This is a genomic window from Paraurantiacibacter namhicola (genome assembly GCF_001687545.1).
In the GTDB taxonomy this organism is placed as follows: domain Bacteria; phylum Pseudomonadota; class Alphaproteobacteria; order Sphingomonadales; family Sphingomonadaceae; genus Paraurantiacibacter; species Paraurantiacibacter namhicola.
The window spans coordinates 671,324-784,096 of sequence record NZ_CP016545.1 but is presented as its reverse complement, the minus strand read 5'-3'; the positions used below and the strand labels follow the sequence as shown (position 1 = coordinate 784,096).

The following is a 112,773-nucleotide window of genomic DNA, read 5'->3' as shown; positions in this document are numbered from 1 at the left end:
CGGGGTGGATCACGACCTCGCGGCCCAGCGCTTCGGCCACCGCGTCCACCGTAATGTCGTCATGCGTGGGACCGATACCGCCGGTGGTGAAGAGGTAATCATACTGCTCTCGCAGCGCATTCACGGCCTCGACGATGCGCGCCTGCACGTCGGCCACCACGCGCACTTCGGTCAGGCGGATGCCCTGCACCTGCAGCCAGCTGGCGACCTGCGCGATGTTCTTGTCATGCGTACGGCCGGAGAGGATTTCGTCCCCGATCACCAGCATGCCCGCGGTGTAAACTTTATCCTGGCTCACGCCACTTGCTCCTGCTTTTCCGGCAGCTTTTCGAACCGCAGCGTGCCATCCGCGACGGGGCGCTGGCGCAGGTCACGCCGATCACCCAGGTAATCGTGGTTCAGCTTCCACGGCAGCTCCGGACCGCTCTTGGGCATGATGTGCTGCGCCCGGACCAGATAACCACTTTCGTAATCGAAGGGCTTGAGTGCTTCCGGCTCATCCTCTGCATGCAGCAGCGGATAGACGACCTGCGAACCGGTCTGCGCCATGTGGTTCAGCACATCCGTGATGTAACCGGCATTGTTGTCCGCGCGCAGCGTCCAGCTGGCGTTGAGGTATCCGAACACCACGGACAAGTTCGCCACGTTGGAGAACATGCAGTTGCGATAGAAGAAGTGGTCCGTCCAATCGAGCGGCACGCCATCGCGCGAAACCTTGATCTTCCCGCCGATCTGCAGCTGCAGCCCGGTGGCGGTGACCACGATATCAGCGTCCAGCCGCTCGCCCGATTGCAGCACGATGCCCCCGGCATCGAACGTATCGATATGACCGGTCTCGATCCGCGCCTTGCCCGCTTTCATTGCATCGAACAGGTCCCCATCTGGTACCAGGCACATGCGCTGCTTCCACGGGTCGTAAGGCGGCTCGAAATGCCGTTCCTCATACGCATGTTCCAGGTCGCGCCGCAGCCAGCCGCGAAGCTTGTCCGCCAGCTTGTCCGGGCTCTTGCGCGCCACCCGGAAGACGTAGCTGCGGAACAGGATATTCTTCCACCGGGTCAGCCGGTAGGCGAGCGATTCCGGCAGGGTGCGCTCCAGGAACTTGCCGATACGGTCGCGCCGCGGACCGCTTGCCATCCATGTCGGCGTGCGCTGCAGCATCGTCACGGAGGCGGCTGTTTCCGCCATGGCGGGCACGATGGTCACGGCCGTGGCGCCGGACCCGATCACGACGACTTTCTTTCCGGAATAATCCAGGTCCTGCGGCCAGAATTGAGGGTGGATGACCGTGCCGCCGAAGCTGTCGATACCCGGCAGCTTCGCATCATGCGGATTGTCGTAATCGTAATAGCCCGAGGCAAGGTAGAGCCATCGCGCGCGGTACTGGCGCGGGCCATCAGGGCCTTCGGCCTCCACAGTCCAGACAGCCTCGGCAGCGCGCCAGTCGGCAGAGATCACGCGGGTCCCGGTATGGATGTTCTGCGTGATGCCGCGCTTGTTCACCGTGTCATGCAGATATTCCAGAATCGATGGCCCATCGGCAATCGCGTCTTCGTGGAGCCAGGGTTCGAACTTGAAGCCCAGCGTATGCATGTCGGAATCCGACCGCACACCAGGATAGCGGAACAGGTCCCAAGTGCCGCCCAGATTGTCGCGCCGTTCCAGCACGACATAGCTGCGATCCGGGCATTTCATTTCCATGTGCGCGGCCATGGAGATGCCGGACAGGCCTGCCCCGACCACCAGCACGTCGATTTCGGATGTCTTGCTCACGCCGGTATCAATGGCAGCTTGCAACCCATTTCGCCAGCCCCCCGATCACGGCCACCGCTGGGGAAGGAACGGGAGGCGGCAAGGCACGCCGGGGAAACCCTTGCCGCGGCGTTAACCGCATTTCTACCATAGATCGCAACCCGCCCTCCGTAATTTCCCTGATCTAGCTTTTGGGAAGGGGTAGGCCATGCGTAACCCTGTCGAACATTCGGGATTCCTGTCGCGTCTGGCGAGCGACACGGGCGGCAACACGCTCGCGCTCGCGGCGGCGGCGATCATTCCGCTGACCATGATGGTCGGGTCCGGCCTGGACCTGTCCGTGGCCTATATGTCCCGCACAAAGCTGCAGAACGCCTGCGATGCGGGCGTGCTGGCTGCACGGCAGCACATGACCGGCACCACCTTCAACCAGTCCGTGCAGGACGAGGCGAAGCGCTTTTTCGACTTCAACTTCCCCCACACGTCCGGGGACATGCAGAACACGCAGTTCTCTGTGACGCAGAATGCACAGGACAAGGGCGAATTGCTCGGCACCGCCAGCGCGGAAGTGCCGACATCGCTGATGCGGGCCTTCGGCTTCCAGAAGCTGGACATCTCCGTCACCTGCGATGCCACCAAGGACATGGGCCATAACGACGTCGTGTTGGTGCTGGACGTGACCGGATCCATGAACTGCCCCCCGGGAACGGCGGGCGGCTGCGGCGGCGTGGAGCAGACCGGTTCGAAGATCGGCCGCCTGCGGACTGGTGCGCGCGGCCTTTACCGCGCGCTGGATGCCGATGACGGATCGAAGACGCGCTATGGCATTGTGCCCTATTCGCACACGGTCAACATCGCCAGGTCCCTGAAAAACAGGGATTTCCTGGTCGACCAGTCCTATGTCGACGGGGAATGGTCGTACCGCGAATGCGATACGGACGGCAGCACCTATTGGAATTGCGAATGGAAGACGGCCGCCCAGCGCCCCCTGACCGGCGTGGACGGCACTAAGTACCGCGACAATCGCAGCTTCACCGACAATGGCGACAAGACTGTTCACATCAGCAATTCTTACTGGAACAACGCCCACGGCTATCTTGCCGGCAACCGCCAGGGTTTCCGCACCAGCGGCATGGGCTGCATTGAGGAGCGCCCGAGCCTGGCGTCCGCCGATGCCTTCACCATCCTGACCACAATCACGCAGGCTGACGTCGATACGGCGGCCGCCAACGGCAATGACACGGCCCGGCAGTTCGGCCGGTACGATCCCTTCGTCCAGCGCGGCTTCTCGCAGGATGGCTGCCCGTCGGAATCGACCCGGCTGACGGCTTACGTCGACGAAGCTTCATTCGGCGCCGCGGTGACGACTGCCACGGCCAATGTCACGGGCGGGACCTATCACGATATCGGCATGCTGTGGGGCGCCCGCTTCGCATCGCGCACGGGCTTCTTTTCCGGCAACAATTACAATCAGGGGGACAACGTCACCGACATCGATGGCGTGCCTGTCAACACGCATATCGTTTTCATGACAGACGGTAAGCTGGACACTGGCTCCACCCTCTATTCGGCTTACGGCGTGGAGACTTACCAGGGACGCCTCGGCACATCTGGCACGCAGGATTCGCGCCATATCGACCGCTTCCACTCCGTCTGCGACGTCGCCAAGGGCATGGGCATCACCATCTGGGTGATCGCGCTGGATGTCAGCGACACCGACGATATCGAGCAGTGCGCCACCAGCGACGAGCACTTCTATACCAGCGACGGGACCGATCTAGAGCAGATCTTCACGGCCATCGGCCAGGGTATCGGCAACCTCAGGCTGACGCGGTGATGATGTTGAAGGCAAAGCTTCCTTTTCGGCGCAATATTGCCCGCCTGGCTGGCGATTGCGCCGGGGCGACGATCGTCGAGTTCGCGCTGATCGCGATGCCGCTGATGCTGATCCTGATCGGCGGGTTCGACCTTGCGCACCAGAGCTATGTCAGGTCCGTCATGCAGGGCGCGCTGACCGATGCGGCGCGGCAGGCGGCGGTGGAAAATCCCGCACTGTCGGGCACAAGCGGTACGGTGGAGGAGAGGGTCGCGAACCTTGTGAAGGGGCAGATCCTGCCCATCGCGCCCGGCGCCACGATTACCGTCACGCAGAGCAATTATTACGATTTCGCCGGCATCGGGAACCCGGAAAAGCTGGTGAAGGATGAAGACGGCGACGGCGTCTATGACGAGACGGACGGTGACTGCTTTTCCGACCTCGACGAGGACGGGGTCCATGACCAGGATACCGGGCGCACCGGCATCGGCGGCGCAAATGACGTGGTGCAGTACCAGGCGACGCTGACGATGGACCGGTTGGTGCCGCTGCATCACTTCGTCGGCGGGTCGGAGAAGTACCATCTCAAGGCCGATACTGCGATCCGCAACCAGCCCTGGGACACGCAAAAGACGCCGCCGACGGTTTGCGGGACGAAGACCCCATGAGCTTTCGCAAGCGCCTGATCGAAGACCAGCGCGGGCTGGCGATGGTGGAGTTCGCCTTTGCGGCGCCGGTGCTGCTCCTCCTGATCCTGGGCGGCCTGGAGCTGATGAATTACGTGCTGTCGCATATGCGCGTCAGCCAGATCGCCATGACCGTGGCGGACAATTCCGGCCGCGTGGTGACCGGTGTGGACGAGGCAAACATCCACGAAGTCTTCGCCGGGGCCGACGTCATCGGCAAGGACATCGATTTCAAGACGCACGGGCGCATCGTGCTCTCCTCGCTGCAACCCAATGGCAAGACGGGCAGCAATGCCGGGCAGGTGGTCAACTGGCAGCGTTGCTGGGGCGATTACGCGCATAACCCGGAATATGCCCTGCAGAACGAAGGCCGCGACGATGCGACGCTAGCTGCGGGCATGGGCCCCAACGGCAAGAAGATCCTGGCGGCGCCAGGCACGGCCGTGATGGTGGTGGAAGTGACGTATCTCTACCAGCCGCTTATCGGCAATGTCCTGAACCTGTCGCCGCAGATCCGGCACGAGGCCGCCTTCAACGTCCGCGGACGGCAGAATAACGACATCAGCAATACGCAGAGCCTGGCCGTAAACACTTGCCCGACGACGAAGGGCAACGGATCCGGGTCCGGCAGCGGCTCGGGCGGCGGTAATGGCGGCGGCTCTGGCGGCGGCACTGGCGGCGGAAACGGCGGCGGTAACGGCGGCGGAAACGGTGGCGGAAACGGCGGCGGAAACGGTGGCGGAAACGGCGGCGGTAACGGTGGCGGCAACGGCAACGGTGGCGGTAACGGTAGCGGCAACGGCAACGGCAACGGTGGCGGCAACGGTGGCGGCACCGGGAACGGGAACGGGAACGGGAACGGGAACGGGAAATAACCGCCGCGCGGGCCCGGACCGGGCACCTCTACGCCCCTATTTCTGACGCTTCTCGCCGCCTGATGTTGACCATAAGTGCCCGCAAGTGCACCTCCGGCTTCCACTCAGGAGGATGCCGACCATGAAAACCCGCGCCGCCGTCGCTTTCGAAGCGAAACAGCCTCTCGAAATCGTCGAGCTTGACCTCGAAGGCCCGAAAGCGGGCGAGGTGCTGGTGGAAATCATGGCGACCGGCATCTGCCACACCGATGCCTACACGCTGGACGGGCTGGACAGCGAAGGCCTGTTCCCCAGCGTGCTGGGCCATGAGGGCGCAGGCGTGGTGCGCGAAGTGGGCGCGGGCGTCACCAGCGTGAAGCCCGGCGACCACGTCATCCCGCTTTACACGCCCGAATGCCGGCAGTGCAAAATGTGCCTGAGCGGCAAGACGAACCTGTGCAGCGCCATTCGCGAGACGCAGGGCAAGGGCCTGATGCCCGACGGCACATCGCGCTTCAGCTACAAGGGCGAGACGATCTACCACTACATGGGCTGTTCGACCTTTTCGAACTTCACCGTGCTGCCGGAAATCGCCGTCGCAAAAATCCGCACCGATGCGCCTTTCGACACCTCCTGCTACATCGGCTGCGGCGTGACCACGGGCGTGGGCGCTGTAACAAATACCGCCAAGGTCCAGCCGGGCGACAATGTGGTGGTCTTCGGCCTTGGCGGCATCGGCCTGAATGTCATCCAGGGCGCGAAGATGGCGGGCGCGGACCGCATCGTGGGCGTCGACATCAACAATTCCAAGAAGGAATGGGGCGAGAAGTTCGGCATGACCGACTTCGTCAATCCGAAGGAAACCAGCGATGTCGTCGCACACCTCGTCGAACTGCTGGACGGCGGGGCGGATTACAGCTTCGACTGCACCGGCAATACGGATGTGATGCGGCAAGCGCTGGAATGCTGCCACAAGGGCTGGGGCACAAGCATCATCATCGGCGTGGCCGAAGCGGGCAAGGAAATCGCCACCCGCCCGTTCCAGCTGGTGACGGGCCGCAACTGGCGCGGTACGGCATTCGGCGGGGCAAAAGGCCGCACGGACGTGCCCAAGATCGTGGACTGGTACATGAACGGCAAGATCGCCATCGACCCGATGATCACCCACCGCCTGACGCTCGACGAAATCAACAAGGGCTTCGACCTGATGCACGCGGGCGAAAGCATTCGCAGCGTCGTAGTCTACTGAGGAGATGAAGCCATGTTCAGTCACGTAATGATCGGCACGGACAAGTTCGAAAAGTCCGTCGCATTCTACGAAAAGGTTCTGGGCGTGCTCGGAGCCGGGCAGCCGATGATGCATGAAAACGCCACCGGCCAGACACGGGCGCTTTTCCCGCACGACGGGTCCATCCTGATCCTGACCAACCCTATCGACGGCAATCCGGCCGGCTGCGCCAATGGATCCACCATCGGCCTGCGCTGCAACTCTCCCGAGCAGGTGAAGGAGTTGCACGATGTCGCCGTGGCGGCTGGCGGGACCAGCATCGAAGACCCTCCCGGTCCGCGTGATGGCGGCGCGCTGGGCACGCTGCACCTGTGCTATTTCCGCGACCTGGACGGTCACAAGATCTGCGGCATGCATCGCGGCTGATGACAGAACGCTGACCGGGCGGATAGAATGGAAGTCCTGAACAGCGCGCTGCTGCTGGCCTGGTTTGCGCCAGTGCTGCTGGTCGCATTGGGCCTGGCGGTCACGCAGAAGAGCACGATACGCTGGGGCTATATCCTGGCCGGGATTGCGGCTTACACGGTCTACTCCCTCGTCGGATACGCCACGCTCCCGGACAATATCGGCGAACTGCTGGTGCATGCGCGCTGGACCAGCCGGTTGGCACAGCTGGGCGCGGGGCTCGCCATGGTCGCCCTCGCCATCCGGCTTGGCCGGAGCGAGCTGCTGGAGCGCGAGGCCATGGGCCTGACGCTGAAGCAGGCGCCCGGCTCCGTGCCGATGGCGCTGGCAGGCGTTGCGGTGCTCGCCTTGCTGGGCGCGGTGCTCGGCGGATTGCAGTTCGAAACCATGCCCGTGCCCGCCGCCTGGGCGTACCATCTGACGCTGCCGGGGCTGGAGGAGGAGATCCTCTATCGCGGCCTGCTGACCGGGCTGTTCGCCGCCGGGATCGGCGGAAAGCGCGCGTTGGTCTGGGGCAGCGTGCTGGCCACGCTCGTCTTTGCGCTGGGCCATGCTGTCACGCCGGGCGGAACGGGGGCGATCGATTTCAGCCCCATCACGCTGGCCGTGACACTGTTTGCCGGAGCCATACTGGCGGACATGCGTTTGCGAACCGGCAGCATTGTCCTGCCAATCATCGGCCACAACCTGCTCGGCCTTGCCGTCATTTACGCCTGAGGATCATCCCATGGAACACGTCTCGACATCGCGCTGCTACGGGGGCGAACAGGAGGTCTGGAAGCACGACAGCAAGGCCACGGGCACGCCCATGACCTTTGCGATATATATTCCCGACCACGCGCCGGGCGAGAAGCTGCCGGTCATCTGGTGGCTGTCCGGCCTTACCTGCACGCACGAAAACGCGATGATCAAATGCGAGTACAAGCAGGCCTGCGCGCAGCACGGTGTGATCTTCGTCTGCCCAGACACCTCGCCCCGCGGTGAGGGCGTCCCCAATCACGAGGATTACGACTTCGGGCAGGGCGCAGGCTTCTACGTCAATGCCACGCAGGAGCCGTGGGCCGAGCATTTCCGGATGCGCGATTATGTCGAGGAGGAGCTGCCCGCGCTGGTGGCGGAGCATTTCCCCGTCGACATGGACCGGCAGGGTATCTCCGGCCACTCCATGGGCGGCCACGGCGCGCTGACCGTTTCCCTGCGCAACCCCGGCCGCTTCCGCTCCACCAGCGCGTTTGCGCCCATCGTCAGCCCCCTGAATTGCCCGTGGGGCGACAAGGCGCTGACCGGCTATCTGGGCGAGGATCGCACTGCCTGGCGCGAATACGACAGCGTGGCCCTGATCGAGGACGGCGCGCGGCTCGGCGAAGTGCTGGTGGACCAGGGCACGGCGGACGAATGGCTTGAAGGCCAGCTGAAGACACACCTGTTTGCCGACGCCTGCCGCGATGCCGGGATCGACGCGACGATCCGCATGCAGGAGGGCTACGACCACTCCTATTTCTTCGTCAGCACCTTCATCGCCGACCACGTGGCCTGGCACGCGGAACGGCTGAAGGCGTGAGGCCTATTTCGCGCTGAGCCGGAATACCGCGTGTTCGGCGCGGAAATTGGCCTGTGCGCCGCCGATCTCGCGCTCTCGGGTGAAGTACCAGGCATCGTCGATTCTGATGCCGAGCATGGCTACCAGCTCGCGGAAGTCATCCACCGTGACGTGGTGGATATTCTGCGTTTCGTACCAGCTGACGGGCAGGTGGCGCGTCACCGGCATGCGGCCCTTGAACAGCAGTGCGGCGCGCATCCGCCAGTAAGCGAAATTCGGGAAGCTGACGAAAGCCTGCCGCCCGACGCGCAGCAATTGCTGCAGCAGCAGGTCCGGCCGCTCTGCCGTCTGCAAAGTCTGGCTGAGGATGGCGACGTCGAAGGCGCCGTCCGGATAGTCCGCCAGGTCGCGCGCCGCATCGCCCTGCACCACGGACAACCCCTTGCCCACGGCAGCGGCCACCTGCGCCGGATCGATTTCCAGCCCGCGCGCATCGCAGCCCTTGCTGTCGCGCAGGACCTCCATCAAATCGCCCGGCCCGCAGCCCACATCCAGCACCCGCGCGCCGTCCGGCACGTGGCGCGCGATTTTGGCCAGATCGGGGCGCAGCGTGCTCACAGGAAGCCCTCCACCACGCGGTCAAGCTCCGGGACGTCCAGCAGGAAGCTGTCATGACCATAGGGCGCACTCAGCTCCACGAAGCTGACCGGCGCGGCCACGGCGTTCAGCGCATGGACCACCGCGCGCATGTCGGATGTTGTGTAAAGCCAGTCCGTATCGAAACTGACGAGGCAGAAACGCGTCCCTTCGGCCCCGGCAAAGGCCTGTGCCAGCGATCCACCCGCTTCATCGGCCAAATCGAAGTAATCCATCGCGCGCGTGATGTAGAGATAGCTGTTGGCATCGAAACGGTCGGTGAAGCTGATGCCCTGGTGGCGCAGATAGCTTTCCACCTGGAAATCGGCGTCGAAGCCAAAGCTCTTCGCGTCCCGGTCCTGCAATTCGCGCCCGAACTTGTCCGTCAGGCCGGCTTCGGAAAGGTAAGTGATGTGTGCCGCCATCCGCGCCACCGCCAGCCCCTTTTCCGGCTTGCTGTCCGAGCCGTAATAATTGCCGCCCTGCCAGGCGGGGTCGGCCATGATGGCCTGACGTCCGACTTCATGGAACGCGATGTTCTGCGCCGAGTGCCGCGCCGTGGTGGCGATGGCGAGGACGCGCCCCGTCCGCCCCGGCCAGTTGGCGGCGAGGCTGAGCGCCTGCATCCCGCCCATCGATCCGCCCACGCTGGCATGCAGCCGGTCGATCCCCAGCACGTCCAGCAGGGCGACCTGCGCGCGAACCATGTCGCGGATGGTAATGACGGGGAAGCGCATGCCGTAAGGCGCGCCATCATCAGCCGGCGAGGCCGGGCCGGTCGAGCCCATGCAGCTGCCGATGACATTGGGGCAGATCACGAAGAAGCGGTCCGTGTCGATCGGCTTGCCGGGGCCGACCATGCGTTCCCACCAGCCGGGCTTGCCGGTGACGGGATGGGCGCTGGCCAGGTGCTGGTCGCCCGTCAGCGCATGGTGCACCAGCACGGCATTATCGCGAGCCGCATTCAGCGCGCCATAGGTCTCATACGCGACCTCCACGCCTGCCAGCTCGCGCCCGCTGTCGAGCGGCAGCGGACCTGGCAGGTTGACGGAATTGGTGGCCGCAGTGTTCATCCCCACCCACAAAGACAAAAAACGGTGCTTCGACAAGCTCAGGGCGCGCGGTACATAGAAAAATCTCTTGTCTTCGCTCGGCTCAAGCTTGTCGCAGCACCGCACTTCTTTATGGCCTGTTCCCGCAATGACCGACACCCGTCCTGTCCTGAAGCCCTGGATCGAACAGATCCATGCTTACGTCCCCGGCCGTTCGAAAGGCGCGGGCGGGCGCGAGCTGGTGAAACTTTCGGCCAACGAAAATCCGCTGGGCTGCAGCCCGCTGGCCGCCGCCGCCCGCGCCGAATTGCCATCGCCGGACCGCTATCCCGATCCCGACAGCGCCGCGCTGCGCGAGAAGATCGCCGCAGTGCACGGCCTCGATCCCGCGCGCGTGGTGTGCGGCACCGGCTCGGGCGAGCTGCTGCATTGCGCCGTGCAGGCCTATGCCGGGCCGGGGGACGAGGTGCTGTTCTCGCGCTACGCTTTCTCGCTTTATCCGCTGCTGGCGCAGAAGGTCGGCGCCGTGCCCGTGATGGCCGAGGCTGCGGATTACGCGGCGAGTGTCGACAATCTGCTGGCTGCCGTCACCCAGCGAACGCGCGTGGTCCTGCTCGATAACCCGAACAATCCAACCGGCACCTTCCTGCCCGCCGCCGAAGTCGCGCGGCTGCATGCCGCCCTTGCGCCGGACGTGCTGCTGGTGGTGGACCAGGCCTATGCCGAATATCTGGAGCCGGGCGATGACGATGGCGGGCTGGCCCTGGCGCAGGCGCATGAAAATGTGATCGTGAGCCGGACCTTCTCCAAGGCTTACGGCCTTGCCGGGGACCGCGTGGGCTGGGCGACCGGTGCGCCCGGCATCGTCGATGCATTGAACCGCCTGCGCGGGGCCTTCAACGTTCCCATGACCGCGCAATTGGCCGCGATGGCAGCGCTGGACGATCCGGCCTTCGTGCGCGCCAGCCGCGAGCACAATTCCGCTGAGCGCGCGCGTTTCGTGGCCGTGATGGAAGGCCTGTCCAACCATGGCCTGCGCGTGCTGCCGAGCGAAGGCAATTTCGTGTTGGTCCTGTTCGAAGGTGCGCTGGATGCCGCCGCCGCGCTGGATGGCCTGGCCGATGCCGGATATGCCGTACGCCACCTGCCGGGCCAGGGCCTGCCGCATGGCTTGCGCATCACCATCGGCACGGCGCAGGACATGGACGCCATCGCCGAAACGCTGCGCCGGCTGGCGGAGCAGGCCGCATGAGCATCGACAGCGTCGCCATCATCGGGCTGGGCCTGCTGGGCGGCTCCATCGGCCTTGCCGTGGCGGAGCACCTTCCCGGCGTGCAGACCCGCGGCTTCGATGCCGATCCGGAGGTGCGCAGCCGTGCAAGCGACCGCGCGCTGGTCGGCGAGGTGTGCGACGATATCGTGGATGCCGTGCGGGGCGCGGACCTCGTTATCCTGTGCGTGCCCGTAGGCGCCATGGGAATGGCCGCCAGCGCGATGAAGCCGGGGTTGGCGGATCATGCCATCGTCAGCGATGTCGGATCCTCCAAGCAGGGCGTGGCACAGGAACTGGAGCGCGTGCTGCCCGGCCACACCGTCATTCCCGCCCACCCGGTTGCGGGCACGGAACAGAGCGGCCCGGACGCCGGCTTTGCCAGCCTGTTCCACCAGCGCTGGTGCATCCTGACGCCGCCCGACGGCTGCGACCATGCCAGGCTGGCCGAGCTTCGCGGCTTCTGGGAAGCGCTGGGAAGCACGGTCGACATCATGGATGCGGCCCATCATGACCTGGTGCTGGCCGTTACCAGCCACATCCCTCACCTGATCGCCTATACCATCGTGGGCACGGCATCGGACCTGGAGGAAGTGACCCGCAGCGAGGTGATCAAGTATTCCGCGGGCGGTTTCCGCGACTTCACCCGCATTGCGGCCAGCGACCCGACCATGTGGCGCGATGTCTTCCTGTCCAACCGCGATGCGGTGCTGGAGATGCTGGGCCGCTTCAGCGAAGACCTGACCGCGCTGCAGCGCGCGATCCGGCGGGGGGACGGCGATGCCCTGCACGATCTTTTCACCCGCACGCGCGCCATCCGGCGTTCCATCATCGAACAGGGGCAGGACGATGCGCGGCCCGATTTCGGGCGCGGCGATCACGAATAGTCAGTCGTTCAGGCTGTTGATGGCCGAATGGACCCGCGCCTCGATCTCCTCACGCGGCAATCCGGCCGGGATCACTTCCCCGAAGCGGATCATGATGGTTCCGGAGCGCTTGATCGGGCGGTGGTATAGCGGCCCGCTGTTCACCGCCACCGGCACGACCGGCAGTTTCAGCATCTTGTAGATACCGGCAAACCCGGAACGGAGCGGCGGGCATTCCCCGTGGGGGATGCGGGTGCCTTCGGGAAAGATCACCAGCGGGCGGCCCTCTTCGGAACGCTCCTTCGCTTCGCGGATCATGAAGCGCAGCGCCCGTGCACCGGCATCGCGCTCCACCGGGATCAGGCCAAAACGCCGCGCGACCTTGCCCCAGCCGAAGATGCGGAACAGCTCTTCCTTTGCGAAGCCAGCCGGGTGGCTGAAAAGGTGCGGCATGTCGATCGCCTCGAAGAACGCCTCGTGCTTGATGGCGTAGAGGACAGGTCCGTCATGCCGCGTGCCCTCTTCCACCACGCGGATGCCCAGCAAATATCGCACGCACCAGCGGTGGAAGCCGGACCAGGCTGTGGGGACGTGGCGAAACCGGCGGGGCGAGAGCGGCAGGGTCACCAGCGCGGCGACCGTGAACAGGATCGAACCGATATAGAAAGCGAAATAGAAGGTGAGCGAGCGCAGGAAAGCCATCAGCCCTGGTCCAGCGCGCTGGCGAGGAACTTGTGATATTCCAGGAACAGGATGCGCAGCGAAGGCTCCGTCTCCACGGCGTCTTCGACCACGGTCACGCCTGCCGGCAGGACCCGGCGCAGCTCTGCCGCGGTGCGGCGCATGTGCCAGTCGCTGGTGACCAGGCGGAGGGACTCGTACTCGCCCTCCTCCACCCATTCGGCGGTCTCGCGCGCGTTGCCGCGCGTGTCCAATGCCCGGAAGCCAAGGATGACGCAGCATTCCATCAGCTCCGGCTCAACATCGAATTCGGTCTGGAATTCGATGCGGCGCACATCGCGGTCCACACCGCTGACCAGCAGCTGCTCGGCATTGCCCTCGCGCACGACGTCCAGCCCGCGATCGATCCGGCCGCCACCGCCGGTGGGCACCACGACGATGTCGGTCTTCGTCGCCCCGGCCGCAGTGGGCAAGGCGATGGCAAACCAGGCGAAACCGCCCAGCCACACGACCAGGAGCAGGGCAAACAGGCGGCGGATCACAGCATCTTCCTCAGCGCGGACAGCACGGTGTAGCGCGCGGTCAGGATGGCGATGCCGACACCGGCAAGCGGGATGATGGCGAGCACGGCCCAGTCCAGCGGTTGCAGGCCGCCGCCAGCCACCATGCCGTTGTCCAGCAGCGAGAACTGCGCGCCCAGCAGCAGCGCCGCGCCGCCGCCCAGCAGCAGGCCGATGATGCCGCCCACCAGCGCATCCACCGCGATGGAACGCTGGAATATCCGCGCGATCTGGCTGTCCGTCCCGCCCAGCAGGTGGACGATCTCGATCGTATCGCGATTGGCGCCAAGCGCGCTGCGGGCTGCCAGCCACACCGCCGCCGCGCTGGTCAGCGCCAAAAGGACAACCAGCCCCACGGCCAGCAATTGCAGCGAGCGGATGGCATCGAAAACTGGCGCAAGCCACCCGGCCTGCGCGTCCACCCGGGCGGCGGGGACCTGCTCTGCCAGCGCGCTACGGACCTGCTCCAGCCGCTGCTCCGTCACCGGGCCAGCGAGCCGTACGTCGATCAGCGCGGGAGTGGGAATGGCATCGGCCCCGGTCAGCGAACCCTCGCCCAGCCAGGGCTCCATCAGCGCGTCGAGTTCGGCCTCCGGCACGCGGCGCACCTCGGCCACATCCTCTCGGTTGCGCAGGATGGCGAGCGCGGTTTCGGCCTGCCGGTCGCGCGCAGCCGGTGCGCCTTCCACGATCTGCACGGTCAGGCCGCCGCTGATTTCGCTGCGGGCATTGTCGGCCAGATTGGCGAGCGCGAGGCCGGCTGCGGCTGCAATCACCGTCAGCGCAACCATGATGGCCAGCACCCACGGCATCGGCCCGCCCAGCCGCGCGCGGTTGCCGCCCATGCCGTCCCCGCCGAAGCGAAGCCCGCCGCGGCGGCGGATGCCGAAACCGGCGCCCAGTCCCTTGCCGGTAGCCATCAGCGCGGCTCCCGCCGAGGCGGATAGCGCAGCGCGCCGGTGGGATCGGACAGGCGCCCCTTGTCCAGCCGCATGATCAGCGAATTGGGCACTTTCTTCAGCAGGTGGACATCGTGGGTCGCGACCACCACGGTCGTGCCCAGCCGGTTCAGCGCTTCGAACAGGCGCAGCAGTTTCAGCGCCATGTCCGGATCGACGTTGCCGGTCGGCTCGTCCGCCACCAGCACTTCGGGCCGGGCGATCACGGCACGCGCGATGGCGACGCGCTGCTGCTCGCCGCCAGAGAGCGTTGCGGGGCGCGCATCGTGCCGCTCGCTCAGGCCAACCCAGTCCAGCATGTCCCTCACCGGCTTGCTGATGTCCTTCTCCGCCACCCCCGACACCCTGAGTGGTAGCGCCACATTGTCGAAGGCTGAGAGGTGCGGAACGAGGCGGAAATCCTGGAACACCGTCCCGATGCGGCGGCGAAAACCCGGCAGGCGGCCGCGCGGCAGGGTGATGACGTCCGTCCCGAACATGGAAATGACGCCCCGGCTCGGCCGCTGCGCCAGGTACAGCAGCTTCAGCAACGAGGTCTTTCCTGCGCCGCTGGCCCCGGTGAGGAAGTAGAAACTGCCCGGATAAAGCGTGAAACTGACATCGCTCAGCACTTCACGATCGGCGCCATAGCGCAGCCCGACATTGTCGAACTGCACGATGCTGCTCTCGCGGGGCTCGCCCGCCCGTTCATCGTGCGCCGCTGAAATCATCCGTCCCCTATCGCCCCGTTGGGGCGCCATTGCGACCCCGTGCGCGGCTTATAGCGGCTGTTCGATGTGGAAAAAAGCCACGGACTGGCGTGCAGTTGGTCCGTGCAGGCTTGTTGCAGGCCGGGATGGGTGCTTAGGCTCTCGCCTGCAATGATTATCTCCTGTCCTGCCTGCGGCACGCGCTATGTCGTGCCAGACAGCGCCGTCGGCGTTGAAGGCCGGACGGTCCGCTGCGCGAAGTGCCGGCACAGCTGGCACCAGGACCCGCCCGAGCTTCCGGAGCGCGAGGAACCGGCACAGCAGCCCCGGAGCGAAGTGGCTCCACAGCCTGCTTCCCAGCCAGCGCCCCCGCCCAGCGAGGCGGGCGATGTTGCGCCGGCAAACCATGCCACCGCGCGCGAGGCGATCCCGGACGACGATCCCCCGCCCGTGCCGGAGGACGCGCCGCGCCAGCCTCGGCCCGCGCCGCCGCCGCCCGAGACATCGCCTTCGCAATTCGACGCTGCGCCGCCTTTCCGCCGTCGCCGCAACCCGCTGAAGCTCTGGACGCTTGCGGCCGCCGTCTTCGCCTTCCTCGCGGTCGGCACGGTCGTTGCGGTGAGCTATTTCGGCCTGCCCGAATGGGTGCCGGTCAGCCGCCCGATGTTCGCCGCGGAAAAGGATTCGCTGCGACTGGACTTCCCGCCCGACCAGCAGGACCGGCGTCCGCAGGCAGATGGCGGGACCTATTTCGGCGTCAGCGGAACGGTGACCAATATCGGCGGCGAGGCGCAGGACGTGCCGCCCATCCGCCTGGTGCTGCGCGACCAGCGCGAACGCATCGTCTATGAAAAGGTGCTTTACGCCCCGCAGCGCAGCCTAGCGCCCGGTGAAAGCGTCAGCATCAACCAGGCGATTGCCGATGTGCCGCGTGCAGCCGCCTTCGCCGAAATCGGCTGGATGCCGGACTGACACTCACTCAAGCGAGTGGCGCTTACTCGAACTCGAACAGGATCCGGCCGCCGCTCTCGGTGCGCCGGGCCTGCTGCGCCGTCTCGCCTTCGGCCTTGCCGCCGCGGATAGCCGCTGGCCTGACGATGGCGACCCCGATCCGGGCGCTTGCCACGGCCGGCTCGCTGCGCACGGGAACATCGGCCTGGGGGGCCGGTGCTGCCTGCATGGCAAGTAGGAGGGCGGCGAGCGTGGACATGCAGCATGGTTGCCGCAGTATTTACCCTTCCTGCAAACACCCCGGTAAGGGTGTCCACAAGCGGGACTGTCGGCACCGCAGATCTTATGCATCGCGCGCTTGCAGGAGCATCACCGCGTTGCTAAGGGCGCGCACCTACCCCGCAGGACAATGCGTTTTCGCCGTCCTGACTGTGTGCGGTCGTGGCGGAACTGGTAGACGCGCAACGTTGAGGTCGTTGTGGCCGAAAGGCCGTGGAAGTTCGAGTCTTCTCGACCGCACCAAACAGTGATAACTTATTGTTTTGGCTTGTTTTTCTTGCTCCGCATGGCCAGAAACGGCGCTGTTCCGCGCCGCTTTGCGAGACTGAAAATTCAATTGCAGTCCCAATAGTCTTTCCTTTCGGAAAATCTGGCCGAAAGATAGACCACGGGTTCGGGCTGACCAAAAACTGACTGCTAATTTAAAATTGGATCGAACGAAGACGCGTTCGGAAATCGCGCTCAATGGGCACGCGCATCGTCGATCTTGGAACGCGTAGTGTTGTGGGCCTGTTCCGCGATGAGCATCGTTCCTGACAGCGCGGACCCGTCGCCCAGTGAGGGCCGAACGATCTGTCTGTCGCTTTCGCGAGGCAGGTAGCCGGCGCCAAGCGCCTTTGTTCGGACACGCACACGGTCGAGAAGCCTCGGCGTGTTCATGACGCCTCCGCCTAAGACAATCGTCTGCGTCGCCATCGCAGCGAAAACGCTGTGACACATCTGCGCCAGATACCCCGCGACTAACTCGTGCGCTTCGTGATCCTGCGGCAGCTGCGACAGGGTCGATCCCCAACGGGCCATTACGGCCGGACCGCTGGCCAAGCCTTCGAGGCAATCGCCATGGAACGGGCACTTGCCTGCGAATTCCCGGTCAGCCGCGTCGCGGCGTGGATACATGTGGCCAAGCTCCGGGTGACCTGCGCCATGGATGAGCCGGCCATCGATGACGGTGCCGCCGCCTATGCCGGTGCCCACCGTGACATAGGTCAGGGCACTGCTGTCCTTGCCCGCTCCAAAATGATATTCTCCCAAAGCGGCCCCGTTCACATCCGTTTCGAAACCGACCGGGATTGCAAGGTTGTTGCTGAAAAATCCCGCCAGATCGCAATTCGACCAGCCTTCTTTCGGGGTGTCGAGGATATGCCCCCATTGCGAGGAATTTCGATCGAGTTCTACAGGGCCAAAACTGGCAATCCCGATTGATTTCAGCGAACCCTGCTGCTCGAACCACGTCAATGACTCGGCCAGCGTTTCGCTCGGTCCGCGTGTCGGAATGGTTTGCGACGCGAGGATCTCAGTCGGACTCGTGCCGACAGCAAGAACGAATTTTGTTCCCCCTGCCTCGATACCGCCAAACAATTTTTCATTCATGGGTTTGGCTCCAATCCCACCAGCGCTGCCTTGCCCCCTTTCACGTCGAGCGACAATCGGGCCAGCGGTGAGGGCGCGCCGGCGAACTCGCTGCAGTCATGGTCTATGCATTCTACGAAGCTGGAAACCAGCAATTCGCGAGTGACGGACCAACTGTAAAGTTGCGATGGTCGTTCGGTAGGATTTGCCAGGACCAGCCCGGAACCATTCAATGGCCTGTAGGGGCCATGAAGATTTTCCGCCATCATACCGTACAAGCCGGTCGGGGCGTTAGAGAGCTCCGGCGCGAACGTGCTGGATTGCGTGGCCCAGAATGCGAAATACATTCCTTCATGATGGACGATGTGCGCGCGTTCCAATTCATTGTTGACGCCGCCCGAATGAATAATGGGGGGACGCAGTTCCCAATCCCAGCCGACTTTCTCCGCGATGCCAATTGCACCTGTGAACTCACTGTCGCCAGCGGGGTGTGACGCGGTAAACACCAGATACTCGCGCCCGTCTGCAGGGTCCCGGAAATAGGCGGGATCGCGGTAAGCCTTTATGCGGCCAGCCTCGCCTTCATGCGAGTCTGCGGCGATATAGTCTTTAGTCAGTTCCGTCAGGATCGGACGGGGCTGGCTCCAGTCTTGCGGCAGACCATCCGCGTCCGACGCGGCGGTCGCCTCAAAAAGCGCTTGCTGGTAGCCGCCGGGCGTCCTGTGCAGGCCTGCACCGGTAAACCACATCGTGAAACGGTTATCGCGCCATAGTGCCGAACCCGACCACTCACGTTCGTACGGGCCGCCAAAGTCCGGCAATACTGGCCCCAAGTCGGTCCATTTGCCATCCAGCCGTTCGAGAAGATGGATTTTCGCCGAGAAGTGCCGGCTGCCTGGATCGCCATTGTCGGGCGCGGCCAGGATCATCCAGAACTCGCGCCCATTCACATCCGCAATGTCACCGTTCGTATCCTGAACGGCCCACATGTCCCAATAATACAGGTCAGACCGGGGCCGCTGGACCTCACCGGAGGTCAGTAACGGCAGTTGGTTGGCGGGCTGCCCGGCAATGGCCTTCACATGGTCGCTGATCCAGGCAGTCGTCACGGTTGCACCTTGGGGTCTAGCGACGGAAAAAGGAAATGGCCGGCGAACAGGGAGGGCATTCGCCGGCCAAAGGGTCAGATACCGTCAATCAGAAGTCGATCCGAACGGATGCCGATACCGTGCGCCCGGCGATGGAGCGGGCACGCACCAGCCCGTTGGCCGGGATCGAACCCTCTTCGGCTTCCGTATAGCCTTCCACGTCGAACAAGTTGTTGGCGTTCAGCGACAACTCCATGTTGTCGAGCGGGCGGAAGCTGACGAAAGCGTTGAACTGCGTGTAACCCGGCAGCTTCAGGTCGTTATTGTCCTGGGTAAAGCTGTCCGTCGTACCGATGAAGTTCAAGCCTGCCGTGAACAGGTCCTGCTCATACTGCAGCGTGCCCTGGTATACGAAATCCGCCTGCCTGCGCGGCGTGTTGCCGATGATTGCCGGGTTCAGCGCATCGGTGATTTCAGAGTCCGTCCAGGTCGCGCCGCCGCTGACCGAGAACGGGCCCACGGTATAGCTGCCTTCCAACTCGATCCCGTAAGCTTCGTAGGTGTTGTCGGAGAGACGAATGGGCCCGATTTCGACATTGGTTTCGGCGGTTTCGGCGAAAAAGCCGGTGGCATAGAGGCGCAGGCCACCAGCCTGATACTTAAGACCGGCTTCGATCTGGTCGACTTCGGCAATGACCGCGTTGTCACCGCCAACCACATCGCCAGTAAGCGTACTGACAGCAGGTGAGAACAGGCTGCGGTCTGCCGTGTGACGACCACCATGGCTGTAGCGCGCAAACACACCCAGATCGCCAGTCACCAGATAGTTGGCGCCGATCGACCAGCTGAAGTAATCGAAGTCATAGTTCACCGGGCGGGCCGAGTTGAGCGGGAGCACAGCGGTGTTCGCCTCTGCCGGATCGATATTGCCGTCATTGTCGAAGTCAAAGCCGGTGATGCCGATACCATACGAGGAGTCGGAACCCGTGATCGTACCATCGGCCCTGCCGAAATCGTAGCGGATACTGCCGTCAAGCGTCAGCGCGCCAAGCTCGACGTTAAGCGACGCGAACGGCGCATAGGTGTCGTAGCGGACATCGTAATTCCGGCGGCAGCAATTCCCGAAGAAGCTCGCACTGAAGCCGACCGTGCCGTTCTGCGTTACCAGATTGCCGCCCGTATCGCGGATGTCCACGAGGACGGAATTGCCGTCACCTTCCACTGTCTGGGTGTAGGACGTCCACAGCCAGTCCGTGTCCACGTCCTGCCGGCTGGCGTAGAAACCGCCGGTGAAGGTGGCCGTGCCGCCTGCAAGATCGAACTCACGATTGACGCGAAGATCATTCGCGATGTGGTCAAGGCTGTTGAGCCGCACGTTGAACAGGACGATGTTCGTCAGCAGACCGTTGCCGCCGATCGAAGCTGCATTTGCCACGCCGCCCTGGTTCGGGCCGCTGACGAATTCGATGGTCGAACCCGCGCCGCCGATCCCATCGGCAATGTCCTGCGCATCGCCCACGCTGGCAGGAAACGGCGAGACAAAGCTGCCCGAGTTGTCGGAGAAGCGGAACCGATTGGTAAGGTTCCAGCCATCGGCGAAATCGAAATTCGCTTCGAAGCCAAAGGCCTTGGACTGCACCGACAGGCCGTCATGGATGTCGTATGTGGTAGGGTTGTTGCCGCCATCCAGCGTGACCGCCGTGGTAATGTAACGGCTGTAGAGACTGTCCGAACGCGGATCGAAATTGGCAATCGCGCTGTAATCCGGATCCCCGGCGGAACCGCTGACGCGGACCGGCTGCGGAAGGATAGTGGGGGTCTGGTCATCCAGGTATTTTCCGTAGAAGCGCACATAACCGGAATCGAATTCCTTGGTAATGTTGACCTTCAGCTGGCCACCATTGCTGCCGTTGAAGCCCGTTTCGCGCGGGCCTTCGCCGGTGCGGTAGAAGCCGCCGACATGGAAATACATGTCGTCAGACAGTGCGCCGCCATAATTGAAATCGAGGCGATAGCTCTCGTAATCGAGACCGACGGTCCCGACGATCGAGCCGCCCTCCTGCGATCCGGTCTTGGAGATGAAGTTCACCACGCCGCCGGGAGAGTTGGAAGCAAAGGTGCTGGCCGAACCGCCGCGGATCGCCTCCACGCGGGCGACGTTGCGGTCTGCGCGAACGAAGTTGTCCGCATTGCCGAAAATGATATCGCCGAATTCCAGAACCGGCAGCCCGTCTTCCTGCAACTGGATGTATCGAGCGCCGCCGGTGGAAACCGGGATGCCGCGCACCGCGATATTCGCATTGCCTTCGCCGCCCGAAGCCTCGGACCGCAGGCCAGGAATCTGGCGGATCAGGTCAGCAGAGGAGCGCGGGTTCAATTCGGCGATACTGTCCGCATCGACAGAGCTGATGGAGACAGAGCTCTCCAGCCGGTTCTGGCCACGTGCAACACCCGTGACGATGATTTCGCTGCCGTCGAGCACAGGCTGGTCGTCTTCCACCGGCTGGGTGGCAGGCACATCCTGCGCATAAGCGGTGGTAGAAAGGGCAGAAAAGGCAACGCCCACGGCCAGAACCGATCGAAATTTCATGGCAATTCACTCCTCATCCAAAAACGCAGCGCCTTTCCGGCATGCGATTCGCCAATAGGCATACGGCTGCTGCAAACGTTTGCAACATCTTTTTTGCAAACGTTTGCAATTTGCCCCTCAGCGTGCCAGCAGTGTCGCAGGACGCACGCAAGCTGCGTTGGATGAGAGGACCCACGCCCATGCAGAACGCTGGAAAACCGCGGCTTTCGCTGCTGCGAATCGTCGAAATGAATATCGGGTTTTTCGGCCTGCAATTCAGCTTCGGACTACAGCAGGCGAATATGGGGCCGATCTATGGCTTCCTGGGTGCGGAGGAAGCGACGATGCCGCTGCTTTGGTTGGCGGGGCCGATGACCGGCCTGATCGTCCAGCCCATCATTGGCGCGATGAGCGACCGTACCGCGTCGCGATTCGGACGCCGGACGCCCTACTTCCTGATCGGTGCGATCATCTGTTCCATCAGCCTGTTCCTGATGCCCTATTCCAGTGCATTATGGATGGCCGCCAGCCTGCTTTGGATACTAGACGCCGGCAATAATATCACGATGGAGCCGTATCGCGCTTACGTCGCCGATCGGCTCGTACCCGACCAACGATCAGTCGGGTTCCTGACACAAAGCGCATTCACCGGGCTTGCCCAAACCCTTTCCTATCTTGCGCCAACCTTGCTGACGAGTTTCGTCGCAAAGGATGTGCTCGACGCTAACGGCATTCCCGTAGTGGTGAAGATCGCCTTCATCATTGGTGCGATCCTGTCGATCAGCACAATCGTCTGGTCCGTCTGGCGCGTGCCGGAACTGCCCATGTCCGATGCGGAACGCGCCGAGTTGGAAGCCAAGCCGCTTACGCCGCGCGCTACCTTTGCGGAGATTGGCAGTGCGATCCGGGACATGCCAAAGCCGATGCGGCAGCTTGCGCTCGCCATGTTGTGCCAGTGGTATGCGATGTTCGCTTACTGGCAATACATCACATTTGCTGTCGGCCGCTCGCTTTATAATACGACCGATCCGTCCAGCGCCGCTTTCCGAGAGGCCACGCTGACAACGCAGCAGGCTGGCGCGCTTTACAACTTTATTGCGTTTCTTGGGGCACTGCTGCTGATCCCGGTGGTCAGGAAGCTGGGCGCGAGGCTGACACATGCGTTCTGCCTCACCGCCTCGGGGATCGCCATGCTGCTGATCCCGGGTGTCGAGACACCGGCTGCGCTCTTCGTGCTGATGCTGGGTATCGGTATCGGTTGGGCCGGAATGATGGGCAACACCTACGTGATGCTCGCCGATGCCATCCCGCCGGAACGCAACGGAATTTACATGGGCATATTCAACATGTTCATCGTTATCCCGATGCTGATCCAGACGCTGACGATGCCCCTGTTTTATAGTCCGTTGCTGGGCGGCGATCCCCGCAACGTCTTGCTGCTGGGTGGGGGCCTGATGATTTTGGGCGCTTTCGCCACGATGTTTGTCGACGCCGGGCGCCCGGTGCCAAAGGTAGTGCAGCCTCAAGCGACCTAGGGTAAGGCGGGCATATGGCTGACAAGCGCCCTTCTGCCACGCCGGCTGTTCGCACCATCACGGATCTGGCGAAGATAGCCGGCGTTTCTGCCGGAACAGTTTCGCGCGCATTGTCCGGAAACAGCCTGGTCAACACAAAGACCCGCGAACGGATCGAGACGATTGCGCGCGAACATGGCTTCCGGCCGAACCAGATGGCCAGCCGCCTCCGCCGGCAGAAAACCGGCGTCATCGGTATTATCATCCCGTTGGGGCATGAACAAAAGCAGCAGGTATCGGATACCTTCTTCCTGACACTGCTGGGCCACCTCGCCGATGCCCTGACGGAGCGGGGCTACGATCTGATGCTGCGCCGCGTCGTCCCGGCGAGCGACGAGGACTGGCTCGATCCCTTCATCGGGTCCGGCATGATCGACGGCGTGATCGTTGTCGGTCAATCGGACCAGTTCGACCATCTGGAAGACGTGGCCGACGGATACCGGCCAATGGTGGTCTGGGGCCAGCATCGGGAGGGCCAGCGGCATTGCGTGGTCGGTTCGGACAACCTTCTGGGCGGGAAATTGGCAGCGGAAAAGCTTATCGCATCCGGCGCCAAGAAGCTGGCATTCGTCGGAGATACGAACGCGCCGGAATTTGCCGCGCGCTTTTCGGGCGCGAGGCAAGTCGCGGCCTCCTTTGGCATCGACCTGACGGAGTTACCCGCTCATCTGGCAACATCCGGCATGACTACAGAGGTCGCCGGGCTGATGCGCGAAGCGGTCCGCAAGTTCGACGGGATTTTTGCAGCGACCGACCTTCTCGCCTTGGCATGTCTGGGCGAGCTGCGAAAACTGAACCATGTTGTTCCTGACGACATCAAGCTTGTGGGGTTCGATGATCTCCCGATAGCGCAACAGACGGTTCCGCCGTTAACGACGGTTCGTCAGGACATCGCCGGCGGCGCGCGCGCCATGGTCGACCTGCTTGTCAGACGGATATCAGGCGAGGACACTGAAAGTATCGTGATGCCGCCGAAACTCGTGGTGCGCGGCACCACCTAAGACCCGGACGTCTTAAAAGCGCTTAGAGACCAGAGAGCCTTCGATCAGATCTGAGCACTAAGTGCCTGCATTATACGCCATGGCCGAAATCAAATTGATGCAGCGGGAAAACGCGCGCGGATGACGGGCACGGTCTCGAGACCGAGCGACTTCGCCGCCAACCAGTCTTCATCGACCACTCTGAAGCCACGAGCTCAAGCCTTTACCGCCATTCTCGGGGTCATACGCAACGAGAGAAATCGAGCTTGGTCTTTCGATGACATTGGGCACCTGCTTAAGCCGTATCCGATCCCTGCTCCACGTCTAGGGACCACCTCGAGAACGTCGGGTTTCCCCTCTTCGTCTGGACCCAATATCGTTTGGAAGAAGCCATTTCCCTCTAGTTTCCCTGTAGAGCAGGGAATTTCACGAGAGACGAGTTCGCTCGCGACTGCGCGGCGCACCAAATTTCCAAAAGATGTGCCCGTGCCGAGGGGCCGCGATGCCCCAGCTGGCAGGCGTCAGGCTCCGACGGGTTCTGCCGACATGGCGCCTGCTTCGCGCATGCGGGCCGCGTCGACCAGTTCGGCAAAATCTTCGTGCGCGATGCGCTCCCCGTCGAACAGGACGTGATCGGCAGGTCCGTTACCGGGATAGAGCCGGTCCAGGTAGGAGATCATCCGGCACATCGTGCGGCTGTGCGAATCCACGATATTGGTCGGGCGCGCATGCAGTGTGATGTTCTGGTCCATGAACACGATCTCGCCATCCTGCCAGTCGTGCACATAGGCATATTCCGGCTTGCCGAAATGCTCCCACAGATGGGCCTTCACCCGGCTGCTCTCCTCCCTGCTCATGCCTTTGAAGTGGCTGAAGCAATGGCTCGGGAAGCGGACCCCCTTCCGGCCGGTCACCGTCTGGTCGACAAGCCGCGTCTCCATCCCGTCGAGAGGGACCATGTTGTAGCGGTGCACTTCCAGGTGCCATTCGTCGATGGAGGGCGACATCGCTCCCCCGTCCCAGGCCCATACGCAAGTAAGCTCGTCCACCAGGCTGCGGTCATCATGGTTGAGGCTGTCGTAACCGGGGGCGGTACACAGGAACGACGTCTGGCTGTTTTCCGAGCCCCACAGGCTCATCAGGCCCACGATACGCTGGTTGTCATGATAGCCCTGCTGGTCGGAATGCCAGTCGAGTTCGCCATTGGGGAAGAGGCCGGTTGCCTTGCCGCGCTCGTTCTTCTCGAAACTCACGCGGGCCATGCCAGCCAGTTCTTTCGCGTCAGCCAGGCCGCTCGATACCGAAGCCATGGCCTGGAACGCGCGCCGCCAGTGGCGGCCGCGAAGGCGCTTTTCCAGCACGTAGCGGTTCACGAATGGCAGTGTCGGCTGCCCCCAGAGCATCTGGATCTCGTAAAGCCGGCGCTCCGGAACACCCTGCCTGACAAGGACAACACATTCGTGCGCCACCAGCCGGCCAAGCTCGCGGCAGGCCTCGTCATCATGAAGGTCGATGTCATGGACCTCGATGCCATTCTGCAACGGGGTGATCTTCATTCGGCGGGCTCCATGGCTGCCACGGACAGGTTCATCCTGTCGCGCGTCCTTGCCGGCTGCCCATCCCTTTCGATCAGGAAGATGCGGCCTGCGGTTTCAATCATCTCGAGCCAGGCGGCGAAGGCAGCCGGCGATGAGACGTCTTCGTCGCGCAGCTCGAACTTGCTGGACCAGCCGCCGGAATACATCCGGCATTCCGAACAGATCGCGTCGGAAGTGCCGCATTTCTCCTGCGCCGCATGGGACATGTCGGTCTTGTAGTATCGCATCGTGCCGGTCATGCGCGAATGGCAATCGCGCGCCACGCCGGTTTCCGGGTCGATATCGTACAGCGGGCCGCTGCGTGTCGACCATTCGTTGTAAGCCGATGAATAGACGACCGTTTCCGGAAAGCGCTCCATGACCTCCTCCATGACGCGGCGCGTCTCATGCAGGCTCTCATCGTCCCACAACAGGTTGGACGCGGCGCTGGAAATCCGGAAGTACTTGCGGTCGTTGGCCTCGGCTCCGCCGAGTTTTCGCATGTAGGTCTGCGTGGGAGAATACATGTTGAAGGTGACCGGCAGATCGTGATCGGCACAGGTCTCGACCAGCCGCGGCACATCGGCCAGATTGGCCTTGCTGAGCGTGTAGAGCATGATGGCGCGCCGATCGCCGGCATAGTTCTTCAGCGCCTTGCCGAAGGCGCTGGCCCCGCGCAGGCTGGCATCCACCTCTTCATCCACGCCCCACACCGAAACGCCGATGCGATAAGGGATGGACGGGTCCAGCGCGATTGTCCCGTTCGTGCCGATATTGCCGTAAGGGAAGTGGGCGGAGGCAGCGATCAGGCGCTCCTGTTCCAGCGCGGGTTCTGCCCCCACGAAATAGGCCATGGTGACGCCGCGCGCGCCCTCGGCGGCGAAGAATTCATCCCACGCCTGCGCATCGTTCACTTCCGATGCTGGCGCATGGAAGTCATCGGAGAAGTGATAGCAGCCTTCGCAGAACAGGTTGCAGCGCGTGCTGATCTCGTAAAACGCCGGGCGGCGAAACGCGCGCACAACCCGCTTGGCATCCTCGTACGAGGCGGCCAATTTCGGGCTTTGAGCAAGCAGGCCCTTCAGACGGCCGAGCCGCTCTCGCCTCAAGTCTTGCAGCATCCGCCCCGGTCCACCCCAAATCGATCGTGCGCGACCACAACCATGCCGACCATTGGCGGCGTCAGCGCGGGAGTCAAACGAGATTCTGCAAGACGCTATTCCATGTCCGGTTATACGGCCCCTGATTTGCGGAGTTCGCGCGCCAATGCCCGGCCACCGCGGCGATTGAGGTGCACCGGGTCCGAGAAATTCAGCCTGTCTTCCGCCAACGCTCGATGGCCCGACAAGTCCAGCACTTGCGCGCCGCCAGCCTCGGCTGACGTCAACATGGTGTCCATGCCGCGTCTCCACGCCATGAAATCCTGCTCCATTCGCTGCTGCAGCGACGCATGCAGTGGCGGCACGATGACGACCATCCGGCCGCCTCGGGAAGTGAAGCGGCGCGCAAGCGCGGCCAACGCCTGCCCGTTGCGGGATGCGATTTGCGGGTCGCGGTAGGCCAGCGTCTCGATCTCCGTCGCGCGCCCGTCCAGCAAGGTATCAAGCTCCTCCGCTGTGGGAGCGTGCGCCATGGAACGCGCCCGCCACGCCTCCTGCGAAGCGGCGCGGCCTGCCGGCTTGCCATTCGCGAGGCCGAGCCTTGCCAGCAAGGGAAGCCAGTCCGCCTCGCCCATGGGCACAAGCGAGGACACTGCCGTGCGCCAGTCACCGCCGACGAGCGACCAGTCGCCATAATGGCGCATGGCGCGGTAAGTCCGGTTCCGCTGGTCGACACAGCAGCTGCCCCGGCCGCCATTGTCGAGCGCGTGCGCCGGCGCGGCGAGGGTAATGACGACCAGCTCCAGCTCAGGATTGCGATCGAGGAGCAGATTGGCCAGCGCCGCCGTCTCCAGCACGTCCTGGTTCGGGTTCCACACTTCGACGGCATCGATGCCCAATGCGGCAGGCTCCAGCCCGATTGCCGCCGAACCGCCCATGATGACGCCCTTGGCTTCCAGTGCGGCATCCAGCCTCTCGATCCGGTATTCGAGCTCCGGATCCGGCACCGACCGATGGACCGCCACCAGGGCTGCCAGCCAGGCGAGGGCGAAGAGGATGAAGCCTGTCAGCTTGCGCATGCCCCGCCTCAATAGCCGAAGTAGATGAAGCCGGGCTGGCCGAAGCTGCCCAGCACGAGGATGACTGTGGCGAGGCAGAGGTAGAAGCCCCAGGACACAATTGCGCCGCGAGCATTGACGCGCGCACACACCGACCTTCGCGCATCCAGCCACTGGTAGGCTTCGAGCGCGGCAATCGCGGCAGGTACGATCCAGAACCGCCGCCCGATGTCGAACCCGCTGCCCAGGCCCAGATCGAGGGCGGCCAGCTGGTGCGGGACCGACGCCATCTGCGCCCACATCGACAACGCATCTGCCATTGTCGGCGCGTTGGCGAGCGAACCCAGCAGGATCAGGAAGAACCAGAGGTAAGCCCGCGAGACGCTCGCCCGCAGCATGGCCAGCCGCGCAGGCGCAATCCCGAGGCGCTGCGCAGTCCCGTCACGAAGCGCAGCGATGCGCCTGCTGCGCCGGAAAGTCCCTTCCGCGACCATGCCCACCCCGGCAATCAGGCCCGCGACAATCCAGGGCCAGCTTGCCCCATGCCAGAGCGCGACAAGCAGGATCGTGACAATGACCGCGCCTTCTCTTCCGGCACGGCTCGATGCCTTGCGAGCCAGCGGGATGTGCACATAATCGCGGATCCACGTGGTCACGGTGATGTGCCAGCGTTGCCAGTAATCGTAGATGGACCTGGCTGCGAAGGGCCGGTTGAAATTTCGGCTGAGCGTGATGCCGATCATCATGCTGGAGCCGATGGCAATGTCCACATATCCGGACAGGTCCGCGTAATAGCGGTAGATATTTCCCAGAGAGGCCAGCACCGCGCCAAGCGGGGACACGCTCGACGGATCGGCCAGTATGGGCGGGATAATCATGGCCAGCCGGTCTGCTATCACGAGTTTCTTGAAATACCCCACCAGCATCAGGGCCGCCCCGGCCGCGACCAGTGACATGTCGAAGCGCCGTTCCTGCCTGAATTGCGGCAGCAGCTTGCCGGTCCGCTCGATCGGCCCTGCAAGCAGCTGCGGGAAATACATCACGAAAACGGCGAAATAGCCCAGGTGCCGCTCGGGCTGCCGCTTCCCGCGCCAGACGTCGATCGTGTAGCCAAGCGTCTGGAAGGTGTAGAAGCTGATCCCCAGCGGCAGCAGGATCTCGATCGGGTCGACCTGCCCCATCCGCAAGGCATACAGCGTGGTGTTGGCCAGCAGGGCGAAATATTTGAAGACGAAAAGCAGGCCCAGATTGCCCACCAGGCTGAAGGCCAGCAGGGCATTGCGGCCTCGCCTCCCGGCGCGCGGCATCGCCAGCGCCGCGAAGTAATCGACCAGAGTCGTGAACCACAGCAACGCCAGATATTCCCAGCGCCAGCTGGCATAAAACAGATTGCTCGCCAGCAGCAGCAGCGCCCATCGCCACCGGTGCGGAATGGCGAAATAGGTGGCCACCACCAGTGGCAGGAACAGCAGGTAATCGATCGAATGGAAATTCATCGGCCGATGCGGTTCAGGCCACGCCGGCCGGATCGGCGAGAAGCACCGTCCCGCCCACGGGACGCAGCGAGAAGTTCGAAACGCAGGAAAGGCCAGCGGCGGGATTTGGCCGCAGTTGTGCTTTTTCCAGGATCGCCGCAATCATCGTCGACAGCACGCGCCGCGCAAAACCCGTGCCGATGCAGCCGCGCGGACCCGCCCCGAATGGCAGCATGTCCTGCGACACGGACACGCGCTTTCCGGCCGTCAGGAATCGCTCGGGCCGGAAGCAGTCGGGCATTTCCCAATGGTCGCGGTGCCGGTGCATTGCCGAGAAACTGATCCCGACATTCTGCCCGGCCGGTATCACCTTGTCGGCCCATGCAAAGTCGCGCAGCGCCACGCGCGTCGTGAACGGGATCGGCGGATAAAGCCGCAGCGTTTCCTGCAGCACGGCCTCTATGATGCGCTTTTGCGGGTCGCGCCGGATCGCCTGCTGCAGGTCGGGGTGATGCGCCAGCAGCCACAGGGCCCAGGCCAGCGTCGCCGCACTGTTGTCATGTCCGGCATCGAGCATGACGTGCAGCGACGCGAGCGCGAAACGGTATTCTTCGGTGTCGCGCCGCAATGAGGGCGCTGCCTCGCGAATGTATCGCAGCGCCAGCGCATGCAGGGCGTCGTTACGCTCCACCAGCGTCGCGCTGGCGGGCTGGGCATGGATCGTCGCCGCAGCTGTTTCGACATCGTCATCCACCTGCGAAGGCGGCCCTCCCCGGCCAAGGAATGCCCGCCAGAACGCATCGAGCGTGAGGCGGCGGGCATCGAGCAGGAGATCGACATTCGCGCCAGCTGTATCGAGCCAACCCGCGACGATCCTGGCGGACAATTCACGCACGATCTCCTGTCGCTGCGCCTCTGGCAGTTGGCGCTGCAAGCCAAGGCAGTGCGCGCGCGATTCCATCGGGCGGTCATGCGCTGGCTTGGGATAGCCTTCGCTCAGCATCCGGGTGACCAGCGGCAGCTGTTCAAATGTGCCGGAGCGTTCATTGAGGATGGCGAAGGCAAATGCCGGATCGGAAATCACGCGGAGTTGCCGCGATCCCTCGCCAATGGTCACCTCCGGCCGGGAGAAGATCGTCTCAGGGATGAAGGCCTCAGGGGATTGCAGGATGCGCAGCAGGTTCACCTTGCCCTGAGGCAAGCCAGCCTGGAACTGCAGGCGTGGCGGCTCCCAGTCATCTGCCATGGCAACCATGTTCAGCCCCCGCCTGCGCGCCTGAGCGCTAGCAATTCCCGTTCCTCGCCGCTTGGCATTTGTGACTGGGAAATCCAAGGTGTCCGGTAATGCCGGACCAAAAATCCATTCGGACGGCTCACACGTCAGGGAGGAAGCCGCTGGCTCTCATGCAAGGCAAATCACGAAGGCGCGAAGCCTTGGGGCTGGCTGCGGCGGCGCTGCTTCTGTGCGGCTGCCAAGGGGAGGACCCGACGGCAAAGCCGGCCGAGCAGGCGTTCGAGGAGGCCATGCTTGCGCCCTTGCCGGATGACGCCATCCCGATCACCAGCCTGTTCGAGCGGCCCGGTCGTTACATCGTCGAATCGGAGATCGGCGAGATCCGCTTCGAAGGCATGTCGGCAGCAAACCGGCAGGTGGCGGAGGCCTATTATGCAAAACTAGGCCGCGTTCCGGTCGAGATCTGTTTGTCAGAAAAGGATCTCAGCGGCGACACGGCCGCAGTCTTCCAGAATCTTGCAGGCTCCGAATGCGAGCTGCGTGTCCATGCGATGGAGAACGGCGAGGGCCGATCAGGCAGTGTTTGCAGCGGCCCGCTCGGTGACACTTTCCACATCGCCTCCCCCACGAACCGGCCGGGTGAGGGTGAGGTGACCGAGATCCATGCAGCTGGCGATGGCGGCTACGCGGTCGTGCAATGGAACGCCGCGGTAAGATATATGGGACCATGCGGCAGCGAACCTGGCTGACGGGTTGCAGCGGATCGGGATTGCCGCCTTGCGCAGCAGGGCACTCTTTTGCGGGAACATCACGGTTACTCGGGCTTTTACCCCGATAACACGACGGAATCCCTATGCTTTCAGCACTGAACACTATCAAGATGGAGGTCCAGCCCATCACCTGCGCAGGCCAGTCGCGAAAGGTCCTTGTCGTTGAAGACGAGGCGCTGATCCTGATGGATCTGTCGATGGCGCTGGAGGTGGCAGGATACCGCGTGACGGGCGAGGCGCTGTCGCTTGGCGACGCACGCCGCCTGCTAAAGAGCGAAAAGCCCGAAGTCGCCGTGCTCGACATCAACGTCGGTAACGAGACCGTGTGGCCCCTGGCCCGCGAGCTCGCCGGGCAGGGAATCGCACTCGTATTTGTAAGCGCGAACCTGCATCATGAGCAGCTGCGCGATGAATTTGCCGGATGGCCGCGGCTGGAAAAGCCGGTCGAATGCGCGAAGCTGGTGACGGCAATCGAAGCCGCCACCACGCAGGCGAAGACCTAAAGCGCGAACTTCAGGCTACGCTTGAAGCCCTGCTTGGTCTTCTTACCGCTGACTTCACCATTCAGCTGCCGGGTCGTCACTTCGACCAGCTTGGTACCGAAGCCGGAATCGCTGCCGCCAGCGCCCTCCCCGCCGGTCTCGCGCCAGCTTAGCTCCAGCTCCTCGCCCTCGTGCGTCCAGCCAATCGCCAGCTTGCCAGACGGGAGCGACAGGGCGCCGTATTTCGTCGCATTGGTGGTCCATTCGTAAAGGATCATGGCGACCGAGGTGAGCCGCTTTACCGGGATCTCCACCTCGGGCCCGTCGACGGTGACATCCTGCTCACCCATCGATGGCTCCAGGACTGTCATCACCAGGTCGCGCAGCGACACGCTATCGCTGGTCAGCTGCGAATTGGACGTCAGCGCATGCGAGCGGCCAAGCGCATAGATGCGAGAGCGCAGCGCCTCGGCGAATTCATCGAGGTCGGTGGACTCGCGGCGAACCAGCATCACCATCGCCGCGATGATCGCGAACAGGTTCTTCACCCGGTGGTTCATCTCGCGCAGCAGCAGCTCGCGTTCTTCAAGCAGCTGCCGCTCGGCCGTGATGTCATAAGTCACGCCGATGAACTTCCTGGTATCGCCATTGATAATGCGGCGCCCCAGACCATGCAGCCAGCGGTGCCCGCCTTCGCGCAAGGGGATGCGGAAGGTCTCGTCGAAGTCCATCGTGCCGTCCATCGCGCGCCGCAGGGCGGCATTGATCCGGTCGCGGTCTTCGCCGGACATCCGGGCAAGGATCGGCTCCATCCGGTCGCCCTCATCCTCACCCAGGTCCAGCAGCGACCGCTCTGTCGCATCCAGCACCGTGATGTCGGAGGACGGTTCGTATTCCCAGATACCGACCTTGGCGACTTCGAGGGCCAGGCGCAGGCGTTCGCGTTCCTCGCGCAGCTCCCGTTCCAGCCGCAGGGCCTCCGTCACGTCGGTAAATACCAGTGTGGCGCCTTCGATCGTCCCGTCCATGCGGCGATAAGGGATGATGCGGGCAATATAGTCCGAATCCCCATCGGTCGCAGCGGTGCGATATTGCGTGGTCTGCCCGTCGGATGCTGCCGTCATGGCCGCCATGAGGTAATCGTTGCTGTCCAGCTTGGTCGGCAAGTCGCTCAGCGGACGGCCGATATCGCGCTTGTCGATCGGGAAGACATCCATCGCTGCATCGGTGAAGCTGCGCAGGTTCATCTCGGCATCGACCACCAGCACGATCAGTTCGGTCGTATCGAAGAAGTTCTTGATGTCCGCATTGGCCACGGTGACCTGGTCGACCTTGGTCTTCAGCTCGTCATTGACGGTCGTCAGCTCCTCGTTGGTGGACTGGAGCTCCTCGTTCATCGACATCATTTCTTCGTTGGAGCTCTTAAGCTCCTCGTTCGTGGTCTCCAGCTCCTCCACCGTGGAACGCAAGCGGTAACGCGTGTTCTGCAGCTCCTCTTCCAGGAACTGCAATTGCCCCTCACCCGGATCGAATTCGTCCGCCTCGTCGACATCGAAGGGTTCCAGCTGGCCGGTCTCCTTGATGACGATGAGGTATCCGCCGGAATCGACCGGTTCGCACAGAACCGAAACCTCGATCTTCCCGAATTCGGTCGTGATCTCCAGCCCGCGCGAGACCGTTCGGTTCTGCCCTTCCACCGTCTTGCGCAGCAGCGGGCCCACGGCTTCACGAAGGCCCGGCCTTGCCAGCGTCGGTACGTGCAGGTTGCGCTCGTTTCGATCGGGGAATTCCAGGAACTTGCCGGCAGCGCCCCATTTCTGCAGCAGCAGGCCTTCCTCATCGACCAGAAAACTGACCGGGGCGTAACGTTCCGCAACCCGGCGAAGCGCGGCAATTTCCGTCGAACCTGAGGGGATGTCCTCCTGTTCAGCACTGGCACTTACGCGCTGGCGGCGGCGGGCATAGACCGGCGTGGTCTGGTGGCCGATCTGCAGCGAGTACTGGCTTTTCACATTCTTGCGGCGGAAAATCTTGGCGCGCTGGTCCACCGTATCGAACAGGTCCTCGAACCGGCCGATACCTTCGGACGTGCCCAGGAACAGGTAGCCGCTGTCGCGCAGCGCGAAGTGGAACAGGGGCAGCACCTGCTTCTGCAGCACATCGTCGAAATAGATCAGCAGGTTTCGGCAGGACACCAGGCTGATCTTCGAAAAGGGCGGATCGCGTACGAGGTTATGCAGGCTGAAGCGCACCATGTCGCGGATCTGCGGCACCATGCTGAAAGTGTCGGGGTTACCGATGACGTAGCGGTGCTGGTATTCGACCGGGATGTCCGCCAGCGCGGAAAGCGGATATGTCGCGCTGCGGGCGATATCGAGCATCTTGTCATCGATGTCGGTCGCAAAAATCTGTATGTAGGGCCGCTTCTCCTGCTGCCGCATGGCCTCGGCGAACAGGATGGCGATGGTGTAGGCCTCTTCTCCGCTGGATGCCCCGGCCACCCAGATGCGGATTTCCTGTCCGTCGCGCGCTTCTGTCACAAGCTTTTCGATCGCCTGCTTTTGCAGCGCACCGAATTCGTCTTCGTCACGAAAGAACTGCGTCACGTTGATCAGCAGGTCCTGGAACAGCGCCCGGCATTCGTCCTCGTCGGAACGGATGCGCGCGACGTAATCCGCCGCATTGTCGATCGAGAGGACCTGCATGCGCCGCGCGACACGGCGGGTCATCGTCGTACGTTTGTAGCGCGAGAAGTCATGGCCCACCGCCTCGCGAAGGACTTCGCACAGGTCGTCGATATGGTCGGTGACCGCTGCGGCTTCATTGACCCTGTTCGATTGTCCCGAACGGCTGAAGAAATCGCGCAATGTCTCGATGATGCTGGCCGGCTCTGCCACGATGTCGACGAGGCCGGTGCTGATGGCGGAGACGGGCATCCCGTCATAGCGCGCTGTGGCGGGATCCTGCGCAATGGCGAGGCCGCCGTTTTCCTTGATGGCGCGCAGGCCGCGGCTGCCATCCGCGCCCGTGCCCGAAAGGATAACGCAAGCGGCCATGTCCTCGCAGGCTGTGGCCAGGCTTTCGAAGAAGTCGTCGATCGGCCTGCGCTGCCCGCGCGGATCGGAAAATTCGGTCAGGACCAATATGCCATCCTCGATGGCGAGGCCGTGACCGGGCGGGATCACGTAAACGCTGTCGGCCTTCAGCTCCTCCCCGCCTTCCGCCTGGCGCACATCCATCTTCGTGTAACGCTCGATCAGCTGCGCCATCAGCGACTCATGTGTCGGATCGAGGTGCGGCACGACCACGAATGCCAGGCCCGTATCCTCGGAATAGGCCTGGAATACCTCGCGCAGGGCTTCCAGCCCGCCGGCCGAAGCCCCGACACCCACGACCGGAACAGTGGTTGCAGGGATGCTCATAGGTGGTCCTCTTGCGATGTAATCCGGTTGCGCGCGATGATGGAATGGCTGGAGGCCAGCGAATCGTATGTGCCCAGCATGACGATCCCATATTCTCCTGCAAGCTTGCCGAGGCTGAGAACGTCCTGCCTCAGTGCCGTATCGTAAATATCGGCCATGCGCTTGTCCTTGCCCGTGATGTCGAATTGCGAGCCGAGCGCGAAGGTAAACCTTCCGTCGATCCGCATCTTGGAAATGTAGACGAGATTGAGGAAGGGCCTGCCACCGCGCGACACATTGGGCACGATAAAGCGGCCTTCCTCCTGCGCTTCGTCCTTCATGAAGCTGCGGATGCGCGCCCGTACCGGCCCCGCGCCGCCCGCCGGCTGGAGGAAGCGGCAATTGCGGCCCAGCGCCTGCTGCGGATCATATCCCGTCATTCGCCGGAACGGTTCGTTGATTGCAATAAGCGGGGAATCCGGCAGCGTCATGTCCGCCAGCGTCAGCGAGACATTGCTGCGTTCGAAGGCGCTTTTCAGGCGCAAAACGGACGGCTTTGCCGTTTCCAGCCAGTGCACCGATTCCCTCCAAAGCCATGGCGCCCTGGATTATCCGCATTCTGCGTGTCTTTTCAACAGCATAGTGCGCAGGTGCGTTCAGCGGCAAACATACAACAGCCTGCTGGTGTCGCACAGGGTTTTTGCGAGTCTCGGCCGCGTTCCCCGGGCGCATCAATGGAAATCCCGCGATTTCGGGATCACGGACACATCGCGCGGGTGGCGCACGATATGCGCGCCCAGCGTGCAGGACAGCGGGCTTTTCACATGGTCGGCGCGCGCCATGTCCGGCTTCAGCATGTCGTCCGACAGCATGGAGAGCGATGCCGTCTCGTCATGGATGCGGGCCGCGACGACATGGATCACGTCCTCGTCCATCTGCACCGTGCCTTCCACCGCCATCAGCCGCGCGCCCATCACGATCTTGCGATGCGCCTCCATCACATCCGGCCAGATGACGAGGTTGGCGACGCCTGTCTCGTCCTCCAGCGTGATGAAGCATACGCCCTTGGCGCTGCCCGGCCGCTGGCGGATCAGCACCATGCCGGACACGCGCACCGCCTGGTTGAACCGGCAGGATCGCAGGGCGGATGCGGGGGTATATCCGCGCCCGGCATAATGCTCTCGCAAAAAGGCCATGGGGTGTGCCTTCAGCGACAGGCGCGTGGTCTGGTAATCGGCCACCACATGCTCGCTCAGCGGCATGGCAGGCAGCAGGACGGGCGTGTCCTCCCCCTCGTCGCGCTCCTCGGCATGGGTGAACAGCGGCAGGTCCGGCGCGTTCTTCAGCGCGCGGGCATCCCACAGCGCGGCGCGCCGGTCCTTGCCCATGGAGCGGAAGGCATCGGCAGCGGCCAGCAGCTGGATCGGCCGCGTGCCCAGCCGCGCGCGGGTGCGCAGCGACTCCACGTCCGTATAGGGCGTGCCGCGATGCGCCAGCAGGCGCGCCATGTCTGCCTCTGCCAGCCCGTCCACCTGGCGCAGGCCCAGCCGCAGCACCAGCTGGCGCTGCCCGCCCACCACCTGCCATTCCACGGTATTATCCCAGTCCGACAGGTTCACGTCCGGCGCCAGCACCTTCACCCCGTGCTCGCGCGCGCAGCGCACGATCTGCGCCGGGGCGTAAAAGCCCATGGGCTGCGAATTCAGCAGGCCGCAGGCGAAGATCGCCGGGTGATAATGCTTGATCCAGCTGGAGACGTAGACAATGTGCGCAAAGCTGGCGGCGTGGCTTTCTGGAAAGCCGTATTCGCCGAACCCCTCGATCTGGCTGAAGCAGCGTTCCGAGAACTCCGGATCGTATCCGCGCTTCACCATGCGGCCGACCAGCTTGTCCTTATGCGCCGTCACCCCGCCCCGGCTGCGGAAAGTGGCCATGGCTTTGCGCAACTGGTTCGCCTCCTGCGGGGTGAAGCGGGCGGCCACCATGGCGATCTTCATCGCCTGTTCCTGGAAGATCGGCACGCCCAGCGTCCGCTCCAGGATATTGCGCAATTCGTCCGGCGGGCCGTGTTCGGGCGCAGGCTCGGGGTAGAAGGGTTTCTCCCGCCCTTTGCGCCGTTTCAGGTAGGGGTGGACCATGTCCCCCTGGATGGGGCCGGGCCGCACGATCGCCACCTGGATGACAAGGTCGTAGAAGGTCTTGGGCCGCAGGCGCGGCAGCATGTTCATCTGCGCGCGGCTTTCCACCTGGAAAACACCCAGCGAATCCCCCTTCTGCAGCATGGCGTAGACCGCCTGGTCCTCCTGCTCGATACTCGCCAGCGTATGCGTCTCGCCGCAATGGGCCTGCAGCAGGTCGAAGCACTTGCGGATGCAGGTCAGCATGCCGAGCGCGAGGATATCGATCTTCATGATCCCCAGCGCCTCGATATCGTCCTTGTCCCATTCGATGAAACTGCGTTCCGGCATGGCGCCATTGCCGATCGGCACGACCTGCGTCAGCGGGCTCTTGGTCAGGATGAAGCCGCCGACATGCTGGCCCAGGTGGCGCGGCTTGCCGATCAGCTGGTTGGCCAGTTTCAGCACGCGCCGCAGGTGCGGGTCGGACAGGTTCAGCCCGGCTTCCTCCTCCAGCCGGTGGTAATCGACCTCCGTCCCCCAGCTGCCCCACACCGTGCCCGCGATGGCGCTGGTCACATCTTCGGACAGGCCCATCACCTTGCCCACTTCGCGGATCGCCATGCGCGGGCGGTAATGCACGATGGTGGCGCACAGGCCCGCCTTGTCGCGGCCATAGCGGTTGTAGATGTGCTGGATCACCTCCTCGCGCCGCTCATGCTCGAAATCGACATCGATATCGGGCGGCTCGCGCCGTTCTTCGGAAATGAAGCGTTCGAACAGCAGCTCGGTTGTCGCCGGGTCCACGGCGGTGATTTCCAGGCAGTAGCAGACCGCGCTGTTGGCCGCAGAGCCGCGCCCCTGGCACAGGATGCCGATGGAGCGGGCGTGCTGCACGATCTCGTAAATGGTGATGAAATAGCGCGCGATGTCCATCTTCGCGATCAGGGCCAGCTCGTGCCGGATGGCGGCATCCACCTTGGCCGGTACGCCGCCCGGATACCGCCGCGCCGCGCCCGCCCATGCCAGCTCGCTCAGGTGATCGTCCGGCGATGCGCCTTCGGGCAGGTCGGCTTCGGGATATTCGTAGCGCAGCTGGCCAAGGTCGAAGTGGATGGCATCGGCAATGGCGCGCGTCTGGGCGATGGCATGCGGCCATGCGCTGAACAGGCGCTGCATTTCCTGCGGGCTCTTCAGGTGCCGCTCGCCATTCGCCTCCAGCAGCGTGCCGGCATCCTTCAGCAGGCATTTCTCACGAATGCAGGCCATCACGTCCGCCAGCGGGCGGCAGGACGGATCGTGATACAGCACGTCATTGGTTGTCACGATCTGCAGGCCGTGGCCGCGCGCCAGCCGGTCCAACCGGTTGATCCGCGCCCGGTCGTCCCCGCGATACAGCCAGCTGGCGGCGATATGGCTGATGGCGGGAAGCCGCTCCACCAGCGCGGCAAGGTCCCCTGCAAAGCTATCGAGGTCCGGTGGGGGGATGGCGATCAGCACGACCTCGTGCTCCGGCTGCCCGACAGCCTGCGCCACCATGTCCAGCGTCAGGTCACAGGCGCCCTTGTCCTGCCACACCCCGTCGCGGTCATGCATCTTGGAGGCAGACAGCATTTCGGTAAGGCGGCCATAGCCATCGCGCGTCCTGGGATAGGCCAGGAACTCGCGTTCCGGCTCCTCCTCGTCCGCCGCCGTCACCAGCCGGCAGCCTGCCAGCGGGCGCTGCGCCACATTGCGCATCTCGCTCCAGTGACGGACCAGGCCAGCCATGGAATTGCGGTCCGCAACGCCCAGCGCATCATACCCCATCAGGTACGCCGCCTCGGCATAATCCACCGCGTCCGACACGCCGCGCAGGAAGGAGAAACAGCTCGCCAGACCCAGCTCGACATAGGCCGAAGGGGGATGGCGATGGCGGCGGGCATCGGGGGCGATGGTCCGCTTGGCCGGGGTGAGCGGGGCGTCGGGCATGGCGGGCTCAGGCGTCCAGCCCGTGGACGAACCAGCGCGTCACATCGCCGCGCCCGTCACCCGCCACGCCTTCGCGGTACAACCAGTAGCGGCGGCCCTCCGTATCCTCGACATGGTAGTAATCGCGCAGCCGCGCGCCCGCCCGCTCGCGCCACCATTCGGGCGCGATGCGTTCCGGACCGGAACTGCGCGTGATGTTGTGCATCCGGTGCCGCCAGCGAAAGCGCGCGGGCGGGCCATCGGGCACGGCGTGCATTACCTGCGTCTCCTCCGGATTGGGCAACAGGCGCAGCGGGCGAGGGGAATTGGGGGTGGCGGGATGGGGTACAGTCTCCTGCGCACCGGACACCGGCACCAGCACCTCGCCGCGTTCTGGCCAGTGGCTGCCCTTGCGCACCGGGCGCAGGACGGACCATTCGCCCAGCCGCGCCACCAGCCGGTCGATCATGCGGGCAAAGGCCATGTCGTCCTCGCCGTCCTCGCCGCCTTGGCCAGCCTCGTCCTGCACCAGCCCGGCCTGGCGCGCGCCCAGGCCTTCGCCGTCCACTGCCTCCAGCGTGGCGGCCTCTATCCCGAAGCCGGGGTCGATGGCGTCCAGCTTGCCATCGAACAGCGCGGCGAGATGCGCCGCATCGCGCGTGGCGCGGCTGGTGCGGGCCTCCACGCCGTGCGTCTCCCCGTCCACGCGGTATGCGGTGAAAACCACGGCGCGCGCGCCGCTGCCGGCCTTTTCCAGCATGGCGCACAGATCGCCGCACAGGTCGCCGAGCACCTGTTCCAGTCCGGCGAGGTCACCTAAGGGTTCCGCCATGCGCCGCGCCGCGCGCATCGGCGGGCGCAGGGCGTGGGAGACGAGCAGCTCGCGCTGGCGGCCCGTTGCCTGGTCCAGCCGCAGCACGGGGTTGGACGCCAGCTTCTCCACCCGGCGGAAACGGCGCACCAGCGCATCGCGCGGCACATCGGCCAGCGCGCCCACGGTCTTGATGCCAAGGCGGCGCAGCAGCAGCACGGTGGGGCCGTCCAGCCGCAGCGCGTGGACCGGCAGCGGGGCGAGCTGCCGCGCAATCGCATCCTCCGGGCAGGGGGCAGGCTGCTTGCCGCCATAGCGGGCCAGCGCCCATGCTGCGCCGATGGTGGGGGCAATGGCGACCCGCGCGGTCAGGCCCGCAGCGCCCAGCGCCCGGCGCATGTCGCGCGCCATCGCCGCCTCCCCGCCGTGCAGGTGATCGGAGCCGGTGCTGTCCAGCAGCAGGCCATCCGCCCCGTCCGCCCCGTCCACCTGGCTCCACGGGCACCAGCGGCGCACCCAGGCGCAAAGCCGCGCCAGGTCGGCCACGTCGGCCTGTTCCTCGGCATCCTCTACCTGCAGGCTGGGCAGCAGCGATCGCATGTCCGTGACGCGCGCGCCCACGCCGATATCCTGCAGCGCGGCGGCGCGGTTCACCGCATGGACGACGGGGCCGTGCGTGCCTTCGCGCGCCAGCACCAGTGGCAGCTCGGGCGTATCATCCTTCGTTGGCGGCGCGGCGGGCGCCGAACCAGGAAGGACCTGCCCCTCGCTGCGGAATCCTCGCCTGCTGTGCCAGCGCTGGATCGCGAAATGCGGGAACCAGATCGAGACGATGCGCCGCCCGGTCATAGCTGGCATCCCACAGGCCGGGCCGCATGTCGCGCCCGCGGAACAGTTCCACCTGCCAGCACGGTTCGCCCGGCGCGGAAGGATCGTAGGGGTTGGGCGCGGAGGGGGCGGAGCGCACCGTCCAGCGCTGCCGCGCCGCCGACAGATCCGGCGAGGCGTTGAAGCGCAGCAGGAAGACCTGCACACCCTGCCGCCGGGCGCGCATGGCCAGCCGCTTGGTCGCGGTAAAATCCAGCGCGCGCGGATTGCCCCACACTTCCCCGATAATGGCGGAAAGCGAAGCACATCTCAGGCCTTCCTCCATCGTCCAGAGCAATTGCGCGGTATTGCGCGAACATACCAGCGCCAGCTGCGCCGGGTCGTGGCCATAGCGTTGGCAGCCAAGGCCGAAGGGACGGCCCGTTTCCAGCTGCGCCATGCGTTCCTGCACCCAGAGAATACGCCCGCCGCGCGGCACCTGCGCGAGGGCGAAACCGGCCACGCCCAGATCGCGGAAATCGGCAAAGGCCTCCGCCAGCCCGGGAGGCAGGGCGAGGCCTGCCAGCGGCGCAGCGGCCGCATCGGGTCCATTGGGGTCCGCATCGGGCGGGTCGAGAATCGCATTGCTGTTCACTATATGTTCCATAGTAGTTTTACCACCATGGCAGAGTCAACATGGCCCCGGTCATGCCGCTGCGATTTCGAGAGACAGGCGAGCTGTGGCCCTGCGCTCAGCCCGGCCCTCAGCCCTGCCCGCCGCCCAGCGCCAGCCATAGCAGCACCCGCGCGCGTTCGGAGCGTCCGCGTGCCGCCACCGCCCGCTCCGCGCTCGCCTCGGCCACACGGCGGGCTTCCAGCACGGTGAGGAAATCGGACAGGCCGGCGCGGTAGCGCGTATCGGCGATCTCCGCCGCGCGCCTTGCGCTGGCCAGCTCGCGCTCCGCCAGCGCCAGTTCGCGGTCCGCGGCGGCAATCACGCCGTAAGCCGTCTCCGCCTCGCCCAGCGCGGTGAACACGCTGTTGCGATAGCGCGCAAAGGCCACGCGCTTCTCCGCCGCCGCGCCGTCGATTTCCGCCTGGATGCGCCCGAAATCCAGGATCGGGGCGAGCAGGCTGCCGCCGACCGATCCCACCACCGCATCCTCGTCGAACAGGCTGCCGAGGTCGAAGGCCAGCAGGCCCAGCGCCGCCGACAGGGTGAATTGCGGGAAACGCTGCGCCGCCGTGGCGGCAAGGTCCGCATCAACCGCAGCAAGGTTGGCAGCCGCCGCCAGCACGTCCGGCCGGTTGGCCAGCAGCAGGCTGGGCATGGAAGCAGGCGCAGCGGGCTGTGCGGGGAGGCCCGCAGGCTGCGCCAGAAGCGGCAGGATGCGCTGCGCGGGAAGTCCCGTCAGCGTAACCAGCCGCCCGGTAATGCGCGCCTTTTCGCTCTCCAGCGCGGCAAGGCGGCTGCGGCTGGCATCGGCGGCGCCCTCGGCCCTCACCCGGTCGAAACCGGGCGCAATGCCTGCCTCTTCCCGCAGGCGGGACAGCCGCACCAGCTCCTGCGCGGCGCCAAGATCGCTCTCGATGGCGACCTGCCGCGCTTCCAGGGTGCGCCAGTCGATCACGGCGGTCGCAATCTCCGCCAGCAGCGTGTTGCGCACGCCCACAGCCTCGAAAGTAGCAGCATCCAGCCGCGCCTGCGCCGCGCGCTCCTGCGCCCGCACCCGGCCGAACAGGTCCGGATCCCAGACGGCGGACAGGTTCGCGCCGTAGCTCACCCGCTCCGTGTCGATTGTCACGCCGGGCGGCAGGCCGCCGCCGAACTGCTCGGGGCTGGTGCGCGTCGCCGTGACGGAAGCATCGGCAGAGACGAGCGGCAGGCGGTTCGCGCCCGACCGGGCTGCCCCGGCACGCGCAACCTCGATCCGGCCCAGGGCAACCTCCAGCGTCGGCGCCTGCGCCAGGGCGATGGCCGCGATATCGGCAAAGGCCGGATCGCCATAGGGGAGCAAGGCTTCCAGCGCCCCGGCAGTCGGCGCATCAGGCGCGTAAGCAAAGCTCTCCGGCAACACGGGCGCAGGCGTGGCGATCTCCGGCGGCGGCGCGGCGACGCATGCGGCCAGCGCCAGTGCGGGCAGGCCGGCAAGGGCGAGCCGGATCACTCTGCGCTGTCCTTACGTGCGGGGATGAAGGCATCGACCTGCTGACCCACGCGGAACAGGCCATCGGTCTGCGGCAACTCGTAGATCACCTGCAACACGCGCACATCCACGCGCTCCGACGCCGAATTGGTGAGCGACCGCTTGGGCACGACCTGCGGCTCCGCGCGCACGAATGTCGCTTTCACCTGCCGCCCGGCCGCTCCTCGCGGAGAGACAAGCGCAGGCTCTCCCAGAGCGACGCGCGGGGCCTGCTCCTCGTCGATATCGATCCGGATATGCAGCGGACGTGTTTCGCCCATCGCGATGAACGCCTCCGCGTTCCCGCCGCCGCCCTGTGTGGAGAGGTATTCGCCGGGGCGGATATTCACCGCGAGGATCTCGCCGGAAATGGGCGCGCGTACGGTCGCCCGCTCGCGTTCCGTGCGAGCGGAAGAGACCAGCGCCTGCGCGCTCTGCAAGCGCGCACGGGCAGCAGAGGCGCGCGCCTGAGCCAGCTGGCGGCGTTCGCGCGCGGCGCTCGCATCGCCTTCGGCGCGGATGACTTCGGACCGGCTGACGGCGGCCGGGTCACCGATATTGCGGTAGAGGTCGAGCTGGCGGGCAGCAGTCGCTTCGGCGGCGCGCGCTTCGGCGATGCCGGCCTCGGCCTCGGCGATGGCCGCCTGCGCCTCACCCACCTGCGATTGCGCCTCGCGCACGCGGCTGTCGATGGCGCGCGTGTCGACGATGAAAAGTGGCTGGCCGCGCGTCACGTAATCGCCCGGTTTCACCAGGACCTGCGTCACGAGGCCGGGAATGGCGGTGCCGATCTCGATCGTCTCGCTGGAGGGTTCGACCACGCCAGCGCCTGCCACGCGCGCCTCGTTCGCCAGCGCACCCGTGGCGCGCGGGGGTTCGCGGTCGGGCTCTTCCAGCTTGCGATCCGGCATCCCGGCCCAGATGAACAGGGCGGCCGCCACCAGCCCGGCAATCGCGATGATCGGCAGGCCCTTGCGGGAAAAGCTGAAACCTTCGGGTAGCAGTGCCATCAATGGTCCTCCGGCATGGTCTTGCCATCATGTTCGACGCGGCCATCCTCCAGGACGAGGATACGGTCCGCCAGGTCGAATATTCGGTTGTCGTGGGTAACGATGATGCAGGCGCGGTCTTCGGCGACCGCCACTTCGCGCAGAAGGTCCATGACCCGGCGGCCTGAATTGGCGTCCAGCGCGGCGGTCGGCTCGTCGCAGACCACCAGCCGCGGTTCGTGGACCAGCGCGCGGGCGATGGCCACGCGCTGCTGCTGGCCGCCCGAGAGCTGGTTTGGCAGCTTGCCTGCCTGGTCGCCGATGTTGAGTTTCTCCAGCATGGCCACCGCGCGCTCACGGGCCTCGTGCCGGTCCATGCCCTGCGCGATCAGCGGGACGGACGCATTGCTGGCCGCATCGATGCTGGGGATGAGATTGTACTGCTGGAAGATGAAGCCGATGTTCGCCAGCCGGAACTCCACCAGCTCGGTATCGGACAGGCTGTAGATGTCCGTGCCGAAGACCTCGACCTCGCCCTCGGTCGGCCACAGGATGCCGCACATGATGCTGATCAGCGTCGTCTTGCCGGACCCGCTTTCGCCGACAACGTAAGTCAGCTCGCCCGCACGGATTTCCGTGTCGATGCCGTGCAGCACGGTGATCGTCTGCTGGCCCGCCTTGAAATCGCGCGTGACGCCGCGGGTGACGATGGCTGCGCCGGCCCCGCTCACCGGAACACCGCCGCGGGTTCCGTCTTCAGGACGTTGCGCAGTGCCAGCCAGCCGGTCAGCGCCAGGATGATGGCCACCGCAAGCAGGCTGATTAGCGGCACCTGCCACGGGATGTAGAAGCCTTTGAATGTCGGGTCAGCGGAAAAGCCCCAGATGAAGGCGACTGTACCCAGCAGGCCCAGCCCGTATCCGATCAGGCCCACCAGCCCCGCCTGCCCGGCCACCATCTTGCGGATCTTGCCGTTCGTCACACCGATGGCTTTCAGCGCGCCGAACTGCTTGATGTTGTCGCGGATAAACAGGCTGAAGGTCAAGCCCACGATGGCCACGCCGACGATGAAGCCCAGCACCACGGTGATGCCGAAGTTCAGCGGAATGCCGGTGTTCTGGATGATGAAATCGACGCCGTCCTTGACAAACTGGTCGCGCGTGCGAGCGCGCAGCCCGGTCTGCTCCTCGATACGGCTGGCAAGCTCTTCTGCCGTCACGCCGTCCGCCGTGCCCACCAGCACGAAGCTCATGCGGTTGCGCGTGCCGGGCACGTAATTCAGCGCGCGGCTGTACTTTGTATACAGCGTTACCTGGCTGGTGAAGCTGGGGATGGCATCGGACACGCCGCGGATCACGGCGCGCTGGTCGTTCAGCTCCAGCCGCTCGCCAATCGGGTCCTGCCCGTTTTCGAACATCCGGGTGGCGCCGACATCGTCGATGATGACGCTGTCCGGCATGGACAGGGCATCGCTGGAGCCTTCCGCCATGCGCGAAGGCAGGCCGATCAGCGTGGCATCGTCTACCCCGATGATGCTGACCCCTTCCAGGTCGCCATCGCCGGTGCGCACGCTGGCCCCGGCGCGCAGATGCGGCACGGCCCATGCGACGCCGGGCACGCCGCGCACCTTGTCGAGCGCGGTGGCAGGCATGGGATAGTTCACATCCGTCGTGCGGCTGACCTCGTCCATCACCCATACCTCGGCCGATGGCACGTTGAACACGCCGCTTGCCCCGCGCTCGATCAGATTGACGAAGATGGTCAGCTGCTGCGTGATCAGCAGCGCGGAAAAGGCGATGCCGAACACCAGGCCATAAAATTTCTGCTTGTCGCCCGTGAGCATGCGGATGGCGATCCATTGCATCGGCAAAGCTCCTGAACCCGGCCACCCTTGCGCTGCGAAGCTGCAGGGGCCATTAGTGAACGACAGCGTTTAATTGAACGGAGCCGTTCACTTTGTCAACACCTGCGGACAAACCAGCCGATACCAAGGGCGAAACGCGCCTCGGCCGCCCGACCGATCCGGGCAAGCGGGCCGATATCATCCGCGCAGCGACCAGGCATTTCTTCGACTCGGGCTATGCCGCGACATCCATCGAACAGGTCGCCGCCACGGCCGAGGTTTCCAAGGTCACCATCTACAACCAGTTCGGCGGCAAGCCCGCGCTTTTTGCCGCAGCGGTGGAGGCCGAATGCGAGCGCATACGCGGACATTTCAGCATCGATGATGTTGGCGGAACCAGCCTGCGCGAGAAGCTGACAACGATTGGCGAGGCCATGTCCGCCTTCCTCTCGCGCCCGGAAATGGTCAGTTTCGAGCGCCGCGTGGCATCGGAAACGGAGCGCGAGCCAGGCATCGGCGCCGCGTTCCTGGAGGCCGGCCCGCACCGCATGAAGCGCGCCTTTTCGGAGCTACTCGCCGCCATGAACGAGGCGGGCGAGGTGGAGATCGAGGACACGATGCTGGCCGCCGAGCAGTTCGCCGCCATGTGCAAGGGCATGGGCGATATCGATCGGCGCTTCGGCATGCCGCAGGACGAAGAACGCGACCGCGACCGGGTTGTCGGTGCGGTGGAGGTGTTCTGCCGTGCTTACGGCAAGGGCAATTGCGACTGACCCCCGGGCCTATTCCAGCTCCAGGATCACCTCATCCACTGCCAGGCTGTCGCCTTCGCCGGCGTTGATCTTCGCGATGGTGCCTTCCTTTTCGGCGCGCAGGATATTTTCCATCTTCATCGCTTCCACCGTGGCGAGCGGCTGGCCGGGCTGGACGTCCTCGCCCTCTGCCACATGCAGCTTCACCAGCAGGCCGGGCATCGGGCAGATCAGCATGCGCGACAGGTCCGGCGGGGTCTTTTCGAACATGTGATCGGCCAGGTGCGCAATGCGGGCCTGCAACACACGTAGCTGGTGCGTGGCACCGCGTGTGGTGATGGCATAGCCGGTATACGTGGGCCGCACCTGCATGCCGTATTCGGCCAGCGGGAGGGCATCCTCATCCCCGTCCGGTGCAAACAGCGCCGCATCCACGAAGCGGTCGCCCGGCGTGTAGGACATCTCCAGCACCACCGGATTGCCGTCCACCGTGATGGCACTTTCCTCCAGCCGCACGTCGTGATCCTCGCCGCCAAGGCGCACGGTCCAGTCGCCCGGGGCATATATCTCCTCGTGCAGCTTCTGGTCGATACGGCGGGCGCGGTCCGCATCGGCGGTCGCCATGATGCCGGCCACGGCGCTCAGCACAGCGGTCAGCTGCTCGTCCGCCGGCGCGCCTTCGAAGCCATCGGGATATTCTTCCGCAATGAAGCCGGTCGTCAGCTCGCCGCTGCGGAAGCGGGGGTGTTGCATGATGGCAGAGAGGAAATCGACATTGTGGCCCAGCCCTTCGATGCGAAAGGCGTCGAGCGCCTGCACCTGCAGGTCCGCCGCCTCGTCGCGCGTAGGGGCCCAGGTCACCAGCTTGGCGATCATCGGGTCGTAGAACATCGACACTTCGCCGCCTTCATAGACGCCGTCGTCAACGCGCACGCCGTTCATGCCCCGCCGTCCGTTCGCGCTGCCATCATCGGTCCAGCCGTCCACCGGCGGATCGTAATGCACCAGCCGCCCGATGCTGGGCAGGAAGCCGCGATAGGGGTCTTCGGCATAGACGCGGTTCTCGATCGCCCAGCCATCGATGCCGATCTCGTCCTGCGTGAACGGCAGTTTCTCGCCATAGGCGACGCGGATCATCTGTTCGACTAGGTCCACCCCGGTGATGGCTTCGGTGACGGGATGCTCCACCTGCAAGCGGGTGTTCATTTCCAGGAAGTAGAAACTCTCCCCGGTCGTATCCGCGCCGGAGACAATCAGCTCCATCGTTCCGGCGGAATGGTAATCCACCGCGCGGGCCAGCGCGACGGACTGCTCGCCCATCGCCTTGCGCATCTTGGGCGTGACGAAAGGCGAAGGCGCTTCCTCCACCACCTTCTGGTGGCGGCGCTGGATGCTGCATTCGCGCTCGTTCAGATAGACTATATTGCCGTGCTTGTCGCCGATCACCTGGATCTCGATATGCCGCGGATCCTCGATGAACTTCTCGATGAAGACGCGGTCGTCGCCGAAGCTGTTCAGGCCCTCGCGCTTCGTTGCCTCGAAGCCTTCGCGCACGTCCCTTTCGGAATAGGCGAGGCGCATGCCCTTGCCCCCGCCGCCGGCGCTGGCCTTCATCATCACCGGGTAACCGATGTCCGCGCTGATCTCGACCGCATGTTCGGTGTCGCGGATTTCGCCCACGAAGCCGGGCACGACATTCACTCCAGCCTCGCGCGCCAACTTCTTGGATTCGATCTTGTCGCCCATCGCCGCGATCGCACCCGCGGGCGGGCCGATAAAGGCGATGTTCTCCTTGGCGAGCGCTTCCACGAAGCTCGCCCGCTCGGACAGGAAACCATAGCCGGGATGCACCGCTTCGGCGCCGGTCTGCTTGCACGCCTCGATGATCTTGTCCGCCAAAAGGTAGCTCTCGGCCGCAGGGGGCGGCCCGATATGCACCGCCTCGTCCGCCATCTTCACGAAGGGCGCACGGGCATCCGCATCGGAATAGACCGCGACGGTCTCGATCCCCATGCGCCGCGCCGTCTTGATGACCCGGCAGGCGATTTCACCACGATTGGCGATCAGGATTTTTTTGAACATTTATGCGGCTTTCGGTGGGTCAGAGGTCAAGAGTTTGATGGCTGAAAAATAGGTGATGTCTTCACCGGTGACAGCGTTCTGCCAATCATCGCTTTCGACAATGTATTGATTGAGATGACGCAGGAAGAGATCGAATTCTTCATACCAAATGTCTGGTGCACAAAGCTCATCGCCCTTGAACCCATCTGCTTTCCAGGCCCGAAGTTGCGGACCGTCTTCTCTGGAGACATGGATCACGTCAATCGCGGCATTGCCGGGGAAGACGCGCAGAAAGGGTTCGTCCTTGCTCACTCAGACACCTTCCCTCGCTCGCATCCCACCTCGAAGCCCAACTCGGGGTCAAAATCATAGTCGGTCGGGAACAGGAACTGCAGGGCCTGCGGAGTCAGGATGTGATACGCAGTGGCATGCGTCAGGTCCGGCGTCGGCACAAGGCAGGCCGCATCGCCGCCCGCCTGTGCGACCAGCCGAACGCCGCGCTCCGTTTCCGGGCCCTCATTGGAATAAGTGATGAAGAGTGGCGGTGGGGCCAGCCCCCGCAGCGCAGCGCCCTGCGCTCGCTCGGCCAGCGCGTTGCCCTGCCACCACAGGCTGGGATTGATCGCGGCGTAGCGGTCGAACAGAGCCGGCTCGTCCAGCCAGGTCTCGACGATGAACAGGCCCGCCAGGCTCTCGCCCATCACCGCGTCGGTGCCATTGGTACGATAGGTCTGCGTGACCAGCGGCTTCACCTTATCGCGCAGCCAGGTGCGGAAGGCGGCGCTGTCCCCGGCGGTGGGGAAGGCCTCGCGCTCCTCTGCATTGCCCTTCGTCCCGATCAGCTCGGCGCGCCGGTCCTTCGTCTCGATCCCGACGACGATCACCGGCTGCGAGCGCCCCCACAAGGCACCCAGCGCTGTCGTGCCGGTGACATGCAGGAAGTCCTGCGAAAGCCCGCCATCGATGAGGTAGAGGACGGGGTATCTCTCTTCACCCTCCGCATAGCCTTCCGGCAGGTACACATTCACCTGCCGCGCCTCGCCATCGGCATAGGCGAGAATGTGCGTCTCGCCGATGGTGATGGGGGTTTGGGCGGCAGCGGGTGCGATGGACAAAGCTGCGGATACAAGAAGCGCCGCGCATGACCGCATTAGCATTCTCGTCACGGACTTCATTAATCCGTCATGCCGGACTGTATCCGGCGTCCCGCTGCCTTCCGGCGCACCACCAGAGTTAAAGCGGGACCCCGGATCAAGTCCGGGGTGACGAGAGATAGCAGGGCTCACTCCGCCGTCTCCGCATCGCCATCGGCGGGCGGCATGTTGTGGCCCAGCAGGCGCAGCACGTCCGCCGCGCATTCGACGACGTTGCTTCCCGGGCCGTAAATGCCCTGAACGCCTGCCTCGCGCAGGAAATCGTAATCGGCGGGCGGGATCACGCCGCCTGCGACCACCTTGATATCGGCACGGCCAGCTTCGCGCAGGTGGCCGATCAGTTCGGGAATCAGCGTCTTGTGGCCTGCGGCGAGCGAACTCGCGCCGATGGCGTCCACGTCTTCGGCCAGCGCCATGTCGCGCGTTTCTTCCGGCGTCTGGAACAGCGGGCCGCTGACGACGGCAAAGCCCATGTCGGCAAAAGCGGAGGCAATCACATTGGCGCCGCGGTCGTGGCCGTCCTGGCCCATCTTCGCGACCATGATCTTCGGCTTGCGGCCTAGGCGGCGCTCCACGGCTTCCACCCCGTCCAGCACCTGCTCGTAGCGCGGATCGCCTGCGTAAGCGGCGGCATAGACGCCGCGTACGGGAGTAGGCACGGTGTCGTAGCGGCCGAAGGCGTCTTCCATCGCCTTGCTGATCTCGCCCAGCGTCGCATCGTGGCGGGCAGCGTCGACGGCGAGGGCGAGGAGGTTGTGAACCCCTGCGGAGGCAGGGGTCTCATTCGGCTTGGCGCTTTGCTGAGGGAGGTCCCCGCCTGCGCGGGGACTCATGCCTTGCTGCGCACCTTCGCGCAGCGCATCCAAGGCCGCCTGACATGCCGCCTCGTCGCGCCCGGCGCGGACTTTCTCCAGCCGGGCGATCTGGCTGGCGCGCACGGCGTGGTTGTCGATATCGAGCGTGTCGATATCGTCTTCCTCGTCGCGGCGATATTTGTTCACGCCCACGATGACGGTCTCGCCCCGGTCCACTCTCGCCTGCTTGGCAGCGGCGGCGGTTTCGATAGCGGCCTTGGGCGCGCCGCTAGCGACATAGGCGGTCATGCCGCCTGCCGCCTCGACCTCGTCCAGCATGGCCTTTGCCTTCTCCACCAGCGCGGCGGTGAGGCTTTCGATATAGTAGGACCCGCCCAGCGGGTCGGCGACATTGGTGATGCCGGTCTCCTCCTGGATCACCAGCTGCGTATTGCGCGCAATGCGGGCGGAGAAGTCGGTCGGCAACGCGATGGCTTCGTCCAACGCATTGGTGTGGAGCGACTGCGTGCCGCCCAGCACTGCTGCCATCGCTTCGATCGTGGTGCGAATGACGTTGTTGTAGGGGTCCTGCTCCTGCAGCGAGACACCGCTCGTCTGGCAATGCGTACGCAGCATCTTCGACTTGGGGTTCTGCGCCCCCAGCCCGTCCATCACGTCATGCCACAGCGCACGCGCCGCGCGCATCTTGGCGATCTCCATGAAGAAGTTCATGCCGATGCCCCAGAAGAAGGACAGGCGCGGCGCGAAGGCGTCGATGTCCAGCCCCGCTTCCATCGCGCGCTTGGCGTATTCCTTGCCATCCGCGATGGTGAAGGCGAGTTCCTGCACCGCCGTCGCCCCGGCCTCGTGCATGTGATAGCCGGATATCGAAATGCTGTTGAATTTCGGCATGTTAGCCGAGGTGTAGGCGATGATGTCGCTGACGATCCGCATGCTGGGTTCGGGCGGATAGATATAGGTGTTGCGGACCATGAACTCCTTCAGGATGTCGTTCTGGATGGTCCCGGCGAGCTTGTCCTGGCTCACCCCCTGCCGCTCCGCCGCGACGATGTAGAAGGCCAGCACGGGGATCACCGCGCCGTTCATCGTCATGCTGACGCTCATCGTGTCGAGCGGGATCTGGTCGAACAGGATTTCCATGTCGCGCACGGTGTCGATGGCGACGCCTGCCTTGCCGACATCGCCGACAACGCGGCTGTGGTCGCTGTCATATCCGCGGTGCGTGGCGAGGTCGAAAGCGACCGAGAGACCCTTCTGCCCGGCGGCGAGGTTGCGGCGGTAAAAGGCGTTCGATTCCTCGGCGGTGGAGAAGCCCGCATATTGCCGGATGGTCCACGGGCGGCCGGTATACATGCTGGCATAGGGCCCGCGCGTGAAGGGCGCAAAACCAGGCATGCCGGGGTCCAGCCACTCGGCATCTTCCGCCGTGTAGAGCGGCTGCACGTCGATGCCTTCCGGCGTGTGCCAGGTCAGGTCGCGGCCCTTGACCTCTTTCGCCGCGCGTTCTTCCCAGTCGCTCTTGTCAGCCATCATTCGCCCCGATTACTCGCCCTTGAACTGCGGTTCGCGTTTCTGGACGAAGGCGGTCACAGCCTCGCGGAAATCCTTGGTCCGGCCCGCCTTGGACTGGTTCGACTTTTCCGCTTCCAGCACCGTGTCCAGATCGCTGTCCATCGCTGCGTCCACCTGCTTGCGGATCATGCCGATGGCCACGCTCGGCCCGGCGGCGAGCTTGCGTGCGATTTCGGTAGCGACAGGCAGCACCTGGTCGTCCGGCGCCACGCGGTTCACCAGCCCCATGGCCAGCGCGTCACCGGCGGGGACACGGTCGCCCAGCAGGGCCAGCTCCATGGTCTTCGCCCGCCCGACGGACTTGGCAATCAGCCAGGTCGCACCGGCATCCGGCACCAGCCCGATATTGACGAAGGCGAGCAGGAAATAGGCGCTCTGCGCCGCCACCACGATGTCCCCAGCCAACGCGAAGCCCATTCCTGCGCCCACGGCCGGTCCGTTGACGGCGGTGACGATGGGGATGTCCAACGCGGCAAGACGGCGGATCATCGGGTTGTAATATTTGTCGATCGTGACGCCCAGGTCGGGGTCCAGCTTGCTCGCCTCGTCCGGCTGCAGGTCCGCGCCCGCGCAGAAGGCGCGCCCCTCGCCCGTCAGGACCACGGCCCGCGCGCCCTCGGCCTCGGCCTTGTCCAGCGCGGCATGCCACGCCTCGAACAGCGACGGGCTGAGCGCATTCAGCCGGTCCGGGCGGTTAAGCGTGATGGTGGCCACATTGTCGGCCAGCGAATAGGTTACGGGGTCTGACATGGCGTCCTCTATTTCCGTTCGTCCTGAGCTTGTCGAAGGACCGCTTTTCGTTTGATCCCGCGTCCGAGAGAAGGACGGTGCTTCGACAGGCTCAGCACGAGCGGGGTGGTTATTTCCGCGCTAATTCGACCAGTGCGCGTCTTCCTTGGGCGTTTCCATGATTTCCGTCAGCTGGCCGAGCATGTCCTTGGGATGCAGGAAGAAGATCGGCGTGCCATGCGCACCGATGCGCGTGGGGCCGAGTATCCGCTTGCCGAGGCTCTCGAAATAGGTCCGCGCTTCGGCGATATCCTCCACCTCGAAGCACAAGTGATGCTGCCCGCCCGCCGGGTTCTTCTGCATGAAGCCGTGCACGGGCGAATTTTCGTCCAGCGGCGCGAGCAGTTCCAGCTGCGTGCCGTGCAGTTCGCTGTTTGGCCCGGATTGCGTAGGCGTGTTGACGAAGCAGACCCGTACACCCTGCTCCGGAAGGTCGAATGGCTCGGTAATGTCGGTAGCGCCCAGCACATCGCGGTAATGCGCGATAGCAGCATCGATATCCGGCACGGCGATGCCGATGTGGTTGAGGCGGCCGAGTTTCATTTCTTAACTCCAGAAAATGTCCGACGCGAACCAAAGCATGAAGCAGCCCGCAGGCAGCGCCAAAAGTTTCGAACCCACTGCCAACCAGAATTCAAATGGCTCCTCATCGCGCTCCACCCGGTCGCCGAAACCCCACATATTCAGGCGCGCAGAACCCCTCTTAAGATCGTTGATTGCCCATACGGTGGAGACCACCATCATCAGAAGCACGCCACCAGACCAGAACAGGCCGAAAGCATCGAAACTATCCATCGATTATCTCACAACGGGATATTGTCATGCTTCTTCCACGGGTTCTCGAGCTGCTTGGTCTTCAGCTTCCGCAGGCCCATCGCGATGCGGCGGCGCGTGGAATGCGGGTAGATCACCTCGTCGATATAGCCGCGTGAGGCGGCGACGAAGGGGTTGGCGAAGCGGTCTTCGTATTCCTTCGTTTTCTCGGCGATCTTGTCCGGGTCGTCGCGGTCCTGGCGGAAGATGATCTCCACCGCGCCCTTCGCGCCCATCACCGCAATCTCCGCCGTCGGCCAGGCGAGGTTGAGATCGCCGCGAAGGTGCTTGGACGCCATCACGTCATACGCGCCGCCATAGGCCTTGCGCGTGATGATCGTGATCTTGGGCACGGTCGCCTCGCCATAGGCGAAGAGCAGCTTGGCCCCGTGCTTGATGATGCCGCCCAGTTCCTGCGCCGTGCCGGGCAGGAAGCCGGGGAAATCCACGAAGGTCACGATCGGGATATCGAAGGCATCGCAGAAACGCACGAAGCGCGCGGCTTTCTTGGAGCTGTTGATGTCCAGCACGCCCGCCAGCACCATCGGCTGGTTGGCGACCACGCCCACCGTGCGCCCCTCCACCCGGCCGAAGCCGCAGATGATGTTGCCGGCATGGCCCGGCTGAATCTCGAAGAAATCGCCTTCGTCCAGCACCTTACGGATCACCTCGTGCATGTCGTAAGGCTGGTTGGCATTGTCCGGGATCAGCGTGTCGAGGCTGTGCTCCTCGCGGTCCCACGGGTCGCTGGTCGGGCGCTGCGGCACGGCTTCCCGGTTTGAAAGCGGCAGGAAGTCGAAGAAGTCGCGCGTTGCCAGCAGCGTCTCGATATCGTTCTCGAAGGCGAGGTCCGCCACGCTGGTCTTGGTCGAGTGCGTCACCGCGCCGCCAAGCTCTTCCTGCGTGACCACCTCGTTCGTCACCGTTTTCACCACTTCGGGGCCGGTCACGAACATGTAGGAGCTGTCCTTCACCATGAAGATGAAGTCCGTCATGGCGGGGCTGTACACCGCGCCGCCCGCGCAGGGGCCCATAATCAGGCTGATCTGCGGGATGACGCCGCTGGCGAGCACGTTCTGCTGGAAGACTTCGGCATAGCCGCCAAGGCTGGCGACGCCTTCCTGGATGCGCGCGCCGCCGCTGTCATTGAGGCCGATGACCGGTGCGCCCACCTTCATCGCCTGGTCCATCACCTTCAGGATCTTTTCCGCGTGGCGCTTAGACAGGCTGCCGCCAAAGACGGTGAAATCCTGGCTGAACACATAGACCAGCCGGCCGTTGATCGTGCCGCTGCCGGTGACCACGCCGTCACCCGGGATCTGCTGGTCCGCCATGCCAAAATCGACGCAGTCATGCGTGACATAGGCGTCCAGTTCCTCGAAGCTATCCTCGTCCAGCAGCACGTCCAGCCGCTCGCGCGCGGTCAGTTTGCCCTTGGCGTGCTGCGCATCGATGCGCTTCTGCCCGCCTCCCTGCCGGGCAGCTTCGCGGCGACGTTCCATTTCGGCGATGTTGGCGGACAAAGCGGCGTTCCCCTCTGATATTTCGTTTCTGCGGTAACTTGCGCGCGCGCGGCGGGCAAGCTCAGCGCATCAGGACGAGTTCTTCCGCCATGGTTGGATGCAGCGCCATGGTGTTGTCGAAGTCTTCCTTCGTCAGCCCGGCGCGCACGGCAACAGCGGCGGCCTGCATGATCTCCGGCGAATCCGGTCCGATCATGTGCAGGCCCACGATGCGCCCGTTATCGCCGTCGCAGATCATCTTATAGAGGCTGCGCTCGTTCCGGTCCGCGACCACGTTCTTCATCGGCCGGAAGTCGGAGGTGTAGGTCTTGATGGAGCCGAGCTTGTTCTTCGCCTCACCCTCCGTCATGCCGACGCTGGCGATGGGCGGATGGCTAAACACCGCGCTGGGGATGTGATCGTAATTCACGCTGGTGGGCTTGTTCCCGAACACGGTGTCGGCAAAGGCCTGGCCTTCGCGGATGGCCACCGGGGTCAGCTGCACGCGGTCGGTGCAATCGCCCACGGCATAGATGTAATCGACATTGGTCTTGCTGAAGCGGTCGACCTTGATCTCGCCCTTCTCGCCCATTTCGACACCCGCCTTGTCCAGTCCCAGTCCCTCGGTGTGCGGAACGCGGCCCGTGGCGAACATTACGCAATCGACCTCAAGATCGTCGTGATTGGTCATGGAGACGCGCAGGCAGCCATCCTTGGTCTTCTCTATCCCGCGGAATTCGGCGCGGAAGCGGAAGTCGATGCCTTTCAATATGCTGATCTGCATCAGCCGGTCGCGCAGCGAGTGATCGTACTGCCGCAGGATCGTCTCCGTGCGGTTGATGATCGTCACCTTGGTGCCGAACTGGTTGAAGATGCCGGCAAATTCATTGGCGATATAGCCGCCGCCCGCGATCAGGATGCGTTCCGGCAGCTCGTCCAGATGGAACGCCTCGTTGCTGGTGATGCCGTGTTCGTGGCCCGGGCATTCGGGCACATAGGGCGTGGCGCCCGTGGCGATGAGGATGTGCTTTGCCGTCACCACCTTGCCGCTGGCCAGGGTAATTTCGTGGTCGCCGGTGATCTCCGCACGCTCGTCGAAGATGCGTACGTCATGGCCCTCCAGCGTTTCGCGGTAGAGGCCATTCAGGCGGTCCACGTCAGACATCACATGGTCGCGCAGCTTGCCCCAGTCGAACTTGCATTCGCCCACCGTCCAGCCAAACTTCTGCGCGTCTTCCAGGTCCTCGGCAAAATGCGCGCCGTAAACGAGCATCTTCTTGGGCACGCAGCCGCGGATCACGCAGGTGCCGCCGATGCGGTGCTCCTCCGCAATGGCCACTTTCGCGCCATGCGCTGCGGCGACGCGGCTGGCGCGCACTCCGCCCGAACCCGCGCCGATGGTGAAAAGGTCGTAATCGTAGCTGCTCATGAAAGTCTTTCTGCTGGTTCGCCCGCGAGAGGCGGAAATGGCGCGGCAGGCGAGCACATTTAAGCCGCCCAATTGCCACAACGCATGGCACGGCCTTGCGGTCCAAGCCAATCCTAACGGCAATTGTCGCGTGATTTCGGCTGCCCTTGCCTGCTAACCCTTCTGACGTCTGCCAATCGCGCGAGGGGGCCTTCGTGAAACTGCTATATGTCGAGGACAACCCGGAAGCGGCGGCCGACGTGCGCGAGCTGCTGGGGCGCGAGGGTGCTGATGTGGTTTGGGAGCAGGCGGGCGAGCCGGGCCTGCGCCGTGCCGCGGGGGAGGAATTCGACGCCATCATTCTAGACCGCATGCTGCCCGACATGGACGGGCTGGAAATCGTGCAGCGGCTGCGCGCCAGCGGCGTGGATGCGCCCGTGCTGATGCTCAGCGCGCTGGGCCGGGCGGGCAACAGGGTGGAAGGGCTGGATGCCGGCGTCGACGATTACCTCGCCAAGCCATATGAAGCGGAAGAGCTGGTCGCCCGGATCCGCGCACTGGTCCGCCGGGCGGAGGGGCGCGCCCACAGCGCCGTAATCCTGTACGGCGCGTTCGAGTGCCATGTGAAGAACCGCACGGCCTTTCGCGGCGGACAGCACATCGCGCTCAGCCCCAAGGAGTTCGCGCTGTTCCGCTACTTCATGGAAAATGCAGGCGAAGTAGTGACCCGCGAAATGCTGCTGCGCGATGTGTGGAACATGAATTTCGATCCGCAGACCAATGTCGTGGACGTCAACATCGGGCGCATGCGGCGCAAGCTGGAAGAAGGCCACGAACATCCCGCGCTGGAGACGGTATGGGGCAAGGGATACCGCTTCCTTCCCGGCACGGGTCAGGCCGGATGACGGCTGCCAGCCAGCACCTGACGGCGACTGCCGGAACGCGGCGTTCGATCTTCGGCCGCATGCTGCGCGGCGCGGTGGTGACGACGCTGCTGGCGCTGGCCGTGCTGGGCGCGATCGTGCTGGCCGAAAGCTGGCGTGCAAGGGAAGCGGCGCTGGCAGTACAGCTCGATACGGACGTCGCCGCGCTTGCCGATATCTATGTGACCGGCGGGGAGGCGGAGCTGCTGCGCCGTTTGGAAGACCGCACTGCGCTAATCCCCAGCGACGGGCGGCGTGCGCATTACTGGGTCGTGCGGGCCGATGGCACCAGCCTGCTGGCCGATGGCCGCGCATGGCCCGGTCTCGACCCCGCCGTCAGCCAGGACGGCTTCGTGACGCTGACGGACGGGACCAAGGCCTATGGCCGCGCAACGCGCTTGGGGCCGGATTTGAACCTTGCCGTCGCGCGCGAATATGCGCAGGACCGCGCGGCCATGTGGCGGCTGGCCCTGACATTCTTGGCCGGTGCGCTCGTTATCGTCATAATCGTGACCTGGCTGGCGCGCCGCGCGGCGGCCCGCCTGCGCCGCCGTGTTGATGCGGTGAACCTCGCTTTCCGCGGCGCCAGCGGGGAGGACGTCCCCGCGCTGCCAGAGGATGACCGCGGCGACGAAATCTCGGAACTGACCGGCCATTCCGCCCGCGCGCTTACCCGCATGGCCAGCCTCGCGCGCACGCATCGGCACATGTCGGACCAGCTGGCGCATGAGGTGCGCACCCCGCTGACGCATCTCGATAACCGGCTGGCGGCGCTGCGCACGCAGCTGCCACCCGGCACGGAACTGGACGGCGTGGAGCAAAGCCGGAGCGACATCCGCGACCTCGTCGCCATGCTGGAAAGCCTGCTGGACATCGCATCGAGCGAGGCCCGCATTGGCGAAGCGGAAGGGCTGGAGGAGTTCGACCTCTCAAAGCTCGCCGGCGACATGGCCGAGCTGTACGAGGACAGCGCGGAAGAGGCCGGCCTAACCTTCCGCACCGACATCGCGCCCGGAACCACGATGCTGGGCGAGCGCATGCAGATCGGCCGCCTGCTCTCCAACCTGCTCGACAATGCGCTGAAATATGTGCCCTCCGGCGGCGAGTTGCTGCTGCGCGTCGCGCCGGGCCCGCTCATCGAGGTGGTGGACGACGGCCCCGGCATCCCCCCTGCCCTGCGCCCGGTCCTGTTCGAGCGCTTCCGTGCCAGCCATGCGGTCGATGGCCGCTCCAGCCATGGCCTCGGCCTTGCGCTGGTGCAGGCCATCGCGGCGCGACACGGCATGGAGGTGGTGCTATTGGATAGCGAGACGGGCGCACATTTCCGCGTCCGGTCTGCGAAGGGGGCGGTCTGATGCGCGCGACGATCCTCACCATGCTGTCCGCACTCGTGGCGGCCTGTGCCAGCGTGCCCGACACCGCGCCGCTGCCCAGCGTTGTGCAGCTGGAAGCCGAAGCCGAGAGCCCCGCCGAATTCGGAGCCGCCCTGCTGGCGACGGCAGAGGCTGCGGGAGACGAGGCGACGCGCGCACCTTACCTAGCCCGGCTGAATGGCCTTGGCGTGCAGGTGGCAGAGGGCGAGAGCGACGACCCGCTAGCCGCATGGCGCGCGGCGGATACCAGCACCTCTACCCCCTGGCGGGGCCGCACGCTCGGCCCCGCCTATCGCCGCGCGCGGCTTGCACCGGGCGAGAGCATGGAGATGGAGCAGGTGTTCTATGCCGGCCAGAAGGCCGAGATCGCAGCCCATGCCAGCAAGGGCGCGCGGGTCGAACTCACCATCAGTGACCGTGATACGAAACGCGTCTGCGCCCGCTCGCTGAGCCCGAAGGCCAAGTGCCTTTGGCTGCCGCGCTTCACCGAACGCTTCGCCATCACGCTGACCAATCGCGGCGAGCGTCCGGCCAGCGTCTTCATCGTGGTGCGTTAAGCTTCGATCAGCGCCACGACCGCATCCAGCCATTCGCGCGGCGCCTTGCGGCGGCCGACATCGGCAACGAATTCCTGCCCCCGCGCCACGCTCTGCAAGCGCCCGCCGCGCAGCCAGCGCTCCGGCCTGTCATGGTAGGAGAGGCCGCTCGCGCGCAGCCATGAAGGCACCGCCCAAAGACTGGGTGAAGCGCCTGGCACGCTCAGCCGCAGGCCATCGGGGCTGGACCGGGCGGTCCGCCCTGCGCCCTCGTAAATCACATCGTTCTTCGCCAGCATGCCGATTGCGTGGGGGTGGCCATGGCCTGCCAGCCTCGCGCGGTCCCGCTCGCTTCCATCCGCCAGGCGCGTGATGGCATCCACGCGCAGGTAGCCGAAGATGCGGTGATGCGGCGCTTCGCCGGGGGCGCGGAACAGGCCGAAGAAAACGAAAGTATCGCCCACGCCCACGCCGCGGTTTTCCAGATGCGTCTGCGCCGCACCGCATTGTCCGAACAGGCAGGTGCCGTCTTCCAGGAACATGGGATCGTGATGGCAGGCATCCTCGCCGCCCAGCTTCCCGCGGCTGGCCTGCGCGGCGTGATCGGCCAGACCCAACGCGCCGTATGTGGTGCGCGAGGGGCCATCGCCCGCCGGGATCGGCAGGCTGAGCGGGCGTCCATCCACGATCGGCGAAGGCCCGCCTCCGCTCCCGCTGTCGAACCCCTTGCGGCTGAGGATGATCTTCATGGCTGGCCCTTACCACCTGACACCGCGTCACAAAACTTGATTACGGCTGAAACCGGGTTCAAACGCGCCGTCATGCCAATCGACCGTACCGAGCTGCGACAAGCTTACAGATTCGACGAGGACGCCTGCCTCGAGACGCGCATCAAGCAGGCCGGACCTGCCAGCCGCGTACATCCGCAGGCCGCCGCGCTCGCAGGCGATCTTATCACCGGGGCTCGCAAGCGCACGGCATCGGGCCTCGATGCTTTCCTGCAGAATTACGGCCTCGGCACGGAAGAGGGCATCGCGCTGATGTGCCTTGCCGAAGCGCTGCTGCGGATCCCGGACATCGACACCGCCGATGCGCTGATCACGGACAAGCTGGCCGATATCGATTGGGCCGAACATCTCGGTGAAAGCTCCTCCACCTTCGTCAATGCGGCGACCTTCTCGCTGATGCTGACGGGCCAGGTGCTGGACGCCGGGCGCAACGCCGAAGCGGGCCTTTCCAACACCCTGCGCCGCACCGTGGGCCAGCTGGGCGAGCCGGTGATTCGCAAGGCAACACTGCAGGCCATGCGCATCCTTGGCGGGCAGTTCGTGTTCGGGCGCACGATCGACGAAGCGCTGAAGCGCGCCCGGCCAGAGCGCAAGAAAGGCTGGACGCACAGCTTCGACATGCTGGGCGAAGCGGCCATGACCTTCGATGATGCGGAGAAATACCGCCAAAGCTACCAGTCCGCGATCGAGCGGCTGGCGAGCGAGGCGGAGGGCGGCATCCGCCCCAGCCCGGGCATTTCCGTGAAGCTGAGCGCGCTCTACCCGAAATACGATTACCTGCATGCCGAAGCCGCGCGTGCGGCTCTGGTGCCCATGGTGCGAGAACTCGCCGCGCAGGCGCGTGACTGCAACATCCACTTCACGATCGACGCGGAAGAGGCAGAGCGGCTGGAACTCTCGATGGACATCATCGAGGAACTGGTCGCGGACGACAGCCTGTTCGACCTGCCCGGCGGCGGGCAATGGGAAGGCTTCGGCATGGCGCTGCAGGCTTACCAGAAGCGCGCCGTGCCGCTGTGCGACTGGGTCGCCAGGTTGGCCCGGCGCCATTCGCGCAAGCTGATGGTGCGGCTGGTGAAGGGCGCATATTGGGATACGGAAGTGAAGCTGAGCCAGGTCGGCGGCTTTGACGATTACCCCGTCTTCACCCGCAAGATCGGCACCGATGTCTCCTACCTCGCCTGCGCCGCGAAGCTGATGGCGACGGCCGACGTGCTGTATCCCGCCTTTGCCACGCACAACGCCTACACCGTGGGCGCCATCAAGGCGCTGGCAGCCGAGGAAGGCGTGGGCGGGCGCGACTTCGAATTCCAGCGCCTGCACGGCATGGGCGAGGAAGTTTACGAGGAGCTGGCGGAGCTGGAACGCCGCGCCGGTGAAACGCCGACCCGCGTGCGCATTTACGCGCCCGTTGGCGGGCATAAGGAACTGCTGGCCTACCTCGTGCGCCGCCTGCTGGAGAACGGGGCCAATTCCAGCTTCGTCAACCGCATGGCCGACGCAGGCGTGCCGGTCGAGGAAATGACCACCGATCCGGTGCGCGACCTCGCCGCGCTGGAGCCGCTGCGAAACCCGCAGATCCCGCTGCCCGCTTACATCTATCCCAACCGGCTCAACAGCGCAGGCGTCGACCTGGCAGACCCGCTGGTGCGCGAGCCTCTGCTGGAACAGCTGGACAAGCTCGCCGCGCGCGACTGGGCGGCAACGCCCACCGTGCTGGCGGAAGACCACGGCCCCGCCCGGCCCATCACCAGCCCGCAGGACCGGCGCGATGTCGTGGGCAGCGTGCTGGAAGCAACCGAGGCGGATGTGGACCTGGCCCTGGTCCGGGCCAAGGATGCTCAGGCCGAGTGGGACCGGCGCGGCGGGATTGCACGTGGCCACCTGCTGGACCGCGTGGCGGACCTGTTTGAGGAGCACACGCCGGAATTCCTCAGCCTGTGCCAGCGCGAGGCCGGCAAGACGCTGGTGGACGGCGTGCTGGAAGTGCGCGAGGCCGTGGACTTCCTGCGCTATTATGCCTGCGAGGCGCGCATGCTGTTCGGCAGCCCGATGCCGCTGCCGGGCCCGACAGGCGAGGAGAACCTTTTGCGCCTGCACGGCCGCGGCGTGTTCGGCTGCATTAGCCCCTGGAATTTCCCACTCGCCATTTTCATCGGCCCCGCCGCCGCCGCGCTGGCAGCGGGCAATTGCGTGCTGGCAAAGCCCGCCGAGCAGACACCGCTGATCGCCGCGCTGGCCGTGAAGCTATGCCACGAGGCCGGTATCCCTGACGATGTCATCCAGCTGGTGCCGGGCGACGGGCGCGTCGGCGCCATGCTGAGCGGGGATGAACGGATCGACGGTATCTCCTTCACCGGCTCCACCGAAACGGCGCACAAGATCAACCGCTCGCTGGCCGACCGCGAGGGGCCGATCGCCACCTTCATCGCCGAAACCGGCGGCCAGAACTGCATGATCGTGGACAGCTCCGCCCTGCCCGAACAGGTCACCCGCGACGTGGTGGCAAGCGCCTTCCAGAGCGCCGGACAACGCTGCAGCGCGCTGCGCGTCCTATACCTGCAGGAAGAGATCGCGGATTCCATGCTGGACATGATCAAGGGCGCATTCGCCGCGCAGGACGTGGGCCAGCCGCGCGACCTCGCGACCGATATCGGGCCCGTCATCGACGAGGAAGCGCAAGGCAAGCTTGAAGACCACATCGCCGAGATGGAGCAACTGGGCCTGCCGGTCATGCGGCTCGGCCTGCCAGCCGAGTGCGAGCCTGGCAGCTATGTCGCGCCCACCATCATCGAGCTGGACGCCATCGACCAGCTCAAGCGCGAAAACTTCGGCCCCGTCCTGCACGTGCGCAGGTACAAGGCGGAGGACCTTGGCAAGGTGATCGAGCGGATCAACCGCACGCGCTATGGCCTGACGCTAGGCCTGCACAGCCGCATCGCCTCGACCCGCCGCTTCGTGGAGGCGCGCGCGCATGTCGGAAACCTCTACGTCAACCGTAACCAGATCGGCGCGGTGGTGGGCACGCAGCCGTTCGGCGGCGAGGGCCTGTCCGGAACCGGCCCCAAGGCCGGCGGCCCGCATTACGTGGAACGCTTCGCGACCGAGCGGGTGACGACCATCGACACCACCGCCGCCGGCGGCAATGCGAGCCTGCTGGCTGGGGGATAAGTTCGCGCACGCCTTGTGCGGGCGGTCCGCGTCGGGAATCCCCTTTGCATGGCGATTCTTTCCGACAAGTGGATCCGCGAAAAGGCCCTGAACGAAGGGATGATCGAGCCGTTCGTGGAGGCGCAGCGGCGCGACGGCTGCATCTCTTACGGGGTCAGCAGCTTCGGCTATGACGCGCGCGTGGCGGACGAGTTCAAGATCTTCACCAACGTCAATTCTGCCGTCGTCGACCCGAAGAACTTCGACGGGGACAGCCTGGTGGACCGGCAGACGGATTGTTGCATCATCCCGCCCAACAGCTTTGCGCTGGCCCGCACGGTGGAATATTTCCGCATCCCGGACGATGTGCTGGTTATCTGCCTTGGCAAGTCCACTTACGCCCGCTGCGGTATCATCGTGAACGTCACCCCGCTGGAGCCGGGCTGGGAAGGCCATGTGACGCTGGAATTTTCGAACACCACGCCGCTTCCCGCCAAGATTTACGCCAATGAAGGCGCCTGCCAATTCCTGTTCCTGCAGGGCAATGAGCGGCCCGAGGTGACCTATGCCGACAGGGCGGGCAAATACATGGGCCAGCGCGGCGTCACCCTGCCGAGGCTCTAAGCGCTGCGGCTGTGAGGGAACACCCGCGTCCCTTGCGCGCTAATCCTCCAAAGAGGAGGGTAATCCCATGTCAGAGCACCCAGAATTTGACCTGATCGTCTACGGCGCCACCGGCTATACCGGCCGGCTCGTCGCGCAATATCTGCACGAACATTATTCCGGGCGGGATGATGGCCCGACCTGGGCAATGGCCGGCCGCAACCTGCAGAAGCTGAATGCCGTGCGCAGCGAGATGGGCATCCCGGACAGCGTCATGCTGGTGGTGGCCGATGCCTCCGCCCCCGAAACACTGGACGCCATGGTTGAGCGCACGAAAGTGGTCGTCACCACGGTCGGCCCCTACCAGCTTTATGGCGAGCCCTTGCTGGCCGCCTGCGTCAAGTCAGGCACGCACTATGCCGACCTGTGCGGCGAGCCGGCATGGATGGCTCAGATGATCGAGAAATACGGCGCGGCTGCCGAGGCGAGCGGCGCGCGCATCGCCTTTTCCAGCGGCTTCGACTCCATCCCCTTCGACCTCGGCGTGCTGATGCTGCAGGAAGAAGCGAAGAGCCGCTTCGGCAAGCCCTTCCAGCGCGTGAAGGGCCGCGTGCGCAAGATGCAGGGCACGTTCTCTGGCGGCACGGCGGCCAGTTTCAAGGCCAGCATCGCTGCCGCGATGAAGGATCCCTCGCTGTTCAAGCTTTCAGCCGATCCCTTCGCGCTGACGCCCGGCTTCTCCGGGCCGGACCAGCCCGGCGGCCTGATCCCGGTCTATGACGACCAGCTGGAAAGCTGGTGCGCGCCTTTCATCATGGCGACGATCAATACCAAGAACGTCCACCGCACCAATTTCTTGCGCGATTTCCCCTATGGCGAGGATTTCCGGTACGACGAGATGGTGCTGACCAGCCCTGGCGAAATGGGCAAGACGGCGGCCAAGGCCATGACCGCTGCGCTGAAGGCGCCCTTCTCCGATGGCGGCCCCAAGCCGGGCGAAGGCCCAACCGAAGAAGAGCGCGAGAACGGCTTTTACGATATCCTGTTCGTCGGCAACAATCCGGACGGGACCTCCCTGCGCTACGGCGTGAAAGGCAAATACGATCCGGGCTACGGCTCGACCTGCCGCATGCTGGCGCAGACCGGCATCGGTCTGCTGGAAGGCAGCGGAAAGGGCGGCATCGGCACGCCCGGATCGCATCTCGGCGCGTCGCTGGTGGACCGCCTGCGCGAGCATGCGGACATCAGCTTCGGAGTGGAAGACGCGCCTACAGGCTGAGGCGCGCCGTCACCTTCACATTGCGCCCGGCCATGGGCACGTAATCCTTGGTGAAGCTGGCGTGGCGGCGCCCGGTCACGTCGAACAAATTGTTGCCCTGCAGGATGACAGTCAGATTGCCGTCGCCGCGCACCGGCTTCCATGTCAGCGCCATGTTCACCAAAGCAAAGCTGTCCGTCGGCAGTTCAAGCGGTGCGACACGGTCCTGCTCGCCGAACCACTGGACCTCTGCGCGCACATCGAAGGCATCGGTGCGATATTCGGCTGCGCCCAGCAGGCTGACCGGCGGGATGCGGGGGACCGGATCGCCATTATCCAGCGTTGCTCGCACATAATCGCCGCGCGCTTCGCCCACCAGCGACCAGCCGTCGCCGCGCAGCAGCGGGAAAGTGGCTTCCGCCTCCACACCGAAATGCTTGGCATCCTGCTGGCGCTGCATGAAGACCGGCAGCCCGTCTTCCTCCATTCCCGTGGACTGCAGGTAGATGAAATCGTCGAACCACGTGTGATAGACCGCGATGCCGAAATCGGCAGGGCCGCTATTCCAGCGGGCGTAGCCCTCCACGCCGTTTGCCTTTTCCTTCACCAGGCCGGCATCGCCGATCTCGAACTGCTGCGAGGCGATATGCGGTCCGTCTGCAAACAGTTCTTCCGATGTGGGCGCGCGTTCGGAATGTGAAAGATTCACACCAACGCGCCAGCCATAGGACGGGGAGTAGGACAGGCCGCCGGCCAGCGAATAGGCGTCGAAGTCACGCTTCAACCCGCTGGTGACATTCTCCAGCGAGACGTTTTCATAGCGCGCGCCAAACTCGAACTCGGCATTGCCCAGCTCGACTTCCTGCAAGGTGAAGACGGCGAACTGCTCGGTCGTGTTGGGCGGGACGTAAGCTTCCTCGCCCACGGCAACGAAGTCCTTGTAAAGGAACTGCGCGCCAATCGACCCGCGCCAGCCGTTTCGTTCGCGCTGCACCAGCTCGACGCGTCCCTCGACGCCCTCGACGTCGAAGACCGTGCCGACTTCGCCATTCTCGAATTCGGTATGCGTGTAATCGGCATAGCCCCAACGCGTGGTCAGCTCTTCGAAGAAGCCGCCGCCCAGCTGGACGCCGCCGCGGAAATCCACGCGCTTCTGGACGAGGCCGATGCGCACGTCCTCGATCTCTTCCTCTTCTTCGGCACCTGGCGCAGCGCCGTCTTCCTCATGCGCATGCTCCGTGCCGGGGCGCAGGGGGATGCCGTAATCGCTATCGTAATAGCCGAAGGAGACGCCCAGGTTCGCGCCATTGCCGAACCAGGCGAGGCCGACACCGGCCGATTCCGTCGCAGTGTAAGTGCCGGGGACGGACCCCTTCCGGCCGGCTGCCTCACGCAGTTCGGCCGCTTCCTCCGGCTCGTCCGCCTCTTCCTCGGCAGCTTCTGCCAGCAGGTCGGCGCGCAGCGGGCCGGAAACGGCAAAGCCGGGTATCTCGACATTGTCCGTGCGGCGGATGCTGCCATCGACATGCAGTGCAAAGCCGCCGCCTACGGGCAGGTCGAAGGAGACGCCGCCTTCGCGCAGATGGTGCGCCGTATCGAAGCCGACGATGGCATCGACATGAAGCGGCTCGTCCGGGCGCGCCTGCGGGATGCGGCGGTCGATGACATTGACCGCGCCGCCGATGGCGCTGGAACCGTAAAGCAGCACGGCAGGGCCGCGCAGGACCTCGATACGCTCCGCGGTCAGCGGGTCGATCGTCACGGCATGGTCGGCGCTGGTGTTGGAGGCGTCGATTGCGCCGATTCCGTCAACCAGCACGCGCACCCTGTCACCCTGGAAGCCGCGCAGGACAGGGCGCGATGCACCGGGAGAGAAGCTGGTGGCGGAAACGCCCGGCAGCTTCGCCAGCACCTCGCCGATCTGGCCATCGAGGTTGCGCTGCAGTTCATCGCCCTGCAGCACAGATGTGCCCGCCAGCATGTCCAGCCGCGCAAGGCCGCCCGCGCGGACCACGATCTCGCCATGGAAATCATCGCCGCTCGCGCGTTCCTGAGAGGTTTCGGCAGTGTCTTGACGCTGCACTTCCGCGTCTTGGGCAAGGGCCGCGCCGTTCGGCACGAGGAAAGTCAGCGCGGCAGTGCCGGCGAGGAGGCGGGACAAAATCATGGAAACGCTATCTCCGAGGAAGCGGTGGCAGATGTTATACTGTCACATAGAGCCTGCACGCTTTCGCACAACCCTGAAAAGCGCGCTTCGTCGCGCGATCATGGCATTCGGTCGAATAGGAGAAAATGGAGCGGGCGAGGCGATTCGAACGCCCGACCCCAACCTTGGCAAGGTTGTGCTCTACCCCTGAGCTACGCCCGCTCACTGGCGCTCTACCACGTGTGCCCAAGGGCCTGTCGTGGTGGGGAGCGGCGCGGTTAGCACCGGCCCCTGCACCCTGCAAGCGGAAATTGCGCGGTTTGCCGCCTTGTCGGGAAAAGGCCGGATGCGCCCTTCACAATCGCCCGCGAATGGCCACATTGGCGGCTTACGAGATTACCTGACAGGAGCGTTACCTTGGCAAGCATGGGCCTTTCGATCGACGAGCAGAAGGCGGTGGAGCGATTCCAGAAGGATGTCGTTACGCCTTCGCAGGACAAGCTCGTCATCCTGGATTTCTGGGCCGAATGGTGCGGGCCGTGCAAGGCCATCGCCCCCATGTTGGAGAAGATCGCCGCCGAATATGCCGACAAGGGCGTGGTGCTGGCCAAGCTGAACGTGGACGAGGAAGGCTTTATCGCCAGCCAGTTCCAAGTGAAGTCCATCCCCACGATCTACGCGATCTTCCAGGGCCAGCCGGTGGCCGACCTGACCTCCGCCCGCAGCGAAACGCAGATGAAGCAGGCGCTGGACCAGCTGCTGGAGCAATTGCCAATCGGGGCCAATGCGGGTGGGCAAGGAGCTCCAGATGGCGCTCCCGACCTCGACCAGCTGATCGCCATGGGCGAACAGGTGCTGGCCGATGGCGATGCAGAGCGCGCCGCCAGCGTGTTCCAGCAGATTGCCGGCATGGCGCCGGAAAATGCAGCCGTGCAGTCCGGCCTGATCCGCGCGCTCGTCGCTGCGGACCGGGTGGAAGAGGCGCGCGTCGTGCATGATGCCCTGTCCGAGGATCTGAAATCCGATCCGCTCGTGCAGCAGGCCGGCAGCGCGCTGGAACTGGCTGGCACGCAGGTTGACGAGAGCGAGCTTGCCGCCCTGCGTGCCGCCGCCGCGGAACGCCCCGCTGACATGGAAGCGCAGATGGCCTTTGCCGAGGCCGCCTTTGCCGCAGGCCAGCGCGATGACGCCGCTGACACACTGCTGCGCTCCATCGAAACCGATCCGGAATGGAACGAGGGCGCGGCCAGGGCCAAACTGCTGCAAATGTTCGAGGCTGTAGGCCTGGAAGACCCGTGGGTTTCCGCAACGCGCCGCCGCCTCTCGCTGTTGCTGTTCGGCTGACATGAGCAAGCCCACGCGCCTTTCCATCTTCCCGCTGACCGGGGCCATCCTGTTTCCGGGCCTGCAATTGCCGCTGCATATCTTCGAGCCGCGATACCGCGAGCTGGTGGGCAGCGCATTGGCGCGTGACCGCAAGATTGCCATGATCCAGCCGCGCGAGCCGGTCGACGGCGCGCCGCTATACGATGTCGGCTGCGTGGGCCGGATCGAGGATGTCGAGGCGATGGAGGACGGGCGCTACAACATCGTTCTGTCCGGCGAGCAACGCTTCCGCGTGATCCGCGAGATCCAGCCCAATACGCAGTTCCGCCAGGTGGAGGCGGAGCTGCTGGACGAACCGCAGGACGAGTACCTGACGCTGGGAGAACGCGCGAGCCTGGAGGCAGAATCCCGCGATTTCGCCGACCGGCAAGGTTATGCAGTGGACTGGGATTCGGTCGGCCAGCTGGACGATGCCAGCCTGGTCAACGGCGTATCGCAGATCGCGCCCTTCGACCCGGCGGCCAAGCAAGCCCTGCTGGAAGCCCCCGACCTGCGCCAGCGCTGCGACCTGCTGGTCCAGCTGATGCAGTTCTTCGGCCGCGGCGACCCCGACGAGGAACGGGTGACGCTGCAGTAGCGAAGGCTACACCCCGAAGCTGCCCCGCAGGCCATCGATGACATATTGCGCCGCCAGCGCAGCCAGCAGCACGCCGAGGAGGCGTGTGATGACCGCTTCTACCCGGTGGCCCAGCAGGCGGATCAGCGGTCCGGCCGCGATCAGCGCCAGCATGGTCAGCAGCAGGACGGCGCCCAGTGCGCCAAGCACGACGAGCGATTCTTCCAGCCCCTCCGCTTCGTTCTGCAGCAGCATGATTGCGGCGATGGCACCAGGGCCGGCCAGCATGGGCATGGCCATCGGGAAGACGGACACGTCCTCCACTTCGGGCGTCGCGGCGACTTTCTCAGCGCGCTCCTCGCGCCGCTGGGTGCGCTTCTCGAACACCATTTCCCACGCGATCCAGAACAGCATCAGGCCGCCTGCGATGCGGAAACTGTCAAGCTCGATATGCAGCGCGCCAAGCAGGTCCTGCCCGAACAGGGCGAAGATCAGCAGGATGATTGCGGCAATGATGCAGGCGCGGATGGCCATGTTGCGCGCCTGCGCCGCCGTCGCACCCTTCGTCAGCCCGGCATAGATCGGCGCGCAGCCGGGGGGGTCGATCACGACGAACAGCGTGATGAAGGCGGAGAAGAAAAGCTCGGTCACGCGCCGCCCTTAGCGAAGTTTCAGGACCCGGCCCATACCTCTTCCACAGCGACCTGCCATTTGCCTTCATGCAGCCAGTAGGCGGTGAAATAGCGCTCCGGACCATTGGCGCCGCTGCGGTGTTCCCAGCGATAGGCCAGCGTGCCGTCGGGCGAGGTGCGTGTGGCCTGCTGGCGGCCTGCGGTCATAGCGGCGACGGCTTTCTCGTCCGGCGCAGTCGCACCGCGCGGGCAATCGGCCACATTGCCTTGGACCGCATCCAGCGCAGTCACGACGATGTCGCCTTCCTGCGCCTCTGGCCGGAACCGCGCGGGCGGCTGCGGATTGTCCGGCTGCGCGCTGTCATAGACCCAGCGGTAATCCTCGCGCCCCTGCCGCTGCCACACGGTCAGGTAAGTTCCCACCAGCCCTTCCGGATCCACGAACCGGCCGCTGCTCACCGCCAGCGCGCCATCGCAGCTCATCCAGATTTCCCGGGGTGCCCATTTGGCGGCCTGCGCGGGATCGGACTGTTTTTGCAACCAGGGCAGAGCTGGAATCGCGCCGTTCGGGCCATGGATCATCGCGCCGGGGCCAGCAAAGGCGCGCGTGGCCGTCCACTGCCCGTCTTCCTGCGCCGCGCGCGCGAAGGCGAGTTCTGTCGCTACGAGCTTGCTCGGCTGCGCCTCTCCGGGAGCGCCCTCCAGCGCGCGGTCGATCCGCTCCACCGGGATACGCGGCGGGCCGCTGGCCATGCACCCTGCGAGGGCGAGGGTGGCAAGGCTTGCGGCAAGGATTGACCGCTTGCGCATTCAGATCTCCGGCGTATCCAGCCCGGCGTGCTCGTATGCCGCAACCAGAGTATTGCGCAGCAGCACGGCAATGGTCATCGGGCCCACACCGCCGGGCACGGGCGTGATGGCGGCGGCCGTTTCGCTGGCCTCGGCAAAGGCCACGTCGCCGACCAGCCGGCCCTTGTCGGAGCCGGGTTCGGGCGGCAGGCGATTGATGCCCACATCGATTACGGTGGCGCCGGGCTTCAGCCAGTCAGCCTTTACCATTTCCGGCCGCCCCACGGCAGCGACCACGATATCCGCGCGGCGCACCACGCCGGGCAGATCCTTGGTGCGGCTGTGCGCGATGGTGACAGTGGCGTTGGCATCAAGAAGAAGCTGCGCCATCGGCTTGCCCACGATGTTGGAGCGGCCGATGACCACGGCTTCCAGCCCGGACAGGTCACCGAGCCGGTCCGCCAGCAACATCATGCAGCCAAGCGGCGTGCAGGGCACGAAACCGGTCTGCCCAACGCTGAGCCGCCCGGCGTTGATGACATGGAACCCGTCCACATCCTTGCCCGGATCGATCGCGCCGATCACGGCCTGTTCGTTAAGGTGACCGGGCAGCGGCAGCTGCACCAGTATGCCGTCCACCGCTTCGTCTGCATTCAGCTGTGCGACCAGCGCCAGCAGCGTGCCCTCGTCCGTATCGGCGGGCAGGCGGTGCTCGAAGCTTTCCATGTTCGCGGCGACCGTAGCCTTGCCCTTAGCCCCGACATAAACCTGGCTGGCGGCATCTTCCCCCACCAGCACCACTGCAAGGCCTGGCTTGCGCCCGGCCGTTTCGGCAAACGCTTCCGCCAGCGCGCCAACGCGCTCGCGTAATTTCGCGGCAAAGGCCTTGCCGTCGATGCGTGTGGCTTCACTCATGCAAGATTCCCCAGAATGATCATGAGAATGTTCAGGCCGAGGATCAGCACCAGCGGCGAGAAATCGATGGCCCCGGTCTGCGGCAATATGCGCCGGATAGGGTCGAGGATCGGCCGCAGCAGCGCGTCGATCGAATTGTAGATCTGCACCGCAAACTGGTTGCTGGTGCTCACCACGTTGAAGGAGAACAGCAGGCTGATCACGAATTGCACGATGACCAGCATGATCAGGACGTTGGCCAGCAGGCCGATGATCTGGAGTATCGCTTGCATCAGGGGAACCGCCTTCGGATTGAATGGAGTGAGCTGCAACCAAAGATAGGCGCGGCGCGCAGGTGTATCAAGCGACTAACACGCATGGGCGCGATCATGCCGGCCCACCCCGCCCCGCGCGCTGCATCTCCTCGATGAAATCGCTCGATTGGACGCGCCAGCGTTGCTGGTCGGGGGTGGAGGCCTGGTCACCAGCCGCGCGCTGGAGGATGACCGTGCCTTCGCGCAGCACGCGTGCCGGATCGGCCAGGTCTGCCAGCGCCCCGGTGATCGTGCAGCTTTCGGACGGCCCGGCCTCGTCGCGGCGGATGTCCGACACGGTGAATTTCGGCTGGGTGTAGCCTGCGAAAAGCGCGCCAAGGCGGGCATCGTCAACCACGGGATCGTCCCACACAAGGGCCGCCCTATCGAACTCGCGCGCGGCGATGGCATCGAAATAGAATTGCGCCACATCCGCGCAGTCATCGCTTTGCAGCACGGGAAAATCGGCAATTGTCGGACCGGACAGGCCCTGCCCCGCCAGCTCCGCACCATCCTGCGGCTGCTCGGGCGCATCGTTTCCGCCGCAGGCAGAAAGGGCCATTGCCATCGCAGCGACCGCCACGGTGCCGAGCCTCCTCACGCCCGCACCAGCGTGCCTGCACCGCGTGCGGTAAAGAATTCCAGCAGCATGGCGTGCGGCACACGCCCGTCCAGCACCACGGCGGCATCGCAGCCTGCCTCCACGGCGTGCACGCATGTTTCCAGCTTGGGAATCATGCCGCCGCCAATCGTGCCGTCTTCCTTCAGCCGCGCGATATCCGCTGGGTTCAAATCCGTCAGCAGCTCGCCCTGCTTATCCAGCACGCCCGCCACGTCCGTCAGCAGGAAAAGCCGTGCCGCGCCCAGCGCCGATGCAATCGCGCCCGCCATCGTGTCGGCGTTGATGTTGTAAGTGTGCCCGTCTTCTCCCACCGCGATGGGGGCGATGATGGGGATCATGCCCGCGCCGCTGGCGGTTTCCAGTATCGTGGTGTCGACATGGCTCGGCTCGCCAACGAAGCCCAGATCCACCGCGCGCTCGATATTGCTGTCCGCGTCGCGCGTGCTGCGCTGCGCCTTGGTGGCGGTGACGAGGTTTCCGTCCTTGCCGGAAATGCCGATCGCCTTGCCGCCTGCCTTGGCGATCCAGCCGACCAGTTCCTTGTTGATCGCGCCGGACAGGACCATCTCGGCGATCTTGGCCGTCTCCTCGTCCGTGACGCGAAGCCCGTCGACGAAGGTGGTCTCCACGCCCAGCTTCTCCAGCATGGCGCCGATCTGCGGGCCTCCGCCATGCACTACCACCGGGTTGATGCCCACGGCCTTCAGCAACACGATATCTTCGGCAAAGTCGCGCGCGGCGGCGGGATCGCCCATGGCATGGCCGCCATATTTCACCACGAAGCTGCGGCCCGCATAACGCTGGAAATAGGGCAGCGCCTCGATCAGCGTTTCCGCCTTGGCCAGCATGTGGCGGTTATCGCCGGAATTGTGCTGCGGCGCGGTCATGGCCGGTGGTCCCTCGGATTGCGTTGCGGATGCAGCCCTAACCCACCGATTGCGCCATGCCTAGCGCCAGCTGACCACCTGATAAGGGCTGATACGGATCAGTAGTGGTCCGGATGCCCGCCGCCGCGCCGCAGGGATAGGTCGGTGTCATGTCGGCCCGCCTCCTGTCCTGCCTTGCGGTACCCATCCTCCTGGCGAATGCAGGGCAGGAGGCGGGAAGACCCGGCACGCCCTCCACCTTTGCGCCCTGCACTTCCGCCCCGCGCGTCACCTGCGTGGTGGACGGCGACACCTTCTGGCTGGACGGAACCAAGGTGCGCGTTGCCGATATCAACACGCCGGAGACGCACCGCCCCGCCTGCGCCGCCGAACGCGCCCTGGGCGAGCAGGCGACACGGCGTTTCACCCAGCTACTCAACGCAGGGCCGTTCCAGCTGGAAGCTGCAGGAGCGCGCGACACCGACCGCTTCGGGCGCAAGCTGCGCGTCGTCACGCGCGGCGGGCAGAGCCTGGGCATGGTGCTGGTGGAGGAAGGGCTGGCCGAGCCATGGCAGGGCCGCCGCGCGAACCGCTGGTGCGCCAGCGCCTGAGGCTTGCCGCGCCGCGCCTCTTCGCGCATCGTGCAGGCCATGAAGGGCAAGACATATAACGCGGCCTTGGAGCCGCTCACCCACGAACTGGTTTCCATGGCCCGCTGGGCCCGCACAACCGGGCAGCGCATCTGCGTGCTGTTTGAAGGGCGGGACACGGCCGGCAAGGGCGGAACGATCAAGGCGATCCGCGAGAAGCTGAACCCGCGCCAGTGCCGCACCGTCGCGCTGGGCAAGCCGACCGAGGCCGAGCAGGGCCAGTGGTACTTCCAGCGTTATGTCCAGCACCTGCCAACGGCGGGCGAAATCGTGCTGTTCGACCGCAGCTGGTACAACCGCGCCGGGGTGGAGCGGGTGATGGGCTTTGCCGACCAGCAACAGGTCGATGCTTTCCTGCAGCAGGCCCCGGTGTTCGAGAAGCTGCTGGCCGATGACGGCATCCGCCTGTTCAAGTACTGGCTCAGCTGCGACCAGGAGAGCCAGGAAGAACGCTTCGCCGAACGGCTGGCCGATCCCCTGAAGCGCTGGAAGCTCTCCCCCATCGACGTGGCCGCCCGCACCCGCTTTGCCGATTACAGCGCCGCGCGCGAGGCCATGTTCGCCGCCACGCATACCGACCACGCGCCATGGACTGTGGTGGACTTCAACGACCAGAAGCGCGGCCGCCTGACCCTGATCCGTGACCTGCTGGACCGCCTACCGGATACAAGGGTCGACCCGCCCGCCATCGACTGGCCCGCGCTGGGCCACCCACCGCTAGACGAGGCCTTCACCAGCCTGACGCCCATCCCCGACTTCCCCGATAGCTAGGCAGACGCAGAAGCAGCGGCCGAGACGTCAGACCCTGATCGATACGAGCAGGCGGGTGCCTGAAACCTCCCGCTGCGTCAGCGATCGGCGCGATGGGCGTGCGTCCTGGTAGGGATAGGGATCGCGCACGATCATCTCTTGCAGGAACACGCGGCCCTGGCGGTCGATGGCGTAGGTCATCGATGTCAGCAGGGTCGCATGGTTCAGCGCGCCGTTGATCAGCGGTATGCCGTCCGCCAGGTGCCAAGCCGCATCGCGCAGGGCGTTGCCGTTCGACATGCCGAAATCGAGGTCCGCGAGCGGCGCGGCGCGCGCCCTGAACATGCGCCCGCGCACGTCCCGCCAGGGGCCGCTGTTCACAGTGGCGACGATCTGCGACCCGTTCGCCGGGGCGCAGCGCATATCGCCGAACAGGCGCTGCACGATGTCGGTCTGCGGCACGCGCCAGCCGTACTTCGCAAACGCCATCTGGATGCATGCCGCCCAGCACCATTGCGGGCATTCCTGCATCGCCTGGACCAGCTGTATGCGGCGGATCCCGCTGCTGCACTGGCGGATGCCGTGGTACGGATTGTCGCGGCACACGACATCCGCGCGGGCCACGCCCGGCAGCATCGCCGCCGCCAGACCGCCCATCACAACCGCCCTGCGGCCCAATGCAGCGCCTGGCTGATCGTCACTCATCGTCTCACTCCCCTCTTCAAGCATCAGGTGGAAGCGACCCGTCGATTCTGCGCCCGCCAGCCTAGCCGATTTCGCCCGTTCGGGTAAGGCAGCGGGATGAGCCGCCGCAGATCCTCCCCGCCTGCCCCGCGCTTCGATGCCAGATGGCAGGCGAAGCGAAGGCGCAAGGCTGGCTGGCGGCGCTGGAGCCGGATCGCCGGGCTGGTCCTGGTCACCGCCGCGCTGACGCTGGGCCTGCGCTGGTGGCACGGGGATGGCGATGCGGGTGGCGAGTGGGTGCAGGTGCAGCGCGCCTTCAGCCTGTGCGGGCGCGGCCAGTCGAGCGCCGCCTGCGTGATCGATGGCGACACCGTATGGCTGCCCCCGCCTGCCGGTTCAGCCAAGGGCGCGCCGCCGCGCCGCATCCGCCTGGCCGGCTTCGACGCGCCGGAGCTGGAAGGCGCCTGCGAGGCCGAGCGCACCGCCGCCATCGCCGCGCGCGGCGCGCTGCTGGCATGGCTGCGCGCGGGGCCCTTCGAATGGAACGGCGGGGCGGAGCCTCCCCGCGACCAGTACGGCCGCGAACTGCGCAATGCCCGCCGCACAGCTCCCGACGGCACGCGCAGCCTGCTGGCAGAGCACATGCGAGGCGCGGGCCTGGCGGGCGGCAGCGGCTGGGGCGAATCGCCCATCGACTGGTGCGACCCGGCACGATGACTGGGCACGCTGACTGGGCACGCTGACCCGCCCATCCGTTCAGCTTCGGGAAGGCGAAGCTGAAGGTGTTACAGGTGTTACACAGTCCAGAGGACAAAAACCGCGCCCCTGGCGCACCTTTGCATCCGGGCCAGCCGGGGGGCGACAAGGGGGAGATCGGGCAGGACAGGATAACCATGCCCCGCCGCGAAGCATGGCGCGCCCCTTGTAGGACAGGCCGCTCACCTGCGCGGGGAACGGGCATCACCGCCAACCGCCCCGGCGCGCGAGAGGGTTGGGACGGCGGCAGGGACGGCGGCAGGGACGGCGGCAGGGACGGCGGCAGGGACGGCGGCGGGGACGGCGGCAGGGACGGCGGCGGGGACGGCGGCGGGGACGGCAGCAGGGGGCTAACGACAATTGTCATTGGACGGCGCGGCGCGGCGGGAGCAGATCCCACCTGCAACACAGGGGAGTTCCGCATGCGCCGCCTTGTCACGAGCCTTGTCACGAGCCCTTTCACGACCCTCGTCACGCGTTTCGTCACGCTTCTCGCCATGTCCGGCGCCGTGTTCGCCGCCGTAATCGCTACTGCGCCGGCCGTATCGGCACAGGGGGCTGCTCCTGCCGGGGGCACCGCCACGCAGTCTGCCGCCGCCTGCCGCGCGGGCGATGCCAAAGCGTGCTTCGATGCCGGCATGGTCCTGATCGACAAGACCAATCCCGCAGGCGACCTGGTGGCCGGGCGTGCATTGTTCGAACGCGGATGCGAGCTGGGCGACAGGCGCAGCTGCGGCGTGGCGGGCCAGCTGTTCGTATCGAACGGGCGCGGCATGACGGCCAACCACCCCAAGGGCGTGGCGTATCTGGACAAGGCCTGCCGCATGAAGGACGGCTATTCCTGCCAGCTGCTCGGCTCTGCCCACCTGGATGGCGCCGTCGGCCTGGTGCCGGACAGGGAACGCGGCATCGCCTATTTCAAGCTGGGCTGCGAGACACCGCACAAGGACAGCTGCGATGTCCTGTTCAACCTGCTGATCGACGAAGTGCCCGCGCGCCAGGCCCGCGCGAAGGAGGTAGCGGATAGCTGGGGCAAGGCCTGCGAGGCCGGGCTGGTCAGCACCTGCTCGGTGGCGACGGTGCTGGCCTTCGATGGCGGCAATGGCGAATTCCCGCAGGCGGTGGACTGGCAGCTGGCCGATCGCAATGCGCTGTCCGCCTGCAAGAACCGCGTGATCCAGGGCTGCACGGCGGGAGAGCACATGTTCTCCAACCCTGCCAGCCGCGCTTACGACCCCGATCGCGGCCGGATGTATTCCGACGCCGCCTGCCGGCTGGGCACGGCGGTCAGCTGCTTCAACAAGGCCAGCGTGCTGATCGTGGCGGAGGATTACGCCGAGGTCCTGCCCGCCTTTGCGGAAGGGTGCCGGCTGGGGCTGAAGCAGGCCTGCGACGAACAGCAGCGCTGGGCCAGCTTCCCGCGCTGGTCGCAGCAGCATGGCCAGAAGGATGGCGCACGCATCGTCCTGCTGGACCGGATGCTGGCCTATGGCGACTGGACGGGCGCATTCTACATCGCGATCAACGATTTCCGGTCCGGCCCGGCGGCGAATTACGTGTTCAGCCGCGCGAAGGCCGGCAACAGGCTGGACCAGCTGCGCGATATCGACCTGACCGCTTACAGCCTGTGGACCACCGCGCCTTCGAATGACCGGTTGCTGGCAGAGCGCATCGTGCGTGGCCGGCTGGCCGACCACAATGCGCGCGCCGCAGCGGCAGAACGCCAGCGCCGGGCCGAACTGTACAGCAGCAATACGCCCACACGCTACGTCGGCAGCCTGGGCCGCAACACGCGGTTCCTGGTGTGCCACCGGGACGTGAACGGCCTGTGCGATTTCAAGGTGCAGGACGGGCTGTAAGGGGGGCGAGCGCAGGGCCCGCGGCGGAAGCCTGGCCCGGCGCGATCAGGGCGTGATGGTGAAGCCGGGCACGGGCCGGTCTTCCACATGGCCAGCGTGGTACATGTCCATGTAGATTTCGTGCACCGATCCGTCTGCGCATTCCACCTCGTAAAGGTCCACGATGCTATCGAACACGCCCGGGCCGACATTGCCGACGCGGCCGAATGCGGGTTGGTCGCCGCCGGGGCAGCGGAGGCGGCGCAGGTAAGCGCGCTGGCCCTGCGGCTGGCTGACACGGACGGGGTTCTTGCTGCTGCCGAGCGGAAATTTGTCCGCCTCCGCGAGCGCCGCTGCCATCGCATCGCCTTCTAGGAAGGGTTTACCGGAGAACATCTTGGAGAGGTAATCGTCGCCGTCGCCCTCTGCGGGCGCCTCTTCCTCGACCTCGGCATCGATCTCGACCGTGACGGTCTCCTCGTAGCTGTCAGGCTCGGCCGTCGCCTCATTCAGCGTCCGCTGCAAATCCACATCCTGCGCAGCCGCCGGAGCACCCTCCAGCCCGGAGCCCAGCCCAGCGACCAAGGCCGCCGAAGCGATCAGGATGATTGTGTCTTTCATGATGCGTCCCCTCGAAATCCGGAGTGAGCGTATCACAGGCCTGCGGAGAGGCAAATCACAGGCGCGCAGGACGGCGGCCCCGCTGCGGCGCGGGGCCATCGGGCCGCCCCAATGCGCCAAACGCGCAGCGGCCGCCCCCTGCGTAAGGAGCGGCCGCCTGTCCGGTTACGTCACCGGTGTGCGTAAAGGCGCGTCAGCCGTTTGCGGAGGGCTTGCCCTGCTGCGGCTGCTTGTCCTTGGAGCCGTGGTCGCCCTTGTCGCCCTGGCCGGACTTCTCGCCCTGCTGGGCCTGGCCGGACTTTTCGCCCTGCTGCGCCTGGCCGGGGGCGTTGGCGGGCTTGTTGCCCTGGGCCTGCTTGTTGTCGTGATCCTTGTTGTGATCGGTCATAGACTGTGTCCTTCGCGGCCGGAATGGCCACACCTGATGTGGGGAGCCCGCCAGCATTAGCTTGCCGCGCCCTCCCCGAACCGAGCCAGTAGGGGCCGGAAACGCGCCAGTACCCTTTTCATTGGATTTTACGGGGTTAGCTTTGGGGGTGCACGAGGATTGCAATGTTGGGCCCCTCGGGTCAGATATTGCCTATGCCCGGCTGGCAACCCCGCAACACCGCACGCGCCCGCACACTTCGCCGCGCCGCCACTCCGGCGGAGCGCGTGTTGTGGCAGCACCTTTCCGCCAGCCGGCAAGGCGCGAAGTTCAGCCGCCAGATGCCGGTCGGCCCGTTCTTCGCAGACTTCCTCTGCCGCAGCCTGAAGCTGGTGGTGGAATGCGACGGCGAGAGCCACGATGCCCGCCCGGAGGCAGACGCCAGGCGCGACGCCTGGATGCAGCGCGAAGGCTACACCGTGCTACGCTTCCTGAACGAGGACGTGCTGCAAGACACGGAAGCGGTCATCACGACAATCCGCTCCGAAGTCGACCGCCTGAAAAAGGAGCGCCAGTAACCCCCTCCCGCCAGCGGGAGGGGAGCGAGACTTACCAGCAAAGCTGGTTAGTCGCAGCGGGGTGGGCCAGCGCAACAGTAATGAGAAAGCCCAAGAACCCCCTCCCGCCTGCGGGGAGTCGAAGATGGCGCGTAGGCGCCAGCGGCAGCGCAGCTTGGCGGCGCGCCGCCTAGCGAAGCCGGGTGGGCGAATAACAGACCAACACCCCCAGCACCTCCGCAAAAAACCGCCGGACCCGCCGCGCCCACCCCGCGCCGCTAGGCTCACTCCGTTCGCCAAGCTCTGCAACCCCTCCCGCAAGCGGGAGGGGCGGTTCTTAGAGTCAAGTCGTATGGCATGCATTGCTACAATAGTAGCAACCATTCGCCTTCGCGTAGAAACGCTTTGCTTCGCGCACTGCGGGACCACACGTCATATGATCGCCAACGTATTGACGATTCTCAGGCTTCGGCATGAAATTGCATCCTACGCGATGCACCTCATGATCACCGTTAGTTTGCGCGTTCCTGTTAACATAATAGTAGGCCATATAGCTGCTCCTTACATCACATTGCTTTGCTGCGATTCAGGAGCTATGCGAACTGCGCTAGCTGAGGCATGCTCCTCACCAAGCCACCCACTGAGTGGGTGAACAAGGAGGGCGGGGCCGCTGGAACGGCACCCGCCCTTCGCATTTCAGGCTATAAAGCGGGATTGATCTTAGATCAAGAAGATTAAGCAGCCAGCCATTCTCGTGCTGGCGCCTCCCCATCATCGTTGGCAGGCGCGCTTTCGTCGTGCGAGACCAATGTGAAGTGGAAGACCAACTCCTCCTCTGCATTATGAAGCGGATCGATCGTTAAGCCGTCCATCAACTTCTCAACTCTCTCGGTAATCTCCGATATTTTGGACAGAAAATGGTCTAGCTCTGCATCCGACTTCTCGGCAGCTTTCTGCAGCGCCTTCTGTGCGACAGAAAGCGCCTCCCAGACAATCAGATAGCGCAAAACTTTCTCGCTATTGGGAGCAAGTGTTTTATCACCGGATTCACAACGCGACATGTGCTCAGGTGAGATATCAAGCCTTACCGCTAACTCTTTTGACTTTATTCCGAGGCTCTTCCGCAAAAACTGTATGTCGCCCGCTTTCAATTTAGCTGGGTGAAACGCGCGAACCACAGCTATCTGCTTGAGCAGTCCTTGGTAGTCGGGAATGTAAACCTCAGGTCCCATGGGGCCATTCCGCTCCTGTACCGAGTCCACCAAGACAACCTTGAATGAAGTTCCAAGATCGTCCAGGCAATACTCAGAAGGAGCGCTGGCCGCACCCTTCATTGTTTTGGACATTTTTGAACTCCTAGATGCGTTGGACGGTAAGTATCCGCACATCGAAATGATTTGGGTCGAGCCAAAACTCGACGCGGATTTGAACTTCGTCACAGTTGCGCCCAATCATGACGTAATTCGCCCCATCCGCTGTCTCCTTTTCTGTTTCTACAACCTTGCCATGAGTCATGACATAAGTCACATCAAAGGGATGGAGACCTTGCTCCTGAACGGACTTGCTGACCGCGACCGGCCAGCTAATCCCGCAACCCACGAGTGCCAAAACGTTCTGGACATACTCATCTGTAATCGAAAGGGCTGGGTCTGCCATCCTCAGATTCCTCTTACTGGCTCCAAGACCTTAACGATTCGTTGATCTGAGATCAACCTAAGAAATTTCGACTACTCCGCCGCCTCGGTCTCCCCGAACAGCCCCGGCCCGTCCGCCTCGGCGTCGTTCTCGGCATTCGCCGCAGCGCCCGCGCCCTTGCGCTTGTCGAAGCTCGACCACACGCTCTGCCAGTCGCCCTTGGTGGCGCCCTTGGAATATTCGGTCGCGCGGGTTTCGAAGAAGTTGGCGTGCTCCACGCCGTTCAGCAGCGGGGCGAGCCAGGGCAGGGGGTGGTCTTCCACCATATAGATGCTGGGCAGGCCCAGCTGGCCCAGGCGCCAGTCCGCGATGTAGCGGATATACTTCTTGATCTCCTTCGCCGTCATGCCGGGCACGGGGCCGGCGTCGAAGGCGAGGTCGATGAAGGCATCTTCCAGTCGCACCGTCTTCTGGCACATGTCCATGATGTCTTCCTTCACGGACTTGGTCAGGCAGTCGCGCTCCTCGCAGAAGGTGTGAAACATCTTGATGATGCCTTCGCAGTGCAGGCTCTCGTCGCGCACGGACCAGCTGACGATCTGCCCCATGCCCTTCATCTTGTTGAAGCGCGGGAAGTTCATCAGCATGGCGAAGCTGGCGAACAGCTGCAGCCCTTCGGTGAAGCCACCGAACATGGCGAGCGTGCGGGCGATATCCTCGTCCGTGTCGACGCCGAATTCCTGCAGGTAATCGTGCTTGTCCTTCATCTCCTCATATTCGAGGAACATGCCGTATTCGCTTTCCGGCATGCCGATCGTGTCGAGCAGGTGGGAATAGGCCGCGATATGCACCGTCTCCATGTTGGAGAAGGCGGCGAGCATCATCTTGATCTCGGTCGGCTTGAACACGCGGCCGTATTTCTCGTGGTAGCAATCCTGCACTTCCACGTCCGCCTGCGTGAAGAAGCGGAAGATCTGCGTGAGCAGGTTGCGCTCGTGATCGGACAGGTTCTGCGCCCAGTCGCGGCAATCCTCGCCCAGCGGCACCTCTTCCGGCATCCAGTGGATCTGCTGCTGGCGCTTCCAGAATTCGTAGGCCCAGGGATATTCGAAGGGCTTGTAGGTCTTGCGGGCTTCGAGAAGGGACATCGGATCAAATTCCTTGCGGTTTGCAGCATGCATGTGGTGGCAGCGCGGGGCCGTGCACCACTATAGATAGTGTTTCGCACTTGTGAATCCCACAAATTACGGGATCGGTGCGAATCTTTCCTAGACCAGGGATTATGCCACGCGCGGCCTGCATGCGAAGGGGCCGCCGGGCGCTTTATCGGGGATAAAGATGTGGAGGAAAGCGCAAAGCCGGAACACCTGCGCGGCGCCATCCATTGGACTCCACGAAAAGGAGACGAGCAATGGGCCAGTATGAACCGAAGGATTCGCGCAATGTGACGTTTAACCCCAATGGCAGCGAGCCGGGCGGGATCGAGCGGACCGGGCCGCGCGAGGATGCGGCGCGTGCCGATGCGCGCCAGGCCAGCCAGGACGATGCGGATGCGGGGAGCGAAGAAGGCCACGGCGCCGATGCACCGCGCCAGCAGCAGGCCGAAGAAACGCACCCCAGCCGACTGCCCGAAGCGCAGCAATACCAGCTGCAGGCCAAGGAACATGCCGCGCATGGCGACGGGCAGGACAAGGGCGATGCCCCCAAGCCGAGCGACCGCGGTTATGGTGCGGAAGGCGAGGAGCGCCTGGAGAAACTGGACCGCGGGCATCCGCAGCCGACCGACTGACGGGGCTCGTCCGGTTCAGTCCTTGCGGTGCTTGCCGCGCGGCGGAAGCTTGGTCGCCTCGCGCCGCTTTTCCCAGATCTTGGTCCAGCGGCTGAATTCCAGCAGGATCAGGATCGGGGTGGACCACAGCCAGGTCATCAGCGCGGCTTCCACCCAGCCCCGGTTGTCCGGCAGGCGCAGGCTGCAAAGTGCTGTGTCCAGCAGGCCTTCGGGCTGGCAGGTCGATGGCCAGAAGGCGTTCTGCCAGAGGTAGACGCCCAGGATCACCCAGCCTGCCTGGGCCAGGTACAAGGCAACATAGCGCGACCAGTTGAGGTCCCGCGATCCATGATAGCGGGAACCGGGCGCAGCACGCCGAGCGGGCGTGGCAGATGATGGGCGCGTAGCCATGACGGCGGGCATAGCCGCAGGGTGGTTAAATATCTCTTAGGCTGGCCCCCGGTGGACCATTACCCTTTGCGTCACGCCCTGAGACCTCACCATTGCAGCGAGCTGTTTCATGGCTGCGACGGGCTGCGGAACGACCTGCCTGCCCTGGCCGTTATCCTCACATAACCCATTAAGGAAAAAGGATAAAACATGTTCGAGAAGTGGCGCATCAAGGAGCACATGGAAGTCAGCAATTTCGAAGGCCAGCACGTCGGCACCGTCGACGATGTCGATGACGGCCAGATCAAGCTGACCAAGTCCGACAGCATGGATGACATGCACCACTTCCTGAGCATGGAAGATGTCGAGAAGGTCGAAGACAACCGCGTCTACCTGAAGCAGGATGCGCGCATCCCGGAAGGCCTTGGCAACAAGGCGACGGAAGCCGCCTGACGATAAAGTTCTCTCGCCCGCGCAATTGTGCGGGTCACACGAAGCCCCGCCCCCGGCCCCTCGGGTGGCGGGGCTTTTGCGTGGGCGAGCGCCCGCTCAGTTCTCGATGATGACGAAGGGTGCCCAGATGGCCGGATGGGCCGCATCGGGCACGCCCTCGTCCGCCATCAGCGACAATTGCGCGCGGCGCAGCGCATCGGGCCGGCTGAGCCCGGACACCATGCCCTCTACCGTCCCCACCGTCAGGCGGGCGGCGGCATCGTCCCGCACGCGCCAATGGCTCAGCATCAGGCTGCGCGCACCAGCCTGGGCGAAGGATGTGGCGAGCCCGGAATAGACCGGCGCCTGCCCGTCCAGCCCGGCGGCGGTGTTGCAGGCGGACAGGATCACCAGGTCCGCATCCAGCCGCAATTGCGCGATCTCGCTCGCGCCCAGCAGGCCGTCCTCGCCGCTGCCCTCGCCTGTGCCCAGCAGCAGCGCCGGCTCCCACAGCCCGCGCAGTTCGCCCGCGACCAGGCCGTGCGTGGCAAAGGCGATGACCGAATATCCGGACAGGTCCGCGCGCTTGAAATTCTCCTCCGCCGCGTCCCCGCCCAGCAGGACCAGTTCGTCCTGCCCGCCAAGGGCCGAGGCGATGGCGCGCAATTCGGCCGGGGCTTCCGGCAGCGGGGGCAGGTCCGCGATCAGTTCTGCCTCCGGTCGGCCGGAGCGGAAGATTCCGGCCAGCTGCATTGTTCCGTCCGCGTCTGGTGCTGCATTGCCCGGGCCGTCCGGGAATGCCACGCCGCCAATGCCGGCAAAGCGCGGCAGTTCCACCTGCGCTTCCATGGCTGCAGGTTCGCGGCGCAGCAGGCCCAGATTGCCCACCACCTGCACCGATGCACGGCGCAGCAGCCAGGGCGCATCGGCAAGCGGGCCGTCCCAATCGTCGGTCAGCATCAGGGCGAAGGGCACGCTGGCCAGCGTCTGCCCGCCATACAGCAGCACGTTCGCATCCTGCTTAATGCCCTGCGGGAACAGCATGCGGTACAGGCCCAGCGCATCGGCGCGGGGGAAGGCCGGCAGGGCGCCGCCGCCCGGCGGATCCACGGCTTCGCGAATGGCCAAGACATGGCCGCGCATAGGCGCGAGTTCGAATGGGTGCGCGGATACGCGGTCCCGCTCGATCCGGATCATCCAGCCCGTGCGTTCCCCCTCGATCGGGATCAGCAGGATATCGCGCTCGCCCAGCCGGGCCTGCAGCTCGGCCAGCTCCACGGGCCGCGGGCGGTACCGCTCCACGAAGCCGGGGTGTTCCGCCAGCAAGGCCGAGCGGGCCGCGTCGCGCGCATCGCTGCTGGCGGCACGCTGCTGTGCGATTTGCGCGGCGAGGTCCTCGTCACCGGCCTCCAGCGCGCTCGCCTCGCGCAGCGCCAGCTCGTCCGTCTTGCGCGACAGGGCCAGGAAAACGCGCCGCGCGGTAAAGGCATCGGCGTCCGCGGCCGTGTCCGCCTCCCCGCCGGCGGCATCGCCGCCACCAAATTGCTGGCCCAGCGCCAGGTCCGTCATCGAGACCAGCTGCATGGCGCGCACTGCGCGTGCGTGATCGCGGCTGCGCAGGGCAAAATCCATGTACAGCATCGCGGCATCGCGGTGCGTGCGGGCCTCGCGCACCAATTGCCGGTCCGGCGTGGCGAGATCCGTCAGCTTGCCTTCCAGCCGCCCCAGCGCGCCATCGGCGGCGGCCCAGTCCGGCGCGCCGTCCACCCGCGCCTTCAGCGATTGCAGCAGCATCTCTGCCCACAGCCGGTCGGGATGCGTGTCGATCAGGGCGGCGGCCATGACCGGCACCCATTCCTGGGCGATGGCCAGCGCCTCTGCATGCTGCCCCCGTTCGGACAGCCAGCGCGCGTGGTAGAGGTGGATCATCGCGCGGTTGTGGTCATCCGGCCCCAGCGCCGCATCGGCCAGCGCGATGGCGCGGGCGGCCAGCCGGTCGTATTCCGGCCAGTCTCCGCGCATGGCAGCAAATCCGGCCGCATCGGCATACATGTAAGGCAGCGCGTCAGGCGTTTCGGTGTCGCCGCTGGCTTCCAGCACGGTGATGGCATCGGCGTTCAGCGCCTCGGCCTCCTCCGTCTGCCCCGTAACTTTCAGGACTGTGGCGAGGTTACGCATGGAGATCGCCGTGCCCGGCGCGTCCGGGCCCACGGTGTTGCGCCGCACGGTCAGCGTTTGGCGCAGGATGGGCAGGGCTTCCTGGTAAAGTCCGTTCTCGATCAGTGAATTGCCGAGGTTGTTGAGCGCGACGGCATAGGTCTGGTGATCCTCGCCCAGGTATTCACGCCCGATCGCCTCGGCCCGGCGAGCCCAAGACAGCGCCTCTCCCTCGCGCCCGGACCGGCCCAGCACGGACGCCAGCGAGGTCATGCGGATCACGGTGTTGGGATCGTCCGGCGGTGCGAACTCCACCTGCTGCACCACGGATTCGCGGAAATAGGGCACGGATTCCTCCACCCGGCCCTGGCGGAAGAGGACATAGCCGATGCCGAACAGCGAGGAGGCGGTCTTCGCCCCGCGCCCGCCTTCCATCTCCATGCGGATGGCCAGCGCCTTTTCATGCGTGGCGCGCGCTTCTTCGTACTGGCCGCTGGCGGCAAGGATGGTGGCCGTGTTGTTATAGAGGCCGGACATCTCTTCGGGCGAGGCGCCGCCTTTCTCCAGCCAGACGCCTGCGCGCTGGTACCAGCGGGCCGCTTCGGGATAGTCGCGCAGGTAGAAATGCCGCCCGCCGATTTCGGACGCGAGCAGCCCCATGTCGAGCGGCGGGACCTTGCCATTGGCCGTGGCCCTTGCATGCAGGTCGATCAGTTTCGGCAAATCGCCTGCCGGATCGCGCGCAGGATCCTGCCCTTCGAGGGTGGCGATCTCCTGCGAAAGCGCGGCGGTTTCGGGATCGAGCTGCGCGGCGGGGGCGGCGGCAGCCGCCTCGCTGTCCTCTGCGTCCTGCGCGAGAGCCGCCAGCGGCGTCGCCGCCAGCATCGCCCCTGCGGCCAAGTTCACCATCCGCCGCATGTCCTGCCCCCCCCGCTTAAACCATGCGGCGGATGTTACGAAGCTGGCCGGTCAGGTCAAATGACAATGGCGGGAAGGTTGCGCCGCGCGCTCAGAATTCCGCCGCGTCGTTGGAATAGGTCTTCTCGCGCTCCCGCCGCTCGCGCTGCGCGGCCTGTTCCTCCGCCAGGCGCCAGGTTTCCTTGTAATTGGCATCCATCAGACGCGTGTCGACCAGGAAGCTGCGGGTATATTCCACTGGTCTGCCGGTCGAGTGCCGGTCATAGCCCACCTTGATCGCCAGTCCGCGGAAACAGCCTTCGTATTGCTCGATATCTTCCGGCGCGCGGAAATAGCGCAGATTGTGCTTCATCGGCTCGCATTTGCGCGACAGGTCCGATGGATACCAGGCGGTCATCACCTCGTTGTTGCGCGTATCCCAGACCGGCGCGTCGCCATATTTCGCCGCGATCGCCTGCATCACATTCGTATAGGCGGGCTTGCTGCTCCGGCCATACATGCTGTTGCGATAGACGGCGAGGACACGCGGTTTCTCGCTGAAATCGAAATAGACGGTGATCTTCTCATACGCGGGATGTTCGTCGCTGCGGTCGCGCTCGGCATCGTAATAGCGCATCGCCCCGCGCCCCCGCGCCGTGCGCTGGAACCGTTTCTGCAAGAAGCGGAACCCTCGGTCGCCAAGGATCTGGATCGTCTCTGGCATGGTCATGCCCAGTTTCAGCCCAAGGATGTCATAACCGGGCGCGGCATCGTATCCCGGCGCCAACACATTGCTGAAATCGTAATTCGGTTCCTGTGCCGTGGCCTGTGCGGGCGCGTGCCCTATGGCCAGGACCATGGCCGCGCCGGAAAGTGCCAGTCCTGTCCCGATTGCCGCAATCTGCCGTCTCATACCGCCTTCCCCGTTGTGGTCGTACCGGGGCAGGTTAGCGAATGATTTTGCTGTTTATCAAGACCTCCATTCGGGCTGCGGCGCAAAGGCGATGAAGTATCGCGCCAGCAGGAACGCAGCGCCGACCGCGATCCGCATCAGCGGCGCCTCCGGATGCCATGGATGTCGCGGCCGCGCGGGACCCGTTATTCGATGATGTCGGCCGCGCGCGCCACGCCGGCAAACTTGTCGTAAGCCGCGCACATCTGCGCAAAGGTCTCTTCGGTGGAGAGGCCGTTGTCGGGCGTGTCGAGCTCGTTGAACCGGTCGATCATTTCGCCGGCAGCCGCCCGCACCTCGTCATATTGCGGGTGCGTTTCCGGCACCTCGCCCGCAAGCGTTGCGGAGCGGCTGATCTTCGTCACGACATTCTCGGCCGAACAGTCATCGCCCGAAGCGGCCATGGTCGTGGCCATTTCCCCGCCGTCAGCGCCTTCGCCCCCGGCAGCCTCATCGGCCGAACCGCAGGCTGCCAGCGCGAGGCCTGAAAGTCCCAGTGCGAATGTGGTGAGCGTGGTCTTCATATGTGTGCCCTTTCCCAAGTTTTCCGAATTACGAATTCTGGCACGGCGAACATCATTCCTAGGCCGATGGCCATGAGTGGGCTCAAGCGGTCGGGCTCCCAGCGTCGATATCTTGTTCGCCCAATTGAATTTGGTCCCTGAGGCCCTCGAGACCACCATCGGCAAAATACCAGCCGAAGGCCAAAACGAAGGCAGTCACAAGCAGGTAGGTCAGCGTCATCTTTGCCCTGCCGATTGGCTGCATTGCATCCACGATTGCGCGCGCCGGGTCAGCAGGGTGAACTTGTGCATCCAGGAAGGAGAAATTGCGCATTTGGAACGTCAGGTTCGACAGGAAACCCCAGTAATTGAAGAACAGAAACGGCAATGCAAAAATCATCAGCCCTTGGCGAAACTGGACGTCGGAGACCGCAGCCCAGATCGCGAAAGTCAGGCCGACACCCGTGATGTACAAGGTCGATAAAGTACCGAAATTGCTACGGGCAAGATTGAGTGCGTCGAAGGCTTCCTTCGCACCCAGGCACGACGCGCTTTCGACGTGATCCGGAGCCTGCTCTGCCATGTCCTTCCCGCCTAAAACCTACTGGCAGCTCAGGCATTCCTCGTAATCGGTTTCCTGCCCGGCACCGGCGGACAGCTCGATCTTCTGCGCATCGGCGGTGTTGTCCGCTTCCACGCCGCCGGCGAACCCTGCGCGCTGCACGCTCTTGGAGCGCAGGTAGTAGAGCGACTTGATGCCCTTCTCCCAGGCCTGGAAGTGCAGCATCATCAGGTCCCACTTGTCGACATCGGCAGGGATGAAGAGGTTGAGGCTCTGCGCCTGATCGATGAAGGGCGCGCGGTCGGCGGCGAATTCCAGCAGCCACCGCTGGTCAATCTCGAAGCTGGTCTTGAAGGCCGCCTTTTCCTCGTCCGTCAGGAAGTCGAGGTGCTGGACGCTGCCGCCCTTCTCCAGGATCGAATTCCAGACATTGGTGGAATCCTTGCTCTTCTTCTGCAGCAGCTTTTCCAGATACGGGTTCTTCACCACGAAGCTTCCGGACAGCGTCTTGTGGGTGTAGATATTGGCCGGGATCGGCTCGATGCAGGCGCTGGTGCCGCCGCAGATGATGCTGATCGACGCGGTGGGCGCGATTGCCATCTTGCAGCTGAAGCGTTCCATCGCGCCGGTTTCGGCAGCATCGGGGCACGGCCCGCGTTCCTGCGCCAGCATCAGGCTGGCCTCGTTCGCCTTGGAGCTGATGTGCTTGAACATCTTCATGTTCCAGGCCTTGGCCATGGCGCTTTCCATGCCGATGTTCTTCATCTGCAGGAAGGAGTGGAAGCCCATCACGCCCATGCCCACGCTGCGTTCGCGCGCAGCGGAATACTTGGCGCGGGCCATCTCGTCCGGCGCGCGGTCGATATAGTCCTGCAGCACGTTGTCGAGCATGCGCATCACGTCTTCGATGAACTGCTTGTCAGTGTTCCACTCGTCCCACTTTTCCAGGTTGAGCGAGGAGAGGCAGCACACGGCCGTGCGATCGTTGCCGAGGTGGTCGATCCCGGTGGGCAGGGTGATTTCGCTGCACAGGTTGGAGGTGGAAACCTTCAGGCCCAGCTCGCGGTGATGCTTGGGCATCATGCGGTTCACCGTGTCCGAGAACACGATGTAGGGCTCACCCGTGGCAAGGCGCGTTTCGACCAGTTTCTGGAAGAGCGAACGCGCATCCACTTCGCCGCGCACGCTGCCATCCTTGGGCGATTTCAACTCGAACTTCTCGCCCGCGCGGACGGCTTCCATGAATTCGTCGGTCAGAAGCACGCCGTGGTGCAGGTTCAGCGCCTTGCGATTGAAGTCGCCCGAGGGTTTGCGGATCTCGAGGAACTCCTCGATTTCCGGGTGGCTGACGTCGAGGTAGCAGGCGGCCGAACCGCGGCGCAGCGAACCCTGCGAAATCGCCAGCGTCAGGCTGTCCATCACGCGCACGAAGGGAATGATGCCGCTGGTCTTGCCGTTCAGGCCGACCGGCTCCCCGATGCCGCGCACATTGCCCCAATAAGTGCCGATGCCGCCGCCCTTGGACGCCAGCCAGACATTCTCGTTCCAGGTGCCCACGATGCCATCGAGGCTGTCGGACACGGAATTGAGATAGCAGGAAATGGGCAGGCCGCGGCCCGTGCCGCCGTTGGAGAGGACGGGCGTTGCCGGCATGAACCAAAGGCGGCTGATGTAATCGTACAGGCGCTGCGCATGGTCCTGGTCATCGGCATAGGCATCGGCCACGCGGGCGAACAGGTCCTGGTAGCTTTCGCCCGGAAGCAGGTAGCGATCGTTCAGCGTGGCCTTGCCGAATTCGGTCAGGTTCGCGTCACGCTCTGCATCCATCTCGATGGTGAAACGGCGCGGATTGACCTTCTTGGAATCCGGTTCCGCGGCGGATTTCGCTGCTGTCTTCAGGGCTTCGCCCATCGCTTCGGCGGTCTTTTCGGCCACCAGCGCGTCGCTGCCTTGATCCTCGGTTTCCATGCTCACTGCCTTCTTCTTTGCGGGCTTCGCAGCCGGCTTTGCGCCTGCTGCCTTGCTTTCGGAAGCCGGGGCGTCTTCGCGGATGTCGTCCAATTCCATTGCCTGCTCGTCCCGCTCTCGAAATTCCATCGTATCCATCCCCGTTCGAACGCGGTCGGTGCCGCGCATGTTCTTCATGTGTTCGAATCGCAGGACGAAGGCCCATCCTACCAATTCGCGCGGCAAGACCGAGGAAAACTTATCCCCTGACTGCCCACAGCCGGACCTTGCATCAGCGTGTTTCCGCGAGACTCCTCACCCTTCCGGCAAGATGGGTCTCGCCGAGGCAGGTAACAAGGTCTTGTGGGTACACCCCCATGTCCAACCACTAGATAGTGAATCAACAGCAAGTCGGACGCAAGAGGGTTAAGGTCGATTTAACGCGCCCGGGCGACGGATCGCACAGGTGTGTTATCGCGTTGCAACGCAGCGACGCGCCGGAATTGCTGGACTGGCGCGCAGTGCAAGCGGGAAAATGAATCGTGGGAAAAATTTTTCTGCGGAAGACGCGGTGGCCGGGCCTTTGAATCAATCGAATCGGCCCGCGCAATAATGTGATATGGGGGTTGCCATGCCGAAGGAATTGCAAGCGTCCGATCTACCCGAACCCGGCGATTACGCCGCCGTCGTGGAATTTGCCGCATCCTTTAACGGATACGAGCGGCACGGGTCGTTCGCCGCCTGCGCGGAGGCGGCGGAAAACAGCAATCGGGAGACGCTGGACGAACTCCGCAACGAATTGTTCTTCGCCTACCGCACCTGCAACCACCAGGGCAGCGGCGGGCTGGGCGAGATTTATCGCAAGATGCTGCCCGATTTCGAGCGGCTGCTACGCTAACGGGCGCGCTGCCCCTTAGTCCGCGTCCGGCAGGCGGGTGAAGGGCAGTTCCTGCCCGCCCTGCTTGATCACCAGGCCGGTCACTGCGCCCTCGTCGACCACTATGGCCACGCGCGCATCCACGCCCTGCACGCCAAATTCGGTCTCTGTGACCGGGAAAAGCGGCAAGGCAGGCTGCGGGCCGAGCTTGCCGGTCAGCTGCCCGTCTTCATTCACGGCGAGTACCATGACGCCGATCTGCGATTCGTAGCTGCCCGCATAGGAAGCAAGCTGCTCTGCCGAGACAGCGACTGCGGGCGCATCCGGGATACCGCCGGTGCGGACCGCGATTTCGGCTTCATCCCCTCCGTTATGGTGCATCTCCATCCGGAGCTGGTCATCGTCGCCGGTGACCAGTTCGAACCAGGTCAGGCTTTCAACGCCATAGAAGAAGCGGTTGTCGCCAGCCGCATACACCTTGCTCTCGTTGGAGCCGGTGCGCATCGTGTAGAGCTGGCCGTCACGTTCATAGAACTGGCGGGTCGCGCCTTCATCGATGGTATATTCCCCGAAATACGGGGCGAGGGCAGCCATATCCACGTCCGTCCTGGTGAAGTCGGGATAGGGTTTGCCGATGGCACTTGCGGCCAAGCGGCGCATGGTCGTGCCCGGGTCCACCACGGGGCTATCCGTATTGGCGAATATGGCAACGAACAGGTCGTGCTCCGGCAGGTAGATGCTGTTCGTGCTGAAGCCGAAGATGCCGCCGCTATGCCCGATGCCGGGCGAACCGCGCACCGCCTGCATCACGAGGCCGAGGCCGAAAGGCGAAATCTCGCCATCGCCATAAGTCGTGCGGGTCGTCATCAGCTCGTAGCTGGCGTCGCTGACCACCTGCCCGCCATGCAGGGCGCGCGCCCAGGTCGCCAGGTCCCCCACCGTGCCGCTCAGGGCTCCGGCCGGGCCGGGCACGCTGGCATGGACCGCCTGCGACGTTCCAAAGGCATCGTCCCCATCGCGTGTGTAGCCCGTGGCGAAGCCGGGTACGGCGCTTTCGTCCACGCGGTAGCCGAGTGTCGTCAAGCCAAGCGGCTGCGCGATCCGGCGATCGACTTCCTCGTACCAAGGGCGCCCGCTGACCGCCTCGATAACGGCGCCGACAAGGATGTAGGCACTGTTGTTGTAGGAAAAGCTCGCGCCGGGTGCGAAGTCCACCGGTTGGTCGGCGAATTCGGCGATCAGTTCCTGCGTGGAGAAGGCCCGGGCGGTGTTCGCCTCAACCATCCAGCCGGGGATGCCGGTATAGGATTTGATGCCGGAGGTGTGGTTCAGCAGCTGCAGGACCGTAATGTTCTCCCCGTTGGGGAAGTCCGGCACGAATTTGGACAGCGGATCATCCAGCGACAGCAGGCCTTCGTCCACCATTTGCATGATCGTGGCAGCGGCGAACTGCTTGGAAATGGAGGCGTAGCGGAAGACCGTGTCCGGCGTCAGCGCGTCACCCGTGGCGGCATTCGCAATCCCGCGCGAGCCGCTGAAAATCACCTCGTCCCCGCGCATCATGATTACGGACACGCCAGGCTCATCGGCCGGATAGACGTCCATGATCCGCTCGAATTCCGCTTCCATCGCGGGCGCGGCGGTGGAGGCCGCCTGCGCTGCCGGATCGTGCGCAAACGCGGATACGGGCAGCAATGCGCTGCTGGCCAGGGCGATGGCGGTAAGGATATGCGGCTTCATGATGGCTCCCCTATTAGTGCATTAGCGATGTAACACACTGACGCGGGCCGGCCAATCGCTTCGGACGAAAGGCGGACGCGCTTCGATCAGCGCCATACATTGCAGGCAGCGGCGCATTCGGGCAGGCTGCGCGCGTGCATTCCGCCGCGAAAGGGCAAAGCCATGCTGAACATATTGGGCACGATCCTTGCTGGACTGGTCGTGGGCGCGCTCGCCCGCTTTTTCTATCCGGGCGCGGTGGACATGGGCCTTTTCACCACCATCATGCTGGGCATTGGCGGATCGCTGCTGGCGGGCCTGCTGACGCACCGCGGCCGCCCCGGCTTCCACCGCGCCGGCTGCCTCACCAGCATATTGGGCGCGATGGCCCTGATCCTGGCCGCGAGGCTGCTGGGGCTGGCCTGAACCGGGCCTAAGGCACCAGCACGGTGTCGCGGGCGACCTCGTCCGTTTCGGGATAATTCAGCGTGAAGTGCAGGCCGCGGCTTTCGTGGCGCTTGAGGGCGCTTTCCACGATCAGGTAAGCCGACTGGTGGAGGTTGCGCAGCTCGATCAGGTCGGTCGTGACGCGGAAGGAGCCGTAGTAATCCTCGATCTCGCGGCCCAGCATGGCGATGCGGTGGCGCGCGCGTTCCAGCCGCTTGGTGGTGCGCACGATGCCGACGTAATTCCACATGAAGCGGCGGATCTCGGTCCAGTTTTGCTTGATGACCACCTCCTCGTCCGAATCCGTGACGCGGGTATCGTCCCACTCCCGGATGGCGGGCGGATCGTCCAGCTTGTCCCAGCATTCCAGGATGTCGCGGCCCGCCGCCTCTCCGAAAACGAAGCATTCGAGCAGCGAGTTGCTGGCCAGCCGGTTGGCGCCGTGCAGTCCGCTTTCCGTGCATTCGCCAGCGGCCCATAGGCCGGGCAGATCCGTGCGCGCGTCCAGCCCGATGATGACACCGCCGCAGGTGTAATGCTGCGCGGGCACGACCGGGATCGGCTCCTTCGTCATGTCGATGCCAAGACCCAGCAGCTTCTCATGGATCGTGGGGAAGTGTTCCTTCACGAATTCGGGCGGCTGGTGGCTGATGTCGAGATGGACGTAATCGAGGCCGTGGCGCTTGATCTGGTCGTCATTGGCGCGCGCCACGATGTCGCGCGGGGCCAGCTCCATCCGCTCGGCATCGTATTGTTCCATGTACCGCTCGCCGGTCACGGGGTTGAACAGCCGCCCGCCCTCGCCGCGCACGGCCTCTGTAATCAGGAAGTTCTTGACCTCCAGATTATAGAGGCAGGTCGGGTGGAACTGCATCATCTCCATGTTCGAGACGCGCGCGCCGGCGCGCCAGGCCATGGCGATCCCGTCACCCGTGGCCCCGCGCGGCGCGGTGGAGAACTGGTAGACTCGGCCCGCCCCGCCCGCCGCCAGCACCGTTGCACGCGCGACATGGGCGGCGACTTTCCCGGACTTCGTGTCGAGCGCATAAGCGCCCCACACGCGGCCATCGCCGGAGTATTTCTCCGCATTGCGCCCGGTGATCAGGTCGATGCAGGTCTGGTCCGGCAGCAGGGTGATATTGGGATTTTCCTCCGCCGCCTTGAGCAGCGCGGCCTGCACGGCCCAGCCGGTGGCATCGTCCACATGCACGATGCGGCGATGCGAATGACCGCCTTCGCGCGTCAGGTGCAGATCGTTGTCTTCGCGGTTGAAGGGCACGCCCAGCTCGCACAGCCGGTCGATCGCTTGCGGCGCGTTCTCGATCACGAATTCCACCGTGTCGCGGTCATTGAGGCCAGCACCAGCCACCATGGTGTCGCGGATGTGGTTCTCGAATGTGTCGCCTGCATCCAGCACCGCCGCGATGCCGCCCTGCGCCCAAGCCGTGCTGCCGCTGTTGAGCGCGCCCTTCGCCAGCACCAGCACGCTGCGCTGCGTCGCCAGCTCCAGTGCCGCCGAAAGCCCTGCGGCGCCGGACCCGATGATGAGGACGTCATGTTCGTGCGTATCCATGCCCACCTCATGCGCACAAGCCGCGCGGCTGGCAAGCGCCCACACCTTCGCACTTGCAGCGAAATTCTTGTGCGCCGCACAATATACTGGCTTTCACCAAGTTACGTGTTAATACTGATGGCAAGAAGAATTGGGTCGCATCGTAGCCACCATGATTTCGCGCACACGGCGTGCTGCGCGAATAAAGGAGACGACGCCATGTCCTTCCAGCCGAAGCTGTCCGCAATGGACCGCCTCGTCGGTTCCATGCTTTGCCGATTTGATCGCCACCGCCCTGAAAGCCGCCGCGTAGGCTGGGACGGGGAACTGCATTACAGCACCTGCATCAGGTGCCGCGGCAAGATCGTGCGCGGGACTGCCGGCGGCTGGCGCAAGCGGGCCTGAGAGCTACCTAGGTCTCGCCCTTGCCTGTCAGCTGGACGAACACGTCCTCGAGGTCCGCCTCGCGCGTGGTGACATCCTCGATGCCGTAGCCATGCGACTGGACGATGGAGAGCACGCGGCCCGTGCTCACCTCGTCGCGGTTATAGGTGATTTCCAGCGTGCGCGGATCGGTCACTTCGACCTTCACGAAGCCGGCTTCCACGATCGGTCCACCAAGATCCTTGTCCACGCCCACGCGCACCACCTTCTCGCGCGCCATGCCCACCAGCTCGCGCGTGGTCTTGTTGGCGATCAGCTCGCCGTGATCGATGATGGCGATGCGCTCGCACAGGGCCTCGGCCTCTTCCAGGTAATGCGTGGTCAGGACCACGGTCACCCCCTCGCCGTTCAGCTCCTCGACAAGCTCCCACAGCTGGCGGCGCAGTTCCACATCCACACCTGCGGTCGGCTCGTCCAGCACAAGGATGGGCGGCGAATGGACCATGGCCTTGGCAATCAGCAGGCGCCGCTTCATCCCGCCCGAAAGCGTGCGGGCATAGGCGTCGCGCTTGTCCGCCAGCCGCACCGCCTGCAGCAATTCCTCGCTGCGGCGCAGGGCCTTGGCCACGCCATACATGCCGGACTGGTTTTCCAGCACCTCGTAAGGCGTGAAGAAGGGATCGAAGACGATTTCCTGCGGCACGATGCCGATGGACAGCTTCGCATTGCGATGGTCGCGGTCGATATCGTGACCCCAGATCTCCACCTCGCCAGAAGTCTTGGAGACCAGCCCCGCCATGATGTTGATCAGCGTGGACTTGCCCGCACCATTGGGGCCCAGCAGCCCGAAAACCCCGCCCTGCGGCACGTCGAAACTGACGCCTTTCAGGGCCAGTTTCGGCGGCGCATCGCCGCTCCCGGCATATTCCTTCACCAGGTTGCGGATGGAGATGGCAGCTTCGCTCATACCGCAAGGCCATGGCCCACCGGATGCTGCAGCGCAACCATGTGCGCAAAACCCCTAAGCCCTAACCACTCTTTAACCTTGCCGCTTTAGGAATGCAGGCCAATGGGACCGAATTCTGCCTTTATCGCACGCGATGCCGTGCCGATGCGCCTGTCAGGGCGCATGATGCTGCGCGTTATCGCGGCATTCCTGGCAGCGGTTGCAGCGCTGGTGGCAGCCAGTGCCGCAGCGCAGGGCAATTCGACCGACGCGCGCGCCGTATTGGTGGGCCCGGCATCCGTATTCGTCGATGAGGACATGAACTTCGGCAGCATCGGTACGCTGGGCGTCGGCGGGACCTCCACCATCGATCCGGCCGACAGCAGCTGCACGCTGACAGGCGATTTGATGCAGGTTGCTGGGCCATGCCGCCCCGCCAGCTTCATCGTCACCGGCCGCCGCAACATGCGCGTGCGCATTCGCGAGCAGAACAGCGGCGTCGTCACCCTGACAGGGCCCGGCGGCGCAACCATGCTGATGGACAACATCACCATGGATGTGACCGACATGACGCCCGTTGCCGGCGGCGGAAATCCGCCGGGCACGCTGGGGCGCTTTCGCATCACCAGCAATTCGGGCAGCGCCAGCTTCCGCATCGGCGGGCGCCTGACGGTCAATCCTTTGCAGACGCCTGGCGTCTATTCCGGGACGCTGAACGTCCAGGTCAATTACAACTGACCTGCATCCATATTGCCTCTGCCGCGCGCCCGGTTTAGGGCGAAGCGCATGAGCCAGGTACCCAAAGCCGACCCCAAGATCATCGCCGGCGATGCGCCGGAAACCACCGTGGTGGAAACGCGCGACGTCTGGTGCGACGGCGCGGGCGACATTCGCAATGGCGAAAACTTCCGCTCCGCCGCGCTGGGCCATCCCCGCGTGTGGATGAAGATCGACGAGAAGGGCTATGCCGATTGCGGCTATTGCGACCGGCGCTTCGTGCTGGAAGGCGGCCCGCACCAGCAGGCCGGTATCCACGAGCTGGAAGCAGGCGACCTGCCTGCCCCGGCCGATGGCAGCGTTGCCTGAAGCGGAACCACGGACCTTCAGCGCGGGTTAAAGGGGTGTGATGCAGGCAAAACGCCCCGCCTGACGGAGTCCGAAGCCATGACCATCCCTGCCAAGATCCTCCTGCCGCTGGCCGCACTGGGCATGATCACCGCCTGCGCCACCACCGATGCCTCCCGCGCGGACAAGGGCGCGGCGGAACTGGCCACGCTGCTGGAAGGCCGCGTCGCGGGCGAACCGCAAAACTGCGTCAACACATTCTCTGGCCGAAATTTCACGATCATCGACCGCACGGCGCTGACCCTGCGCGATGGCGACACGATCTGGGTCGCGCGCACCAGCGACACGCGCAGCCTGGACGATGACGATATCCTGCTGATCGAGAAATTCGGCGGATCGCGCGTCTGCACGTCGGACCAGATCAAGACGCTGGACCGCATGGGCGGCTTCGTCACCGGCTTCATCCGGGTCGAAAGCTTCGTCCCCTGGCGCAAGCCCGAAGGCAGCTGAAGCCATGGCCGCCGCCCCGCGCCGCTGGGCGGCAGAGCTGCTGCACATTTGGTTCCACGCCCTGAAACCCGCAGACTGGTATCGCGGCGGGCGGCGAGTCGACGCCCTGCTGAAGGACCGGTTCGAGCGCGATCTGCTGGCCCTGTGGCCCCGCCCAGCGCATGAATTTCTCGGCTCGGCCGACATGGCGCTGGCCGGGGTCCTGCTGTTCGACCAGGTCCCGCGCAACATCTACCGCGATACGCGCCGCGCCTTTGCGTTCGATCCGCTGGCCCGCAGCATCACCCGCGCAGCGATCGGCAGCGGCCTCGATGCCGGGATGACCCGCCAGCAGCGCCAATTCCTGGCCATGCCGCTAATGCATAGCGAGCATATCTCGGACCAGCGCTGGAGCCTCCATTACTTCGCTGAGCTAGGCCGCAATTACGGCTTCCCATTCGCGCGCAGCCACCACCGCATGATCGCCCGCTTCGGCCGCTTCCCGCATCGCAATGCCGTGCTGGGCCGGACCAGCACGCCTGCCGAAAAACGCGCAGTGAAGGCCGGCTTCAGCTGGTGAGCCGCAGGCGCCTGCCGGGCGTCTCAATTCTTGAATTTCCGGCCTGCCCGGTGCGAAATTGCTGCGCTGCATTGCTAGGCCGTGCCTTGCACGGATAGGGGCAGGCGATGGAACAGGCGCAGGATATCATCATAAGCTGGCGCAGCGTGATGCTGGCCATGCCGGCTATCGCGAGCCTGCTTTGTCTTGCCCATCTCTACATTCGCGACCTGGAGCGACCGGCCCTGCGTTGGCTGGCCGCCTTCGTGATTGCAGCCCTCGTCAGTTCCATACCGATGATCATCGGCTTTTCCGGCGCATACAAGATCTGGCCCGGACTGACCTTCCTGCCCGTGAACCTGACCCTGGCCATAGGGCCGATGTTCTACCTGCACGCAGCACGCCTGATGGAGCAGGGGCGCAAGGCCTTCGAGCCGCTGCTGTTCCTGCCCTTCGCGCTGCATTATGCGTATCAGTGGTGGGCCTTTACCTCGCTGGGCGATTACCGGGCGAAGTGGGACTTCAACAATGCCTGGCACGAGCCGGTTATCATGCCGCTTGCCGCTGCGGCAGCGCTTGTCCTGGCAGGCTGGGCTCTCTTGGCGGTCCGCCGCATGCACCGCAGATATGTCGGCTGGCTGGAGGATTCCCGGTCCGACGGCGACGCTTTCGAGGCAAACTGGATCGGCACGTTCCTGAAGCTGACCGTGCCGCTGGCCGTTGTCTGGGGACTCATAGAGCTGGCAGGGCCGCAGCTCGGCCTTGGCTATGTCGATACATTCTGGCCGGAATTCGCCCTCCAGGCGGTGATCTTCATCATGTGCATGGAGGCGCTAGGCCGGATCCAGCGCCCCTATCCCAAGATGCCGCAGGACACTGCCGTAGATGCCGCCGGACGCGCTCAGGCCGACACCGACCAGCCGCGCGACTGGCAGGCGGAGGGGGAGCGGATCGGCAATGCCATCAGGGACGGCGAGTGGTTTCTTGAACCGGCGCTGTCCCTGCAGGACGTCGCGCGGCGCTGCGCGACCAACCAGGCCTATGTCAGCCGGGCGTTCAACCGCGGCCGGGACGAGACCTTCGGCCATTTCGTCAACGGCCTCCGCGTGGCGCGGGCGCAGGAGCTGATGAAACGAACAGACGTGCCGCTGATAGACATCGCGCTGGAAGCCGGCTTCGGGTCGAAGGCCAGCTTCAACCGCGCTTTCCGCCTGCATGCCGGAATGGCCCCCTCCAGTTGGCGCAGCGCACGTCTCAATTCCTGAAATCCGGCGGCAATATGCGGCTTGCGTCGCGTCTTTGCCCGGCCTCCCCGATGCCGTGGGCATTCCGATGGGAGAGATTGAATGCGCATGATGAAGAACACTGTTCCTGGCCGCAGCTACACCAAGTCGCGGATTGCCGCTGCCACTCTTGCGGCCCTGGGAACCGGCGCGCTGGCCCTTGGCGCCGCGCCTGCGCCGACTTTTGCCGCAACGGCCCATGCGCAGCCGCAGGAAGCCATGCTTACTGCTGAGCAGGTGGCGCGCGATGTCGGCATCGCCCGCTCTGCCTATGCGCGCATCCATCCGGGGTACACCCGCTATACCAGCGCAGCCGATATGGATGCCGCGTGGGACAGCATCATAGACCGGGCCCGCGCCGATGGCGGGATGAGCCTGGGCGATTTCTACCTCGCGCTTAATCGGACGCTGGCCCTGATCCGGTGCGATCACACCAAGGCCGAGCTGCCAAAGGCACTGGCCGCGCAAAGGGCCGAAAGACCGCCCTACCTGCCGCTGCGCTGGACATGGCTGGACGGGCGCGCGCTCGTGGCAAATGCAGCGCCGGGCACGGGCCTGCAACGCGGCGACGAGATCCTGTCCGTCGATGGCCGGCCAATCGCCGCCATGGTGGCCGAAATCACGCCTTACCTGCCCATCGATGGCTACACCGAATGGTCGCGCCGCGGCGCCATTTCGCAGTCGCGCGAGTACCAGGGCGGCGGCCTCGACCATTTCGGCTCCTTGCTGTGGGATTATGAGCCGCAGGCACGGCTGGAAGTGCGGGGCACAGGCGGGCGTGTCCGCGAAATCTCCGTGCAGCGCACCGATTACGACGGCTGGCTGGCCCTCGCTGCGCCGGAGGAAGGCGCGGCAAACTTTCCCGATGCGATCCGCTTCGAAGAACTCGATGCCCGCACGGCCTATCTCGCCGTCGACAGCTTCGTGAATTACCGCAACCCGGCCGATCCGGAAGCCATCCTCGATCCCGTGTTCGAGGCACTGGCGCAAGGCGGGCAGGACACGCTGATCCTGGACCTGCGCAAGAATGGCGGCGGGTCGAACGATGCGACCTACGGCCTGATGTCCTACCTGCTGGCAGAGTCGTACACGCCCATGAAGGACGTGCGCGTGGCGACGATCGAGCTGGACGATCTGCGCCCTTACCTGACCAGTTGGGAGCCGCAGGCGCTGGAGCCCGATCCGCGCGCCTTCACGGCAAATGACGATGGCACGCTGTCCCTGCTGCCCGGGCTGGTCGAGGGAACGCGTGAGATAGAGCCGCAGGAACTGGCGTTCGGCGGACGGCTGATCGTCCTGATCGGCGATGCCAATTCCTCGGCCAGCACCAATCTGATCGCCGGGCTGAAGGCCAATGACCGCGCGACCTTCATCGGCAGCCCGACAGGCGGCAGCGCGCAGGGCGTGACGGCGGGCATTTTGTTCATGGTCAAACTGCCGGAAAGCGGCATTGCCGCCCGCCTGCCGGTCCTGTTCCAGTATAACAATGTGCCGGCTTTCGAGACCGGACTGGGCGTCGCGCCCGACATTGCCGCGCCGATGACGGCCCAGGCCTTCCTGTCTGGCGGAGACCCGGCGCTGGAGGCCGCCTTGCAGCTGGCAGCGATCCCTTTCACCGCAGGCACCGCACCTGCGGAAGCGGCGCCGCAGGGCGAGATCGCCCCACTGTCTCTGGCGCAATTCGAACCTGCGATGGGCGCCGGATGGACAGGTGAGCTGACTTACACGGACTACGGTTCCGGCAAGCTCGTCTCCATCCCGACCCGCATGGAATTGTCGGCCCGGGGCAAGCGCACCGTCCGCTACGCCATCGCCTATCCGGGCGAGAGCAGCGCCAACAGCTCCGACAGCTGGAAGATCGGCAAGGACGGGCAATCTTTCGCCGGAATGCCCCTGACTTCGCGAAGTGCGCCGGGTGTCCAGCCGCTGCAATTCGTGACTCAGGCGATGGGCGAGGACGCCGGCCGTCCCGCGCTGATCCGAATGACTTACCGCCTGGGGGCCAGCGAGATCGTCATCGAGAAGCAGGTCCGCTTCCAGCCCGAGGAGCCCTGGCTGCTGCGAAGCCGCTACAGCTATTCGCGCTGAGCGGTCACGGCGTAATATTCGCACAGGTCCTGCACGGGGCAGCGCGGGCACTTGGGCGCGCGCGATGTGCAGATGCGCTTGCCGAACTGGATCAGCCAGAAATGCCCGTCCGCCATGGCCCAGTCCGGGCTGCGGGCCTCCAGCTGCTCGGCTGTCTTCTCCGCCGTTTTTGCCTGCGTCAGTCCGACGCGATTGCAGACACGGTGGACATGGGTGTCGACGGCGATCGTGTCCTGCTCGAAGGTGAAGCTGAGCACGATATCGGCGCATTTGCGGCCGATGCCTGGCAGGCTCATCAGCCCCTCGCGCGTGTCCGGCACCACGCCGCCATGCTCGGCCAGCAGCGCCTCGCAGAAGCGGCGGATGGATCGCGTCTTGTTGTTGTAAAGCCCACAGGGTTTGATGGCGGCGGCAATGTCGCGGTCGTCCAGCTCCAGCATCGCTTCGGGAGTGGTCGCAAGCCTGAACAGCGCCCGGCTCGCCGCCGCCGTATTCCGGTCCAGCGACTGCGCGGACAGCATGCAGGAAATGCAGGAGCGGAAGGCATCGGGCTGGCCCTTCGGCCCCTTCGCGCCGCGCGTGCGCCCGGGCATCGCCTCGGCCAGGCGGCGATAGACTTCCTCGACCTGTGGTTCGTCCAGCATGACGGATCAGCGATCCGCGGCCCGCTCCGTTCCGGTCTTGCATAGCGAGAGCGCCGCGCAATCCCCGCATTGCGGTGCGCTGGGGCGGCACCAGGTCTGGCCCAGCTTCTTCATCAGCAAATGGTGCTCGTCATACTCCGCGCCGGACCATTCCTCCGGCATGGCGGGCATGATGGCATCGAAGGCGCGCTTGGTGTCGGCCCTGGGCGGCACCAGCCCCATGCGCTGGAGGATGCGCGTGTGATGCCCGTCCAGCACGATGGCGCGCCGATCCAGCGTGGAGGCGTTCATCACGCCGGCGGCAATCTTGCGCCCCACGCCGGGCAGCCGTTCCAGCCAATCCATCGCCGCGCCGGTTTCCATCTCGGCCAGATGCGACAGGTCCACTGCGCCTCGCTGCGCCACCAGTTCTGTCAGGCAGGCCTTCAGCCGCTCCGCCGCGATGTTGGGATAGGTCTGCGTCGCCAGTTCGCCCTGCAACTCGTCCAGCGGAGCCTCGGCCACCGCCTCCCAGCTCCCCCAGCGCTTCAGCAACCGGTCGGTCGCGGCATTAGAGACAGGCGACTTGGTCCGCGCGCCGATGACGCCCTGCACCAGCACCCATTCCGGTCGCCGCCACTCCGCCGCCGCCCGCTCGATGCGCCCGAAGCGCTGCACCAGCAGCGCCTGCAGGCGGCGCAGCACATCCGTACGCGGATCGGGGCCGAGGGGGAGTTGCATCGCAAGAATGTGGAGGGCGGTGCTCCCATCCGCAAGCCGCGCCGCTAGCGCGCGTTCAGCCAGTCCGCACGTGCTGCGTGGATCACGCCTTCATCGTCACTGGCGGTCATGGCAGCGAAGCCGGTGTCGCTGGCGGGATCGTACACCACCAGCGACTTGTATGCTCCGTTGCTGCCGCTCTGCCAGCTGACCCATGCCTTCCCGTCGCCATCCGGATCGGCATAGCGACCGCCCAGTGTGTAGCCTTCGTCCGGCGTCGTCACCGTGGTGAGTGCCTGGAGGGAGGCCGCGCCAAGCCCGCCCTTGTGCGGGAAGCGGGCGAGCGCAATCAGGTCCTGCGGCGTGGTCGCCAGGCCCCCGGCGCATGTCAGGAAGCCTGGGATCGGTATGCCCGAGCTGACCGGCTCCTGCGCGCCCGCGCCGATTGTGCCGATGAACATGCGGCTCTGCGTCATCCCAGCAGGCGCGATGACTTCGCTGGCGATGACATCCGCAACCGGCCGCCGTGTCGCCTGCTCGATTACGGCCTGCACCACGATCCAGTTGACGAGGTCGTAGGACCATTTCGTGCCCGCCTCGGCCGCAGGCTCACCGCTGGCATAACGCAGCACCGCGGTGATCGCGTCTGGCGTCGCCATCACGGACTGCGGATCGGACTGGAAGGCGGGCATCAGCCCGTCGGCGATGCCGCTGCGGCTAGCCAGCACGTGGCGGAAGGGGATGTCCGCAATCGGCGTATCGGCAGTGCGCGGCAGCAATTGCCCAAGCGGCTGGTCGATATCCAGCACGCCGCGCTCATCCAGCCGCAAGGCCGCCAGCGTGCAGGCGAATTTCGAGATGGAGCCCGCTTCGAACAGCGCGGCCTTGCCATAGTCGCCATGGACCTCGCTCTCGACAGTGCCGCCGGGCAGCAGGGTGGCGGAAGCAAAGGGCTTGGCCGCGAGGGGCGAACAGGCAGCAGCGACAATGGCGGTTATGGCGAGAGCGATTTTCATGACGTTACCCTGTGCCGCGCGCCCGCATGGCCTCGCCCATTAATCGACCGGAAGCGCGCGGCAGCCGATGAAGGGGGTGGGTCGCGGTATTCGTGATGGGGAAGGTCATTGACCCCCGACCGCCGCTATTCCCCCTTGATCGAAGGTGCCTTCTTTTGCCGGGCTTTGTTCGCAAGACCGCGGCCACCGGAGGATCCATGCGCATAGCCAATATCATACTCATCGCGGCGTTCATGATGGGGAGCGTCCCCGCCTTCACGCACGCGCCCAGCCAGCCGGATGATGAGGCGATTGTCAGAGCAGTCGCGGACGAATTCATCCGCGACGGCCGATTGGAAGCCGTCAGCATAGGTGTGACGATCGACGGAGAGCCAATCACCGTGCACCGCGGACCGCTCTATCGCGATGCAGCCGCTCCTGCCGACGATGACACGATCTTCGAAATACGCTCGATCACCAAGACATTCGTCGGCACGCTTGCGGCGCAGGCCGTTCTCGATGGCAAGCTATCCTGGAACGAGGACATTCGGACATATCTGGGCCCGGGTTTCGAAAATCTGGAAAAGGACGGTCATCCGATCCTGATCCGGCATCTCCTGACCCACACCAGCGGCCTTCCCAGCAACAACCCGATCGCCGAAGAAGACGCAAATACGGACTCGCAGGCCGATGCAGCCGGACTGGACTGGCGGACATTCGAGCGGACCGAGCTCGGCATGACGCGAGAGGCTTTCTTCGCCAATCTGGCTGGGTTCGAACTTGCCTCGATACCCGGAGAGCAGTTTCTCTACAGCAATTTGGGGACGAACCTGACTGCCCTGATCCTGGAGCGGGTTTACCAGAAATCGCTCGATGAACTGGTTGATCAGTTCATCCTCACACCCGCCGGGATGGAGGATACGGCGCTGAATATGCGCGATCCGCGTGTCACAGGGCGGGTTGCGTCGGGGTATAATGCGATCGGCGAGAGGGTGCCGCCGTGGCTCGTATGGCCGCTGGGCGGCGCCGAGGGCGGGGCGAAAGCAACGGTTCCGGACACGGTCCGCTACATGGCCTTCCAACTCGACAATCGAAACCCTGCCGCGCAGCTTTCGCAGGTCCCGCTCTACGAGATTGCCTGGGATTACCGAATTGCCTCATCCTGGTGGGCGATCGAGCGACCGCAGGGCTCGCTGACCTTCCGCCATGATGGTGGCTATGCAAATGTCCGCAACGTCATGATCCTGTTCCCGCAGGATGACCTGGGCATTTACGCAGTGACCAATCGCGTCACGCCCGAGGCTAACGGCGTTCTGTCGGAGCTGGTGTACCGCGTCAGGGCCGAACTGGTCGCCGCGCGGGAGGGCGCCGAGCAAGACTGACGCGAGGGGGAGCTGCGTCTCACTCCCACTCAATCGTCCCTGGCGGCTTGCTGGTGTAGTCGTAGACCACGCGGTTGATGCCCTTCACCTCGTTCACGATGCGGGTTGCCACATTGGTCAGGAACTGCGCGTCGAAGGGATAGACGTCCGCCGTCATGCCGTCGGTGCTGGTCACGGCGCGTAAGGCACAGACGCTGTCGTAGGTGCGGTGGTCACCCATCACGCCCACGGTCTTGACCGGCAGCAACACGGCAAAGGCCTGCCAGATCGCGTCGTAGAGGCCCGCATTACGGATTTCCTCGAGGTAGATCGCGTCGGCCTTGCGCAGGATGTCGCAGCGCGCCTTGTCCACCTCGCCCGGTATGCGGATGGCTAGGCCGGGGCCGGGGAAGGGGTGGCGGCCCACGAACTGGTCGTTGAGGCCGAGCTCGCGGCCCAGCTCGCGCACTTCGTCCTTGAACAGCTCGCGCAAGGGCTCGACCAGCTTCATATTCATGCGTTCGGGCAGGCCGCCGACATTGTGGTGGCTCTTGATCGTGACACTCGGGCCGCCCGTAAACGAAACCGATTCGATCACGTCGGGATAGAGCGTGCCCTGCGCGAGGAAATCCGCCCCGCCCAGCTTCTTCGCCTCTTCCTCGAACACGGCGATGAATTCGCCGCCGATGAACTTGCGCTTCTTTTCCGGGTCGGTGACGCCAGCGAGCCCCGCCATGAAGCGTTCCTCCGCGTCCACCACCACGAGCGGGATGTTGTAATGGTCGCGGAACAGCGTCTCTACCTGTTCGCGCTCGTTCATGCGCAGGAGGCCGTGATCGACGAAGACGCAGGTCAGCTGGTCGCCGATCGCCTCGTGGATCAGGATGGCAGCGACGGAGCTGTCGACCCCGCCGGACAGGCCGCAGATAACCTTGCCCCCATGCTCCCCAACGCCCACCTGCTCGCGGATCTCGGCGACCTTGGTCTCGCGATATTCGGCCATGGTCCAGTCGCCCGCGAGGCCGCAGACATGGCGCACGAAATTGGCGATCAGTTTCGCGCCATCAGGCGTGTGGACCACTTCGGGGTGGAACTGGATGCCGTAGAAGCGCTTCGCCTCGTTACAGGTAACCGCGAAAGGCGCGCCGTCGCTGGTGCCGACCGGCGTGAAGCCATCGGCCAGCTCCACCACCTTGTCGCCGTGGCTCATCCACACCTGGTGCTTCTCGCCCACCTGCCACATGCCGTCGAACAGGGTGCAGTCGCTCTTCACTTCCACGAAGGCGCGGCCGAACTCGCCCATGTCGTGGCTCAGCACCTTGCCGCCCAGCTGGTGCGTCATCACCTGCTGGCCATAGCAGATGCCCAGGATCGGCAGGCCGGCCTCGTAAAAGGCTTCGGGCGCCAGCGGCGGGTCCTCGTCATTCACGCTGGCGGGGCCGCCGGACAGGATGATGCCCTTGGGATTCATCCGCTCGAATGCCTCCACAGCTTTCGAGTAAGGGGCGATTTCGGAATAGACGCCCGCCTCGCGCACGCGGCGCGCGATCAGCTGCGTCACCTGGCTGCCGAAATCGACGATGAGGATGGAATCGGGGAGATGATCTTGGTCCATCAGCGGGCGATAGGATGGCGGCGCGGATGCGACAAGCGGGCGGCGTGCGGACATCCCCAAGCCGCTCGCAAATGCCGGCGCGAGACCGTTGCGTTTTACTCAACACGTGGTGCAGTCTTTGCGATGGTGTTGCAAGAAGCGCAAGACTAAATGGTTGGCATAGCCGGGCGGCGACCTCCTCCCCCTCTCCCAATCGTCGCCCGGTTCCCCAATCCCCCCGATTGTATCCCGGTCAGCCCCCCGCTGGCCGGGATTTTTCGTATGCGGATCAGGCGGGCGGGGCCAGGCGGACGGGGTCAGTTGGGCTGGGTCAGCTCAGCACTCGATGACGTTCACCGCCAGCCCGCCCTGGCTGGTTTCCTTGTACTTGCTGGACATGTCGAGCCCGGTCTGGCGCATCGTCTCGATCACCTGGTCCAGGCTGACGCAGCTGTCGGTGCCGGTGCGATGCAGCGCCAGCCGCGCGGCGTTCACGGCCTTCACCGCGCCGATGGCGTTGCGCTCGATACAGGGAACCTGCACCAGGCCGCCCACCGGATCGCAGGTGAGGCCCAGATTGTGCTCCATGCCGATTTCCGCCGCGCAGGCGACCTGCATGGGGCTGCCGGACCATAATGCGGCGAGACCGCCCGCGGCCATGGAACAGGCCACGCCAACCTCGCCCTGGCAGCCCATCTCCGCGCCCGAGATGCTCGCGCGCTGCTTGTAAAGCAGGCCGATGGCCCCGGCTGTGAGCAGGAACGTGCGGCGGCTCTGCGTGCAGGGCTGCTCGTCGCTCGTCTGGCAATAGAATCGGATGACAGCGGGAATGATGCCGGCCGCGCCATTGGTTGGCGCAGTGACCACGCGGCCCCCTGCGGCATTCTCCTCATTCACCGCCATGGCATAGCAATTGAGCCAGTCGAACAGTTGCTCGCGCTCGTTCGATTGCGGATTGCCTGACAGCTTGTCCCACAGGTCCGGCGCGCGGCGGGCCACTTTCAGGCCGCCGGGCAGGATACCGCGCTGGCGCAGGCCGCGGTCGATACAGCGGTCCATGGCCTGCGCGATCAGGTCGATGCCCGCCAGCGTCTCCTCGCGCGGGCGCATCGCGTCCTCATTCGCCAGCACGATGTCGGCGATGGACTTGCCGGTGGCCTCGCAGGCGGCAAGCAGATCGGCGGCAGAGGCGAAATCGTGCGGCACGCTGGTGCCGGTGGCCACGCGGTCGTCCTTCGGCTTGCGCTTCAGCTGCGCCTCGGATGCGACGAAGCCGCCGCCGGTCGAATAATAGGTGCGCGAAATCAGGCATTCGCCATCGGCATCGTAAGCCGCCAGCTTCATGCCATTGGGATGCAGCGCCGGGATGATGTGCCCGGCAAGGTCAATGTCCGCCGCGATGTCGAAAGCGATCTCGCGCCGCCCGCCCAGCTTCAGCCGGCCGCTTTCGCGGATGGCGGCGAGCGTGGCGGCAGCCTCGTCCGGGCAGGTTTCCTCCGGCTCGAAGCCGGCAAGGCCCAGCACGCTGGCATCCACCGTGCCATGACCCACGCCGGTAAGCGCAAGCGAGCCCTGCAGCTCCACCGCCACACGCTGCGTGCGGCCCAGCTTCCCGCGCTTTGCCAGCGCGCGCAGGAACATCGCCCCGATGCGCATGGGCCCAACCGTGTGGGAGGATGAGGGGCCAATCCCGATCCTGAAGATGTCGAGAACCGAAAGCATGCCCGGCGCAATCGGCCCGGCACCTGCGAAGGTCAACTTATTTGCAATGTGAGAATGGCTGATGGAGGCGCCGTGCCGCTCGCCCCGCTCCGCCGCCGCCAGTCGCCTGCGCGCTGGCAGGGCAAAAGCCCGGTGGAAAACGCCCGCCCGAATGGCGGGAAAGCTTGGGGATCGGGCCTGGCAGGCCTATATAATCGCCATGGCAGAAAACACTCCCGATACTCCGGAAAGCAAGCGCCAGAACGGCGAATATGGCGCAGATTCGATCAAGGTCCTGAAGGGCCTCGACGCGGTCCGCAAGCGCCCTGGCATGTATATCGGCGATACCGACGATGGCAGCGGCCTGCACCACATGGTGTTCGAGGTTTCGGACAACGCCATCGACGAGGCGCTGGCGGGGCATTGCGACCTGGTGCTGATCGAGCTGAACCCCGATGGCAGCGTGTCGGTGGAGGACAACGGCCGCGGCATCCCGGTGGGCATGCACAAGGAAGAAGGCGTCTCCGCGGCAGAGGTCATCATGACCCAGCTGCACGCGGGCGGTAAGTTCGAAAACACCAGCGACGACAATGCCTACAAGGTGTCGGGTGGTCTGCACGGCGTGGGCGTGTCCGTGGTCAATGCGCTATCCGAGTGGCTGGAGCTGCGCGTCTGGCGCGACGGCAAGGAGCACTGGATGCGCTTCGAGCACGGCGAGGCCGTCGGCTCGCTGGAGATCGTGGGCGACGCGCCGCCGGTCGCCTCCAATGGCGACGATGATGGCCTGAAGAAGGGTACGCGCGTCACTTTCAAGGCGAGCGAGGAGACGTTCAAGAACGTCATCGAGTTCGATTTCGACAAGCTGGAGCATCGCTACCGCGAGCTCGCCTTCCTGAATTCCGGCGTGCGCATCCTGCTGCGCGACAACCGCGCGGAAGAAGTGCAGGAGCATGACCTGTTCTACGAAGGCGGCATCGGCGCATTCGTGAAATACCTCGACCGCAACAAGCAGCCCCTAGTGCCCGAACCCATTGCGGTGAGCGCTGACAAGGAAGGCATCGGCATCGACGTCGCGCTGCAGTGGAACGACAGCTATTACGAGAACGTCCTGTGCTTCACCAATAACATCCCGCAGCGCGATGGCGGCACGCACCTGGCCGCATTCCGCAGCGCGCTGACGCGCACGCTGAACAACTATGCGACCAGTGCCGGCCTGCTGAAGAAGGAAAAGGTCTCGCTGAGCGGCGAGGACATGCGCGAAGGCCTGACTGCCATTGTGTCCGTCAAGCTGCCCGATCCCAAGTTCGGCAGCCAGACGAAGGACAAGCTGGTCAGCAGCGAAGTGCGCCAGCCGCTGGAAAGCCTGATGGGCGAGAAGATGACCGAGTGGCTGGAAGAGAACCCGGCCGATGCGAAGTCCATCATCCAGAAGATCATCGACGCCGCCGCCGCGCGCGAGGCTGCACGCCGCGCCCGCGAAATGAGCCGCAAGGGCGCCATGAGCGTGGCCAGCCTCCCCGGCAAGCTGGCCGATTGCCAGGAACGCGACCCGGCGAAATCCGAACTGTTCCTGGTGGAGGGCGATTCCGCAGGCGGCAGCGCGAAGCAGGGCCGCGACCGCAAGACGCAGGCCATCCTGCCGCTGAAGGGCAAGATCCTGAATGTGGAACGCGCCCGCTTCGACCGGATCATCAGCTCCAAGGAAGTGGGCACGCTGATCCAGGCGATGGGCACCGGCCTGCGCGACGAATTCACGCTCGACAAGCTGCGCTATCACAAGATCGTGATCATGACGGACGCCGACGTAGATGGCGCGCATATCCGCACGCTGCTGCTGACCTTCTTCCACCGGCAGATGCCGGAAATCGTGAAGGCCGGGCACCTCTACATCGCCCAGCCGCCGCTGTTCAAAGTCGCCAAGGGCCGCAGCGAGGTTTACCTTAAGGACCAGGGCGCGCTCGACCGCTATTTGGTCGACGGTGGCCTCAGTGGCCGGGTGCTGGAAACGACCGAGGGTTCGCGTTCCGGCGAAGACCTGCGCTCGCTGGTCGAACACGCGCTGCGCATGCGCAATTTGCTCGCCTTCATCCCCGGCAAGTATGACAGCGGCATCGTGGAGCAGCTGGCGCTGTCGGGCGCACTCGACCCCGCCCTGTCCCCCGAGCAGCGCCGCAAGGCGCTGGCGCTGGCGGCCGAGCGGCTGGGTCGCGGCGATCCCGAAGCCAAGTGGTCCTCCAGCCTGCGCGAAGACGGCGCTGCCCGTTTCGACCGCCTGTGGCGCGGCGTGACCGATGTGCACGAGATCGAGGCCCGCTTCCTCGAAAGCGCCGAGGCGCGCAAGCTGCACGGCCTCGCCGCAAAGCATGCCGAAGCCTATGCGCAGCCGAGCGAACTGGTCCGCCAGGCCACCGGCGAAGCGCAGCCGGTGGAGGACAATCCGGACCAGACCGATGCCGAGAGCCCGGCGCTGGTGACCAGGGATTCGATCACCCGCCCCACGCAATTGCTCGACGCCGTGCTGGCCGCCGGCCGCAAGGGCCTGTCCGTGCAGCGCTACAAGGGGCTGGGCGAGATGAATGCCGAGCAGCTGTGGGAGACCACGCTGGACCCGGACAACCGCGCCCTGCTGCAGGTGAAGGTGGAAGACGCCGACGTGACGGACGAGATCTTCACCCGCCTGATGGGCGACGTGGTGGAACCGCGCCGCGAATTCATCCAGGAAAACGCCCTCAACGTCGCCAATCTCGACGTTTGATGCGGCATCGCAGGAAAAGGAAAGGGGCCGGACCGCTTATGCGATCCGGCCCCTTCCTGTTTGCTGACCCGTCGGCTCAGAAGCTGAAGGATACGGCGATCCGTCCGCCGAACTGCTCCAGCCGCGCCTCGCCGATGCCATCGTAGAAACCGGCAATACCGATCCGCACGCCCTCGGGAGAGGCGGTGTTCACACCGGCTGCCACCTTGCCGCGAAGGCCGTTCTCGACCGGACTGAAGCGGTCCGCGCCGAAGGTCAGGATTCCCTCGAACTCGGCATAGGGCGCAAGGCTCCAGCCGCTATCGGACATGGTGGTGTAGGCGATGCGCGGGCGCAGGCTCGCCTCGCCCTGGTCCACGGTGAAGTCCGGGATCACCACGCCGCGGCTGTCGGTGTAGCTGCCGACATCCTCGCTGAGATAGCGCACGCCTGCTTCGGGAGAGAACATCAGGCCGTCGCCCAGCGGGATCTCGCCCGTCGCCGCGAAGTCGAAGAACAGGCGCTCGGTCTCGAACCCATCGACATTGGTGCCGAGCGGAGAAACCGAGTTATCCGACTGGCCGTAAGCGACGCGCGCATCCACGAAGAACCGCTCGCCCAGGCGCGCCGTCACGTACGGCCCGGCCATCCAGCCATCGCCTTCCGCCATGCCGGCGAACAGCGCATCGCTGTCATTGTCGAACCGGTCGTACTGGAACATGGCGCCGACCAGCAGGCTGTCCGTCAGCAGGTAATCCGCGCCGACGAAGCCGACCGCGAAGCTGCCCTTGTTCCGCCCGATGGTGACATCGCTGATCTGTCC

Annotated in this window: 105 protein-coding genes and 2 tRNA genes (2 of these 107 only partly in view); 42 read left to right on the top strand and 65 right to left on the bottom strand. The window is 64.8% G+C overall.

Annotated elements, in window-relative coordinates; genetic code table 11:
* Positions 1-268 carry the 5' portion of a competence/damage-inducible protein A gene (locus tag A6F65_RS03755; RefSeq protein ID WP_205631912.1) on the bottom strand. The gene continues 464 nt to the left of window position 1, outside the view, so only the first 268 of its 732 coding nucleotides appear in the window; the start codon lies at positions 266-268; its stop codon lies beyond the left edge, outside the window.
* A 26-nt stretch (positions 269-294) separates the two neighbouring features.
* Positions 295-1,773 carry a flavin-containing monooxygenase gene (locus A6F65_RS03750; RefSeq protein ID WP_257784262.1) on the bottom strand — a complete coding sequence of 493 codons (1,479 nt, stop codon included), beginning with the start codon at positions 1,771-1,773 and terminating at the stop codon, positions 295-297.
* A 187-nt stretch (positions 1,774-1,960) separates the two neighbouring features.
* On the opposite strand from A6F65_RS03750, the gene A6F65_RS03745 reads away from it, so the two are divergent.
* The 7 genes from A6F65_RS03745 (at position 1,961) to fghA (ending at position 8,362) form a co-directional block, all read left to right on the top strand.
* A complete protein-coding gene (locus tag A6F65_RS03745) occupies positions 1,961-3,589 on the top strand; it encodes a Tad domain-containing protein (protein WP_067786117.1) in 1,629 nt (542 codons plus the stop codon).
* Positions 3,589-4,236, top strand: a complete 648-nt coding sequence (locus tag A6F65_RS03740; protein ID WP_083989191.1) for a TadE/TadG family type IV pilus assembly protein — start codon at positions 3,589-3,591, stop codon at positions 4,234-4,236. The genes A6F65_RS03745 and A6F65_RS03740 overlap by 1 nt, the downstream gene beginning before the upstream one ends.
* Positions 4,233-5,129: a TadE/TadG family type IV pilus assembly protein gene (locus A6F65_RS13105; protein ID WP_067786116.1), complete on the top strand. Its 897-nt coding sequence runs from the start codon at positions 4,233-4,235 to the stop codon at positions 5,127-5,129. The genes A6F65_RS03740 and A6F65_RS13105 overlap by 4 nt, the downstream gene beginning before the upstream one ends.
* Before the next feature lie 121 nt (positions 5,130-5,250).
* Positions 5,251-6,357 carry an S-(hydroxymethyl)glutathione dehydrogenase/class III alcohol dehydrogenase gene (locus A6F65_RS03730; RefSeq protein WP_067789927.1) on the top strand — a complete coding sequence of 369 codons (1,107 nt, stop codon included), beginning with the start codon at positions 5,251-5,253 and terminating at the stop codon, positions 6,355-6,357.
* Positions 6,358-6,369: 12 nt separating this feature from the next.
* Positions 6,370-6,762, top strand: a complete 393-nt coding sequence (locus A6F65_RS03725; RefSeq protein WP_067786115.1) for a VOC family protein — start codon at positions 6,370-6,372, stop codon at positions 6,760-6,762.
* A 27-nt stretch (positions 6,763-6,789) separates the two neighbouring features.
* Positions 6,790-7,518 (top strand): CPBP family intramembrane glutamic endopeptidase, encoded by a 729-nt coding sequence (locus tag A6F65_RS03720; protein ID WP_067786113.1) that lies wholly within the window; start codon positions 6,790-6,792, stop codon positions 7,516-7,518.
* Positions 7,519-7,528: 10 nt separating this feature from the next.
* A complete protein-coding gene (gene fghA / locus A6F65_RS03715) occupies positions 7,529-8,362 on the top strand; it encodes an S-formylglutathione hydrolase (protein ID WP_067786111.1) in 834 nt (277 codons plus the stop codon).
* Between the two features lie 3 nt (positions 8,363-8,365).
* On the opposite strand, the gene metW is transcribed toward fghA, so the two are convergent.
* Together metW and metX are read right to left on the bottom strand one after the other, a co-directional pair.
* Positions 8,366-8,959 (bottom strand): methionine biosynthesis protein MetW, encoded by a 594-nt coding sequence (gene metW / locus A6F65_RS03710; RefSeq protein ID WP_067786109.1) that lies wholly within the window; start codon positions 8,957-8,959, stop codon positions 8,366-8,368.
* Positions 8,956-10,050 carry a homoserine O-acetyltransferase MetX gene (gene metX / locus A6F65_RS03705; protein ID WP_067786107.1) on the bottom strand — a complete coding sequence of 365 codons (1,095 nt, stop codon included), beginning with the start codon at positions 10,048-10,050 and terminating at the stop codon, positions 8,956-8,958. The genes metW and metX overlap by 4 nt, the downstream gene beginning before the upstream one ends.
* A 127-nt stretch (positions 10,051-10,177) precedes the next feature.
* On the opposite strand from metX, the gene hisC reads away from it, so the two are divergent.
* Together hisC and A6F65_RS03695 are read left to right on the top strand one after the other, a co-directional pair.
* Positions 10,178-11,281: a histidinol-phosphate transaminase gene (gene hisC, locus A6F65_RS03700; RefSeq protein WP_067786105.1), complete on the top strand. Its 1,104-nt coding sequence runs from the start codon at positions 10,178-10,180 to the stop codon at positions 11,279-11,281.
* Positions 11,278-12,186, top strand: a complete 909-nt coding sequence (locus tag A6F65_RS03695; protein WP_067786103.1) for a prephenate/arogenate dehydrogenase family protein — start codon at positions 11,278-11,280, stop codon at positions 12,184-12,186. The genes hisC and A6F65_RS03695 overlap by 4 nt, the downstream gene beginning before the upstream one ends.
* Here A6F65_RS03695 and A6F65_RS03690 read toward each other — a convergent pair whose 3' ends face one another.
* From A6F65_RS03690 to ftsE, 4 genes are read right to left on the bottom strand one after another with little or no spacing between them, the layout of a single operon-like run.
* Positions 12,187-12,867 carry a lysophospholipid acyltransferase family protein gene (locus A6F65_RS03690; RefSeq protein ID WP_067786099.1) on the bottom strand — a complete coding sequence of 227 codons (681 nt, stop codon included), beginning with the start codon at positions 12,865-12,867 and terminating at the stop codon, positions 12,187-12,189.
* Positions 12,867-13,388 carry a YdcF family protein gene (locus A6F65_RS03685; RefSeq protein WP_067786098.1) on the bottom strand — a complete coding sequence of 174 codons (522 nt, stop codon included), beginning with the start codon at positions 13,386-13,388 and terminating at the stop codon, positions 12,867-12,869. The genes A6F65_RS03690 and A6F65_RS03685 overlap by 1 nt, the downstream gene beginning before the upstream one ends.
* Positions 13,385-14,326 carry a cell division protein FtsX gene (locus A6F65_RS03680; protein WP_157093042.1) on the bottom strand — a complete coding sequence of 314 codons (942 nt, stop codon included), beginning with the start codon at positions 14,324-14,326 and terminating at the stop codon, positions 13,385-13,387. Before A6F65_RS03680 ends, A6F65_RS03685 begins: the two co-directional genes overlap by 4 nt.
* Complete coding sequence (gene ftsE, locus A6F65_RS03675) at positions 14,326-15,075, bottom strand: cell division ATP-binding protein FtsE (protein WP_067786096.1); 750 nt, start codon at positions 15,073-15,075, stop codon at positions 14,326-14,328. Before ftsE ends, A6F65_RS03680 begins: the two co-directional genes overlap by 1 nt.
* 150 nt (positions 15,076-15,225) lie before the next feature.
* Between ftsE and A6F65_RS03670 the strand changes: the two genes are divergently transcribed.
* A complete protein-coding gene (locus A6F65_RS03670; protein WP_067786094.1) occupies positions 15,226-16,026 on the top strand; it encodes an MJ0042-type zinc finger domain-containing protein in 801 nt (266 codons plus the stop codon).
* A 22-nt stretch (positions 16,027-16,048) separates the two neighbouring features.
* Here the strand turns inward: A6F65_RS03670 and A6F65_RS03665 are convergent, their stop codons facing one another.
* Positions 16,049-16,264: a hypothetical protein gene (locus tag A6F65_RS03665; protein WP_157093041.1), complete on the bottom strand. Its 216-nt coding sequence runs from the start codon at positions 16,262-16,264 to the stop codon at positions 16,049-16,051.
* Between the two features lie 176 nt (positions 16,265-16,440).
* On the opposite strand from A6F65_RS03665, the gene A6F65_RS03660 reads away from it, so the two are divergent.
* Positions 16,441-16,527, top strand: a tRNA-Leu gene (locus A6F65_RS03660).
* 219 nt (positions 16,528-16,746) lie between these two features.
* Here the strand turns inward: A6F65_RS03660 and A6F65_RS03655 are convergent.
* The 3 genes from A6F65_RS03655 to A6F65_RS03645 all read right to left on the bottom strand — a co-directional run bounded on the left by A6F65_RS03655 (position 16,747) and on the right by A6F65_RS03645 (position 21,312).
* A complete protein-coding gene (locus A6F65_RS03655; protein WP_067786092.1) occupies positions 16,747-17,655 on the bottom strand; it encodes an ROK family protein in 909 nt (302 codons plus the stop codon).
* Entirely contained in the window at positions 17,652-18,743 is a 1,092-nt protein-coding gene (locus A6F65_RS03650) for a glycoside hydrolase family 68 protein (RefSeq protein WP_067786091.1), read from the bottom strand. The genes A6F65_RS03655 and A6F65_RS03650 overlap by 4 nt, the downstream gene beginning before the upstream one ends.
* A gap of 88 nt (positions 18,744-18,831) precedes the next feature.
* On the bottom strand, positions 18,832-21,312 hold the full coding sequence (locus tag A6F65_RS03645) for a TonB-dependent receptor domain-containing protein (protein WP_067786089.1): 2,481 nt from the start codon (positions 21,310-21,312) through the stop codon (positions 18,832-18,834).
* 179 nt (positions 21,313-21,491) lie between these two features.
* Here A6F65_RS03645 and A6F65_RS03640 point away from each other — a divergent pair, with 179 nt between their 5' ends.
* Together A6F65_RS03640 and A6F65_RS03635 are read left to right on the top strand one after the other, a co-directional pair.
* Positions 21,492-22,826 (top strand): MFS transporter, encoded by a 1,335-nt coding sequence (locus A6F65_RS03640; protein ID WP_067786087.1) that lies wholly within the window; start codon positions 21,492-21,494, stop codon positions 22,824-22,826.
* A gap of 14 nt (positions 22,827-22,840) precedes the next feature.
* Positions 22,841-23,866 (top strand): LacI family DNA-binding transcriptional regulator, encoded by a 1,026-nt coding sequence (locus tag A6F65_RS03635; protein ID WP_067786085.1) that lies wholly within the window; start codon positions 22,841-22,843, stop codon positions 23,864-23,866.
* Positions 23,867-24,366: 500 nt separating this feature from the next.
* Here the strand turns inward: A6F65_RS03635 and A6F65_RS03630 are convergent, their stop codons facing one another.
* The 5 genes from A6F65_RS03630 to A6F65_RS03610 form a co-directional block, all read right to left on the bottom strand.
* Positions 24,367-25,401, bottom strand: a complete 1,035-nt coding sequence (locus tag A6F65_RS03630; RefSeq protein WP_067786084.1) for a TauD/TfdA dioxygenase family protein — start codon at positions 25,399-25,401, stop codon at positions 24,367-24,369.
* Entirely contained in the window at positions 25,398-26,543 is a 1,146-nt protein-coding gene (locus tag A6F65_RS03625) for a radical SAM family protein (protein ID WP_157093040.1), read from the bottom strand. Before A6F65_RS03625 ends, A6F65_RS03630 begins: the two co-directional genes overlap by 4 nt.
* 110 nt (positions 26,544-26,653) lie before the next feature.
* A complete protein-coding gene (locus A6F65_RS03620; RefSeq protein WP_067786080.1) occupies positions 26,654-27,601 on the bottom strand; it encodes a hypothetical protein in 948 nt (315 codons plus the stop codon).
* A gap of 8 nt (positions 27,602-27,609) precedes the next feature.
* The gene (locus A6F65_RS03615; protein WP_067786078.1) at positions 27,610-29,076 is read right to left on the bottom strand and encodes an MBOAT family O-acyltransferase; all 1,467 of its coding nucleotides are present in this window, start codon (positions 29,074-29,076) and stop codon (positions 27,610-27,612) included.
* A gap of 13 nt (positions 29,077-29,089) precedes the next feature.
* A complete protein-coding gene (locus tag A6F65_RS03610; protein ID WP_067786076.1) occupies positions 29,090-30,310 on the bottom strand; it encodes a cytochrome P450 in 1,221 nt (406 codons plus the stop codon).
* Between the two features lie 89 nt (positions 30,311-30,399).
* Here A6F65_RS03610 and A6F65_RS03605 point away from each other — a divergent pair, with 89 nt between their 5' ends.
* Together A6F65_RS03605 and A6F65_RS03600 are read left to right on the top strand one after the other, a co-directional pair.
* On the top strand, positions 30,400-31,038 hold the full coding sequence (locus A6F65_RS03605) for a DUF3617 family protein (RefSeq protein WP_157093039.1): 639 nt from the start codon (positions 30,400-30,402) through the stop codon (positions 31,036-31,038).
* A gap of 104 nt (positions 31,039-31,142) precedes the next feature.
* A complete protein-coding gene (locus A6F65_RS03600) occupies positions 31,143-31,562 on the top strand; it encodes a response regulator (protein ID WP_083989189.1) in 420 nt (139 codons plus the stop codon).
* Here the strand turns inward: A6F65_RS03600 and A6F65_RS03595 are convergent.
* The 9 genes from A6F65_RS03595 to A6F65_RS03560 all read right to left on the bottom strand — a co-directional run bounded on the left by A6F65_RS03595 (position 31,559) and on the right by A6F65_RS03560 (position 45,666).
* Entirely contained in the window at positions 31,559-34,963 is a 3,405-nt protein-coding gene (locus A6F65_RS03595) for a chemotaxis protein CheB (protein ID WP_067786072.1), read from the bottom strand. The genes A6F65_RS03600 and A6F65_RS03595 overlap by 4 nt on opposite strands.
* Entirely contained in the window at positions 34,960-35,520 is a 561-nt protein-coding gene (locus A6F65_RS03590) for a PAS domain-containing protein (protein WP_067786070.1), read from the bottom strand. Before A6F65_RS03590 ends, A6F65_RS03595 begins: the two co-directional genes overlap by 4 nt.
* A gap of 153 nt (positions 35,521-35,673) precedes the next feature.
* Entirely contained in the window at positions 35,674-39,030 is a 3,357-nt protein-coding gene (locus A6F65_RS03585) for an error-prone DNA polymerase (protein WP_067786064.1), read from the bottom strand.
* A 7-nt stretch (positions 39,031-39,037) separates the two neighbouring features.
* Entirely contained in the window at positions 39,038-40,516 is a 1,479-nt protein-coding gene (locus A6F65_RS03580; protein WP_257784267.1) for a Y-family DNA polymerase, read from the bottom strand.
* A 19-nt stretch (positions 40,517-40,535) separates the two neighbouring features.
* Positions 40,536-41,282, bottom strand: coding sequence for an ImuA family protein (locus A6F65_RS13165; RefSeq protein WP_237164878.1), 747 nt, complete (start codon positions 41,280-41,282; stop codon positions 40,536-40,538).
* A 109-nt stretch (positions 41,283-41,391) separates the two neighbouring features.
* The gene (locus A6F65_RS03575; protein ID WP_067786060.1) at positions 41,392-42,795 is read right to left on the bottom strand and encodes an efflux transporter outer membrane subunit; all 1,404 of its coding nucleotides are present in this window, start codon (positions 42,793-42,795) and stop codon (positions 41,392-41,394) included.
* Positions 42,792-43,823, bottom strand: a complete 1,032-nt coding sequence (locus tag A6F65_RS03570) for an efflux RND transporter periplasmic adaptor subunit (RefSeq protein WP_067786058.1) — start codon at positions 43,821-43,823, stop codon at positions 42,792-42,794. Before A6F65_RS03570 ends, A6F65_RS03575 begins: the two co-directional genes overlap by 4 nt.
* Positions 43,823-44,533, bottom strand: coding sequence for an ABC transporter ATP-binding protein (locus A6F65_RS03565; RefSeq protein WP_067786056.1), 711 nt, complete (start codon positions 44,531-44,533; stop codon positions 43,823-43,825). Before A6F65_RS03565 ends, A6F65_RS03570 begins: the two co-directional genes overlap by 1 nt.
* On the bottom strand, positions 44,530-45,666 hold the full coding sequence (locus A6F65_RS03560) for an ABC transporter permease (RefSeq protein WP_067786054.1): 1,137 nt from the start codon (positions 45,664-45,666) through the stop codon (positions 44,530-44,532). The genes A6F65_RS03565 and A6F65_RS03560 overlap by 4 nt, the downstream gene beginning before the upstream one ends.
* Positions 45,667-45,758: 92 nt before the next feature.
* On the opposite strand from A6F65_RS03560, the gene A6F65_RS03555 reads away from it, so the two are divergent.
* The gene (locus tag A6F65_RS03555; protein WP_067786052.1) at positions 45,759-46,418 is read left to right on the top strand and encodes a TetR/AcrR family transcriptional regulator; all 660 of its coding nucleotides are present in this window, start codon (positions 45,759-45,761) and stop codon (positions 46,416-46,418) included.
* A 9-nt stretch (positions 46,419-46,427) separates the two neighbouring features.
* On the opposite strand, the gene A6F65_RS03550 is transcribed toward A6F65_RS03555, so the two are convergent.
* From A6F65_RS03550 to gor, 9 genes are all read right to left on the bottom strand, one after another.
* The gene (locus A6F65_RS03550) at positions 46,428-48,479 is read right to left on the bottom strand and encodes an acetyl-CoA carboxylase biotin carboxylase subunit (protein ID WP_067786050.1); all 2,052 of its coding nucleotides are present in this window, start codon (positions 48,477-48,479) and stop codon (positions 46,428-46,430) included.
* Positions 48,480-48,770 carry a hypothetical protein gene (locus A6F65_RS03545; protein WP_067786046.1) on the bottom strand — a complete coding sequence of 97 codons (291 nt, stop codon included), beginning with the start codon at positions 48,768-48,770 and terminating at the stop codon, positions 48,480-48,482.
* Entirely contained in the window at positions 48,767-49,573 is an 807-nt protein-coding gene (locus tag A6F65_RS03540; protein ID WP_237164877.1) for an alpha/beta hydrolase, read from the bottom strand. Before A6F65_RS03540 ends, A6F65_RS03545 begins: the two co-directional genes overlap by 4 nt.
* A gap of 167 nt (positions 49,574-49,740) precedes the next feature.
* The gene (gene scpA / locus A6F65_RS03535; RefSeq protein WP_067789918.1) at positions 49,741-51,957 is read right to left on the bottom strand and encodes a methylmalonyl-CoA mutase; all 2,217 of its coding nucleotides are present in this window, start codon (positions 51,955-51,957) and stop codon (positions 49,741-49,743) included.
* 12 nt (positions 51,958-51,969) lie between these two features.
* Positions 51,970-52,749 carry an enoyl-CoA hydratase-related protein gene (locus A6F65_RS03530; protein WP_067786041.1) on the bottom strand — a complete coding sequence of 260 codons (780 nt, stop codon included), beginning with the start codon at positions 52,747-52,749 and terminating at the stop codon, positions 51,970-51,972.
* 120 nt (positions 52,750-52,869) lie between these two features.
* Positions 52,870-53,331 carry a methylmalonyl-CoA epimerase gene (mce, locus tag A6F65_RS03525; RefSeq protein ID WP_067786037.1) on the bottom strand — a complete coding sequence of 154 codons (462 nt, stop codon included), beginning with the start codon at positions 53,329-53,331 and terminating at the stop codon, positions 52,870-52,872.
* 3 nt (positions 53,332-53,334) lie between these two features.
* Positions 53,335-53,583 (bottom strand): hypothetical protein, encoded by a 249-nt coding sequence (locus A6F65_RS03520; RefSeq protein ID WP_067786035.1) that lies wholly within the window; start codon positions 53,581-53,583, stop codon positions 53,335-53,337.
* A gap of 8 nt (positions 53,584-53,591) precedes the next feature.
* Entirely contained in the window at positions 53,592-55,124 is a 1,533-nt protein-coding gene (locus tag A6F65_RS03515; RefSeq protein WP_067786033.1) for an acyl-CoA carboxylase subunit beta, read from the bottom strand.
* 61 nt (positions 55,125-55,185) lie between these two features.
* A complete protein-coding gene (gene gor / locus A6F65_RS03510; protein WP_067786031.1) occupies positions 55,186-56,532 on the bottom strand; it encodes a glutathione-disulfide reductase in 1,347 nt (448 codons plus the stop codon).
* A 194-nt stretch (positions 56,533-56,726) separates the two neighbouring features.
* Here gor and A6F65_RS03505 point away from each other — a divergent pair, with 194 nt between their 5' ends.
* Genes A6F65_RS03505 through A6F65_RS03495 form a run of 3 tightly spaced genes read left to right on the top strand, consistent with a single transcriptional unit; the run spans position 56,727 to position 59,364 of the window.
* Entirely contained in the window at positions 56,727-57,416 is a 690-nt protein-coding gene (locus A6F65_RS03505) for a response regulator transcription factor (RefSeq protein ID WP_067786029.1), read from the top strand.
* Positions 57,413-58,789 carry a sensor histidine kinase gene (locus A6F65_RS03500; protein WP_067786027.1) on the top strand — a complete coding sequence of 459 codons (1,377 nt, stop codon included), beginning with the start codon at positions 57,413-57,415 and terminating at the stop codon, positions 58,787-58,789. The genes A6F65_RS03505 and A6F65_RS03500 overlap by 4 nt, the downstream gene beginning before the upstream one ends.
* Entirely contained in the window at positions 58,789-59,364 is a 576-nt protein-coding gene (locus A6F65_RS03495) for a hypothetical protein (RefSeq protein WP_067786025.1), read from the top strand. Before A6F65_RS03500 ends, A6F65_RS03495 begins: the two co-directional genes overlap by 1 nt.
* Here the strand turns inward: A6F65_RS03495 and A6F65_RS03490 are convergent.
* The gene (locus tag A6F65_RS03490) at positions 59,361-60,092 is read right to left on the bottom strand and encodes an Nmad3 family putative nucleotide modification protein (RefSeq protein WP_067786023.1); all 732 of its coding nucleotides are present in this window, start codon (positions 60,090-60,092) and stop codon (positions 59,361-59,363) included. The two genes, A6F65_RS03495 and A6F65_RS03490, sit on opposite strands and share 4 nt — an antisense overlap.
* A 72-nt stretch (positions 60,093-60,164) precedes the next feature.
* Between A6F65_RS03490 and putA the strand changes: the two genes are divergently transcribed.
* The 3 genes from putA (at position 60,165) to A6F65_RS03475 (ending at position 65,163) form a co-directional block, all read left to right on the top strand.
* Positions 60,165-63,302 (top strand): bifunctional proline dehydrogenase/L-glutamate gamma-semialdehyde dehydrogenase PutA, encoded by a 3,138-nt coding sequence (gene putA / locus A6F65_RS03485; RefSeq protein WP_067786021.1) that lies wholly within the window; start codon positions 60,165-60,167, stop codon positions 63,300-63,302.
* Positions 63,303-63,350: 48 nt separating this feature from the next.
* Positions 63,351-63,905 carry a dCTP deaminase gene (gene dcd, locus A6F65_RS03480; protein WP_067786019.1) on the top strand — a complete coding sequence of 185 codons (555 nt, stop codon included), beginning with the start codon at positions 63,351-63,353 and terminating at the stop codon, positions 63,903-63,905.
* 67 nt (positions 63,906-63,972) lie between these two features.
* Complete coding sequence (locus tag A6F65_RS03475; protein WP_067786017.1) at positions 63,973-65,163, top strand: saccharopine dehydrogenase family protein; 1,191 nt, start codon at positions 63,973-63,975, stop codon at positions 65,161-65,163.
* Here the strand turns inward: A6F65_RS03475 and A6F65_RS03470 are convergent.
* Both A6F65_RS03470 and A6F65_RS03465 read right to left on the bottom strand, forming a co-directional pair.
* On the bottom strand, positions 65,153-67,309 hold the full coding sequence (locus A6F65_RS03470) for a TonB-dependent receptor (RefSeq protein ID WP_067786015.1): 2,157 nt from the start codon (positions 67,307-67,309) through the stop codon (positions 65,153-65,155). The genes A6F65_RS03475 and A6F65_RS03470 overlap by 11 nt on opposite strands.
* A 126-nt stretch (positions 67,310-67,435) precedes the next feature.
* A tRNA-Gly gene (locus A6F65_RS03465) sits at positions 67,436-67,510 on the bottom strand.
* Positions 67,511-67,714: 204 nt separating this feature from the next.
* Here A6F65_RS03465 and trxA point away from each other — a divergent pair.
* Together trxA and A6F65_RS03455 are read left to right on the top strand one after the other, a co-directional pair.
* The gene (trxA, locus tag A6F65_RS03460) at positions 67,715-68,632 is read left to right on the top strand and encodes a thioredoxin (RefSeq protein ID WP_067789915.1); all 918 of its coding nucleotides are present in this window, start codon (positions 67,715-67,717) and stop codon (positions 68,630-68,632) included.
* A 1-nt stretch (position 68,633) separates the two neighbouring features.
* Complete coding sequence (locus A6F65_RS03455) at positions 68,634-69,251, top strand: LON peptidase substrate-binding domain-containing protein (protein ID WP_067786013.1); 618 nt, start codon at positions 68,634-68,636, stop codon at positions 69,249-69,251.
* A gap of 6 nt (positions 69,252-69,257) precedes the next feature.
* On the opposite strand, the gene A6F65_RS03450 is transcribed toward A6F65_RS03455, so the two are convergent.
* The 6 genes from A6F65_RS03450 to argB form a co-directional block, all read right to left on the bottom strand.
* Complete coding sequence (locus A6F65_RS03450; protein ID WP_067786011.1) at positions 69,258-69,881, bottom strand: MarC family protein; 624 nt, start codon at positions 69,879-69,881, stop codon at positions 69,258-69,260.
* Positions 69,882-69,901: 20 nt separating this feature from the next.
* The gene (locus tag A6F65_RS03445) at positions 69,902-70,615 is read right to left on the bottom strand and encodes a hypothetical protein (RefSeq protein ID WP_237164876.1); all 714 of its coding nucleotides are present in this window, start codon (positions 70,613-70,615) and stop codon (positions 69,902-69,904) included.
* A gap of 57 nt (positions 70,616-70,672) precedes the next feature.
* The gene (folD, locus tag A6F65_RS03440; RefSeq protein ID WP_067786006.1) at positions 70,673-71,566 is read right to left on the bottom strand and encodes a bifunctional methylenetetrahydrofolate dehydrogenase/methenyltetrahydrofolate cyclohydrolase FolD; all 894 of its coding nucleotides are present in this window, start codon (positions 71,564-71,566) and stop codon (positions 70,673-70,675) included.
* Positions 71,563-71,838: a YggT family protein gene (locus A6F65_RS03435; RefSeq protein ID WP_067786004.1), complete on the bottom strand. Its 276-nt coding sequence runs from the start codon at positions 71,836-71,838 to the stop codon at positions 71,563-71,565. Before A6F65_RS03435 ends, folD begins: the two co-directional genes overlap by 4 nt.
* Before the next feature lie 94 nt (positions 71,839-71,932).
* Positions 71,933-72,460 (bottom strand): hypothetical protein, encoded by a 528-nt coding sequence (locus A6F65_RS03430; protein WP_157093038.1) that lies wholly within the window; start codon positions 72,458-72,460, stop codon positions 71,933-71,935.
* Positions 72,457-73,368 (bottom strand): acetylglutamate kinase, encoded by a 912-nt coding sequence (gene argB, locus A6F65_RS03425; protein WP_067786000.1) that lies wholly within the window; start codon positions 73,366-73,368, stop codon positions 72,457-72,459. Before argB ends, A6F65_RS03430 begins: the two co-directional genes overlap by 4 nt.
* 149 nt (positions 73,369-73,517) lie before the next feature.
* Here argB and A6F65_RS03420 point away from each other — a divergent pair, with 149 nt between their 5' ends.
* A complete protein-coding gene (locus tag A6F65_RS03420) occupies positions 73,518-73,958 on the top strand; it encodes a thermonuclease family protein (protein ID WP_067785998.1) in 441 nt (146 codons plus the stop codon).
* Positions 73,959-73,997: 39 nt separating this feature from the next.
* Positions 73,998-74,768 (top strand): polyphosphate kinase 2, encoded by a 771-nt coding sequence (gene ppk2, locus A6F65_RS03415; protein WP_067785996.1) that lies wholly within the window; start codon positions 73,998-74,000, stop codon positions 74,766-74,768.
* 27 nt (positions 74,769-74,795) lie between these two features.
* On the opposite strand, the gene A6F65_RS03410 is transcribed toward ppk2, so the two are convergent.
* Positions 74,796-75,452: a hypothetical protein gene (locus A6F65_RS03410; RefSeq protein ID WP_157093037.1), complete on the bottom strand. Its 657-nt coding sequence runs from the start codon at positions 75,450-75,452 to the stop codon at positions 74,796-74,798.
* 96 nt (positions 75,453-75,548) lie between these two features.
* On the opposite strand from A6F65_RS03410, the gene A6F65_RS03405 reads away from it, so the two are divergent.
* Both A6F65_RS03405 and A6F65_RS13015 read left to right on the top strand, forming a co-directional pair.
* On the top strand, positions 75,549-76,148 hold the full coding sequence (locus A6F65_RS03405) for a thermonuclease family protein (RefSeq protein WP_067785992.1): 600 nt from the start codon (positions 75,549-75,551) through the stop codon (positions 76,146-76,148).
* Positions 76,149-76,609: 461 nt separating this feature from the next.
* A complete protein-coding gene (locus A6F65_RS13015) occupies positions 76,610-78,046 on the top strand; it encodes a tetratricopeptide repeat protein (protein WP_067785990.1) in 1,437 nt (478 codons plus the stop codon).
* Positions 78,047-78,091: 45 nt separating this feature from the next.
* Here A6F65_RS13015 and A6F65_RS03395 read toward each other — a convergent pair whose 3' ends face one another.
* The gene (locus A6F65_RS03395) at positions 78,092-78,646 is read right to left on the bottom strand and encodes a hypothetical protein (RefSeq protein ID WP_067785988.1); all 555 of its coding nucleotides are present in this window, start codon (positions 78,644-78,646) and stop codon (positions 78,092-78,094) included.
* Positions 78,647-78,839: 193 nt separating this feature from the next.
* Complete coding sequence (locus tag A6F65_RS03390) at positions 78,840-79,034, bottom strand: hypothetical protein (protein ID WP_067785986.1); 195 nt, start codon at positions 79,032-79,034, stop codon at positions 78,840-78,842.
* Positions 79,035-79,228: 194 nt separating this feature from the next.
* Here A6F65_RS03390 and A6F65_RS03385 point away from each other — a divergent pair, with 194 nt between their 5' ends.
* Entirely contained in the window at positions 79,229-79,591 is a 363-nt protein-coding gene (locus A6F65_RS03385) for an endonuclease domain-containing protein (protein ID WP_067785984.1), read from the top strand.
* A 713-nt stretch (positions 79,592-80,304) separates the two neighbouring features.
* Here the strand turns inward: A6F65_RS03385 and A6F65_RS03380 are convergent.
* From A6F65_RS03380 to A6F65_RS03370, 3 genes are all read right to left on the bottom strand, one after another.
* Positions 80,305-80,916 (bottom strand): helix-turn-helix domain-containing protein, encoded by a 612-nt coding sequence (locus A6F65_RS03380; protein WP_157093036.1) that lies wholly within the window; start codon positions 80,914-80,916, stop codon positions 80,305-80,307.
* Positions 80,917-80,926: 10 nt separating this feature from the next.
* A complete protein-coding gene (locus A6F65_RS03375) occupies positions 80,927-81,226 on the bottom strand; it encodes a hypothetical protein (protein ID WP_067785980.1) in 300 nt (99 codons plus the stop codon).
* A gap of 71 nt (positions 81,227-81,297) precedes the next feature.
* Positions 81,298-82,353 carry a ribonucleotide-diphosphate reductase subunit beta gene (locus tag A6F65_RS03370; RefSeq protein WP_067789913.1) on the bottom strand — a complete coding sequence of 352 codons (1,056 nt, stop codon included), beginning with the start codon at positions 82,351-82,353 and terminating at the stop codon, positions 81,298-81,300.
* A 263-nt stretch (positions 82,354-82,616) separates the two neighbouring features.
* On the opposite strand from A6F65_RS03370, the gene A6F65_RS03365 reads away from it, so the two are divergent.
* Positions 82,617-82,994, top strand: a complete 378-nt coding sequence (locus A6F65_RS03365) for a hypothetical protein (protein ID WP_067785978.1) — start codon at positions 82,617-82,619, stop codon at positions 82,992-82,994.
* A 15-nt stretch (positions 82,995-83,009) separates the two neighbouring features.
* Here the strand turns inward: A6F65_RS03365 and A6F65_RS03360 are convergent, their stop codons facing one another.
* On the bottom strand, positions 83,010-83,384 hold the full coding sequence (locus A6F65_RS03360) for a hypothetical protein (RefSeq protein WP_157093035.1): 375 nt from the start codon (positions 83,382-83,384) through the stop codon (positions 83,010-83,012).
* 189 nt (positions 83,385-83,573) lie between these two features.
* Here A6F65_RS03360 and A6F65_RS03355 point away from each other — a divergent pair, with 189 nt between their 5' ends.
* Positions 83,574-83,816: a DUF2171 domain-containing protein gene (locus A6F65_RS03355; protein WP_067785975.1), complete on the top strand. Its 243-nt coding sequence runs from the start codon at positions 83,574-83,576 to the stop codon at positions 83,814-83,816.
* Between the two features lie 96 nt (positions 83,817-83,912).
* Here the strand turns inward: A6F65_RS03355 and A6F65_RS03350 are convergent, their stop codons facing one another.
* The 5 genes from A6F65_RS03350 to A6F65_RS03330 form a co-directional block, all read right to left on the bottom strand.
* Complete coding sequence (locus A6F65_RS03350) at positions 83,913-86,861, bottom strand: CHAT domain-containing tetratricopeptide repeat protein (RefSeq protein WP_067785972.1); 2,949 nt, start codon at positions 86,859-86,861, stop codon at positions 83,913-83,915.
* Between the two features lie 100 nt (positions 86,862-86,961).
* The gene (locus A6F65_RS03345) at positions 86,962-87,762 is read right to left on the bottom strand and encodes a hypothetical protein (protein WP_157093034.1); all 801 of its coding nucleotides are present in this window, start codon (positions 87,760-87,762) and stop codon (positions 86,962-86,964) included.
* A 185-nt stretch (positions 87,763-87,947) separates the two neighbouring features.
* A complete protein-coding gene (locus A6F65_RS03340; RefSeq protein WP_067785968.1) occupies positions 87,948-88,325 on the bottom strand; it encodes a hypothetical protein in 378 nt (125 codons plus the stop codon).
* A gap of 82 nt (positions 88,326-88,407) precedes the next feature.
* Positions 88,408-88,887: a hypothetical protein gene (locus tag A6F65_RS03335; protein WP_067785966.1), complete on the bottom strand. Its 480-nt coding sequence runs from the start codon at positions 88,885-88,887 to the stop codon at positions 88,408-88,410.
* 18 nt (positions 88,888-88,905) lie between these two features.
* Positions 88,906-90,963 (bottom strand): ribonucleoside-diphosphate reductase subunit alpha, encoded by a 2,058-nt coding sequence (locus tag A6F65_RS03330; RefSeq protein ID WP_067789910.1) that lies wholly within the window; start codon positions 90,961-90,963, stop codon positions 88,906-88,908.
* Positions 90,964-91,444: 481 nt separating this feature from the next.
* On the opposite strand from A6F65_RS03330, the gene A6F65_RS03325 reads away from it, so the two are divergent.
* Positions 91,445-91,711 (top strand): hypothetical protein, encoded by a 267-nt coding sequence (locus tag A6F65_RS03325; RefSeq protein ID WP_157093033.1) that lies wholly within the window; start codon positions 91,445-91,447, stop codon positions 91,709-91,711.
* A gap of 15 nt (positions 91,712-91,726) precedes the next feature.
* Here A6F65_RS03325 and A6F65_RS03320 read toward each other — a convergent pair whose 3' ends face one another.
* Positions 91,727-93,430 (bottom strand): serine hydrolase, encoded by a 1,704-nt coding sequence (locus A6F65_RS03320; RefSeq protein ID WP_067785962.1) that lies wholly within the window; start codon positions 93,428-93,430, stop codon positions 91,727-91,729.
* A gap of 162 nt (positions 93,431-93,592) precedes the next feature.
* Between A6F65_RS03320 and A6F65_RS03315 the strand changes: the two genes are divergently transcribed.
* A complete protein-coding gene (locus A6F65_RS03315; protein WP_067785960.1) occupies positions 93,593-93,835 on the top strand; it encodes a GlsB/YeaQ/YmgE family stress response membrane protein in 243 nt (80 codons plus the stop codon).
* Positions 93,836-93,842: 7 nt separating this feature from the next.
* Here the strand turns inward: A6F65_RS03315 and nadB are convergent, their stop codons facing one another.
* Positions 93,843-95,429 (bottom strand): L-aspartate oxidase, encoded by a 1,587-nt coding sequence (gene nadB, locus A6F65_RS03310; RefSeq protein ID WP_067789905.1) that lies wholly within the window; start codon positions 95,427-95,429, stop codon positions 93,843-93,845.
* A 198-nt stretch (positions 95,430-95,627) separates the two neighbouring features.
* Here nadB and A6F65_RS03305 point away from each other — a divergent pair, with 198 nt between their 5' ends.
* Positions 95,628-95,813 carry a hypothetical protein gene (locus A6F65_RS03305; RefSeq protein WP_067785958.1) on the top strand — a complete coding sequence of 62 codons (186 nt, stop codon included), beginning with the start codon at positions 95,628-95,630 and terminating at the stop codon, positions 95,811-95,813.
* A gap of 7 nt (positions 95,814-95,820) precedes the next feature.
* Here the strand turns inward: A6F65_RS03305 and A6F65_RS03300 are convergent, their stop codons facing one another.
* Entirely contained in the window at positions 95,821-96,759 is a 939-nt protein-coding gene (locus A6F65_RS03300; protein WP_067785956.1) for an ABC transporter ATP-binding protein, read from the bottom strand.
* Positions 96,760-96,861: 102 nt separating this feature from the next.
* On the opposite strand from A6F65_RS03300, the gene A6F65_RS03295 reads away from it, so the two are divergent.
* The 6 genes from A6F65_RS03295 to A6F65_RS03270 all read left to right on the top strand — a co-directional run bounded on the left by A6F65_RS03295 (position 96,862) and on the right by A6F65_RS03270 (position 102,222).
* A complete protein-coding gene (locus A6F65_RS03295; RefSeq protein ID WP_067785954.1) occupies positions 96,862-97,476 on the top strand; it encodes a DUF4402 domain-containing protein in 615 nt (204 codons plus the stop codon).
* Between the two features lie 48 nt (positions 97,477-97,524).
* A complete protein-coding gene (locus A6F65_RS03290; RefSeq protein WP_067785952.1) occupies positions 97,525-97,824 on the top strand; it encodes a zinc-finger domain-containing protein in 300 nt (99 codons plus the stop codon).
* Positions 97,825-97,902: 78 nt separating this feature from the next.
* The gene (locus tag A6F65_RS03285) at positions 97,903-98,313 is read left to right on the top strand and encodes a hypothetical protein (protein ID WP_067785950.1); all 411 of its coding nucleotides are present in this window, start codon (positions 97,903-97,905) and stop codon (positions 98,311-98,313) included.
* Positions 98,314-98,317: 4 nt separating this feature from the next.
* Positions 98,318-98,872, top strand: a complete 555-nt coding sequence (locus A6F65_RS03280; RefSeq protein ID WP_067785948.1) for a DUF924 family protein — start codon at positions 98,318-98,320, stop codon at positions 98,870-98,872.
* A gap of 107 nt (positions 98,873-98,979) precedes the next feature.
* A complete protein-coding gene (locus A6F65_RS03275; protein WP_067785946.1) occupies positions 98,980-100,116 on the top strand; it encodes a helix-turn-helix domain-containing protein in 1,137 nt (378 codons plus the stop codon).
* 87 nt (positions 100,117-100,203) lie between these two features.
* Positions 100,204-102,222: a S41 family peptidase gene (locus A6F65_RS03270; protein ID WP_205631899.1), complete on the top strand. Its 2,019-nt coding sequence runs from the start codon at positions 100,204-100,206 to the stop codon at positions 102,220-102,222.
* On the opposite strand, the gene A6F65_RS03265 is transcribed toward A6F65_RS03270, so the two are convergent.
* The 3 genes from A6F65_RS03265 to A6F65_RS03255 are packed head-to-tail and all read right to left on the bottom strand — an operon-like array spanning position 102,210 to position 104,581.
* Entirely contained in the window at positions 102,210-102,866 is a 657-nt protein-coding gene (locus A6F65_RS03265) for an endonuclease III domain-containing protein (RefSeq protein ID WP_067785942.1), read from the bottom strand. The two genes, A6F65_RS03270 and A6F65_RS03265, sit on opposite strands and share 13 nt — an antisense overlap.
* 6 nt (positions 102,867-102,872) lie before the next feature.
* Positions 102,873-103,586, bottom strand: coding sequence for an endonuclease III domain-containing protein (locus A6F65_RS03260; protein ID WP_067785940.1), 714 nt, complete (start codon positions 103,584-103,586; stop codon positions 102,873-102,875).
* A 44-nt stretch (positions 103,587-103,630) separates the two neighbouring features.
* Positions 103,631-104,581 (bottom strand): serine hydrolase domain-containing protein, encoded by a 951-nt coding sequence (locus A6F65_RS03255; RefSeq protein WP_067785938.1) that lies wholly within the window; start codon positions 104,579-104,581, stop codon positions 103,631-103,633.
* 233 nt (positions 104,582-104,814) lie between these two features.
* On the opposite strand from A6F65_RS03255, the gene A6F65_RS03250 reads away from it, so the two are divergent.
* On the top strand, positions 104,815-105,942 hold the full coding sequence (locus A6F65_RS03250; RefSeq protein WP_169816992.1) for a serine hydrolase domain-containing protein: 1,128 nt from the start codon (positions 104,815-104,817) through the stop codon (positions 105,940-105,942).
* Positions 105,943-105,961: 19 nt separating this feature from the next.
* Here the strand turns inward: A6F65_RS03250 and guaA are convergent, their stop codons facing one another.
* The gene (guaA, locus tag A6F65_RS03245) at positions 105,962-107,536 is read right to left on the bottom strand and encodes a glutamine-hydrolyzing GMP synthase (protein ID WP_067789902.1); all 1,575 of its coding nucleotides are present in this window, start codon (positions 107,534-107,536) and stop codon (positions 105,962-105,964) included.
* 315 nt (positions 107,537-107,851) lie between these two features.
* Positions 107,852-109,237 (bottom strand): L-serine ammonia-lyase, encoded by a 1,386-nt coding sequence (locus A6F65_RS03240; RefSeq protein ID WP_067789899.1) that lies wholly within the window; start codon positions 109,235-109,237, stop codon positions 107,852-107,854.
* A 199-nt stretch (positions 109,238-109,436) separates the two neighbouring features.
* Here A6F65_RS03240 and gyrB point away from each other — a divergent pair, with 199 nt between their 5' ends.
* The gene (gyrB, locus tag A6F65_RS03235) at positions 109,437-111,971 is read left to right on the top strand and encodes a DNA topoisomerase (ATP-hydrolyzing) subunit B (RefSeq protein WP_067789896.1); all 2,535 of its coding nucleotides are present in this window, start codon (positions 109,437-109,439) and stop codon (positions 111,969-111,971) included.
* Positions 111,972-112,047: 76 nt separating this feature from the next.
* On the opposite strand, the gene A6F65_RS03230 is transcribed toward gyrB, so the two are convergent.
* Positions 112,048-112,773, bottom strand: the end of a protein-coding gene (locus A6F65_RS03230) for a PKD domain-containing protein (protein WP_067785934.1). The gene runs 2,514 nt beyond the window's last position; the window shows 726 of its 3,240 coding nt (coding positions 2,515-3,240); its start codon lies off the right edge, out of view — the gene reads right to left on this strand; its stop codon occupies positions 112,048-112,050.

What these genes read in the sequence shown, in the direction of transcription:
- gor (WP_067786031.1), bottom strand. Translation starts at nt 56,532, where the DNA reads ATGAGCAGCTACGATTACGACCTTTTCACCATCGGCGCGGGTTCGGGC.
- A6F65_RS13015 (WP_067785990.1), top strand. Translation starts at nt 76,610, where the DNA reads ATGCGCCGCCTTGTCACGAGCCTTGTCACGAGCCCTTTCACGACCCTC.
- A6F65_RS03730 (WP_067789927.1), top strand. Translation starts at nt 5,251, where the DNA reads ATGAAAACCCGCGCCGCCGTCGCTTTCGAAGCGAAACAGCCTCTCGAA.
- A6F65_RS03325 (WP_157093033.1), top strand. Translation starts at nt 91,445, where the DNA reads ATGCCGAAGGAATTGCAAGCGTCCGATCTACCCGAACCCGGCGATTAC.
- A6F65_RS03640 (WP_067786087.1), top strand. Translation starts at nt 21,492, where the DNA reads ATGCAGAACGCTGGAAAACCGCGGCTTTCGCTGCTGCGAATCGTCGAA.
- A6F65_RS03625 (WP_157093040.1), bottom strand. Translation starts at nt 26,543, where the DNA reads ATGCTGCAAGACTTGAGGCGAGAGCGGCTCGGCCGTCTGAAGGGCCTG.
- A6F65_RS03550 (WP_067786050.1), bottom strand. Translation starts at nt 48,479, where the DNA reads ATGTTCAAAAAAATCCTGATCGCCAATCGTGGTGAAATCGCCTGCCGG.
- folD (WP_067786006.1), bottom strand. Translation starts at nt 71,566, where the DNA reads ATGAGTGAAGCCACACGCATCGACGGCAAGGCCTTTGCCGCGAAATTA.
- A6F65_RS03255 (WP_067785938.1), bottom strand. Translation starts at nt 104,581, where the DNA reads ATGAAAATCGCTCTCGCCATAACCGCCATTGTCGCTGCTGCCTGTTCG.
- A6F65_RS03605 (WP_157093039.1), top strand. Translation starts at nt 30,400, where the DNA reads ATGCCGGACCAAAAATCCATTCGGACGGCTCACACGTCAGGGAGGAAG.
- trxA (WP_067789915.1), top strand. Translation starts at nt 67,715, where the DNA reads ATGGGCCTTTCGATCGACGAGCAGAAGGCGGTGGAGCGATTCCAGAAG.
- A6F65_RS03340 (WP_067785968.1), bottom strand. Translation starts at nt 88,325, where the DNA reads ATGAAGACCACGCTCACCACATTCGCACTGGGACTTTCAGGCCTCGCG.
- A6F65_RS03495 (WP_067786025.1), top strand. Translation starts at nt 58,789, where the DNA reads ATGCGCGCGACGATCCTCACCATGCTGTCCGCACTCGTGGCGGCCTGT.
- A6F65_RS03475 (WP_067786017.1), top strand. Translation starts at nt 63,973, where the DNA reads ATGTCAGAGCACCCAGAATTTGACCTGATCGTCTACGGCGCCACCGGC.
- A6F65_RS03380 (WP_157093036.1), bottom strand. Translation starts at nt 80,916, where the DNA reads ATGTCCAAAACAATGAAGGGTGCGGCCAGCGCTCCTTCTGAGTATTGC.
- A6F65_RS03320 (WP_067785962.1), bottom strand. Translation starts at nt 93,430, where the DNA reads ATGAAGCCGCATATCCTTACCGCCATCGCCCTGGCCAGCAGCGCATTG.
- A6F65_RS03445 (WP_237164876.1), bottom strand. Translation starts at nt 70,615, where the DNA reads ATGGCCAGCGGCCCGCCGCGTATCCCGGTGGAGCGGATCGACCGCGCG.
- A6F65_RS03745 (WP_067786117.1), top strand. Translation starts at nt 1,961, where the DNA reads ATGCGTAACCCTGTCGAACATTCGGGATTCCTGTCGCGTCTGGCGAGC.
- A6F65_RS03335 (WP_067785966.1), bottom strand. Translation starts at nt 88,887, where the DNA reads ATGGCAGAGCAGGCTCCGGATCACGTCGAAAGCGCGTCGTGCCTGGGT.
- A6F65_RS03330 (WP_067789910.1), bottom strand. Translation starts at nt 90,963, where the DNA reads ATGGAATTTCGAGAGCGGGACGAGCAGGCAATGGAATTGGACGACATC.
- A6F65_RS03455 (WP_067786013.1), top strand. Translation starts at nt 68,634, where the DNA reads ATGAGCAAGCCCACGCGCCTTTCCATCTTCCCGCTGACCGGGGCCATC.
- hisC (WP_067786105.1), top strand. Translation starts at nt 10,178, where the DNA reads ATGACCGACACCCGTCCTGTCCTGAAGCCCTGGATCGAACAGATCCAT.
- A6F65_RS03585 (WP_067786064.1), bottom strand. Translation starts at nt 39,030, where the DNA reads ATGCCCGACGCCCCGCTCACCCCGGCCAAGCGGACCATCGCCCCCGAT.
- A6F65_RS13105 (WP_067786116.1), top strand. Translation starts at nt 4,233, where the DNA reads ATGAGCTTTCGCAAGCGCCTGATCGAAGACCAGCGCGGGCTGGCGATG.
- ppk2 (WP_067785996.1), top strand. Translation starts at nt 73,998, where the DNA reads ATGAAGGGCAAGACATATAACGCGGCCTTGGAGCCGCTCACCCACGAA.
- A6F65_RS03250 (WP_169816992.1), top strand. Translation starts at nt 104,815, where the DNA reads ATGATGGGGAGCGTCCCCGCCTTCACGCACGCGCCCAGCCAGCCGGAT.
- A6F65_RS03645 (WP_067786089.1), bottom strand. Translation starts at nt 21,312, where the DNA reads ATGAAATTTCGATCGGTTCTGGCCGTGGGCGTTGCCTTTTCTGCCCTT.
- A6F65_RS03350 (WP_067785972.1), bottom strand. Translation starts at nt 86,861, where the DNA reads ATGGTGAACTTGGCCGCAGGGGCGATGCTGGCGGCGACGCCGCTGGCG.
- A6F65_RS03665 (WP_157093041.1), bottom strand. Translation starts at nt 16,264, where the DNA reads ATGTCCACGCTCGCCGCCCTCCTACTTGCCATGCAGGCAGCACCGGCC.
- mce (WP_067786037.1), bottom strand. Translation starts at nt 53,331, where the DNA reads ATGAAACTCGGCCGCCTCAACCACATCGGCATCGCCGTGCCGGATATC.
- A6F65_RS03470 (WP_067786015.1), bottom strand. Translation starts at nt 67,309, where the DNA reads ATGATTTTGTCCCGCCTCCTCGCCGGCACTGCCGCGCTGACTTTCCTC.
- A6F65_RS03285 (WP_067785950.1), top strand. Translation starts at nt 97,903, where the DNA reads ATGACCATCCCTGCCAAGATCCTCCTGCCGCTGGCCGCACTGGGCATG.
- A6F65_RS03520 (WP_067786035.1), bottom strand. Translation starts at nt 53,583, where the DNA reads ATGGATAGTTTCGATGCTTTCGGCCTGTTCTGGTCTGGTGGCGTGCTT.
- A6F65_RS03655 (WP_067786092.1), bottom strand. Translation starts at nt 17,655, where the DNA reads ATGAATGAAAAATTGTTTGGCGGTATCGAGGCAGGGGGAACAAAATTC.
- A6F65_RS03725 (WP_067786115.1), top strand. Translation starts at nt 6,370, where the DNA reads ATGTTCAGTCACGTAATGATCGGCACGGACAAGTTCGAAAAGTCCGTC.
- A6F65_RS03300 (WP_067785956.1), bottom strand. Translation starts at nt 96,759, where the DNA reads ATGAGCGAAGCTGCCATCTCCATCCGCAACCTGGTGAAGGAATATGCC.
- A6F65_RS03390 (WP_067785986.1), bottom strand. Translation starts at nt 79,034, where the DNA reads ATGACCGATCACAACAAGGATCACGACAACAAGCAGGCCCAGGGCAAC.
- A6F65_RS03435 (WP_067786004.1), bottom strand. Translation starts at nt 71,838, where the DNA reads ATGCAAGCGATACTCCAGATCATCGGCCTGCTGGCCAACGTCCTGATC.
- A6F65_RS03670 (WP_067786094.1), top strand. Translation starts at nt 15,226, where the DNA reads ATGATTATCTCCTGTCCTGCCTGCGGCACGCGCTATGTCGTGCCAGAC.
- argB (WP_067786000.1), bottom strand. Translation starts at nt 73,368, where the DNA reads ATGACCGCGCCGCAGCACAATTCCGGCGATAACCGCCACATGCTGGCC.
- A6F65_RS03265 (WP_067785942.1), bottom strand. Translation starts at nt 102,866, where the DNA reads ATGCTGGACGAACCACAGGTCGAGGAAGTCTATCGCCGCCTGGCCGAG.
- A6F65_RS03690 (WP_067786099.1), bottom strand. Translation starts at nt 12,867, where the DNA reads ATGGCTTTCCTGCGCTCGCTCACCTTCTATTTCGCTTTCTATATCGGT.
- A6F65_RS03595 (WP_067786072.1), bottom strand. Translation starts at nt 34,963, where the DNA reads ATGAGCATCCCTGCAACCACTGTTCCGGTCGTGGGTGTCGGGGCTTCG.
- A6F65_RS03280 (WP_067785948.1), top strand. Translation starts at nt 98,318, where the DNA reads ATGGCCGCCGCCCCGCGCCGCTGGGCGGCAGAGCTGCTGCACATTTGG.
- A6F65_RS03560 (WP_067786054.1), bottom strand. Translation starts at nt 45,666, where the DNA reads ATGCAATGGATCGCCATCCGCATGCTCACGGGCGACAAGCAGAAATTT.
- A6F65_RS03570 (WP_067786058.1), bottom strand. Translation starts at nt 43,823, where the DNA reads ATGGCACTGCTACCCGAAGGTTTCAGCTTTTCCCGCAAGGGCCTGCCG.
- A6F65_RS03420 (WP_067785998.1), top strand. Translation starts at nt 73,518, where the DNA reads ATGTCGGCCCGCCTCCTGTCCTGCCTTGCGGTACCCATCCTCCTGGCG.
- scpA (WP_067789918.1), bottom strand. Translation starts at nt 51,957, where the DNA reads ATGGCTGACAAGAGCGACTGGGAAGAACGCGCGGCGAAAGAGGTCAAG.
- A6F65_RS03395 (WP_067785988.1), bottom strand. Translation starts at nt 78,646, where the DNA reads ATGAAAGACACAATCATCCTGATCGCTTCGGCGGCCTTGGTCGCTGGG.
- A6F65_RS03345 (WP_157093034.1), bottom strand. Translation starts at nt 87,762, where the DNA reads ATGAGACGGCAGATTGCGGCAATCGGGACAGGACTGGCACTTTCCGGC.
- A6F65_RS03680 (WP_157093042.1), bottom strand. Translation starts at nt 14,326, where the DNA reads ATGGCTACCGGCAAGGGACTGGGCGCCGGTTTCGGCATCCGCCGCCGC.
- ftsE (WP_067786096.1), bottom strand. Translation starts at nt 15,075, where the DNA reads ATGATTTCAGCGGCGCACGATGAACGGGCGGGCGAGCCCCGCGAGAGC.
- A6F65_RS03365 (WP_067785978.1), top strand. Translation starts at nt 82,617, where the DNA reads ATGGGCCAGTATGAACCGAAGGATTCGCGCAATGTGACGTTTAACCCC.
- A6F65_RS03615 (WP_067786078.1), bottom strand. Translation starts at nt 29,076, where the DNA reads ATGAATTTCCATTCGATCGATTACCTGCTGTTCCTGCCACTGGTGGTG.
- nadB (WP_067789905.1), bottom strand. Translation starts at nt 95,429, where the DNA reads ATGGATACGCACGAACATGACGTCCTCATCATCGGGTCCGGCGCCGCA.
- fghA (WP_067786111.1), top strand. Translation starts at nt 7,529, where the DNA reads ATGGAACACGTCTCGACATCGCGCTGCTACGGGGGCGAACAGGAGGTC.
- putA (WP_067786021.1), top strand. Translation starts at nt 60,165, where the DNA reads ATGCCAATCGACCGTACCGAGCTGCGACAAGCTTACAGATTCGACGAG.
- A6F65_RS03295 (WP_067785954.1), top strand. Translation starts at nt 96,862, where the DNA reads ATGGGACCGAATTCTGCCTTTATCGCACGCGATGCCGTGCCGATGCGC.
- A6F65_RS03600 (WP_083989189.1), top strand. Translation starts at nt 31,143, where the DNA reads ATGCTTTCAGCACTGAACACTATCAAGATGGAGGTCCAGCCCATCACC.
- A6F65_RS03385 (WP_067785984.1), top strand. Translation starts at nt 79,229, where the DNA reads ATGCCCGGCTGGCAACCCCGCAACACCGCACGCGCCCGCACACTTCGC.
- A6F65_RS03620 (WP_067786080.1), bottom strand. Translation starts at nt 27,601, where the DNA reads ATGCGCAAGCTGACAGGCTTCATCCTCTTCGCCCTCGCCTGGCTGGCA.
- A6F65_RS03630 (WP_067786084.1), bottom strand. Translation starts at nt 25,401, where the DNA reads ATGAAGATCACCCCGTTGCAGAATGGCATCGAGGTCCATGACATCGAC.
- A6F65_RS03695 (WP_067786103.1), top strand. Translation starts at nt 11,278, where the DNA reads ATGAGCATCGACAGCGTCGCCATCATCGGGCTGGGCCTGCTGGGCGGC.
- A6F65_RS03360 (WP_157093035.1), bottom strand. Translation starts at nt 83,384, where the DNA reads ATGGCTACGCGCCCATCATCTGCCACGCCCGCTCGGCGTGCTGCGCCC.
- A6F65_RS03610 (WP_067786076.1), bottom strand. Translation starts at nt 30,310, where the DNA reads ATGGTTGCCATGGCAGATGACTGGGAGCCGCCACGCCTGCAGTTCCAG.
- gyrB (WP_067789896.1), top strand. Translation starts at nt 109,437, where the DNA reads ATGGCAGAAAACACTCCCGATACTCCGGAAAGCAAGCGCCAGAACGGC.
- A6F65_RS03500 (WP_067786027.1), top strand. Translation starts at nt 57,413, where the DNA reads ATGACGGCTGCCAGCCAGCACCTGACGGCGACTGCCGGAACGCGGCGT.
- A6F65_RS03490 (WP_067786023.1), bottom strand. Translation starts at nt 60,092, where the DNA reads ATGAAGATCATCCTCAGCCGCAAGGGGTTCGACAGCGGGAGCGGAGGC.
- A6F65_RS03290 (WP_067785952.1), top strand. Translation starts at nt 97,525, where the DNA reads ATGAGCCAGGTACCCAAAGCCGACCCCAAGATCATCGCCGGCGATGCG.
- A6F65_RS03720 (WP_067786113.1), top strand. Translation starts at nt 6,790, where the DNA reads ATGGAAGTCCTGAACAGCGCGCTGCTGCTGGCCTGGTTTGCGCCAGTG.
- A6F65_RS03410 (WP_157093037.1), bottom strand. Translation starts at nt 75,452, where the DNA reads ATGAGTGACGATCAGCCAGGCGCTGCATTGGGCCGCAGGGCGGTTGTG.
- A6F65_RS03260 (WP_067785940.1), bottom strand. Translation starts at nt 103,586, where the DNA reads ATGCAACTCCCCCTCGGCCCCGATCCGCGTACGGATGTGCTGCGCCGC.
- A6F65_RS03355 (WP_067785975.1), top strand. Translation starts at nt 83,574, where the DNA reads ATGTTCGAGAAGTGGCGCATCAAGGAGCACATGGAAGTCAGCAATTTC.
- A6F65_RS03740 (WP_083989191.1), top strand. Translation starts at nt 3,589, where the DNA reads ATGATGTTGAAGGCAAAGCTTCCTTTTCGGCGCAATATTGCCCGCCTG.
- A6F65_RS03275 (WP_067785946.1), top strand. Translation starts at nt 98,980, where the DNA reads ATGGAACAGGCGCAGGATATCATCATAAGCTGGCGCAGCGTGATGCTG.
- A6F65_RS03635 (WP_067786085.1), top strand. Translation starts at nt 22,841, where the DNA reads ATGGCTGACAAGCGCCCTTCTGCCACGCCGGCTGTTCGCACCATCACG.
- A6F65_RS03405 (WP_067785992.1), top strand. Translation starts at nt 75,549, where the DNA reads ATGAGCCGCCGCAGATCCTCCCCGCCTGCCCCGCGCTTCGATGCCAGA.
- metX (WP_067786107.1), bottom strand. Translation starts at nt 10,050, where the DNA reads ATGAACACTGCGGCCACCAATTCCGTCAACCTGCCAGGTCCGCTGCCG.
- A6F65_RS03370 (WP_067789913.1), bottom strand. Translation starts at nt 82,353, where the DNA reads ATGTCCCTTCTCGAAGCCCGCAAGACCTACAAGCCCTTCGAATATCCC.
- A6F65_RS03315 (WP_067785960.1), top strand. Translation starts at nt 93,593, where the DNA reads ATGCTGAACATATTGGGCACGATCCTTGCTGGACTGGTCGTGGGCGCG.
- dcd (WP_067786019.1), top strand. Translation starts at nt 63,351, where the DNA reads ATGGCGATTCTTTCCGACAAGTGGATCCGCGAAAAGGCCCTGAACGAA.
- A6F65_RS03305 (WP_067785958.1), top strand. Translation starts at nt 95,628, where the DNA reads ATGTCCTTCCAGCCGAAGCTGTCCGCAATGGACCGCCTCGTCGGTTCC.
- A6F65_RS03530 (WP_067786041.1), bottom strand. Translation starts at nt 52,749, where the DNA reads ATGTCAGACCCCGTAACCTATTCGCTGGCCGACAATGTGGCCACCATC.
- A6F65_RS03240 (WP_067789899.1), bottom strand. Translation starts at nt 109,237, where the DNA reads ATGCTTTCGGTTCTCGACATCTTCAGGATCGGGATTGGCCCCTCATCC.
- guaA (WP_067789902.1), bottom strand. Translation starts at nt 107,536, where the DNA reads ATGGACCAAGATCATCTCCCCGATTCCATCCTCATCGTCGATTTCGGC.
- A6F65_RS03270 (WP_205631899.1), top strand. Translation starts at nt 100,204, where the DNA reads ATGATGAAGAACACTGTTCCTGGCCGCAGCTACACCAAGTCGCGGATT.
- A6F65_RS03375 (WP_067785980.1), bottom strand. Translation starts at nt 81,226, where the DNA reads ATGGCAGACCCAGCCCTTTCGATTACAGATGAGTATGTCCAGAACGTT.